Source organism: Zhongshania sp. (genome assembly GCF_029212375.1).
In the GTDB taxonomy this organism is placed as follows: domain Bacteria; phylum Pseudomonadota; class Gammaproteobacteria; order Pseudomonadales; family Spongiibacteraceae; genus Spongiibacter.
On sequence record NZ_JARGNU010000014.1, the window covers coordinates 1 to 115,343 of the forward strand.

The 115,343-nt window shown below is 50.3% G+C and carries 96 protein-coding genes and 1 tRNA gene (1 of these 97 running past the window's edge); 44 read left to right on the plus strand and 53 right to left on the minus strand.

The features are described 5' to 3' along the window. Window positions 1-61: 61 nt before the first annotated feature. On the plus strand, window positions 62-484 hold the full coding sequence (locus tag P1U47_RS13735; protein ID WP_301029671.1) for a hypothetical protein: 423 nt from the start codon (window positions 62-64) through the stop codon (window positions 482-484). 317 nt (window positions 485-801) lie between these two features. On the opposite strand, the gene P1U47_RS13740 is transcribed toward P1U47_RS13735, so the two are convergent. From P1U47_RS13740 to P1U47_RS13755, 5 genes are all read right to left on the minus strand, one after another. Continuing rightward, the gene (locus P1U47_RS13740; RefSeq protein ID WP_301029673.1) at window positions 802-1,092 is read right to left on the minus strand and encodes a type II toxin-antitoxin system RelE/ParE family toxin; all 291 of its coding nucleotides are present in this window, start codon (window positions 1,090-1,092) and stop codon (window positions 802-804) included. Continuing rightward, window positions 1,085-1,306, minus strand: a complete 222-nt coding sequence (locus P1U47_RS13745; protein ID WP_301029675.1) for a hypothetical protein — start codon at window positions 1,304-1,306, stop codon at window positions 1,085-1,087. Before P1U47_RS13745 ends, P1U47_RS13740 begins: the two co-directional genes overlap by 8 nt. Window positions 1,307-1,429: 123 nt before the next feature. Next, window positions 1,430-1,687, minus strand: a complete 258-nt coding sequence (locus P1U47_RS13750; protein WP_301029677.1) for a Txe/YoeB family addiction module toxin — start codon at window positions 1,685-1,687, stop codon at window positions 1,430-1,432. 176 nt (window positions 1,688-1,863) lie between these two features. After that, window positions 1,864-2,031 (minus strand): type II toxin-antitoxin system ParD family antitoxin, encoded by a 168-nt coding sequence (locus P1U47_RS17600; protein WP_366943179.1) that lies wholly within the window; start codon window positions 2,029-2,031, stop codon window positions 1,864-1,866. A gap of 148 nt (window positions 2,032-2,179) precedes the next feature. Continuing rightward, entirely contained in the window at window positions 2,180-3,079 is a 900-nt protein-coding gene (locus tag P1U47_RS13755; protein WP_301029679.1) for a LysR family transcriptional regulator, read from the minus strand. Window positions 3,080-3,362: 283 nt separating this feature from the next. Between P1U47_RS13755 and P1U47_RS13760 the strand changes: the two genes are divergently transcribed. Continuing rightward, window positions 3,363-4,520 carry an iron-containing alcohol dehydrogenase gene (locus P1U47_RS13760; RefSeq protein ID WP_301029680.1) on the plus strand — a complete coding sequence of 386 codons (1,158 nt, stop codon included), beginning with the start codon at window positions 3,363-3,365 and terminating at the stop codon, window positions 4,518-4,520. A 43-nt stretch (window positions 4,521-4,563) separates the two neighbouring features. Continuing rightward, window positions 4,564-5,172, plus strand: coding sequence for a glutathione S-transferase family protein (locus tag P1U47_RS13765; protein WP_301029682.1), 609 nt, complete (start codon window positions 4,564-4,566; stop codon window positions 5,170-5,172). A gap of 60 nt (window positions 5,173-5,232) precedes the next feature. On the opposite strand, the gene arsB is transcribed toward P1U47_RS13765, so the two are convergent. The 4 genes from arsB to P1U47_RS13785 form a co-directional block, all read right to left on the minus strand. After that, window positions 5,233-6,249 (minus strand): ACR3 family arsenite efflux transporter, encoded by a 1,017-nt coding sequence (gene arsB, locus P1U47_RS13770; protein ID WP_301029683.1) that lies wholly within the window; start codon window positions 6,247-6,249, stop codon window positions 5,233-5,235. A gap of 2 nt (window positions 6,250-6,251) precedes the next feature. Next, window positions 6,252-6,725, minus strand: coding sequence for an arsenate reductase ArsC (locus P1U47_RS13775; RefSeq protein ID WP_301029684.1), 474 nt, complete (start codon window positions 6,723-6,725; stop codon window positions 6,252-6,254). Between the two features lie 30 nt (window positions 6,726-6,755). Further along, a complete protein-coding gene (locus P1U47_RS13780; protein WP_301029686.1) occupies window positions 6,756-7,091 on the minus strand; it encodes a metalloregulator ArsR/SmtB family transcription factor in 336 nt (111 codons plus the stop codon). A 238-nt stretch (window positions 7,092-7,329) separates the two neighbouring features. Then, window positions 7,330-7,998, minus strand: coding sequence for a cupin domain-containing protein (locus tag P1U47_RS13785; RefSeq protein ID WP_301029688.1), 669 nt, complete (start codon window positions 7,996-7,998; stop codon window positions 7,330-7,332). Window positions 7,999-8,749: 751 nt separating this feature from the next. On the opposite strand from P1U47_RS13785, the gene P1U47_RS13790 reads away from it, so the two are divergent. The 6 genes from P1U47_RS13790 (at window position 8,750) to P1U47_RS13815 (ending at window position 14,444) form a co-directional block, all read left to right on the plus strand. Continuing rightward, window positions 8,750-9,967 (plus strand): GGDEF domain-containing protein, encoded by a 1,218-nt coding sequence (locus P1U47_RS13790; protein WP_301029690.1) that lies wholly within the window; start codon window positions 8,750-8,752, stop codon window positions 9,965-9,967. A gap of 363 nt (window positions 9,968-10,330) precedes the next feature. Further along, window positions 10,331-10,585, plus strand: coding sequence for a type II toxin-antitoxin system ParD family antitoxin (locus P1U47_RS13795; RefSeq protein ID WP_301029692.1), 255 nt, complete (start codon window positions 10,331-10,333; stop codon window positions 10,583-10,585). Beyond that, window positions 10,585-10,881, plus strand: a complete 297-nt coding sequence (locus tag P1U47_RS13800) for a type II toxin-antitoxin system RelE/ParE family toxin (protein WP_301029694.1) — start codon at window positions 10,585-10,587, stop codon at window positions 10,879-10,881. The genes P1U47_RS13795 and P1U47_RS13800 overlap by 1 nt, the downstream gene beginning before the upstream one ends. Before the next feature lie 382 nt (window positions 10,882-11,263). Then, the gene (locus P1U47_RS13805) at window positions 11,264-11,749 is read left to right on the plus strand and encodes a MarR family transcriptional regulator (RefSeq protein WP_301029695.1); all 486 of its coding nucleotides are present in this window, start codon (window positions 11,264-11,266) and stop codon (window positions 11,747-11,749) included. After that, window positions 11,746-12,900, plus strand: a complete 1,155-nt coding sequence (locus tag P1U47_RS13810) for an HlyD family secretion protein (protein ID WP_301029696.1) — start codon at window positions 11,746-11,748, stop codon at window positions 12,898-12,900. Before P1U47_RS13805 ends, P1U47_RS13810 begins: the two co-directional genes overlap by 4 nt. A 5-nt stretch (window positions 12,901-12,905) precedes the next feature. Further along, the gene (locus P1U47_RS13815) at window positions 12,906-14,444 is read left to right on the plus strand and encodes a DHA2 family efflux MFS transporter permease subunit (protein WP_301029697.1); all 1,539 of its coding nucleotides are present in this window, start codon (window positions 12,906-12,908) and stop codon (window positions 14,442-14,444) included. A gap of 22 nt (window positions 14,445-14,466) precedes the next feature. On the opposite strand, the gene P1U47_RS13820 is transcribed toward P1U47_RS13815, so the two are convergent. Further along, window positions 14,467-15,336 (minus strand): CPBP family intramembrane glutamic endopeptidase, encoded by an 870-nt coding sequence (locus P1U47_RS13820; RefSeq protein ID WP_301029698.1) that lies wholly within the window; start codon window positions 15,334-15,336, stop codon window positions 14,467-14,469. 104 nt (window positions 15,337-15,440) lie between these two features. On the opposite strand from P1U47_RS13820, the gene P1U47_RS13825 reads away from it, so the two are divergent. Both P1U47_RS13825 and P1U47_RS13830 read left to right on the plus strand, forming a co-directional pair. Continuing rightward, entirely contained in the window at window positions 15,441-16,172 is a 732-nt protein-coding gene (locus P1U47_RS13825; protein WP_301029699.1) for a DUF1461 domain-containing protein, read from the plus strand. Between the two features lie 190 nt (window positions 16,173-16,362). Continuing rightward, a complete protein-coding gene (locus P1U47_RS13830) occupies window positions 16,363-16,812 on the plus strand; it encodes an SRPBCC domain-containing protein (protein ID WP_301029701.1) in 450 nt (149 codons plus the stop codon). Window positions 16,813-16,860: 48 nt separating this feature from the next. On the opposite strand, the gene P1U47_RS13835 is transcribed toward P1U47_RS13830, so the two are convergent. Beyond that, window positions 16,861-18,393: a fatty acyl-CoA reductase gene (locus tag P1U47_RS13835; RefSeq protein WP_301029703.1), complete on the minus strand. Its 1,533-nt coding sequence runs from the start codon at window positions 18,391-18,393 to the stop codon at window positions 16,861-16,863. 431 nt (window positions 18,394-18,824) lie between these two features. On the opposite strand from P1U47_RS13835, the gene P1U47_RS13840 reads away from it, so the two are divergent. From P1U47_RS13840 to P1U47_RS13860, 5 genes are all read left to right on the plus strand, one after another. After that, window positions 18,825-19,490: an outer membrane beta-barrel protein gene (locus P1U47_RS13840; RefSeq protein ID WP_301029705.1), complete on the plus strand. Its 666-nt coding sequence runs from the start codon at window positions 18,825-18,827 to the stop codon at window positions 19,488-19,490. Between the two features lie 215 nt (window positions 19,491-19,705). Then, window positions 19,706-20,266, plus strand: coding sequence for a (2Fe-2S)-binding protein (locus P1U47_RS13845; protein WP_301029707.1), 561 nt, complete (start codon window positions 19,706-19,708; stop codon window positions 20,264-20,266). After that, the gene (locus P1U47_RS13850; protein ID WP_301029709.1) at window positions 20,266-22,428 is read left to right on the plus strand and encodes a molybdopterin cofactor-binding domain-containing protein; all 2,163 of its coding nucleotides are present in this window, start codon (window positions 20,266-20,268) and stop codon (window positions 22,426-22,428) included. Before P1U47_RS13845 ends, P1U47_RS13850 begins: the two co-directional genes overlap by 1 nt. 107 nt (window positions 22,429-22,535) lie before the next feature. After that, the gene (locus tag P1U47_RS13855) at window positions 22,536-23,633 is read left to right on the plus strand and encodes an MBL fold metallo-hydrolase (RefSeq protein ID WP_301029711.1); all 1,098 of its coding nucleotides are present in this window, start codon (window positions 22,536-22,538) and stop codon (window positions 23,631-23,633) included. Window positions 23,634-23,635: 2 nt separating this feature from the next. Then, window positions 23,636-24,082, plus strand: coding sequence for an HIT family protein (locus tag P1U47_RS13860; RefSeq protein ID WP_301029712.1), 447 nt, complete (start codon window positions 23,636-23,638; stop codon window positions 24,080-24,082). 117 nt (window positions 24,083-24,199) lie between these two features. On the opposite strand, the gene P1U47_RS13865 is transcribed toward P1U47_RS13860, so the two are convergent. Next, on the minus strand, window positions 24,200-26,026 hold the full coding sequence (locus tag P1U47_RS13865) for a sodium:proton antiporter (RefSeq protein ID WP_301029713.1): 1,827 nt from the start codon (window positions 26,024-26,026) through the stop codon (window positions 24,200-24,202). 259 nt (window positions 26,027-26,285) lie between these two features. Between P1U47_RS13865 and P1U47_RS13870 the strand changes: the two genes are divergently transcribed. Beyond that, window positions 26,286-27,971, plus strand: coding sequence for a hypothetical protein (locus P1U47_RS13870; RefSeq protein ID WP_301029714.1), 1,686 nt, complete (start codon window positions 26,286-26,288; stop codon window positions 27,969-27,971). Window positions 27,972-28,082: 111 nt separating this feature from the next. Next, complete coding sequence (gene rdgC / locus P1U47_RS13875) at window positions 28,083-29,021, plus strand: recombination-associated protein RdgC (RefSeq protein ID WP_301029715.1); 939 nt, start codon at window positions 28,083-28,085, stop codon at window positions 29,019-29,021. A gap of 182 nt (window positions 29,022-29,203) precedes the next feature. Here rdgC and P1U47_RS13880 read toward each other — a convergent pair whose 3' ends face one another. Genes P1U47_RS13880 through P1U47_RS13895 form a run of 4 tightly spaced genes read right to left on the minus strand, consistent with a single transcriptional unit; the run spans window position 29,204 to window position 33,330 of the window. Beyond that, window positions 29,204-30,022, minus strand: coding sequence for an SDR family oxidoreductase (locus P1U47_RS13880; RefSeq protein ID WP_301029717.1), 819 nt, complete (start codon window positions 30,020-30,022; stop codon window positions 29,204-29,206). Window positions 30,023-30,051: 29 nt separating this feature from the next. Beyond that, window positions 30,052-30,993: an alpha/beta hydrolase gene (locus P1U47_RS13885; protein WP_301029719.1), complete on the minus strand. Its 942-nt coding sequence runs from the start codon at window positions 30,991-30,993 to the stop codon at window positions 30,052-30,054. Beyond that, the gene (locus P1U47_RS13890; RefSeq protein WP_301029721.1) at window positions 30,990-31,853 is read right to left on the minus strand and encodes an SDR family oxidoreductase; all 864 of its coding nucleotides are present in this window, start codon (window positions 31,851-31,853) and stop codon (window positions 30,990-30,992) included. Before P1U47_RS13890 ends, P1U47_RS13885 begins: the two co-directional genes overlap by 4 nt. Before the next feature lie 10 nt (window positions 31,854-31,863). Continuing rightward, on the minus strand, window positions 31,864-33,330 hold the full coding sequence (locus P1U47_RS13895) for an NAD(P)/FAD-dependent oxidoreductase (RefSeq protein WP_301029722.1): 1,467 nt from the start codon (window positions 33,328-33,330) through the stop codon (window positions 31,864-31,866). Between the two features lie 92 nt (window positions 33,331-33,422). Here P1U47_RS13895 and P1U47_RS13900 point away from each other — a divergent pair, with 92 nt between their 5' ends. Then, on the plus strand, window positions 33,423-34,085 hold the full coding sequence (locus P1U47_RS13900; RefSeq protein ID WP_301029724.1) for a TetR/AcrR family transcriptional regulator: 663 nt from the start codon (window positions 33,423-33,425) through the stop codon (window positions 34,083-34,085). 122 nt (window positions 34,086-34,207) lie between these two features. Here the strand turns inward: P1U47_RS13900 and P1U47_RS13905 are convergent, their stop codons facing one another. Both P1U47_RS13905 and P1U47_RS13910 read right to left on the minus strand, forming a co-directional pair. Continuing rightward, window positions 34,208-34,951, minus strand: a complete 744-nt coding sequence (locus tag P1U47_RS13905) for a class I SAM-dependent methyltransferase (protein ID WP_301029726.1) — start codon at window positions 34,949-34,951, stop codon at window positions 34,208-34,210. A gap of 103 nt (window positions 34,952-35,054) precedes the next feature. After that, window positions 35,055-37,061: a beta-propeller domain-containing protein gene (locus P1U47_RS13910; RefSeq protein ID WP_301029728.1), complete on the minus strand. Its 2,007-nt coding sequence runs from the start codon at window positions 37,059-37,061 to the stop codon at window positions 35,055-35,057. Window positions 37,062-37,246: 185 nt separating this feature from the next. Here P1U47_RS13910 and P1U47_RS13915 point away from each other — a divergent pair, with 185 nt between their 5' ends. Next, on the plus strand, window positions 37,247-37,564 hold the full coding sequence (locus P1U47_RS13915; RefSeq protein WP_301029820.1) for a Rieske (2Fe-2S) protein: 318 nt from the start codon (window positions 37,247-37,249) through the stop codon (window positions 37,562-37,564). A gap of 98 nt (window positions 37,565-37,662) precedes the next feature. Here P1U47_RS13915 and fusA read toward each other — a convergent pair whose 3' ends face one another. The 10 genes from fusA to P1U47_RS13965 form a co-directional block, all read right to left on the minus strand. Then, window positions 37,663-39,753 carry an elongation factor G gene (fusA, locus tag P1U47_RS13920; RefSeq protein ID WP_301029730.1) on the minus strand — a complete coding sequence of 697 codons (2,091 nt, stop codon included), beginning with the start codon at window positions 39,751-39,753 and terminating at the stop codon, window positions 37,663-37,665. A 261-nt stretch (window positions 39,754-40,014) separates the two neighbouring features. Next, window positions 40,015-41,448, minus strand: coding sequence for a hypothetical protein (locus tag P1U47_RS13925; protein WP_301029732.1), 1,434 nt, complete (start codon window positions 41,446-41,448; stop codon window positions 40,015-40,017). A 56-nt stretch (window positions 41,449-41,504) separates the two neighbouring features. Beyond that, window positions 41,505-42,173, minus strand: coding sequence for a DUF305 domain-containing protein (locus tag P1U47_RS13930; RefSeq protein WP_301029733.1), 669 nt, complete (start codon window positions 42,171-42,173; stop codon window positions 41,505-41,507). A 177-nt stretch (window positions 42,174-42,350) separates the two neighbouring features. Beyond that, window positions 42,351-43,265: a GNAT family N-acetyltransferase gene (locus P1U47_RS13935; protein WP_301029735.1), complete on the minus strand. Its 915-nt coding sequence runs from the start codon at window positions 43,263-43,265 to the stop codon at window positions 42,351-42,353. Beyond that, window positions 43,243-44,376, minus strand: a complete 1,134-nt coding sequence (locus P1U47_RS13940; protein ID WP_301029737.1) for a cupin domain-containing protein — start codon at window positions 44,374-44,376, stop codon at window positions 43,243-43,245. The genes P1U47_RS13935 and P1U47_RS13940 overlap by 23 nt, the downstream gene beginning before the upstream one ends. Window positions 44,377-44,379: 3 nt before the next feature. Then, window positions 44,380-45,744 carry an adenylosuccinate lyase gene (gene purB / locus P1U47_RS13945; protein ID WP_301029739.1) on the minus strand — a complete coding sequence of 455 codons (1,365 nt, stop codon included), beginning with the start codon at window positions 45,742-45,744 and terminating at the stop codon, window positions 44,380-44,382. A 64-nt stretch (window positions 45,745-45,808) separates the two neighbouring features. Then, window positions 45,809-46,462: a high frequency lysogenization protein HflD gene (gene hflD, locus P1U47_RS13950; RefSeq protein ID WP_301029741.1), complete on the minus strand. Its 654-nt coding sequence runs from the start codon at window positions 46,460-46,462 to the stop codon at window positions 45,809-45,811. Then, entirely contained in the window at window positions 46,459-47,574 is a 1,116-nt protein-coding gene (mnmA, locus tag P1U47_RS13955) for a tRNA 2-thiouridine(34) synthase MnmA (protein ID WP_301029743.1), read from the minus strand. Before mnmA ends, hflD begins: the two co-directional genes overlap by 4 nt. Further along, the gene (locus tag P1U47_RS13960; RefSeq protein ID WP_301029745.1) at window positions 47,574-48,020 is read right to left on the minus strand and encodes an NUDIX hydrolase; all 447 of its coding nucleotides are present in this window, start codon (window positions 48,018-48,020) and stop codon (window positions 47,574-47,576) included. The genes mnmA and P1U47_RS13960 overlap by 1 nt, the downstream gene beginning before the upstream one ends. A gap of 46 nt (window positions 48,021-48,066) precedes the next feature. Further along, window positions 48,067-48,717, minus strand: coding sequence for a pseudouridine synthase (locus tag P1U47_RS13965; protein WP_301029821.1), 651 nt, complete (start codon window positions 48,715-48,717; stop codon window positions 48,067-48,069). 153 nt (window positions 48,718-48,870) lie between these two features. Here P1U47_RS13965 and icd point away from each other — a divergent pair, with 153 nt between their 5' ends. Next, on the plus strand, window positions 48,871-50,127 hold the full coding sequence (gene icd / locus P1U47_RS13970; RefSeq protein WP_301029746.1) for an NADP-dependent isocitrate dehydrogenase: 1,257 nt from the start codon (window positions 48,871-48,873) through the stop codon (window positions 50,125-50,127). A 47-nt stretch (window positions 50,128-50,174) separates the two neighbouring features. Here icd and P1U47_RS13975 read toward each other — a convergent pair whose 3' ends face one another. After that, window positions 50,175-50,396 (minus strand): cold shock domain-containing protein, encoded by a 222-nt coding sequence (locus tag P1U47_RS13975; protein WP_301029748.1) that lies wholly within the window; start codon window positions 50,394-50,396, stop codon window positions 50,175-50,177. A gap of 193 nt (window positions 50,397-50,589) precedes the next feature. Here P1U47_RS13975 and clpS point away from each other — a divergent pair, with 193 nt between their 5' ends. Both clpS and clpA read left to right on the plus strand, forming a co-directional pair. Next, window positions 50,590-50,940, plus strand: coding sequence for an ATP-dependent Clp protease adapter ClpS (clpS, locus tag P1U47_RS13980; RefSeq protein ID WP_301029822.1), 351 nt, complete (start codon window positions 50,590-50,592; stop codon window positions 50,938-50,940). Between the two features lie 31 nt (window positions 50,941-50,971). Further along, complete coding sequence (gene clpA, locus P1U47_RS13985) at window positions 50,972-53,251, plus strand: ATP-dependent Clp protease ATP-binding subunit ClpA (RefSeq protein WP_301029749.1); 2,280 nt, start codon at window positions 50,972-50,974, stop codon at window positions 53,249-53,251. 10 nt (window positions 53,252-53,261) lie between these two features. Here the strand turns inward: clpA and infA are convergent, their stop codons facing one another. The 4 genes from infA to trxB all read right to left on the minus strand — a co-directional run bounded on the left by infA (window position 53,262) and on the right by trxB (window position 56,007). Beyond that, complete coding sequence (gene infA, locus P1U47_RS13990) at window positions 53,262-53,480, minus strand: translation initiation factor IF-1 (RefSeq protein ID WP_008247839.1); 219 nt, start codon at window positions 53,478-53,480, stop codon at window positions 53,262-53,264. Window positions 53,481-53,612: 132 nt separating this feature from the next. Then, on the minus strand, window positions 53,613-54,317 hold the full coding sequence (locus P1U47_RS13995) for an arginyltransferase (RefSeq protein WP_301029751.1): 705 nt from the start codon (window positions 54,315-54,317) through the stop codon (window positions 53,613-53,615). Further along, the gene (gene aat, locus P1U47_RS14000) at window positions 54,314-55,039 is read right to left on the minus strand and encodes a leucyl/phenylalanyl-tRNA--protein transferase (RefSeq protein ID WP_301029753.1); all 726 of its coding nucleotides are present in this window, start codon (window positions 55,037-55,039) and stop codon (window positions 54,314-54,316) included. Before aat ends, P1U47_RS13995 begins: the two co-directional genes overlap by 4 nt. Window positions 55,040-55,056: 17 nt before the next feature. Then, on the minus strand, window positions 55,057-56,007 hold the full coding sequence (trxB, locus tag P1U47_RS14005; RefSeq protein ID WP_301029755.1) for a thioredoxin-disulfide reductase: 951 nt from the start codon (window positions 56,005-56,007) through the stop codon (window positions 55,057-55,059). Window positions 56,008-56,248: 241 nt separating this feature from the next. Here trxB and P1U47_RS14010 point away from each other — a divergent pair, with 241 nt between their 5' ends. Genes P1U47_RS14010 through gorA form a run of 7 tightly spaced genes read left to right on the plus strand, consistent with a single transcriptional unit; the run spans window position 56,249 to window position 65,069 of the window. Continuing rightward, entirely contained in the window at window positions 56,249-58,549 is a 2,301-nt protein-coding gene (locus P1U47_RS14010) for a DNA translocase FtsK (protein WP_301029823.1), read from the plus strand. An 11-nt stretch (window positions 58,550-58,560) separates the two neighbouring features. Continuing rightward, the gene (lolA, locus tag P1U47_RS14015; protein ID WP_301029756.1) at window positions 58,561-59,163 is read left to right on the plus strand and encodes an outer membrane lipoprotein chaperone LolA; all 603 of its coding nucleotides are present in this window, start codon (window positions 58,561-58,563) and stop codon (window positions 59,161-59,163) included. Between the two features lie 35 nt (window positions 59,164-59,198). Then, entirely contained in the window at window positions 59,199-60,458 is a 1,260-nt protein-coding gene (locus P1U47_RS14020; RefSeq protein WP_301029824.1) for a replication-associated recombination protein A, read from the plus strand. Window positions 60,459-60,502: 44 nt separating this feature from the next. After that, window positions 60,503-60,880 carry a fluoride efflux transporter CrcB gene (crcB, locus tag P1U47_RS14025; RefSeq protein ID WP_301029758.1) on the plus strand — a complete coding sequence of 126 codons (378 nt, stop codon included), beginning with the start codon at window positions 60,503-60,505 and terminating at the stop codon, window positions 60,878-60,880. Window positions 60,881-60,926: 46 nt separating this feature from the next. After that, window positions 60,927-62,231, plus strand: a complete 1,305-nt coding sequence (gene serS, locus P1U47_RS14030) for a serine--tRNA ligase (RefSeq protein ID WP_301029760.1) — start codon at window positions 60,927-60,929, stop codon at window positions 62,229-62,231. 2 nt (window positions 62,232-62,233) lie between these two features. Then, window positions 62,234-63,637: a siroheme synthase CysG gene (gene cysG, locus P1U47_RS14035; RefSeq protein WP_301029762.1), complete on the plus strand. Its 1,404-nt coding sequence runs from the start codon at window positions 62,234-62,236 to the stop codon at window positions 63,635-63,637. Between the two features lie 55 nt (window positions 63,638-63,692). Further along, window positions 63,693-65,069 carry a glutathione-disulfide reductase gene (gene gorA, locus P1U47_RS14040; RefSeq protein ID WP_301029764.1) on the plus strand — a complete coding sequence of 459 codons (1,377 nt, stop codon included), beginning with the start codon at window positions 63,693-63,695 and terminating at the stop codon, window positions 65,067-65,069. A gap of 51 nt (window positions 65,070-65,120) precedes the next feature. Here gorA and P1U47_RS14045 read toward each other — a convergent pair whose 3' ends face one another. Further along, entirely contained in the window at window positions 65,121-67,244 is a 2,124-nt protein-coding gene (locus P1U47_RS14045) for a carboxy terminal-processing peptidase (protein ID WP_301029765.1), read from the minus strand. A 581-nt stretch (window positions 67,245-67,825) separates the two neighbouring features. Between P1U47_RS14045 and P1U47_RS14050 the strand changes: the two genes are divergently transcribed. From P1U47_RS14050 to P1U47_RS14070, 5 genes are all read left to right on the plus strand, one after another. Continuing rightward, on the plus strand, window positions 67,826-69,460 hold the full coding sequence (locus tag P1U47_RS14050; protein ID WP_301029766.1) for a long-chain fatty acid--CoA ligase: 1,635 nt from the start codon (window positions 67,826-67,828) through the stop codon (window positions 69,458-69,460). Window positions 69,461-69,531: 71 nt separating this feature from the next. Continuing rightward, window positions 69,532-70,335, plus strand: a complete 804-nt coding sequence (locus tag P1U47_RS14055) for a thioesterase family protein (protein WP_301029768.1) — start codon at window positions 69,532-69,534, stop codon at window positions 70,333-70,335. A gap of 90 nt (window positions 70,336-70,425) precedes the next feature. After that, window positions 70,426-71,934 (plus strand): HDOD domain-containing protein, encoded by a 1,509-nt coding sequence (locus P1U47_RS14060; RefSeq protein WP_301029770.1) that lies wholly within the window; start codon window positions 70,426-70,428, stop codon window positions 71,932-71,934. Between the two features lie 67 nt (window positions 71,935-72,001). Further along, window positions 72,002-73,633, plus strand: coding sequence for a L,D-transpeptidase family protein (locus P1U47_RS14065; protein ID WP_301029772.1), 1,632 nt, complete (start codon window positions 72,002-72,004; stop codon window positions 73,631-73,633). Further along, entirely contained in the window at window positions 73,634-74,617 is a 984-nt protein-coding gene (locus tag P1U47_RS14070; RefSeq protein WP_301029774.1) for a D-Ala-D-Ala carboxypeptidase family metallohydrolase, read from the plus strand. Window positions 74,618-74,739: 122 nt separating this feature from the next. On the opposite strand, the gene nhaB is transcribed toward P1U47_RS14070, so the two are convergent. From nhaB to P1U47_RS14085, 3 genes are all read right to left on the minus strand, one after another. After that, window positions 74,740-76,245: a sodium/proton antiporter NhaB gene (nhaB, locus tag P1U47_RS14075; protein ID WP_301029776.1), complete on the minus strand. Its 1,506-nt coding sequence runs from the start codon at window positions 76,243-76,245 to the stop codon at window positions 74,740-74,742. A 212-nt stretch (window positions 76,246-76,457) separates the two neighbouring features. After that, the gene (locus P1U47_RS14080) at window positions 76,458-77,213 is read right to left on the minus strand and encodes a phosphatase PAP2 family protein (protein WP_301029777.1); all 756 of its coding nucleotides are present in this window, start codon (window positions 77,211-77,213) and stop codon (window positions 76,458-76,460) included. Then, entirely contained in the window at window positions 77,185-78,816 is a 1,632-nt protein-coding gene (locus tag P1U47_RS14085; RefSeq protein WP_301029778.1) for a phosphoethanolamine transferase, read from the minus strand. The genes P1U47_RS14080 and P1U47_RS14085 overlap by 29 nt, the downstream gene beginning before the upstream one ends. 319 nt (window positions 78,817-79,135) lie before the next feature. On the opposite strand from P1U47_RS14085, the gene P1U47_RS14090 reads away from it, so the two are divergent. The 4 genes from P1U47_RS14090 to P1U47_RS14105 all read left to right on the plus strand — a co-directional run bounded on the left by P1U47_RS14090 (window position 79,136) and on the right by P1U47_RS14105 (window position 83,671). Next, window positions 79,136-79,618, plus strand: coding sequence for a hypothetical protein (locus P1U47_RS14090; RefSeq protein WP_301029780.1), 483 nt, complete (start codon window positions 79,136-79,138; stop codon window positions 79,616-79,618). Further along, window positions 79,602-81,959 carry a CFI-box-CTERM domain-containing protein gene (locus tag P1U47_RS14095; RefSeq protein ID WP_301029782.1) on the plus strand — a complete coding sequence of 786 codons (2,358 nt, stop codon included), beginning with the start codon at window positions 79,602-79,604 and terminating at the stop codon, window positions 81,957-81,959. Before P1U47_RS14090 ends, P1U47_RS14095 begins: the two co-directional genes overlap by 17 nt. A gap of 146 nt (window positions 81,960-82,105) precedes the next feature. Then, window positions 82,106-82,192 (plus strand) — tRNA-Leu (locus tag P1U47_RS14100). A gap of 693 nt (window positions 82,193-82,885) precedes the next feature. Continuing rightward, window positions 82,886-83,671: a hypothetical protein gene (locus P1U47_RS14105; protein ID WP_301029785.1), complete on the plus strand. Its 786-nt coding sequence runs from the start codon at window positions 82,886-82,888 to the stop codon at window positions 83,669-83,671. Between the two features lie 489 nt (window positions 83,672-84,160). On the opposite strand, the gene P1U47_RS14110 is transcribed toward P1U47_RS14105, so the two are convergent. The 3 genes from P1U47_RS14110 to dauA are packed head-to-tail and all read right to left on the minus strand — an operon-like array spanning window position 84,161 to window position 86,501. Beyond that, window positions 84,161-84,505, minus strand: a complete 345-nt coding sequence (locus P1U47_RS14110) for a zinc ribbon domain-containing protein YjdM (protein WP_301029787.1) — start codon at window positions 84,503-84,505, stop codon at window positions 84,161-84,163. A 21-nt stretch (window positions 84,506-84,526) separates the two neighbouring features. Beyond that, the gene (locus P1U47_RS14115; protein WP_301029789.1) at window positions 84,527-84,772 is read right to left on the minus strand and encodes a hypothetical protein; all 246 of its coding nucleotides are present in this window, start codon (window positions 84,770-84,772) and stop codon (window positions 84,527-84,529) included. Further along, window positions 84,759-86,501 carry a C4-dicarboxylic acid transporter DauA gene (gene dauA, locus P1U47_RS14120; protein ID WP_301029791.1) on the minus strand — a complete coding sequence of 581 codons (1,743 nt, stop codon included), beginning with the start codon at window positions 86,499-86,501 and terminating at the stop codon, window positions 84,759-84,761. Before dauA ends, P1U47_RS14115 begins: the two co-directional genes overlap by 14 nt. A 200-nt stretch (window positions 86,502-86,701) precedes the next feature. Between dauA and pckA the strand changes: the two genes are divergently transcribed. Both pckA and P1U47_RS14130 read left to right on the plus strand, forming a co-directional pair. Continuing rightward, window positions 86,702-88,318: a phosphoenolpyruvate carboxykinase (ATP) gene (gene pckA / locus P1U47_RS14125; protein ID WP_301029793.1), complete on the plus strand. Its 1,617-nt coding sequence runs from the start codon at window positions 86,702-86,704 to the stop codon at window positions 88,316-88,318. Window positions 88,319-88,428: 110 nt separating this feature from the next. Then, window positions 88,429-88,620, plus strand: coding sequence for a CopG family transcriptional regulator (locus P1U47_RS14130; RefSeq protein WP_301029795.1), 192 nt, complete (start codon window positions 88,429-88,431; stop codon window positions 88,618-88,620). Window positions 88,621-88,668: 48 nt separating this feature from the next. Here the strand turns inward: P1U47_RS14130 and P1U47_RS14135 are convergent, their stop codons facing one another. The 13 genes from P1U47_RS14135 to P1U47_RS14195 form a co-directional block, all read right to left on the minus strand. Continuing rightward, window positions 88,669-89,940: a HAMP domain-containing sensor histidine kinase gene (locus P1U47_RS14135; RefSeq protein WP_301029796.1), complete on the minus strand. Its 1,272-nt coding sequence runs from the start codon at window positions 89,938-89,940 to the stop codon at window positions 88,669-88,671. Further along, a complete protein-coding gene (locus P1U47_RS14140) occupies window positions 89,930-90,610 on the minus strand; it encodes a response regulator transcription factor (protein ID WP_301029798.1) in 681 nt (226 codons plus the stop codon). The genes P1U47_RS14135 and P1U47_RS14140 overlap by 11 nt, the downstream gene beginning before the upstream one ends. Before the next feature lie 57 nt (window positions 90,611-90,667). Continuing rightward, complete coding sequence (locus tag P1U47_RS14145) at window positions 90,668-93,832, minus strand: efflux RND transporter permease subunit (protein WP_301029799.1); 3,165 nt, start codon at window positions 93,830-93,832, stop codon at window positions 90,668-90,670. Next, complete coding sequence (locus tag P1U47_RS14150; protein ID WP_301029800.1) at window positions 93,825-95,027, minus strand: efflux RND transporter periplasmic adaptor subunit; 1,203 nt, start codon at window positions 95,025-95,027, stop codon at window positions 93,825-93,827. Before P1U47_RS14150 ends, P1U47_RS14145 begins: the two co-directional genes overlap by 8 nt. Then, entirely contained in the window at window positions 95,024-96,457 is a 1,434-nt protein-coding gene (locus P1U47_RS14155; RefSeq protein ID WP_301029802.1) for a TolC family protein, read from the minus strand. Before P1U47_RS14155 ends, P1U47_RS14150 begins: the two co-directional genes overlap by 4 nt. Before the next feature lie 303 nt (window positions 96,458-96,760). After that, entirely contained in the window at window positions 96,761-97,624 is an 864-nt protein-coding gene (locus P1U47_RS14160; RefSeq protein ID WP_301029804.1) for a hypothetical protein, read from the minus strand. Window positions 97,625-97,834: 210 nt separating this feature from the next. Beyond that, window positions 97,835-99,583: a hypothetical protein gene (locus P1U47_RS14165; protein WP_301029805.1), complete on the minus strand. Its 1,749-nt coding sequence runs from the start codon at window positions 99,581-99,583 to the stop codon at window positions 97,835-97,837. 207 nt (window positions 99,584-99,790) lie between these two features. After that, on the minus strand, window positions 99,791-101,344 hold the full coding sequence (locus tag P1U47_RS14170; RefSeq protein WP_301029807.1) for a hypothetical protein: 1,554 nt from the start codon (window positions 101,342-101,344) through the stop codon (window positions 99,791-99,793). Between the two features lie 531 nt (window positions 101,345-101,875). Beyond that, the gene (locus P1U47_RS14175) at window positions 101,876-102,844 is read right to left on the minus strand and encodes a hypothetical protein (RefSeq protein ID WP_301029809.1); all 969 of its coding nucleotides are present in this window, start codon (window positions 102,842-102,844) and stop codon (window positions 101,876-101,878) included. A gap of 350 nt (window positions 102,845-103,194) precedes the next feature. Beyond that, the gene (locus tag P1U47_RS14180; protein WP_301029810.1) at window positions 103,195-103,770 is read right to left on the minus strand and encodes a hypothetical protein; all 576 of its coding nucleotides are present in this window, start codon (window positions 103,768-103,770) and stop codon (window positions 103,195-103,197) included. A 22-nt stretch (window positions 103,771-103,792) separates the two neighbouring features. Further along, window positions 103,793-104,797 carry an OmpH family outer membrane protein gene (locus tag P1U47_RS14185; RefSeq protein ID WP_301029811.1) on the minus strand — a complete coding sequence of 335 codons (1,005 nt, stop codon included), beginning with the start codon at window positions 104,795-104,797 and terminating at the stop codon, window positions 103,793-103,795. A 627-nt stretch (window positions 104,798-105,424) separates the two neighbouring features. Further along, window positions 105,425-109,525, minus strand: coding sequence for a sulfite reductase subunit alpha (locus P1U47_RS14190; RefSeq protein WP_301029813.1), 4,101 nt, complete (start codon window positions 109,523-109,525; stop codon window positions 105,425-105,427). 510 nt (window positions 109,526-110,035) lie between these two features. Beyond that, complete coding sequence (locus P1U47_RS14195; protein WP_301029815.1) at window positions 110,036-112,315, minus strand: nitric-oxide reductase large subunit; 2,280 nt, start codon at window positions 112,313-112,315, stop codon at window positions 110,036-110,038. Window positions 112,316-112,829: 514 nt separating this feature from the next. On the opposite strand from P1U47_RS14195, the gene P1U47_RS14200 reads away from it, so the two are divergent. The 3 genes from P1U47_RS14200 to P1U47_RS14210 form a co-directional block, all read left to right on the plus strand. Continuing rightward, complete coding sequence (locus P1U47_RS14200) at window positions 112,830-113,423, plus strand: pyridoxal 5'-phosphate synthase (protein WP_301029816.1); 594 nt, start codon at window positions 112,830-112,832, stop codon at window positions 113,421-113,423. 314 nt (window positions 113,424-113,737) lie between these two features. Continuing rightward, on the plus strand, window positions 113,738-115,093 hold the full coding sequence (locus P1U47_RS14205; RefSeq protein WP_301029818.1) for a dicarboxylate/amino acid:cation symporter: 1,356 nt from the start codon (window positions 113,738-113,740) through the stop codon (window positions 115,091-115,093). After that, on the plus strand, window positions 115,008-115,343 hold the 5' end (the start) of the coding sequence (locus tag P1U47_RS14210; protein ID WP_301029819.1) for an acetate/propionate family kinase. The gene runs 1,002 nt beyond the window's last position; the window shows 336 of its 1,338 coding nt (coding positions 1-336); its start codon is at window positions 115,008-115,010; its stop codon lies beyond the right edge, outside the window. Before P1U47_RS14205 ends, P1U47_RS14210 begins: the two co-directional genes overlap by 86 nt.

Genomic DNA, 115,343 nt, shown 5'->3' on the forward strand with positions numbered 1-115,343 from the left:
TTTTGTGGTGAGGAATTTTTACGTGAAAAACTTAATTTTTCTACAGCCTGGTTAGGCCCTTATGAATCGAAACTTTGAAATAGTTGACGGAATCTATCTTGTTCAAGAAAATTACGAACTTGATTTACATAATAATTTTGATTTCAAGAGTCTAGATTATTCTGTGGAGGAGCGTAAGCTCAAATTAAATTGGCAGCGCTCGAAGGGAGATTGGGTTGGAACTGACACGCCACAGAAAGTATCTGTCGAATTTGTAAATGTAAGTGAGTTTCGCTTTATGCCGCGAGATTCAGAAGTGCCTCATACCGAGGATGAGTGTCTAAATTCTTTCGGGTATTGGGTAGATGAAGATTGGGCAGGTGGCGTCATCATGGTTGAACCTAATCAAAAGGCAAAACCTCAATGGCTTACAGCAATAGATTTTATGTCTGGTGCAGTATTGGCTGTACAAGCGGATAGTGCTCATGCCAAAGTCTTGGCCTAACAATACGTGCCAGCTGACATTTTGGTCGGCGCTCCGTTTTGTGTATGGCTTCGCCATTTTACACAAAACTACACACCAACCAAAATGCAGCTGCACTCTGCGTTATTGGGAATCTAAATGAAGTTCGGTGTAATTACATTAGGCGGAACAAGGGCCATTTACAGCTTAAAGTGGTGCCTTAGAGCAAAACGAAGCGGGGTGATAGAAATCCAAAGGAGCGGGATGCGTTGTGAAGAAATCCGAAAATAAACAAGATTTTGAGGCGCGAGGAATCATGCGTTCTGCTAAATCAGAAAATCTACAGCCTCGTTACAACTCTAAGTGTTGCGTTTGATATCGCGGTAAAAATTTTCATGCGAACCAAGTACCATTAATTCGAGAGTCAGTGTGCCATCATTAAAACTGTATCCTAACAACGTAAGCTGCTTATTCATTTTAAATTTATGCACACGCAAAAAAGATAAGTCGCCCTTTTTCTGCTCACCAAGTCCTGGTTTCGCCATTAGTTCCTTAATGGCAGTATCCAGGTCTCTCTTTTGGTTGGGCTTAAGTTTCTTTACGGCTTTTTTGAAGCTCGGTGTTTGTAAAACACTAGTTGCCTTAGCCAAAATCGTAGGGCTCCAGTTTTCCGGCATCTTTTTCAGCTTGTGCAATGATTGCTTGCTTCACAAACTCATAGGGCAAATCGGGATTATCTTCCATCATTTCACCAATTTTAGCCCAATGCTCTATTTGCTTAGGTGGTGTTCGGTTCAGTGCTCTTGCCATAATAGTGGCTTTATCAATAAGGTCTTGGTCTAATCGTATGCTAGTGGTTGCCACGGTCATATCCTCTTGGGTTCAATTTCGCCCTGATTGTAGCAATATGCCACAAATGAGGCAAGTTGCAGCAAGCGGGTCAATGCAACTCCAAAACCTGCGGTTTTTCCGCGCATTACCCAAGCGTTAGGGCTGATCGTAGTGCCCGCCAATAGCTAAGATATAAATGGATTTATCATCGAAACGATATATCAATCGATCTTTCTGCGAGATTCGTTTTGACCAAAGGCCAGAGAGATTGTGCTTGAGTGATTCAGGCTTGCCGAGGCCAGATGAGGGATCATCAGATCTGAGTATTTCCTTGAGCGGTTCATGCCGGCTAACTACTTGTTCTACAACGCTTTTAAGGTTGTCGCTAAATTTGTTTACGCTGATTGTGTCCATACGGCCACCTTTATGTACGGAAATGCCGTACAACTATATGCCAAAAGTGCTAACAAGCCCGCGTACTGCGATAGCTTTTTCGTTGCGCCTTTGGCGCCACCGCAAAGCTGCGCGTGTTGGCGGCGCTATGAGTCAAAAGGAGTGAATCGCCTTCTTTGAGGTAATATGTAAAGCAATCATGGGAAATCGCGCAATATAACTAATAGCAAAGTGGTCAAGTTCAATCCGGCCGCAAAAAGCGCGGCCTGCGCGGGACCCACTAAGCTATAGCGGCCATTTTTAAACTGTGCAGTAATGAACTCGTCAAAGTGAGGGGCGAGGGTAATGTTGGTATTTCTAGCCATGACTAAAAAATAGTCTATGAAATTGGGATAGCTTTTTAAACTTGAGCACAAGTAGGCTGGACCTTTTCTCTGTCTTTAGAAAGGTTATTGTTTTAGATTTCCTTGCTCGCATCTGTGGGTAATTGGTCTGATGTGTATCGAAACACCCTCAATTCGAATAAGCCCGAAAATACTCAAGTAAAAAATCCAATAACAAGCGCAGTTTTTTAGAGCTGGCACTGCCGGGTGGGTATACGCCGTAAACGTCGATATTTGGCAGTGTGTAATCTTCTAATATGCGCACTAAACTGCTGGCGTGAATTTTTGGCTGGGCATCGTAGAGGGGGACGCGGCCAAGGCCGTGGCCGCCCTCTACAAACACGGTGCGTGCTGCGGCGTTGTTGGTGCTAATGGTGCCGTTAACTTTAATGCTGTAGTTTCGGCTGCCTTTGCGCAGCGCAATTTCGCCTGATGTGAGTTTGTATATTACCCAGTTGTGTTTGCTTAGGTCGGCGGGGCTAGTTGGCAGGCCGTGTTTGGCGAGGTAGGCGGGGGCTGCGCAAAGGCAGGTTTGTAGGCTGGTGAGTTTTATCGCTTGCAAGCCTGAGTCGGGCAGCGGGGCGCCGCGTACTGCTAGGTCAATGCCTTCTTGTAAGATATTGATGCGCTCGTCGCTGAGCATTACGTCGAGTTCAATTTTGGGGTGGAGCTTTTTAAAGTCGTTTAAGGCGGGGATCACTGCCTGCAAGCCCAAGTTGACGGGGCAGGTAATTTTAAGCAGGCCAATGGCTTCGCTTTTTAGGTTCTCGATCTGTTGATTTGCCGCCGAGGCCTGCTCAGCAATACTGCGGCACCGCTGGTAATACTGTTCGCCGGCTTCGGTTAGGGCGATTGATCGAGTGGAGCGGTTTAATAACTTAATGCCGAGTTGGGTTTCTAGCTTTTTTATGTGGTAGCTTACCACGGCGCGGGATAGGCCGATATGCTTGGCTGCTGCGCTAAAATTACCTTGCTCTACAACTTGAGCAAATATCACCATGCTTCTAAGCTGGTCAAAAGAAACGTCCATATGTGTTGTTCCGCGCTAGTCTTAAACCTGAATATTAGGCCGGTGTAATGTCGCTGATTGTATCAAAATTTGATCCAATGAAGTCATATTTATCTGCATTGTTTACATTAATGGCGGGGCGTACACTGTTTACCAGTATCGACATTGCGGTTTTTTCCTTGCAGTGCAGAGCCAGTAATCGGCGGGAAGGGTGTTTGGATAGTATTGGCGCTATACACCAATCTTGTTATGTCTTGTCTTGGCACAATCGTTATTTTAAGACCAATTTATTAATGGAGCTTTTATGTTGAATTTTAGTTTTTCGAATTCTACCCGCATTCATTTTGGCGAGGGGCAAACTCAAATTATCGCCAAAGAAATACCGGCTAATGCGCGAGTGTTACTGGCTTATGGCGGCGGCTCCATTAAAAGTAATGGTATTTACGATGAGGTGATTGCGGGCTTAGGCGAGCGCTTTGTAGTTGAGTTTTCTGGCATTGAACCCAATCCGAGCTACGACACGTTGATTAAGGCAGTTCCGCTGATTAAGGAGCACCAACTGGACTATATTCTGGCAGTGGGTGGTGGCTCGGTGGCCGATGGTTGCAAATTTATATCGGCAGCGGCGTTTTATGAGGGCGACGACCCTTGGGATATTATTGCCAAACGCGCAAAAATCACCCAAGCACTGCCTATTGGCGTGGTGCTCACCTTGCCAGCCACTGGTTCAGAAAGTAATGCCGGTTCGGTTGTTACTCGTCATGGCCATAAGGGCGCATTTTCGCACCCGCTATTACAGCCCCAATTTGCAGTGCTAGACCCAAAGGTTACGCTGTCGCTGTCTGATCGGCAGGTGGGTAATGGCGTGGTTGATGCCTTTGTTCACACTATGGAGCAGTATCTTACCTACGGCGTTAACGGCAAGGTGCAAGATCGCTTCTCTGAAGGTTTGCTACTAACTTTGATAGAAGATGGCCCTAAAGCGCTGGCGGCGGAGTCGAAACAAGATTTAGAGGTGCGGGCTAATATTATGTGGTCGGCGACGTTGGCTTTAAATGGTTTGATCGGCGCCGGTGTTCCCCAAGATTGGACCACCCATATGATTGGCCACGAGTTAACGGCTGCACATGGCATTGATCACGCGCGCACGTTGTCGATTGTGTTGCCAGCGGTAATGAAGGTGCGCCGCGAGGTGAAACGCGAGAAGTTGCTGCAATACGCTGAACGGGTTTGGCAGCTAAAAGACGGCGACGATGATTCGCGTATAGATCGCGCGATTGCGCTTACCGAGGCATTCTTTACAACGATGGGTGTTCCTACGCGTATGTCGCACGTTGATTTGAATAGCGCCCATATCGACAATTTAATCGCGAATCTCACTGAACATGGCATGGTGAAACTGGGCGAGCAGAGAGCGGTAACGCCAGAAATTAGTCGTCAAATATTAGAGACCGCACTGTAATAGCAATTAGATATTCACTTACACTATTTAATAAGGCGCTAATATGATTACTGTTCATCACTTGAATCAATCTCGCTCTAAGCGGGTGCTTTGGCTATTAGAAGAGCTAGCAATGCCCTACGAGATTATTCACCACCAGCGCAATCCGCAGACCAATCTTGCACCGGCCAGTTTGGCGGCGATTCACCCCTTGGCCAAATCGCCAGTGATTGTGGATGGCGAGCGGACCTTGTGTGAGTCTGGCGCGGTAATGGAATACCTGCTCGACCAAGATCCAAAACAGCGGTTGCGGCCAGCCAAAACCAGTGCCGATTATTATGTCTACTTGGAATGGCTGCACTTTGCCGAGGGCTCGCTGGCGATGCCTGTCATAATCAATATGATTATGCAGCGCGAAGAGCGGGCTGGGGATAAAGCTTTGGATGGCTATATAGCCAAAGAGATTGCGGTAGATTTTGCTTATATTGAGGCGACTTTAGCTGGACGGGACTACTTTGCCGGCGCTGAATTTAGCGCTGCCGATATTATGATGACCATGATATTGGAAATTGCTAATCGCGATGGTTTGGTCAAAGACAAGCCGCATACCTTGGCTTATTTAAGCAAGGTGCAATCTCGCCCCGCCTATCAAAAGGCTGCTAGCCTAGGCTAAGCGTGATGCGCCTGATTTAAGTGTATCAGGCGCATGGCCTCGTTCTACAGTTTAGAAATCTTAATCAAACCAGTGCCGAGTTCGGTTAGCAAAAGCGACCAAGCTTAGCATTACTGGTACTTCTACCAAAACGCCAACCACCGTGGCCAAGGCCGCTCCGGATTGTAAGCCAAATAGCGATATGGCAACTGCCACTGCTAACTCAAAAAAGTTTGAGGTGCCGATCATACAGGCTGGCGCGGCCACATTATGAGGAAGCTTCATGGCTTTAGCGGCGCCATAGGCAATCGCGAAAATGCCGTAGGTTTGCAATAACAGTGGAATTGCAATTAGCACAATAGCCAGTGGGCTGGCGATGATGGTTTGTGCTTGAAAGCCAAATAGCAGCACCACCGTTGCCAGTAAGCCCGCGATAGAAACGGGTTTTAAGGTTTGAATAAACTGATTTAAGCGCAGGTGGTTGTCGGCGGAGTCGAGTAACTTACGGGTAACAATACCCGCGACAAGCGGCACCACAACATATAACAGCACTGAAAACAGCAGGGTGGCCCAGGGCACCGTTACATCGTTTACGCCCAATAAAAATGCTGCAATGGGGGCAAAGGCAAAAATCATAATAAGGTCGTTTACCGACACTTGCACCAAGGTGTAATTTGCGTCGCCTTTAACAAGGTGGCTCCACACAAACACCATGGCCGTGCAGGGCGCAACACCGAGCAAGATCATACCGGCAATGTATTCGCTGGCGGTTTGCGGGTCGACCAGGTCGACAAACACCACGCGGAAAAACAACCACCCCAGCGCGGCCATGCTAAAAGGCTTTATTAACCAGTTAATCACCAAGGTTAGCGCCAAGCCCTTGGGCTTTTTGCCCACGTCTTTAATTGACGAAAAATCCACTTGAATCATCATTGGGTAAATCATGACCCAAATGAATAAGGCGACCGGAATATTGACATGGGCGTATTCCAGGGCGGCAAACCACTGAAATACCTCGGGTAAAAAATTGCCTAAGCTCACGCCGGCGAGAATACAAAGCCCAACCCACACCGATAAATAGCGCTCAAAAACTCCCATGATTAAATCTCCTCAGCCAACTGTTGCAAGGTAGTTTGTAATTGGGCGCCGCTCATTGCGGCAATATCTAAACTTAGCAAGCCGCGAACGCGGATTTCGATGGTGTCCATTACCGAATTAAATGCCGATTGAATCTCGGCCTCGCTGCCCTCCAATTTAGTCGGGTCTGGCAAACCCCAATGCACTTTAGCGGTATTGCCAAACCACACTGGGCAGGCTTCGTTGGCGGCGCTGTCGCACACGGTTATTACCACATCGGGTTTAATGGCTTCAAAATCATCCCAAGACTGGCTTTGTAGTCCGTCAATTGAAATGCCGCGCTGTTGCAGGTATTTCAGTGACAGCGGGTGAACCTCGCCAGCAGGCTGACTGCCTGCACTGTAAGCCGTAATGCGGCCATCCGCTAAATGATTGGTAATGGCTTCGCTTAAAATGCTGCGGCAGCGATTGTGGGTGCAGATGAACAGAATTTTCATAAGGAAACCTCTATTAAATTAAACGGTGGATTAGCAGCAAGAAGGGCGGTCGGGCATGTTTTTTAGCTTAAGCGCAAGCGTGCTGAGGGTGTCTTGATGTGCAGCGCAAGCTTGCTTAAGCAGCGCCATGGCCCAGTCGGGTGCGGCGGGGCTAATTTTATAAAAAACCCACTGGCCGCGGCGTTCATCCGCCAATAGGCCGCAGTTGCGCAGCTGGGCTAAATGCCGAGAAATTTTGGGCTGGCTGTCGTCCATCGCCACCATTAACTCGCAAACGCAGAGTTCACCTTCTTGGTGTATCAATAAGGTGGCGTTGAGGCGGGTCTCGTCAGACAGGCATTTAAAAAACTGCGCTAAATTGAACAAGTTCGTTTCTCCGTATCCGTTGAGGCGCTCGCCTTAGTGATACATCTTAATATATGGATATGCGTATATTGTAAAACGCTATGTCTAGTTTTGATATAGGTGTTGGTGATTTTAGGCGAAACTGTGTTGGAAATTATCGTTGCGGTAAGAAGGGCGGCGCTAGGTATTGGGTCGCCTTTACATCTGCGGTTTAAGCCCGAAGCACAGCTTAAAGCTAAAGGCGTTTTCGATAGGCGCCTTATGTATTTAAATGGCCGGCCTTAACATAAATGAGCGCACCGTCGTCTTTTGTGAATGGCGTGTGCTGGCTCAGATGAGGGCTACGCAACCACGAACCTTTTGGGTAGCTACCGTGCTCATCGTGAAACGTGCCCTCTAAAACAAAGATCTCTTCGCCACCCCAGTGTTGATGCGTGTTGAACTGGGTATTTGGCGCCCACTTTACTAATGCAACGTGTTCGCCTTCAAATTCGTGCAGCGACATAACGCTTAACCCGTCGACTAGGCCTTGTCGCCAAGGCTCAGCATTGGTATCGATGACTTTTTGCGCAGCGTCGGCTTCGCTAAATTGGTGGAGCTTGACGAAAATGGTCGCACCTTCTTTACCAATTTTAGGTGTGTGTGAGCTGCCAATGGGGTTTCGCACATAGCTGCCGGGGGGATAGTTCTGATGCTCATCTGCAAAAACACCGTCCAAGACCAAAAACTCCTCACCACCAGAATGAAGGTGGCTTGAGAACTCACTATATGGCGCATATCGAACAATTGATGTCGCCCTTGCAACTTCGTCGCCAATTCTATCCAGCATCATGCGCTCGACACCCGGCATAGGAGAGTCAACCCAGTGATAGTCTGCTGGGCGAATAACAATGCGCTGCTCAAAGTCGGCATTAAGAAGAGTTGTCATAGGGGCCTCTCAGTGAAATTGACGTTTTTACAGGTCTAGGATAATGCAATCGGTAAAAGTTGCTTGCTGTAAGAATGGCAAGCTTGAGGGTCCGTGACTTTGCACGGCTCTTGAGAATGAAACCACTAATGTAGAAGCAAGCTAGTTTGCAATGTTGTATCCCCTATAAAATTAGAGGGTTAGCACGCTTAGTTGTGGTTGAATTCCTAGTTTTCTATTTCTTTGTAAAATCACCAAATAGCGTATTTATGATCTTTTACTGGGTTGCTATTTGCAAGTTATGCGTGGCATTTGAAAATGATCCTCAATGCTCGGTCATTTTCTCTCGGCCTTGCAGCTTTTGAGTGCACAGATTGCCAGCTTAGGAATACGGAATTAGACGAACAGTGCGCAAGGCTCTAGCATCATTATAGCGGGCCTACAATGGCCGCATATATCAAGGCAGCTCATTACGGACGCCGCCTAGGCGGGCAAACAGCAAGAGCCAAGGTCAGTATATTCGCGTATTTCGTTTTTCTGGTCGGATGTGTAACTTGGTGAAGGCAAGTCTTCCGAACTTTACCTGCGGCGGCTTTCCTTCACCCAAACCCTGCCTCCTAGGTATACGGTGCTGAACACGGGAGTTTAGGAGCATGCTGGCGGTTAGCTTGTACTCGAATATTGGCGCTATCGAGGTGCTCGCGCTCACTTTTGTATGTGCTGGCGCGCGTAATTTACATTGCAATCTCCGACGAGACGCAGTTCGCCCGTGATGAACGCCAACTCCGTGACGCATACCGGCTTGAGCTCTTGTAGTGGCGAATTTCTCGACGCCAAGCTTGAGTCTTGTTTCCGAAGCTCGGTGCAAGCGCAGCATATTCGGCAGTTGCGAATTGCCTTGTTTGTGACGGCCGGCTTGTTCCTAGTGATGGGCTTGTTCGACTATCTGCTGCTGGGGCTTAGCGAGACCTTCCTTCGCCTTGTGGTGATCCGCGGCGTCGTGGCCTTGGCTTTTCTGGTTCTGGCGGTCGCCCTAGCGCGCCGCCCGCAGTTGCTCGCCAGCGATATACCGCTTAATGCTGCCTGCCTTTTACTGATTACGAGCCTTATACTTATTGTTCCTTTGCGTACCGAGATTATTGGGGCGCAGCTGACCCCCGCAGTGGCCGCGACCCTTGCTCTTTACCTCTTTATCCCCAATCGAATTCCTTGGGCGTTTGCATGCTGTGTGTACCTTAGTGCCGGCGTTTTGTTGGCTTTCTACTCGACTGGACTTGTCGAGCTGCAAGGTATGGTGGGCGCGACCTTGGCACTTTTGTTGGCGAATGTTATCGGGCTATTGGCGTCCTTGCGTCTGAATCGTTTACAGCGGGAGCAGTTTACCTCCCTGCTCGCCGAGCGCGAGACTAATCAGCGCCTGCAGTTAGAGATCAAGGAGCGGCAGCGCCTAGAAGAAGAACTGCGCTATCTGGCGCAAACAGATGGCCTGACGGGGCTGAATAACCGCCGTTGGTTTTTTGAACTGGCAGAACGAGAGTTAAAGCGCAGTCGACGCGACGGCACCCAACTTGGCTTTTGCATGATTGACCTCGATAAGTTTAAAGCCATCAACGACAAGATGGGGCACACCGCGGGCGATAAAATACTGGCCACCGTGGCAGCGCTGTGTCGTGAAGAGTTGCGGGATACAGACATTATAGGCCGTTATGGCGGGGAGGAATTTGTGATCGCCCTGCCAGAGTCCGGCCCGGCCGACACCTATAAAGTCGTCGAGCGCTTGCGAGCGCGCATTGAGCAGTACCAATTCCCGAAAGAGTTCGTCGATCGGAATCTGACGGTTACGGTGGGTATGGCGCAGGTGGCGCCGGGCGAAACAACCCTAGCACCCGTCTTGGCCCGTGCCGACCAAGCGCTGTATGTGGGTAAGCGCCGCGGGCGCAACATCGTCATTGTCGACGCACACTGCTCAAAAGAAGCTGTGTTGAATTAGCTCTACATCACATTCCCCCAAACCCAATCGCCGCTGCACGCTCATCCTCTAAGACAAAGCGATGCCTGTTCCCTTTTTCTATACTGTTATTTCTCGGCATTACAAAACTCTTGGCTCTAACGAGGTATATCTGGTTGTGCGTTGCTACGCCGTCGGGTAGTCGAGGGTCTCTAATCTCCAGCCCTCGGCAAACATTTTCAAGCGTCCGCTTTTTAGCCGCTAAGGAAATATAGTCTTAAACACGTAATGCATTTGGCTCTAGCCTAGCGTCACAAAAGTGGACATAAAATCAAAGCTAGTTTGATTTGTGGCTAGGTATTAGTATGATATTGTCATACCTTTCGAACTGGCTTGGGATCTACCATGAGTATGCATCGGAAAACAATCACACTAACGGAACAACAAGAAAACTGGGTGAAGTGTCAGATTGATGGTGGGCATTTCGGCAACGACAGTGAATACATCCGCCACCTTATCAGGCAGGATCAGTATTCCCAAGAGCGCCTTTTAGAACTTAGGCAGGCGCTCAAGAAGGGTGAGGCGAGTGGTAAATCGCGTCCGCTAGATGTGTCTGCTGTTAAAAGGGCTGGACGTAAGCTTATTAAGGCTGCTGAGTAGTGTTTGGCCTTGAAATAACGCCTGAGGCGGAATCCGATCTCGTCGATATATGGGTCTACACTTGTAACGAGTGGGGTGTTGATCGGGCGGATAAGTACTTGGATCATTTGGAGCATGGCATCGATCAACTGATCGATCATCCTGAACTGGGAGTCGATTATAGTCACGTACTCCTCGGTTATCGCCAGCTTCACCAAGAGCACCACTTGGTACTTTATCGACTAGAAAAACACTACATTCTTATCGTTCGGGTGCTGCATGAGAACATGGACGCACCTCGTCGACTAGCGGAGTAGATATTAAGGGGCGTCTGCTTTTTTACCAATAGCAGAATATCTAGTCGCAATTTATATTGTAGGCTTTAGTTGAGGGCTGTAAGGGTGGGCGTGACCCAAAAGTGATAATGGCTCGTAAGGGTTAGGCTTTTATAGATTGCTTCAGTTATCCTGTGTACCCACGTATCGCGGCCTACTTTGCAGATACAGCGTCAGAATCCAAGAAATCGATCATTTTCGGATGAAAACTTCCGTTCTTATGCGCAATTGCGAATAAGACCTCCATTCTCAAAAGCAATGCAATTCACTACCTTGGCATCTTACGTTAGCGGATTATTTAGTTAAGCGCCTATTAGTTAGGCACCTATTGATTAGGTGCTTAAGTATTTGCTATGCTGCCGCAATGAAAAATACCAATGCGCTTAACTCCGCAACCTATATTCTGGCTGAATCTTCTAGGCTTGTTCGCGAAGATTTTCGTCGTCGTGCCCAGCATATGAGCCTCACGCAACCCCAGTGGCGAACCTTGTTGATTTTGTCGCGAGCGCCGGGAATTAATCAGGCCTGTTTGGCGAGCCATTTAGAGGTTAGCCCCGTTACGGTTACCCAAAGTGTTGACCGTTTAGTAAAGGCGGGATTGGTGCTGCGCGAGCGGCCAGAAAATGATCGGCGGTCTTTAAACTTGTTTTTAACTGACAGCGCTCAGCCTTTATTGGCGGAGCTCAATATTATTGCGGAGCAAACGCGTGAGGCGGCTTTGGCGGGCTTTAATGCCGCCGAACGCAAGCAGTTAGAGCTGATGTTATTGCGTGTAAAACAAAATTTAAGTGATTCGGCCGCGGCAATGGATGCTGCGCTGCAGGCCGTTTCGGAGGAAAAACTAGCATGAGTAATCAGCATAATATTGATGTCAGCGCTGCAAGTAACGCTGAGCACGAGGCTAAAGCCATACAGCGCACGCGTTTGCGTCGGCGATTATTTCTGCTGGTTCCTGCCGTGGTGGTTTGCTTGGGCGCGTATATATTTGTTGTTGGCGGCCGCTATATCAGTACTGAAAATGCGTATATCAAAGCCGATGTGGTTAATGTTGGCGCTGAGATTAGCGGTAATATTGCGCTTATTCAGGTTAAAGAAAACCAGGTTGTTAAAGCCGGCGATGTTCTGCTGCAGATCAATTCGCAAGTTTTTGAGGCAGAGCTACACGATGCCCAAGCAGAGTTAGAGCAGGCCTATATGGAGATAGCGTCGTTGAAGGCGACCTATGTACAAAAACAAGCGGCGCTTGCTGCCGCCCAAGACGATCTTGATTTTGCCATTAAACAACAGCGTCGCATTGAAGATTTACACAATAAGGGCGTTGCTTCTGGGGTGTCCTTAGATCAGGTGCAGCGCGACCTAAGCGTTGCCCGTAATACCGTAAATAAGCTAGAGAGCGAGCGTGCAGAAACCTTGGCTAAGCTCGGTGGTCGGTTTGACATTGACCAGCAGCGCCATCCCGAAGTGTTGGCAGCCGCGGCGAAAGTAGAAAAGGCGCAGCTCAATCTTGAACACTGTATTTTACGTGCGCCTATTGATGGCGTGGTCTCTAAGGTGCCCCAGCGGGGCCAATACGCGATGCCAGGGCTGCCTATTATTAGTGTGGTTGCCAATACCAATACGTGGATAGAGGCTAATTTTAAAGAAGATCAGTTGGCGAAGCTGGCCCCAGGCTCAGAAGTTGAAGTGGAAATAGATGCTTATCCCAATGAGCGCTGGACGGCGACCGTGCACAGTATTTCACCGGCAACTGGCGCGGAGTTTGCCTTGCTGCCGCCGCAAAATGCTACGGGTAATTGGGTGAAAATTGTACAGCGCCTGCCGGTAAGGCTCACCATTCATCATCACGAAAATGAATCGGTGCTGCGGGCCGGCTTGAGCGCCAATGTTCATGTTGATACCGGCGTGCCACCGCGTTTGCAGAAGTTGCTCAGTATGTTGGGAGCGAAACAATCTGTTGCTCATCCGAAAACCGACGCAGCAGTCGTCGCTAGCCATTTGTGAGTTCTTTGGCTAGCAGCAGCGCAATGGGGCGGGGCGCAATTCGCTCCACGGCCTTGATTGCCTTTGGCACCCTTACTGCTACGATGATGCAGGCATTGGATACCACCATTGCCAATGTGGCGCTGCCGCATATGCAGGGCAGTTTGTCGGCGTCGCAAGAACAAGTGGCGTGGGTGCTAACCTCGTATATTGTTGCCGCAGCTATTGCCACAACCCCAACGGGTTATCTTGCTAATCGCTACGGCGTAAAGCCGGTATTTTTGGTCGCGATTGCCGGTTTTACGATAGCGTCTATGCTGTGCGGTATTGCATCAAGCCTGAGCGAAATTGTATTTTTTAGGCTGCTGCAAGGCATGTTTGGCGCGGCATTGGTGCCCTTGTCGCAAACCACATTGTTAGATACCTACCCACCAGAAAAGCAGGGTTCGGCAATGGCCGCTTGGGGCATGGGGGTTATGATTGGGCCAATTATAGGCCCTGCACTAGGCGGTTGGTTAACCGAAAACTACAGCTGGCGCTGGGTGTTTTACATAAATTTACCTATTGGTGTGGCGGCATTTTGGGCTTTAAAAACCGCGTTACCAGACACCAAGGTACGCAACAATAACCCAATGGATTTTACCGGCTTTGCCTTTCTCAGTATTGCTATTGCGTCGCTGCAATTAATGCTAGATCGCGGCCAGAGTTTAGATTGGTTTCAGTCTAAAGAAATTATGCTGGAGTGCTTCTTAGCCATAACCGCTTTTTATCTGTTTATTAGCCATACCCTGACCACCGATAAGCCCTTTATTTCGCCAGAGCTGTTTAAGGACCGCAATCTGGTGGGTGGCCTGATTCTTATTGCCATGTTGGGCATTGTGTTGTTCTCTACCTTTGCGCTGTTACCGCCATTTTTACAGAATTTGCAGGGTTATTCGGTGGTGACCGCCGGTATGATTATGGCTCCTCGTGGTGTGGGCACCATGATTGCCATGCAAATCTCGGGGCGCATTATTAACCGTATGGATACTCGTATTCCGATTTTAATCGGTATGTTACTACTTGCTTATTCCTTGCATTGGATGTCGACGTTTAGCCCCGACGTTGGCCTAATCGACATTGTATTAAGTGGGGTTATTCAAGGCATGGGGCTTGGTTTTATTTTTGTGCCCTTGTCGGCGGCAACGTTTTCAAGCTTGGCGCCCCAATATCGCGGCGATGGCACGGCCTTATATAGCTTGTTAAGGAACGTTGGCAGCAGTGCCGGTATTGCGCTGGCGTTTGCCTACCAAGACTACGGTACCAAGATGGCGCATTCCGTTTTGGTTGAAAATATAAACCCGTATAACCCCGCGGTGATCGAGTATCTCAATTCGTCTACCGGCTTATTGGGCATTAGCAGCCTTATGCAAATAGAAGGTGAAATACAGCGCCAAGCGGCGGTGATTGGCATGCTGGGTAATTTCCATTACATGGCTTACGGGGTGCTGTTTGCGATTCCGTTTTTGCTATTGCTACGTCCAGGAAAAGCCGATGATAGCCTAGAATCTGCGGTGATGGATTAGCGCTTTTACAGTGAAATAAGCCTTAAAATGGCCACCATACGCTGGGTATTTTGCCTTGCTTTAGCAAGGACGCCACATCCATCCCCACAGCCACGCCAGCGTGAACAAAGAATCCACCCCAAATTGACGCCGAGCGCAGGGCTAAGATACCAAGAAATAAACCAAATAATATGGCGCCTGCCGCCTCTGGCCACAGCTTTGGAAAGTGAATCATGAGGTAGGGAATACACATAATCCATACAGCGTTGGCGCCAACGGCGGGGCGCAAAGCCTGTAAGAAAAAGCCCCTAAAGAAAAACTCCAGGCAAATAAACTGGGTAAGATAGAGTAATTCCCAGGCGATAAAATCAAACCAGCTGCGTCCGGCCATGCGATAAAACGGGTAGTGCGCTACAAAGTCGCGGCTACTTGCGGCAATTACAATAAAAACCAAAATGGGCGAGAGCAGTAGTGCGTAGCCACGCCAGTGCTGAGTGGTGGCGTTCCAGCGCCAACCCATGTGGGCGATTGGCGTGCGAATAAATTTCTTAATGACGAGCGCGGGCAGCACCACGTAACCAACAATATGCCAAGTCGTCCACCACACATAGATAATCAAGTCGGCGAAGCCGGTTTGTCGCAGGGCTTGGTAGAAGTAATGATTAGGCTTGCCCATAGCCTCACTTATTAATTGTAGTAAGCCAAGTAAGACCGACGAGTATTTGAGGTAGTGAATGAGTAGCAGGCACACGGCGACGCAGGATAAAACGGTAAATACACGGCGCAGGGCTTGAGAGCGATTTAGGCTGTAGCTGGGCGCATGTGCGTCGATGTCATCTAGCGTGATTAGAATTTGCTTGGGGTGAACTGTTTTGACGAGATGGGCCGCGCCACTTCTGATACGATTTATCATTGATTCTCTCTCGGCGCGCCTAGCCGCCCAAATGAAGAATAAAACGAGACGACTATGTTAAATCCCGTATTTTACCTTAAGCACCAAATAGAAACTGGCAGTGTATGCTGACATTCAGCCGCGGCGTCGCCAACTTAGTCTATGGCCTACTGAGCTTTGCGATAAGCCTGATTTTAGCGTGGCATTTACTCTTAGCCGCTAACTTCTTTTATGGATTTTGGCATGATCATATTGGGATTGCCGAAAATATTGCCGAAGTTGGCCCCAAGAACATTTACCGCAGTGGTTTTGCCGACACCAGCCGCGCAGAGCGCATCGATTTATTTGGCCAAATCTGTGAGGCGATAACCCATCAGGGCAAAGGCCTTGGCGATATAGGCTATAACACTGCTAACGGCAGCGTCACGCCGTTACTTCACCAAGCCGAGATTATTCATTTACAAGATGTAGCCAATTTGATTAGCACCTTGCAGCAGGGGCAGCCGATTGTGCTCGCGCTATGGTTGCTGGTATTGGGCGTGTTTTACGTAAAATCGCGGCGGCTACCCAGTTATAAGCAGCTCCTCGCTTTAAATGCGATTTGGCTGGTCGGCGTTGGCATCCTGATATTTGCAGTGGGCTGGGTAGATGTATTTTACAAATTGCACATCTTAATTTTCCCAGAGGGTCATCAATGGTTTTTTTATTATCAGGAATCCCTGATGTCGACCATGATGAAGGCCCCAGATTTATTTTTGTATATCGGCGTAAGCCTAGTGCTTGTGGCGGTTGGTGTTTTTGCTGGCTTGCACAGCGGCGTAGGGCTGATGCTCCGCAGGTATAAACGGCAGATCTAATTAAGCGTAGGTGGGCGTCGTTTTGAGTGTGACCGCAGGGCTTGGGTCGCGCCAAGCTAAGGTTAAGGTTTGCTGCTAAAAAATGTCGAAATATTAGCGGCCCTACAACGGTGTTGTGCAGTTTGGTTTGAATGACAAGGTTCGGCCAGCTGCAAGCGTAAATGAGTCAATAACTACTGGAGATTACGATATGAACCAAGGCCCCTTAGTATTGAGTGTTAACCGTTACATTGCCGCGTCGCCGGCGATAGTCTGGCAAATAATGACCGAGCGCCTAAGCGAGTGGTGGTGCCCAAAACCCTGGCAAACCGAGATTATTGAGTTGGACTGGCGAGCAGGGGGGCGCACGGCGATGATTATGCGCGGGCCAGACGGTGAAACCAGTCCAATAGAAGGCGTGGTGCTGGAATTTACGCCAGGCCAGCGCTTTGTATTTACCGATGCCTTTACTGCCCAGTGGCAGCCCCAAGAAGCGTTTATGATTGGGGTGTTTGAAATTGCCGCCGAGGGTTCGGGGTGTCGCTATACCGCCAGTGCTCGGCATTGGACAGAAGCCGCTATGCAACGGCATAAGGACATGGGCTTTGAGGAAGGTTGGCATGCTGTAGCCGCCCAGCTCGCCGCGCTAGCGGAAGCGTAGGGGGGCAGGGTGAAGGTAGCGGCGCTGGATTAGCGCCGCAGTCTTGGCTTACGCGGCCTGTTTGAGGGCAGTAACCAGCGGCGTGTTGGGTACGGATGCTTGTCTTTTACCTTTTAGGGCATAGCAATTGAGGCCCGCCATGTGAATTTTGCGCAAATAGGTTTCCCAATTAATCGCGCGGGCGTCCACGGGGAACAAGGCTTCGTCTGCGGGGCCCATACGCTTGGCAAGGTCGATTAGCTTGTTGTTGTGAAAGATATATTCTGGCTCGGTGTAAAAAGAAAATATGGTTGACAGCGCGATGGCCGCATCCAGATTACGCCGAGCTTTTAGGCCGCGCTTCCAGCCAACTTTAGCTAAGGTTTGACTGGCAACAAGTAATACGAAGCGCATGCAAAGGGTAATGGCATTGAATAGCCGTTTATCTACCGCAATAAAAGGTTTGCGCGGTTGCCGCATAAAAAGTTTGTCGTAGCTGGCGTGGTTTTCTTTGGCCTCGGCCATAAGGTGATCGATAAACGTGCCGAGGTTTAGGGGATTGGCTGAACCACTGCAACACTGGTAAACATGATGATTTCCCGGCGTTTTAAACTGTTCTGCCAGCGCGAGTAAAAGGCTGTTGGCGACGAGGTCGGCGGGGATAATGTCGATAATGCCGCTGCGTTTGCCTGGAAAAAAAGTCACTTTCTCCCTCGCGTAGGCAAGTAAAATAGCATCGGCCACTTTCACGCCCTCAATCCAGCCTGGCGAGGGTTCGCGCAGGGTACTTTCCACAATTGATGGCCGCAATAGGGTTAGCGAGTAGCCGCGCAGCGATTTTAATAAAAGTTGTTCACCAAGCCATTTGGTAAACGTGTAGGTGTCGTTCCAGCCGCAGGCATTGGCTTCGCGAATGCCAAGATCAATCAGCTGTGTTTTAAGCTCCTTGCCTTGGTATTGCTTATATAATTCTGCAATTTTAAGCTCTAGCTCTTCAATTAAATTGCCAACCTCAAAGTAGCCCGCTTTATGGCGTGGGATGTCGCCGCGCGCTGGTGTTACGATAGTTTCGTGGATATGGCCTTTATTGAAACCATTTACATAGCAGGTCGACACCTGAATAACGGGGATGTTGCCAGCCATATCCGACAGCTCAACAATATTGCGCAAGCTGTGAGTGTTAATGGCGAGGGCGCGGTCGAGCTCTTCGCGGAAATTAACGCTGGCAGCGCAGTTGACCACGGCGTCTAATTTGTCGGCAAGGGCGCGAAACTCTTGGCGCGGCAGGCCAAACTGGCGCTCGCTGATTTCACCGGTAATACAGTGAATGCGATTATTACAAAAGTCGTTAAAGTAGTCTGCTGAGTTTAATTTGAGGTTCTCAAATACCGATGACGTGGCAATCTCATTGGCAAAGCGGCTGCCGGCATTGGCGTGCTTTTTACTGCCCCGAATCACCAAATACACGCCACCAATATCTGGCACTGTGCGCATGATTTTTTCGAGCATCACCTTGCCAACAAAACCGGTGGTGCCAGTAATTAAAATGTGCTTTCCCTTGAGGAGTTGCAATGTTTGGGAGACGCCTTTACTTGTTGTCATGGATGCTTACCTCGTTGGAGCGGGTGTACTGAACTTTTCGCTGTAACTGCAACTAGTGGCAGCCGATGTCAAATCCATACTAGCCTTAAACCTTGACCTAAATATGACACCGCTGAGCTTTCCTTGGGGAATGCATCAAGTGCGCCAAGTTCAAACCTAGCAATATTGACGTGATTTTAGGTTGGTGACGGCCTTTGGTATTAGGAATTTTTGAAATAAGCAATGTTTAACTGCCTGCAAAAATAAAACACCCAATTATGCTAATTTGCATTTGCACCACGGTTACGCGAAAGAGCTATTTCGGTGCGCCTAAATGAGAAAAGTTTAACTGTGCAAAGTTCCGTTTGAATTTTTTACAACTAAAATCTCGTTAAGCCGTGATTAAGTTAGCAGCGAACATACTGCAGCCATACCTAATCAGGAGCACTGCCATGAAATTACTCTCTGCCCTTACGCTAGCGTCTATTGTTGTTATTCCAAATTTAGGACTTGCCGAGCACCGCGGACGCAGCCCTTATCAAAGCGGACCAAGTATGTATATTTTTGGTGGTGCCAGTGCGGTGGAGCATGATTATGATTCATCAAATTTTCGGTATAGCTTTGGCGACGGTTCACTGTCGGATATAGATACCGATAACGAAACCGGTGGCTTGCGCTTAGGCCTAGGATTTGGGTTTAGCCCTGAACTTGCCTTAGAAATGGGCTTTGTTGATTTGGGCAGCATAACGGGCACTGGCTTTTCTGACGGTTCGCAACTGCTAACAAATGGCTATACTGCTGGCAGGGTAGATATGGATGGTGATGTCGATGGTGTGTTTTTGGGTATAAAAGTTCACACCCCAGAGCGTGAACCCATGGGTTTATACGCACGCTTTGGGGTTTATGCTTGGGAATTTGCTGGGACGGTGCAGGATAATAGCCAAGGCGGCAAATTTTCTGTTGAAGGCACAGATCCCTATGTTGGTGTCGGTCTGCGATTTGCCGTGGCGGAAAACGCCGATCTGCAAATTGGGTACGACCATTATGTGCTAGATGATGACGAGTCCGTCGATATGTCGGCGAACACCTTGTCGGCAGATTTGGTTTTGCGGTTTTAAACAGTAGCGGCTCAACGCCGCTACGTAGTTTTAGGCTTGATTTTTCACGGCAGCACTGGCAACAGCGCTGCCGTTTTTATTGTGTTTATGGACAAGAATTAATCTGCGCTAGTGCTTTGCTTCGTCATACTTGTGGCCCCAATGCTTGCAGCAACAGGACATTGTTATAGCGGATCGGTATAGTATGATCCATCGCGTATGTTATCGGAGACAACATGGCAGATTTAGCCTTTACATTAAATGGGCAGCAGCAGAATTTAACGGTGGACGAGGGCACTCCCTTGCTTTGGGTGCTGCGCGAGCATTTGGCTATGACCGGCACCAAGTTTGGCTGCGGCATGGGTTTGTGCGGCGCGTGTACCGTGCATATGGATGGCAGCCCAATACGCAGCTGTAGCTACCCAGCCGAGTACGTTAATGGCCGCGCTATTACCACCATTGAGGGCTTGGCGGCGAGCGATGACGATCTGCATCCGGTTCAGCAGGCGTGGTTAGAAATGAATGTGCCCCAATGCGGTTATTGCCAGTCTGGGCAAATCATGTCGGCGGTGGCGCTGCTGGCAAATAATAGCGCGCCGACGGATGCTGATATCGACAGCGCGATGGCGGGCAATATCTGTCGCTGCGGTACGTATCCGCGCATTCGTAAAGCAATTCACCGTGCGGCGGAATTACAGGGAGCCGTAATAAGCGCGGCGACTGCGGGCGTTCAGCATTACGACCCTACAGCGGTCGTCTTAAACATCAATCATATTAGCGACGGGGAGATAGTGTAATGGGCATCTCGCGACGCGCTTTTTTAAAAAGTAGTGCAGTAGTCGGTGGCGGCTTGGCTATTGGCTTTAACCTAAGTGGCTGCGCTAAGGCTCAGTATCCGCATTATTCAGCCGCAGACTTGCAGCCCAATGCCTTTTTACAGGTGACTCCAAGCGGCGAAGTTATCTTGCAGCTCCATAAATCGGAGATGGGTCAGGGTGTTTACACCGGCATGGCAACCATGGCAGCAGAAGAGCTGAATATGGCCCCAGCCTTGATCACCGTGCAGCAGGCTGAGTTTCACCCCGATTTTCGCGACCCAGAATTTTACGTCATGATTACTGGTGGCAGTTCCTCGATCAAATTAAATTACGTGGTTGTGCGCGAGGCCGCAGCGACGGTAGCGGCCCTGCTGAAAGCCGCCGCGGCTCAGCATTTGTCGCTACCGGAATCGGCGCTTAATCTTAAAGACGGCAAAGCTGTACACGCCGGTGGTGAAGTGGGTTTTGCTAGTCTTATTGAGATAGCCCGCAGTTTGCCAAGCCCGAAACAAGTCACGCTTAAATCACCGCAAGACTTCCAATATATTGGCCGTTACAACAAGCGCTTAGACGCGCTCGCGAAGGTAACGGGAAAAGCGACCTTTGGTTTAGATGTGCAGTATCCCAATGCCCTAACCGCAGTTCTGCTGCGCTGTCCCCAATTTGGCGGCAAGGTGCAGAGTTTTGACGCCAGCCTAGCTTTGACGAAGTCTGGGGTGAAATCGGTGATTGAGGTTGACGGTGCGGTAGCGGTATTGGCCGACACCTACTGGCAAGCACGCCAAGCCGCCGCCGCAGTTAAACTTGTGTGGGGAAAAAGTCCCTTAACCGGCATTAGCAGCGACTCACTGCGGGCAGAGCGTCATCAACTATTGGTGAGTGAAGAAGGCAATAACGTAGAAGAGAAGGGCGAGAGCAGCGCCGCTGTTGGCGAGCGCTTTGAGGCGGTTTACGACGTGCCTTATCTCGCCCACGCTACCATGGAACCCATGAATGCACTGGCCGTTGTTACCGCCCAAGGTGTTGAGGTTTGGACCGGCAACCAGTCGCCAGATATTGCCCTGTCAGAAATTGCTGACGCAACGGGCTTTAAACGCGAGCAAATTCGGATTCACAACCAAATGTTGGGCGGCGGCTTTGGACGGCGGATTATGCCCGATTACTTGGTTGAGGCTGCCCGCGTAGCTCAGCTGAGTGGCAGCCCCGTAAAGCTAGTGTGGAGCCGCGAAGACGATATGCGCGCTGATTTTTACCGGCCTAACGCCACCGTGGCCATGGCAGCCACTATTGCCAACAACAAGGTTAGTAGCCTGCAAGCCAAAGTGGTTGCGCCCAGTATTTTGGGTGGCTTTGTGCAATATGTTACTAATACGATTTTGCCGCAGTGGTTACCAAATGGTCTGCACAAGCAAATTGGTGGTCTCGCTGCCGACACCGACCCTTCAGCAAGCGAAGGTCTAGCGCACTCAGATTACGAATTTCCGTATATGCGCACCGATTACGTAATGCAGAAAACCTCCATACCAATCGGCTATTGGCGCTCGGTAGGGCATTCTCAAAACGCGTTCTTTATGGAGAGTTTTATCGATGAACTCGCTAATCGCACCGCCCAAGATCCCATTGCGTTTCGTCTCGCGCACTTAGCAAAAGACTCGCGCCGCCGTAAGGTTTTAGAACTGGCCGCGGCCAAAGCCGATTGGGGCAATCCACCTGCAGGGCAGTTTCAAGGCGTAGCGGTGCACGAGTCCTTTTCTACCGTGGTGGCAGAGATAGTTAATGTGTCGGTTGCCGATGGCAAGATCAAGGTCCACAAGGTGGTTTGCGTGGTGGAATGCGGCATGGCGATAAACCCTGATATAGTTACCATGCAAATGGAAAGTGGTATTGTCTTTGGCTTGACCGCAGCCTTAAAGGGCGAAATCACCGTTGTGGACGGCGCGGTCCAGCAAAGCAATTTTCACGATTACGAAATGCTCCGCATGAATGAATCGCCAGAAATTGAAGTCTATCGGATTGACACCGCCGCCGCGCCGACTGGGGTTGGCGAGCCGGGTGTGCCGCCTTTGGCACCCGCATTGGCCAATGCCGTATTTGCCGCGACGGGTCAACGTTTGCGACAATTGCCACTTCGCCTAGCGTAATAGCGGTACTGCTAACAGATGAATCGACCGTAAATATACTTGCTAAAATCTGTTAGCATAGTGCCGTATGTTATTGCTTTGGCTAATAAATTAATTTTGGATTTACTATGAGTCAGTCAGCTTCGGATATTTCCTACCCCTTCGCCGCGCCGCCAGAAAAAGGCCAGTGGCAAGAGGTTGCCACGGGCGTGTACTGGTTGCAAATGGCCTTGCCTATGGCGCTAGACCATATCAACCTCTACGTGCTCGAAGACGACGCTGGCTGGTGGATAGTGGATACCGGCATGAAGTGGGGCGACACTCAAGAGCGCTGGGAATTGCTGTTTGTCGGCCCCATGGCGGGCAAACCAGTGTTGGGCGTCATTTGCACTCATATGCATCCAGACCATGTTGGTTTGGCTGGGTGGCTTTGCGAGCATTTGCAGGTACCGCTGTATATGAGCTTTCGCGAATACTACAGCGCCCGCACTTTTAGCCAGCCCAGTACCGGCGAGCTGAGCTGGACTACCTCACAGTATTTTAGCCGCGCGGGCGTAAGCCAAGATCACCTCAATACCATGGCCAAAAAACACCGTGGTTTTGGCGCCGTTGTCGAGCCCATCCCCAGTGCATATCGCCGTTTAGAAGATGGCCAAACCTTGCGCATTGGCGGTCGAGATTGGCTGGTGATGACCGGCGCCGGCCACTCCCCAGAGCATGTTTCGCTGTATTGCGAGACGGATCGCTTAATGCTGTCTGGCGATCAGATTATTCCGCGCATCACCTCAAATGTGAGTGTGATGCCCTATGAGCCAGAAGATAATCCCTTAGCTGATTGGTTTACTGCGCTGCGCCGTTTTCGCGCCGAGCTGGCCGCAGACACTTTAGTTATGCCGGCCCATAACGCGCCGTTCTATGGTGTGCACGCGCGGTTAGATTATTTAATTGCCCACCACGAAGGCCACTTGGCCGCGCTTGAAAAGGTTTGTGTGGAGCCTAAGGTTGCGATTGATTTATTTAGCGTGTTGTTTGCGCGTAAAGTGGAAATGTCCCAGCTTAGCTTGGCGCTCGGCGAAGCCATCGCGCATTTACATTATTTGTGTGCAGAAGGACGAATGGTGCGCGAGCTCGATGCCGACGGTTTATACCGCTTTCGCAGCATTGACCCGCAGAACTGCCCTTATAGCGGCGTGTACGAACCAGAAACTGGGCCAATGGAAGTCTAAATATGCAACAGGGCTTGTTTGCTGATGAGTCGGTGGCGCAAAACTGCATCTTTTGTAAAATTATTGCCGGTAAAGCGCCGGCTCATATTTTATATCGCGACGAGCAGGTGCTCAGCTTTTTAGATACATCGCCAGTGAGTCCTGGGCATAGCTTGGTAATTCCCATTAATCATCACGACAATCTATTTACCCTAAGCGACGCCGAATCGACAGCCGTCGCATTACATGCCAAACGACTGGCACCGGTTGTTAAGCGCGTTAGCGAGGCCGACGGTTTAGCTGTTCATCAGCTTAATGGCCGCGCTGCTGGGCAAACCGTGTTTCACTATCATATGCACCTCATTCCCTGCCAACACGGCGCGCCGAAAAGCATTCATGGCCGTCGCCTTGCAACGCAAAGTGCGCTCGCGGAACTGGCTGAGCGTATTCGCCAAGGCTTAAGTAAATAAACGCTTAGCGAAATAGGATGCTTGTGTAAATGCGCTAAGGCAAGGCTTTGCGTAGCGCCGCAGTGCTGGTGACGCTACGTGGTTGCTGGTTGGCAGTTGCCGAGATAGATTGAATCGTTACGCTGGCAGCGACGGCGCGGGATCGGATTCTTGTTCCGGTAGGGGTTCGCTAGACTCTGGCGGTATAAAACTAATCACCGTGTCGCCAGTTTGCAGCTTGCGGGCTTTTTGGCTCAACCATTCAAGCTTGCCGCTTTCTGGGATAATGGCGAGTCGCACAGCGTCTTCTGGAAGTTTGGCGAGAAAGTCTTTTTCCGTATAGGTTTCGGTAATCACGGTTTTACGTATTACCCAGCCACGAATCATTCGCGTCCATAATTCGGCAAAAGATACATTCGCTGAAAACGCCGTAATGCCACGTCGCGTTTCTGACACCACGCGCTTGCTGCGCTCGTAACCGCTGTCAAACGGTTGAAAAACGCGATGGCGGCCCAAGTGAGGGGCAAAGTGATTACAGACCATGGAGTTGTAATGGTTGTTACCGGTAGCGGCGAGCACGGTGTAAATATTGTCGAGTGCCATGGCTTCGTCGGCCATATCCGACAGTACTTCGCCAAACCATGTATTCACGCCCTGCTGGCGAGCAGATTGTAGGCGCCCCCATTCGGTGTCGGCAATAACTACGTCTTGGCCGATTTTGCCTAGCGAGTTAGCTAATTCGACCGTCCATGGTGAGGCGCCTACGATGAGTACGCGGCCTTTACCAGGTGAACCGAGTTTGAGCAGTTTAGTGAGCGGCCCCAGTGAAAAGCCATGGGCCAGAATGGTGGCGAAGATCAGCATAAACACTGCCGGCACTAAATATTCGGCATCGCTAAAGCCCGCTTCGATCAGCGCAGGTGCAAAGGCGCCAGCCGATGCGGCTGCAACCACACCGCGCGGTGCGATCCATGCAATTAACACCCGATCTTGCCAGCTGCAATCGGTACGAATTGTGGCTAAAAATACCGCGAGTGGGCGAACCACAAAAACAAAGCCAAACACCATGGCAATCAACTGCCAGTGAATTGCTTGAATCGAGGCCATAGTTAGTGAGGCGGTGAGCACAACAAACAAAAACGACACCAGAATGATGGTGATGTACTCTTTAAAGCGCCGCATTTCATCTAGGCTGCGCAGGCCCATATTGCCCATCACCACGCCCATTAGTGTCGTCGACAGCAAGCCGGATTCGTGCTGAACCAGATCGGAGAGGGCGTATACCGCGAGTACCGCCGCAATGATAGACGGCGCTTTAAGATATTCAGGAATCCAGCCCTGCCTAAAGCAGTGGCCGAGGGTATACGCGACACCGCCACCCAATACCGCCGAAACAGCCAATGCCAAGCCAAGGCTGGCTACAACTGACTGCAGGGCTGGGCCTTCGCCGGAATACAGCAGGTATTGGTATACCAATACCGCCAGTAAGACCCCGATCGGGTCATTAATTATGCCTTCCCATTTTAAATACGAGGCAGTGCGGCGGTTAAGCTTGGCGTGTTTTAGCAGCGGCATAATTACGGTTGGACCCGTTACTACTAATATTGCGCCAAGCAAAGACGACACCGCCCAGCTCAGGCCGCCAACCCAATGGGCCATGGCAATACCCAGAATCCATGCCAGTATTACCCCAACGGAGGTTAAACGCCGTGTAACCTGCGCTGTTTCTCGCAATTCGTGGAACTGAAGGTTAAGTCCGCCCTCGAACAGGATTATTGCCACAAATAAGGACGTGACCGCGCCGAGGCCTTGGCCAAAATCGACACTGGGCTGAATCCAGCCAGTAATTGGGCCGAGAACTAAACCGCAGGCGGCGAGTAACACTATGGCCGGCAGCCGAAAGCGCCAAGCCAACCACTGGCAAACAATACCAGCGACTAAAATACTTACTAGGGCAGTGGTCATTTTTATATGTATTCCCTGATTAATTTGCGGTGCAGACCATGTCATGGCCAGCCCTGTAAAGTAAAGCTGGGAACTGGGTCAAATCAAATAAATCTGTGTAGGTTATTATAGCGCTACGCCAATTTTACAAAATACATAAGCAATAATCAGGCGCAATAATCAAAAGGGACGGGGAAATGCTTAGGCGAGTTTTGAACAGTTTAGAAAAGTCAGGGAAAAGACACGGGTGTTCATTGATAATAAAAAAGGCTGCTAGTTTATGAGCAGTGCAATAATGAGTAATAGTGGGCAGCGTCTGTGCCGCGTTACCCAAAGCAGGTTTAAACAACTCAGCAATATCGCGTGGTACTGTTTGTTGCTTATTGGCTTAAGCGCCTGTGCTAGCCATGTTGAACAGCATCGCTTTAGTGCCGACGGCCAGCCCTCGCCAGTGTTTAGCGGCATCCATCGCAGCGGCATTTTTGAAGAGGGCGAGGTGGTCTATGACGACGCGGCCAAATCTTCGTTTACTGGTACGTTTGACGAGGCTGGCTATCCTCAGCGCGGTGAAATGCGACAGTCTTATCAAGACCGCAGTGGAGATTGGCTGCAAATTAAACTTAATGGCGACTTTCAGCTCGACTCGGCAACCCGCGAGCTTAAGTTTGCCGGACGGTTTATTATTAGCGACAGTCAAGATCGAACGGTTGCCAGTGCTGAGCAAAGCCACTGGCTAAGCCGGTACGCAGAACTTCACCCATTCCAGACGCCGCCGTTAATGCATATGGCGGGTAAAAACCATTATTCGCAATATCGTCGTGATATTAGTCCGGCGGCTGAGGAAAACGCTTTTGTTATTGTTCATCGGCCTCTTGCGGGGCCATTTCAGGTGTCACTTAGCTACCAGCAAGGCCTGCCGCGGGGAATGGTAAAAATTTCGGCCAATAATAATGCTGGCGACCAATATGTTGTTGAACGCCAGTATTTCAATTATCAAATAGCCCCGCAGCCAGTGCATTATTTTTACTATGAGCTCGGCAGTTTTAGCCAGCTCGACATCCTTGGTGACTGCAAAGACAGGCCTAATTTAACAGCGCCTCAGCAGCTTTTGCAGGTGTACGCCTACGATTGCGATAAGGCGGTTTTTTATGCACTAAGCGAAGATTTTCCTGCGTCGGTGATTGCGATTTCCGCCGCCGATTTAGACAACGGTGGTGCTTTTCATCGCTTTACGCTCTACCACCATGGTCAAGTGAGTTATACCAATATTAGCGTAGATGCGCTCTATGACGGCCAGTGGTTGCGCCATGGCTCGCGCCGCGTAATGCATTATGGCGATCTTAAATCCTTTACTCGCTTTGAACTCGGCTCGCCGCTGGGGATTGGCATTAAAGTAGACTCCAAGGGCGCGCGCTACGTACGCTTTGGAAATGCCGAGCTGGAAACTGAGTTGCTGCCGAGCGCCGAGCTATTTGACAAATTAAATGGCCGTTACGAATGGCAGGTTTCACGTTTAAACAGCCATTTTGATGGCTTATTAGTCGCCAGTATTTTTTCCGCTGAGACGCTAAGTAAACTCAAGGCTGATCTCTTGCGAGATTTAAATGAAACTATCGGTATTGGTAAAGACGGCCAAGTGCCTGGATTAAGCGAGTTGTGGCAAAGTTGGCAGCGGCAAAGCAGGGCACGTATTACAACATGGACGCTGCACCGCAATGCGGGCGCAGATAAAACCGCCGCGGCGATGAAAAACGCACTAAAAACTGATCTTGACAAATGGGTAATGCAGAGCCGCAAACTCCTCATGGCGGAGGCGCAGCGTCAGTGCGAGCTCAGTGGTCAAAGCTTTGATGGTGATGCGTGGCAGTGTGTTAATCGCCCAGACAAGACGCTGATCGCAGTCTGTGAACAGTATTTGAGCAGCAATCAGTGCAAGGCAATGGCAGCAGACTTTAAACGCCAATAGCCAGATCAATGAAAGTGAGTTTTTTTCGGATAGTGGGTTTCTCCTTGGCCATTAAGCACTACAATGGCCCAGTGATTACCCCTTCTATCGATACACAGGCAAATACCTTACATGTGGTTTAAAAATCTTCTCGTATATCGCTTTACCAAGCCATTCACCCTCACTGCAGATGAAGTTGATGAAAAATTAGCCGAAAAGGCCTTCACCCCCTGCAATAGTCAAGACGTGTCGAGTTACGGCTGGACCACGCCGCTGGGCAGTCAAGGCAGTCAATTCGTGCACAGCACCAATGGCTATATTATGGTTTGCGGGCAAAAGCAGGATAAAATTTTACCTGCATCGGTGGTTAACGAAGTATTGGCCGAAAAGCTTGAAGAGATTAAATTGCAAGAAGACCGCACGCCTGGCCGCAAAGAGCGCACCGACCTGAAAGAAGAAATAATTTTCTCGTTAATTCCTCGCGCTTTCACTCGCTCAAGTAAAGTCTTTGCCTATATTGCACCCGAAGAAGGGCTGCTAATTGTGAATGCTGGTTCTCACAACAAAGCCGAAGAACTGCTCAATTATTTGCGCGAGACCCTCGGCAGCCTGCCGGTGATTCCCCTCAAGGCCAAAAATGTTGCGCAATACGCCATGACCGAATGGCTTACCAATGGCAGCGCACCTCAAGGCTTTGAGCTAGGTGGCGAGTGCGAACTGCGCGACAAAGCCGACGACAGCGCGGTAATTCGCTGCAAAAATCAAAACTTGTGCTCTACCGAAATTAATAACCATATCCAGGCGGGCATGTTTGTTACCAAATTGGCGCTGCGCTGGGTTGGAGACATTGAGTTCATCATCGACGACCAGCTCACTATTAAACGCCTTAGCTTTGGTGACCTAATTCAAGATAAATTGGGTGAAGTAGACGCCGACAGCGCCGCCGAGCAGTTTGATGTTGATTTCGCAATAATGACTGGCGAATTTGCCAAATTCATTCCGGCGGTCGTTGGCACCTTTGGTGGCGAAGATACGGCCGAGCAAGATCCGGTGATTTCTAGCGCGGCGTAAATGATGTGCTCAATATGGGCAATAAAAAGCCTCAATATTGAGGCTTAACTAGCGCCATATGATTGATTCGGACTGCGAGTAAATAAGCTGTAGCCCCTAAGCGTAAATGTACAGCGGCTGTGGACTTTTCCACAGCCTATTTACTGCGTGAAATTTTCGCTATCGCAACTGCTTAAATTTGCTTACCGCGCAACAATCCCGCGCATCTGCATCATCGCCCTCACTACGTAAACATACGCGCTTGGTAGCAGCCTTGCCAATATGTCTTGAGCGCGGCCGTCGCTGATAAAAATACGGCCGACATTTTTTTGCACGCCGCGCAGGATGATTTTGGCGGCGTCTATTGGCTGGGTTCCCCGCTGTAATTCTTCGTGGAATTGTTGGGTGCCGCTATTGTGATGATCGGCATTGAGGGTAATGTTGGTTGCCACTGCGCCGGGATGCACGGTGTGAAGTGTTACATTACGAATACCGCGAATGCGGTGTTCTGCGCGCAGGCTGTCGGTAAAGCCACGCACGGCAAATTTGGTGGTGCAATAAGGCACGAGATAGGGCAGCGCGAGAATACCTTGAGTACTCGATAGATTGACGATAGCCGCCTCTGGCCGCGTAAGCAGGTGCGGGTAACAGCGCTGGGTGGTGTGGATTACACCCCAGTAATTGATGCTGGTGATTTTTTCAAAGTCTTGCTCGCTGGCTTCGCCAAAGGTGAGGTCCCCTAGCGCGATGCCGGCATTATTAATCAGTAGGTCGATGCAGCCAAAGCGGGCGAGGACATTGTCGATAAAATCGTTGATTGCCTGTTTGTTGCCTATATCGACAATTTCACTGTAATAGTCTGCGCCTAGCGCGGCGAGCTGGTCTTCGGTGGTGTTGAGCCTGGTGATATCACAAAAGGCAATTTTGGCGCCTTGGCGGGCAAGCTCCATTACTAGGTGATGACCGATGCCGTCGCCACCCCCGCCAGTAACAATGGCGACTTTGTCTTTAAATGTTTTCATGCTTGGTCTCTTATTTTGTGACGCTGGATTTAATGGTGTTTGGCCAGAAAGGCGAGCACATCTTCTGCGCTTTGGCTTGGGGCCTCGGTCATGGGCATGTGGCCAAGTTCGGGGTAGGTAATGAGTTCAGCATTGGCTATACCTTTTTTCCAAACCTCGGCGCCGCTGATATGTAATAAACGATCTTGTTCACCCCATAGGATCAGTGTTGGCACTTGGATGTCGGGCAGTCGATTATCCAAAAAGTCCGTGCTGTGGAAGTCTTGGAATATACGGGCTAGGGACTCACGACGGGCGATGTAGTCGTCGGCCATATAATCCAATATCATTTTGGGCAGCCATGGTGGCTGGGCCATCGTCATAGCGTAAAATTCAGTAAATTCTGCGCGGCTACTCATTTCAAAGGGGTTGCGGCCTGCGGCGAGCATCTTAAACATGTCGCTTTCTTGGGGCGAAATGACGCCAGCGGCGTCGACTAATACCGCGCTCTGCACACGATCAGAATGGTGTAGTGCCAGTTGCCCAGCGATAAAGCCGCCCATGGAATTACCGATTATATGAGCGCGTTTAATGCCCAGTGTGTTCATGGCTTCGACGACACGCTGAGCCTGACTTACGGTGTCGTATTCTAGCGCTGGGTCGAACGCGGTTTCGCCGTGGCCGGGCAAGTCTAAAATAATGACGCGATATTGCTTAGTAAAATGACGAGCAAAACGCATCCATACGGTTTTATCTGCGCTGTAGCCATGAATCATGATGACACTTTCTTTTGCTTCATCAGGCCTGCTTTGCCAGCTCATCATGGTGCTATCGCTGACGTTGACTTCGGCGCGGTGCAGACCATAGAGGCTTGTTTCAAGACTGCTGGCAAGGTGCAGTGCTTCACCGCCAATACGCGGGTAAGTCACGCCGGCCCAAATCGCAAAGCTGGTCGCCAGTGCGATAAGCGCAAAAATAATGGACTTCTTCATCCTGCATTCCTTTCATTTATTGTTGATGTTGGTTGGCTAGGCGAGGGCTGTAGCGGGTAGTCGCTGCGATCAATTACATCGCGCATGTCCCACCAAATGAGCTTATTTAGCAGACGCAAGGGCACTAGGTTTGAGCCAAGCCAGGTTTTAAATGAATATTTACCGTAAACAATCTTCGGTGTGCCGCGACGTATACCGCGAATTACATGGCGCACAATGGCTTCCGGTGGCGTAGATAGGTATTTGTCTGAAAAGGCTTGGTGCTGAGGCACATTGGCAATATTGGTAGCGATGCCACCGGGATGAACAAGGTGTACGCTGATTGGGCTGTCGTGTAATTCGACCATTAAAGCTTCGGTAAATCCGCGGACAGCGAATTTTGCCGCGCTGTAATCACTGTTGTTCGGTGGTCCGATCAAGCCAAAAATGCTCGACACATTTACCACCGCGCCTTCGCCGTTTGCAATTAACTGGGGCAGAAAAGCTTGAGTGCCGTGGACCACACCGTAAAAATTGATACCCATTACCCGTTCAATGGCCGCGAGTGGTGTTGCCCAGACCGGCTTGCCAGCCCCGGACACACCGGCGTTATTGATAATGATATGGGCGTTACCGAGTTTGGCTTTTACGTCGGCGGCAAAACCTTCCATGGCGGCGCGGTCGGCAACGTCGAATGTCGCGCTGTACAGCTCCGTTGAATTGCTCTTACGGACGAGTTCAACGGTTTCGGCAAGGCCTTTGCCGTCGTAGTCGTTAAGGGCGAGTCTAGCGCCAAGCTTGGCGAACTCTATCGCGTAGGCGCGCCCCATGCCTGAACCCGCACCGGTAATAACGATCAATTTATTATTAAAGTTTTTCATGTTTGTGGTCCTAGCTAAACAGGTGGTGTTTTGATTTAAAGCGGCTGGCTAAGCGTCGAAAGGTGAAGCTAAAACCGGGGAACATGGCGACGACGTGACCACTTTTACTCTGGTACCAGCTGGTGCAACCACCGGATTTCCACACGGTTTTTTCCATTTCAGAGTGCACCATGTTGGTGTAGGCAGCTTCGGCATCGGAGCGAACTTCAATGGCTTGCTTGCCAGACTTTTCTAAACGGCGAATGCTGTCAGTGATGTATTTCATTTGCGATTCAATAACAAAAATCGCCGAGGTGTGGCCGATGCCGGTATTTGGCCCGGTTACCACAAAGAAGTTTGGGAAGCCGGGAATAGTAGTGCCAAGGTAGGCGCGGGGGTATTCATTCCACACCGAGGCGAGACTTTTGTTGTCTTTGCCAATAACCGGGTAAGAGATTAGCCCGTCGGTGGCGTCGTAGCCGGTAGACCAAACGATTAAGTCCACATCAACTTGCTGGCCCTTGGCGGTGGCAATGCCGGTTTCGTTGATTGCGCTAATGCCATCGTGTTTGTCGTGAACAGTGACGTTGTGTTGCGAGAGTGCAGGATACAAGGTGCTAGACAGAATCACCCGTTTGCAGCCAATAGTGAAATCTGGGGTGAGTTTGTTGCGCAGTACTGGGTCTGGCACCTGCTTTTTAAGCAGCTTTAAAGCGTGGCGCCCAGCAAATAAATTGAGCAAGGTTTTTGAGTATTTAAATCCGATAACGCGGGTTTCTAAGCTCCAGTAAATCCACCAGCGCATGGCTTTATAAAACGGCTTTACGCCGAGTAGCTTGCGTTGCAAAAACGAGAATTTACGGTCTGGGCGGGGCAGCACCCAGTGCGGGCTGCGCTGAAAAACATGCAGCTCAGCCACTTTGCCGGCAATCGCCGGAATAACTTGCGCGGCGCTGGCGCCACTGCCAATGATGGCGACTTTTTTACCCGTGTAGTCATAGGAATGATCCCAGCCATTGGTGTGAAAGCTTTTGCCTTTAAACGTATCACGACCCGGGAAGTTCGGTATTACGGGCGTACTTAGCGGGCCAGAGGCGTTAATTAATATCTGCGCCGCAAAGCTACCCGCAGCGTCGGTTTCTATCAGCCACTGCTTGGCGCTGTTATCCCAATGCACTTGTTTTACATTGGCGTTAAGCGTGGTCTTGGTGCGCAGGCCGTGCTTGTCGATCACCTCGTTGGTGTAGCGTTGTAATTCTTCTTGCTCGGCAAACATTTGCGACCAAGGGTAGGGTTCCGACGAGATAGAATACAGTGGCGACTGCACATCGACCGCGGCGCCAGGATAGCTGTTTTGGCACCAGGTGCCGCCCATATAGTCGCGGCGCTCTAAAATACGAATGTCGCTGATGCCCTGTTCCTGCAGGCGCATCGCTGCACATTGCCCGCCAAAGCCACTGCCGATGATAACAACCCGATAGCGCTGTTGTGATTGCATGGTTTTATTCTCCACTCAGGGTTTTGCTAATTATTATCTGACGACAAGTGACGTCACTTTACTTCTGATGGCGCTTGTCGTCAAATACCGAGATGAAAAATACATCACAAAATACCCAACAAGATAAGCAAACGGGTCGAACCTATGGTGGCGAAAGCGCCGAGGAGCGGCTGGCGCGTCAACGTAGACAGTTTATGGATGCCGGCCTCGAACTATTTGGCACGGTTGGCTACCGCGCCACGACCGTTAGAATGCTGTGCAAGCAGGCGGGCTTAACCGACCGCTATTTCTATAAAACCTTTAGCGACACTGAAGACCTATTGGCAGCGGTGTATACCGAGTCGCTAGACCAAATTCAATCTGGCGTGATCGCTGCGATTAATGCATCGGCAAGCCAGCAGCCGGCCGGCGATTTGATAGAGGCTGGTCTTGAGGCGTTTTTCAGGGCCTTTGAAAATGCGCGAATGGCGCGGGTGTGTTGGTTAGAAGTACTCGGTGTTAGTCCGCGTATCGACACACTGTATACCAGCCGTATTCAGCAGTTTGCTGACTTGCTACTAGACCTTGGTAAATCGATGTTGCCAGATTGGCGACTGTCAGAAACAGAGACTCGGATTACGGGGATTGCACTGATTGGTGCTATTAGCCAGTCGGCCTTGCATTGGTTGTTGGAGGATTACTGTTCATCTCGCGCTAGCCTGATTAGTGCGAATGGGCGTTTAATACGCGGGCTTATTGGTAGCTTGCCGCGATAAATTAAGACCCCAATTAGAATGGTATGTGGAAGGTAGACGGCCTGAGCCAATACGCTGCTATCGCAATTTGATTTTTAGATGTAGTGTGTTTTGTGGCTGCAGGGGCGAGTGCTTCGGTTGGCCTATATTTTAACGCAAACAAACAGCGCGTTGCCTGATTCGCCATTCCACGGCAGTAGCTTTTCATAATCATGCTCAAAAATATGCACCTCGAAATGGGGGCTTAGCAAGCTTTGTAATTCCTCAAAACTCACCGCCACCATGGGGTGCTCGTCCTGCCAAGACTGGGTAACACCATTACAGGTTTTTTGAATGCTGAGCTTGAGGGCTTGGTATTCGCCGCTGCCCTCGTAATGCCACTTGGAGCTGAACACAAAATCGCTGCCGTTTTGTTCGGCGCTGTGGCTGGTATAGGAGCTGTTGTCGATTTGGTTTTTATCTACCGCGTTAAAGCAAAATACCCCGTTGGGCCTTAAGGCCATCGCAACTTGTGTAAGGCTGTTTTGAAGCCGCGCTATACTGCCGCTGTAATGAAGAGAGTAGAGGAAGCAGCTGATGAAATCGACCGGCTCGCTAACAATAAACTCACACATATCTTGCCGACTAAACTGCGCTTCGGGGCAGCGCTGTTGGGCGATGTCGAGCATTGGCTGGTTTATGTCTATGCCGCTGCTGCGGTAGCCGAGATCGACGAGGTGGCGAATATGCGGCCCTGTGCCACAGCCTAAATCCAGATGGTTTCGTCCTTGGTTGCCAAAAATTGTATTCAGCCGGTGCGCGGTATTGCTCTGCGCGTGGTAGTCGATGTCGGCGCACATCAAATCGTAATAGGCCGATAAATCGGTATAGAGAATCGTATCTGACATGGGCTGGCGCGCGGCGGATTTTGAGGGTGGCGCAGTATAGCAATTACCTATGATTTGGAAAGTAAAAAAGGACGCTTAGCCAGATGTGTTATCCGCCCGTTTTTTACCCACATTGCGCGGCTATTGCGGGCCTGTTTGCTGGCCACAGCGCCGACCAAATATAATCCCCAGACAGGAAAAACACCGCGTCGTTGTGAATGACCGAGCGATTTTGGCCGCCGTACCAGTTGTTGCTGGGGGCGGGGCTGGCAATGATATTGCCGATTAGGTCGAGGCTCGCGGCGGCGGCGTTGGTTTTGCCGTTTATTTCCATTAAATACAGTCGATTCTCGCTTACGTAGCCGTCTTGTTCGGTGTTATAGGAAGATTGCACTGGCACGGTGAGGCGGTCGCTGCCGTCGGGCTGTTGCAGGTAGGTGAACGCGTGGCGGTTGTATTGCGCTTCTGAGTAATTCCAGCCGCCGTCCTTACCGAGTAATAGTGTGCTTAATTCTGTGGGCTTGGTGATGTCGCTTACATTAAATAAGCTGAGCTTGACCATTCCCTGGTTCTGCGCAGATTGCCCTAAGCCCAGCAGCAAGTTGTTGTTTACTGGGTGTAGGAAATCCGAGAAACCAGGGATCTCCAGCTCACCTGCAATAAACGGATCGGCAGGTGTGCTTAGATCAATTACATACAGCGGATCAATTTGTTCAAACGTCACGAAATAGGCGCGATCTTCAAAAAAGCGAACGCCATACAGAGCTTCGTTGGCTTTACCTATTTCTTGCGGGCGTTGGGTGTTGGGTAAGCTGCCGACGAGGTCTAAGCTTTTAGTGTCGGTGTTTTCGCGCAGAATACTGAGCTGGTGGTCGCGTAGATCTGCGCTGTCGTTGGTATAAATCGTGGTTACTATCCGCAGTAGGTCGTTGTACTCAGACATTCTGAAATCAGTTTGGCCCGGTCCCCAAAGCTGCCCCGCGATATCTGCTGAGCCGCTGTATTCGGGGCTGCCGGCGTTAAGTTTAAATTTGTGAATGCGGGTGTTGCTCGCTTGGCTCGCGTAGCGTGCTTGGCTGAGGTAAAGCGCATTCTGGCTTACGTAAATACCGCTGCTGTCTTCATTAAAACACACCGACTTTGTGCTATTGGGCGCGGCTAGATTGATAGCGGTGATGCTGGTAATAACGGGATAGGCATAGTCTCGTTTGGGGTCGTCGCGACTTAGTAAGCAGTTTTGCGGGCTAAATAGGGGGCGGCTTTCGCCATTGATCGTTAACGTGGGAATGATGTCTTGGGGCTGGATTGCTGCCAGTTGTTGCGCATTGGCATCGGCTTCATTCTGGTTTGCTGGGTAGGTGTAAATGTTATCGAAATACGGGCTGTGACGGCTGATGATATACAGGGTGTTGCCAATGCGGCGGCTGTCTACCAGACCACCCTCAATGCCGATTTTCCACGTTAGTTCGGGTTGGGTAATAGTGCTGGTGTCGTAAATATTAATGGCCAAATGCTGTTGTTGCCAGCTGGCAATTCCCAGCCACTGCACGCCGTAGGGGCCGTAATATTGGCTACTACCAATGCTGATTAGCTGTGTTTCACTAATGTATAGACCTTGCACAAATTCGCCGGTCTCAAGCGGTATGGTGCTCACTTCGCTCGCGGTGGCGGTGTTTGGGTTAGTGCTAAGAATACGAATGCCAGACGATTGTTCTGGGCTGGGAGGTGCGAAACTGGCATCGTCGGCAAATGCGGCCTGACTAATGAAACAGCAACTTGCTTGTAAAGTGGGGGCGATATACAGATGGTCGCCGTCGTATTTGAGCACGTCGAGTTCGTCTACACTGTTTTCTAAGGTGTAGGTGGTGCTGTAACCGCCGCTACTGCTACTGCCATCACTGGGCGCGTTGGTTTCGGCTGCAACGGGCTGAAGATTGTAGTTGTTGCTTGGAGAGGGACGAGTATAAACCGCCCGAAACTGATCGACGAACTCTGCGTCATCGTTTACCGCGCGCAGTAAGCCCTGGTCGATATTTTTAATGGGTGAGGTCGTATTTCCTGAACCGCCGCCTCCGCAGGCAGAAAGGCCAATGAGAGCGATACTAAGTAAAATAAGCTGTGATTGTGACATGATCCCGCACTCTTATTTGTGTTTGGTGCTCGCGCCAGATACCGACCTTGGCGACCGACACAAGCTGGTATTTGTTAGTGTATGCTTTTTGTCGAAAATGTACATTTCTGAACTTGAGCTAATGGCTATTCTCGCAGCCAGACATTGCGGTAAGCTTAGCGAACTTGGTCTACTTGTTGAATACAATGCATTACTACCGTCTGGAAAGACTTATAAACTTGTTTGATGGCTATCGTCAGGTGTTCAAAATAAATAGCCACCATTTGATGTTGCTGCAAATTGAGGGCGAGCGCTTTTTAATTGAGAGTAATTGCCCCCACCGGGAATATCCTTTAAAAAGCTCAGACGTGGATGGCAGTGATTTGGTTTGCCCACAGCACGGCTATCGCTTTGATATACGTACTGGCGAGCTTCGTCATTTCAGTGAAGAGCACTGCCGCAATTTGCGTTGTTTTGAATTGGTTGAACGGGATAGCGAAGTAGGGGTGATGCTGGATTATTAGCGTAAATCACTAAGCAGCTTGTAGCTGTAATTTTTTGGTAGGCATAAAAAAGCCCTAGCAGTTTGCACTGTTAGGGCTTTTTTTACTGCGGGCTAAAATTACTTAGCGGCAGCGGCTTTCTTTTCTTTCTCTTTGGCAATTACTGCTTCAGCTACGTTGGCTGGGCAAGCCGCGTAGTGAGAGAATTCCATTGAGAACTGACCGCGACCAGAGGTCATGGTACGCAGGGTGCTGATGTAGCCAAACATTTCTGAAAGTGGTACGTCAGATTTAATACGCACGCCAGTGACGTTGGCTTCTTGGCCAGAGATCATGCCGCGGCGACGGTTAAGGTCACCGATAACATCACCAACGTGATCTTCTGGGCTGTAAACGTCGACCTTCATCACTGGCTCAAGGAGCTGTGGGCCGGCTTTAGGCATAGACTGGCGGAAAGCGCCTTTTGCCGCGATTTCAAACGCGATGGCCGAGGAGTCAACTGCGTGGAAACCACCGTCTACCAGTGTTACTTCAACGTCGAGTACAGGGAAACCAGCCAGAGGACCAACACCCATCATTGAGCGGAAACCTTTCTCGATGGCTGGGAAGAATTCCTTAGGAACGTTACCACCCACAACTTTCGAGGTGAAGGTAAAGCCAGTGTTGGCTTCGCCGGGCTTAACGATGTAGTCGATCTTACCGTACTGACCAGAACCACCCGACTGCTTCTTGTGGGTGTAGCTGTCTTCGATTTCTTTGGTAATGGTTTCGCGGTAGGCAACCTGTGGCTGGCCTACAGTTAAGTCAACGCCGTAAGTGCGCTTAAGGATGTCGACTTTAATGTCGAGGTGCAATTCGCCCATACCTTTAAGGATGGTTTCACCTGAGTCGATGTCGGTTTCAACGCGGAAAGTTGGATCTTCTGCAACCATTTTACCGATCGCAATACCCATTTTTTCGGTTGAGCCTTTGTCTTTTGGCGTAACAGAGATCGAGATAACGGGCTCTGGGAATACCATGGCCTCAAGCGTACATGGGTGCTTAGGATCACACAGGGTGTGACCAGTTTGCACGTTTTTCATGCCCACGATGGCAATGATGTCACCGGCTTGTGCGCTGCTCAATTCGTTACGCTCATCAGCTTGCATTTCAACCATGCGGCCAACGCGTTCTGATTTGCCAGTAAAGGAGTTAAGGATGGTGTCACCCTTGTTCAACTTACCAGAGTAAATGCGGATAAAGGTCAGGGCGCCGAAACGGTCATCCATTATTTTAAACGCCAGCGCGCGGAAGGGCTCGTCGGCAGAAACGATAGCGTACTTGCCGTTTGGATTACCTTCTTCGTCAGTTAACGGCTGTGGGTTAACTTCGGTTGGGGTTGGCAGGTATTCAACTACTGCATCAAGTAACAGCTGCATGCCTTTGTTTTTAAAGGCAGAACCGCAGTAAGTTGGGAAGAAAACTAGATCCAAAGTACCCTTGCGGATACAGCGTTTAACTTCTTCGTCAGAAGGCATTTCGCCTTCCATGTACGCCATCAACAGGTCGTCATCTACTTCAAGCGCAGTTTCAATTAGCTGCTCACGGTACATTTCAACGTCGTCAACCATATCGGCTGGCACGTCTTTGATGTCGTAGTTTTCTGGCTGGCCAGAATCGTCCCATACATAGGCTTTGCGGCTAAGCAGGTCAACAACACCAACAAACTCATCTTCACGGCCAATAGGCAGGGTCATGATGAGTGGGTTAGCACCCAATACTTTTTTAACTTGATCGGTAACGCGAATAAAGTCAGCGCCGATACGGTCGAGTTTGTTAACAAAAATCAAACGCGATACTTTAGAGTCGTTCGCGTAACGCCAGTTGGTTTCAGACTGGGGCTCAACACCACCAGAACCACAGAATACGCCAACACCGCCGTCGAGTACTTTCAGTGAGCGGTAAACTTCTACGGTGAAGTCAACGTGCCCAGGGGTGTCGATAACGTTGAAACGAGTGCCTTTCCAGAAACAGCTAACGGCGGCTGACTGAATGGTAATACCGCGCTCAGCTTCCTGCTCCATAAAGTCGGTAGTAGATTCACCTTCGTGAACCTCGCCAATTTTATGAATTTTACCGGTCAGCTTAAGGATACGCTCGGTAGTGGTGGTTTTACCGGCATCAACGTGGGCGAAGATACCAATATTTCTGTAAAGGGATAAATCAGTCATGGCGCTCTCTGTAAGCTGGGTTGAAAATAGGCCGCTAATGTACAGGAAAATAGGTGATTTTGCTCGTAGAAAAGTGGTACTAACAACGATTGCGAAGGATTTTTTATCAATAAAGCCTATTTTGGGCGTTTGCAGCTGCTATCCCGATCCTCTTTGCTCAAGAAATTCCGTATTAAGCTCATGTAAGTATTCAGTTTTTCGAGGATGAGTTGGCAAAAGTTTGTGGCGCCAACTCATCGCTATATTAACTGTGAGCCTCAATTAAGGATTCCAGACCTCATTTGTTAGTCGCACCACATAAAAGCCGCTGTAGCCGTCGGTATACCAAATTTCTTTGCGCTCGGGCACAAAGGCGGGACGAGACATGGCCCAGTTACTGGCGGGGGCGGGAACGGTGAGTACGCGGGGCTGAACTGGCGCGTTGAAATAAGCCATCTCGACGGGCTTTTCGGGATTGCGAATATCAAATATACGCAAGCCGGATAAGATCATGCTGCAAGCCGCAATATCGGGATTTACTCGGCTTGGAACTGAGCAGTAGTGACCAGCATAACCGCCGGTCGGATTGAAAGCCCCTGGATCATTGGCTATGACGTCACGATTCTCTGGCTCGTGCACCGCTAGACGCAAATCAGAGACCACTCGCGGCTGGGTTTCGTCGCTAATATCAATAATGCGGCCAGCGCCCACAAACTCCCCATGGGTGGTTACCGACGCGTTATTGCCGGGTTGGTTGGTGGAGTATTCATCAATTTCCAACAGATAGGCTTTGCCATTGCGACTAAAGGGCATGGCGTTTTGGGGTATGGTTTGGTTGTCCCAAGAGATATGGGCTATTTCACGAACTTGGGGGTTGGCTACCCGCGCCTGAATCTCCGATACATCTAATATTAATACCCCGAAACCATTGCCTGAGGCGAGATAGGCGCGGTTGCCGTCGTCGCTGAGTGACAAGCCGTGCGATGTATAGTTGCCCGCCCACAGCGGTAGCGGCAGCGACGGGTTAGAGATGTCTACCGCCGTCAGGGTGGGTGTGCCTGGCGATGCGGAATAAAATGTTTTGCCGTCGGGTGATATGCCGCTTTCGTGGCCAAGAGTACCTACCAGTGCGGAGGATTTCAGTACTGGATTGCGACAGTCTTCGGAGACGTCGTACACGTCAACAATGCCAGGGTAAAAGGCAGGGTTGCCCATGACCGCCACCAGCACGCCCGCCTCTTGCGATACCACGAGGGATTCATGCGGCGAAAGCATTGCTGGGGTAACTAAGCGAGCCGTCATTAGGGGCTTAGTAGGGTCGCTCATATCCAGTACATTTACACCGACATTCATGTCTAAGACATTGCTCGGAAAGAGTAAAGTACTGTCGTAATAGGCGCATTCCCGCCCAGTTTTGTCGATATAGCGCTCAACTTTAAAGCCGCCGACGGTGCCGATAGCGTTGGGGGTGAAATAGGAGCCCGCAAGTTCGGTATTACAGGTGAAGCCCATTTCCGCTAGGCCGGCGTCGTGGTCGGCTTGGCTGACTCGACCTTGCATGCCGGTTTCTGGCCGCGAGCCGGGCCCGCAGGTAGCGCGACTTATACTCTCTTCGCTGGCTGGCCGCGCGGGGCTCGACGACTTACTGCCCGAGTTACAGGCAATTAAGCCGCTGGCGCTAATCACTAACAGGGCGATAGATATACTGCGTGTCATGCTGACCTCTCTTATTATTTGAAACTGCGTTGTATCCACGTTAACTAGGTACTGCTTTAATTTGCCGGGGTATTTTGCGGGGTGATTGCCGCGAGCATTATTTTAAATTGCTGGATTTCTGTTGCCTGATCTAAGGTAATTCTCGCGGCTAAGGCCCGTACCGCGGGCAAACTTGCCTGCTCGGCGGCAAATTCTGCCATAGGCAGGCCACCTTGGTGATGGCTGAGCATTAGATGCAAAAACAGCGTATCTCGGGCTAGACCTTCGCTATTGCGCAGCGCATTCAATTCTTCGAGGCTTGCCATGCCGAGCATGCCATTGGGCGAGCGGCCACAGTCGAGCAGGTATTGGTTTAGGCTCGGATTTGGAGCTTGCGTGCCAAGTAGCATCCACGACATATTTGAATTTGACGGCGTTACAGGCTGGTTCCACAGTCGCAGCCAGCCTTGCATTTCACCGAGTTCGACCAGCTGGGTGGCGGCGATGGCGCGGGCCTGTGCGGTAAGTCCTGTTGGGCGGCCATCTAATAATAATTGCGCCATTGCGATGGCTTGGCGGTGGTGAAGATACATCGCCTGACTGAATCCGATATCTACAGCGCTGGGCGCCAAGCTGCGTAAATTTGCGCGTGCATCCTGCAAATCGCGGTATTGATGGCCCGCAGCGCTGCCGACCACTAGCGCTAAGACGGCCGCAAATATATAGCTGAGGGTGCGAATAGCCAAATGAGTGACCTCGTTGCTTTATCGTTATTATCTGCGGCCGAGGACTGAGGCAGTAAAATATCTAGATGTCGGCACGCTGCTCTACTGGCCGAGATAATAGCAAATGTAATAGATGAAAACATCGAAAATAAATCGGTGTTATTCGGTTGCGGCCGGCTATAGCGCTAAAAAGTGAATTTAATAGAATGGCTTTAAGGAAAGAGGTGGTTCGGCGTGGCGCCAGAGGCGGTCAAAATTTTCGCGATAGTCCCGTGCAATTGATTCCACGTCGCAGTATTCAGCCTTATTGAGGGCGCTTTGATGTGGGTAGGTGATAAGTTTATCTTCATCGCCAACCATGAAAAATTCTTTGGCGCCAAAGGTGTGACCAATGCTGAGCTTGCGGATTGGTATCGCGGTTTTCCATTCGCGACTCATGTCGAGCAGGGGGTGATGGTGCTCGCGCAGCGGCATTTCGTCGCAGATCATGAGAAAAATGGTGTTGCCCTGGTGGCGATGGATAAATTCATGGGCATAGCGCAAAAAATGCTCGTTGGCGTAGAGCGCACTCTCTAAGCTATGGCTGAATATACGCAGTTCCCAGCGCGTATTTTTTAGCAGGTCCACAGCGGCTCGCGCTGGATTGCCTTGCAAGTTTATCTCGGTGGTAAATCCACTGCGCAGCACTGGTTTTAAAACCATGCGCATATGTTGGTGAGGAATGCCGGCGTCCATAAAGCGGGGCCCAAGCAGTTCAAAGCCTTGGTGCTGATAGAATTCTATGGCGTGAACTTGGGCGCCTAACTGTAGGCTGGCCATACCACGGTCTTTGGCTTCAATAATGCAGTGTTGCAGTAGCGCCTTGCCTACGCCCTTGCGACGATAGGGGGATAATACGGCCATACGGCCAATGGTGCCGTTATCGAGCAGGCGTACGGTGGCGATCGCCTCCTTGTTGTGAAAGGCTAACCAGTGGGTGGCAGTGGCGTCGAATTCGTCTAGCTCAAGTGCTTCAGGCACTTTTTGCTCATTAACAAACACCGTGTGGCGTATGGCAGTGAGTTGTTGTTGGTATTCGGTCCAAGCCGCTTTAACAATCGTAATCGTCTTCATCAAAGCAAAGCGTAGCACTACTGTAGAGCGCGTATAGCATTTCTTTGCTTAAACTGCGGAAATTACTTATAGGCTGGCCACATTCCAGCTGACACAGGGCTTGAACGTCGTTGGCTTGGTCGGGCGGATAAGCGAATGCCGCGCCATCGGCGTATAAATACTGGGCGTCGAAGGCGAGCCGAGCACCGAGGCGCAGCTGGGGGATTTCGCCGTCGTCTAGGGCTAATTGAAATTCATCAAAATCGAGGTGGTCGCCGGCGAGTTCCTCGCGGTCGTCGACGCGGGTCATCATGCTGCCAAACCAGCGGGCAATTAAAGCATCGTTGTCGAGCTGCTTAAGTAACAGCGCTTTTACGTGCTTGTGAACTTCGCTGGAGATTTCACCGGTGTTGCTGCTGGCGTTCAGTGCAGGGTCGCGGTAGCGCTGCGAGGCATCGAGAAAGCTGGCAACTTCGTCGCCAAAATCGCTAAACAGCTCAGCTTCTGAGGGCGCCCGAAAACCGACCGATAGGGTCATGCAGTCATCGCCCTCGGCAACGCCCCAGTGGGCGACTCCTGGCGGTACATAAAGAATGTCGCCGGCTTTTAGCAGGTATTCAGATTCGGTATTGAATTCCTGTAGCAGTTTTAGCTGGGGATGCGGATGCAGCGGTGTGTCGGGGCCGCAGTGGCCGCCGATTTTCCAGCGACGTTGGCCACTGGCTTGAATCAGGAATACATCGTATTGGTCGTAATGGGGACCGACATTGCCGCCGTCGGTGGCATAACTCACCATGATATCTTCGGTGCGCCAGCGGGGAATAAAGCGGAACTCGGCGAGCACGTCGGCGAGGTCCGGTAAGTAGTGGTCTACGCTTTGGACCAGCAAGGTCCATTTGTTTTTGGGCAGCGTGGCAAACTCGGCCTCGTCAAAAGGCCCATTGCGCAGCTCCCAGCCATCGTTAGTTTCAATAATAATGCGGCTGTCGATACCTTCTTCGCAGGCTAGCCCCGCCAAATCATTGCCGTCTAAGGGGCAATTAAAATTGGGGAGGGCGCCCTTAATTAAGGTGGCTTTGCGCTGCCAGACCTCATCTAAAAATTGCTGGGGGTCAAAGTTCTGCAGCGCCATCAATCAGATCCGCTTTGCTTGGGCAGCGGCATTGCCGATGTATTTGGCCGGAGTAAGCTCGCGCAATTCGGCTTTAGCCGCCTCAGGAATATCCAGGGTTGCAACAAACTCTTTCAGTATTTCCGCGGTAATGCGCTGGCCGCGGGTAAGCGCCTTGAGTTTTTCATAGGGTTCGGCAACGGCGTAGCGGCGCATCACGGTTTGAATAGGCTCGGCGAGCACTTCCCAGCTGTCGTCAAGATCGGCGGCAATGCGGGCGACATTAATTTCCAACTTGCTCAGGCCTTTCATCGTGGCGGCATAGGCCATGGTGCTGTAGGCAATGCCCACGCCCATATTGCGCAATACGGTGGAGTCGGTAAGGTCGCGCTGCCAGCGCGAGATCGGCAGCTTGGCGGCCAAGTGATTAAGCACTGCATTGGCCAAACCTAAATTGCCTTCGGAGTTTTCGAAGTCAATGGGGTTGACCTTGTGCGGCATGGTGGAGGAGCCCACTTCGCCAGCAATAGTGCGCTGTTTGAAGTAGCCCAGCGAGATATAACCCCAAATATCGCGGTCGAGGTCGATCAAAATGGTGTTAAAGCGGGCGATTGCGTCGAATAACTCGGCGATGTAATCGTGGGGCTCAATCTGGGTAGTGTAGCGATTCCAGTTGATACCGAGTTTGCTAATAAAAGCGTCGGCGTGGGCTTCCCAGTCGATGTCGGGATAGGCCGACAGGTGGGCGTTGTAGTTGCCCACGGCGCCGTTAATTTTCCCTAGCAGGCTAACGTCGGCAATGGCCGCGCGCTGGCGACGCAGGCGGGCGACAACGTTGGCAAACTCTTTGCCCATGGTGGTGGGGCTGGCAGTTTGGCCGTGGGTGCGGGCGAGCATTGGCACGTCGGCAAACTCGTGAGCCTGCTCAGTCAGCTTATTAATAATGGCATCGGCGTCGGCGAGCAATATTTCGCGACCTGCTTGCAGCATCAGTGCGTGAGATAGGTTGTTGATGTCTTCTGAAGTGCAGGCGAAATGCACGAATTCGGAAATTGCAGCTAATTCAGCGTTGCTGCTAATCGCGTCTTTAATAAAGTATTCAATGGCTTTAACGTCGTGGTTGGTAGTTGCCTCGATGTCTTTTACCTTTTGCGCGCCGCTTTCATCGAAATCACTGATGAGGGTTTCTAGGGCAGCATTTGCGGTGTCGCTCAAGGCGGGCACTTCAATCACGCTAGGGTTGGCGGCTAAGGCTTGCAGCCAGCGCACTTCAACAATTAGGCGGTATTTGATAAGACCAAATTCGCTGAATACGGGGCGCAGTGGCGCGGTTTTGCTGCCGTAGCGGCCATCGACGGGTGAGACGGCGGAAAGCGCGGATAAGTCCATGTTCAATACCTTTTACTGTGCTGTGCGGGGCGGGCCATGCGGAAAGCGCGCAATAATACACGAGTTAACGGGGAATTTCAGTGCTGAGCAGCTGTTTGGTTTGGGCAAAAAGCCGGTTGCGCTGAAAGACGAGTTTCCAGCGGCTACCGCCAGCTTGGCGCCACAAATACGCGGCGCGTATCGAGGCGAGTAACAAGCTGCGAATACGTGCGGCGTTATTGGCATTTTGCAGTTCTTGGGCGCTGCCGGTTATTTGGATTCGGAAATTGTATTTTGATATTGTGTCTTGATAAATTGATGAAAGAGATGAGCTTAAGCTGCTGATATCTATATTATTCATCTCTTTGTTTTTTGCGGCGTGCTGGAGTCTGTTGCGCAGCAGTGCCGAGGTGGTGTCGTCGCCCCGCAGTTTTTTATGTAAATGCAAAACGCCTAGGCAGTACCGCATAACAGCGCGACGCTCGCCGTAATCGTTGCCGCTTAATAAGTCGCGCAGGCCACGGATGCCCACCTCTAGGTTTTCGATGCCGCCATAGGCCTCTTCAACGGTGGTTGCAGAAAATGCGAAAAGGCTATTAATAGACGCTTCCAGCGCTTGGGGCTCGGCTTGACCAGTGCGGGCTATTTGATCGACCAGCACCGTGCCTTGCACAATGGCGGCAAGGGCGAGGGTTTGCTGCCTTGCGAGTTGCTCGGGTTTACTCACTGTACTACTCATAAATAATTAAACCCTGCTTCGATAACACCGCCACCAAGGCAGATGTCGTCGTCGTAAAATACCACCGATTGCCCAGGCGTGATGGCGCGCTGGGCGTCGCTAAAATGCACTTCAAAGCCGCTGTCGGCGGCGCGAATTTCGCAGTCTTGATCGGCTTGCCGGTAGCGGGTTTTAGCCTTGCAGGTATGGGGTAGCGCTGGCGCTTGTCCGCTAATCCAGTGGATCTCGCCAACTTGCAGGGCTTGTTTAAACAGCGAGGGGTGTTGGCCACCTTGGGCGACCAGCAAGACGTTGCGGTCTAAATCTTTGTCTACGACATACCAGGGCTCTTCGCCGCCGCCCTTAACACCGCCAATCCCCAGGCCCTGACGCTGGCCAATGGTGTGGTACATCAATCCGCTGTGCTCGCCCATATCTAGGCCATCCAAGCTTTCGATACGGCCAGGCTTGGCGGGCAGGTATTGCTGCAAAAAGTCTTTAAAGCGGCGCTCACCAATAAAGCATATACCGGTACTGTCTTTTTTGTTGTGAGTGATAAGGCCGTGCTCCTCGGCAAGGGCGCGCACCACGGGCTTTTCAATCTCGCCTACGGGGAATAGCGTTTTAGCTAGCTGTTCGCTGCCCACGGCGTGGAGAAAATAGCTTTGGTCTTTGTTGGGGTCGAGGCCTTTTAGTAGTTGACTGCTATCGTCAACATCGCGGCGGCGGGTGTAGTGACCCGTGGCGATGTAGTCGGCACCCAGCACTAAGGCGTAGTCGAGGAAGGCCTTAAATTTAATTTCGCGATTGCAGAGAATGTCTGGGTTGGGCGTGCGGCCTGCCTTGTATTCTGCCAAAAAGTGCTCAAAGACATTGTCCCAATATTCGCTGGCAAAATTTGCGGTATGCAGGTGAATACCCAAGGTTTTGCATACTGCAGCGGCATCGGCCAAATCATCTTTGGCGGTGCAGTATTCGGTGCCGTCGTCTTCGTCCCAGTTTTTCATAAACAGGCCTTCGACCTGATAACCCTGCTGCATTAATAGCAGGGCGGAAACCGAGGAATCGACACCGCCGGACATACCGACGATAACCTTGGTTTTACTGTTGTCTGGGCTTGTGCTTGGCTGCATTAGCGTGTTCCGTAAATCATTGACAGGGGGTAGCGGTGGCCGGCGAGATAGCGCTCTAAACATTCCAACACCAGCGGGCTGCGCAGCATGGCGCGGCGCTCGCGGAGTTCATCTACCGTTAGCCAAATGGCTTGTTCAATATCGCTGTCGAGCGGCTGTTCTGGGCAAAAGGCGATTGGCCTGGCAAAAAAGCTGGTGCGCTGATAGGTCACGCCATTACTCGGCGCGGTGTATAAGCCCAAGCCGACAACACCTAGGATTTCAACCCGCCACTGGGTCTCCTCTAAGGTCTCGCGACTGGCAGCTTCTATAAGGCTTTCGTTCTGTTCGAGGTGGCCGGCGGGCTGATTGATTACTCGCTGACCGTTTTTAATCTCTTCAACAAATAAAAACTTGCCGTCGTTTTCAACCAAGGTTGCCACGGTGACGTGGGGCTGCCAGTCCATAGTCTTGTCCGAATACCAAAAGCGGAATTGTAACAGCTGCCGCCGCTCAAGGACTACGTTTGCGGCCAGTGGGCCGTGGGCTTTTGTTGCGGGGCTTGTAATTTGTGCGCCGTGACGCAGGCTTGTTTGGGCTAGCGTAGCGCTTAAACTCGTCGCAAAGTGTTATTTTTCGGTGCTCACCTGGTGCCAGGCCGTCAAGTGCCCAGTCGCCAATTGCGGCGCGAATCAAACGCAGCGTGGGGAAACCGACTGCGGCTGTCATGCGTCGAACTTGGCGATTGCGGCCCTCACTAATTTGCAGGCTAATCCAACTGGTGGGGATGGCGGCGCGAAAGCGCACCGGTGGATCTCTGGGCCAAATTGGGCTCGGCTCAGGGATGCGTTCGGCGTTTGCCGGCAGAGTAGGGCCGTCTTTTAGCGTAATTCCGTTGCGGAGCTGGGCGAGGGCGGAATCGCTTATTTCACCTTCTACTTGGGCCCAGTAGGTTTTTTTTAGTTTGTGGCGCGGATGGCTAATTTGATGCTGTAGCTCGCCGTTGCCGGTTAAAATCATTAGGCCTTCTGAGTCGTAATCAAGCCTTCCCGCTGGATATATGGCGGGTATCCTGATGTAATCGGCTAGGGTGGCGCGACCATCTGAGTCGGTAAATTGACTCATTACTTGGAAGGGCTTGTTGAAAATAAAAATGTCGCTCACGTTAAAAATAGGCTCATTCATAGAAGAAATCTCGGTATAAAGTGTTACAATGTCGCGCTTTTTACCGAAGCTGTATTATACCTAATACAGTCAATCTTCGTATTGTGAGCAAGTGCGAGCACAGATACTAACTGATAAACCATGGAGTCAAAAATGGGATACCAACATATCAAGGTACCTGCAGAGGGCGAGAAAATCACCGTTAATGCGGATCTTTCCCTGAACGTACCCGATCGGCCAGTAATACCTTTTATCGAAGGTGATGGCATCGGGGTCGACATTACTCCGGTGATGATCAACGTAGTTGATGCAGCCGTAGCAAAAGCCTACTCAGGCAAGAAAAAAATCAGCTGGATGGAAATTTATACCGGCGAGAAAGCCGCTGAGCTGTATGACGGCGACTGGTTTCCCGCTGAAACATTAGATGCAATCAAAGACTACGTAGTAGGCATTAAAGGCCCGTTAACTACGCCAGTTGGCGGCGGTTTCCGTTCATTAAACGTGGCCCTGCGTCAAGAATTGGACCTGTATGTTTGTCAGCGTCCGGTGCGTTGGTTCGAAGGCGTGCCTTCACCAGTTAAAGAGCCAGGCAAGACCAATATGGTTATTTTCCGCGAGAACTCGGAAGATATCTACGCTGGTATCGAGTGGAAAGCGGGTACTCCTGAAGCAACTAAAATTATTGATTTCCTTCAGGATGAAATGGGCGTTACCAAAATTCGCTTCCCACAGGATTGCGGTATTGGTATTAAGCCAGTTTCGCTCGAAGGTACTAAGCGCTTAGTGCGCAAGGCTGTTCAGTACACTATCGACCAAGATTTGCCATCACTGACTATTGTCCACAAGGGCAATATCATGAAATTCACCGAAGGCGCGTTTAAGTCTTGGGCATACGAATTGGTGATGGACGAGTTTGGTGGCGAGCTGATCGACGGCGGCCCATGGGTGAGCATTAAGAACCCAAATACCGGCAAAGAGATCGTCATTAAAGACGTAATTGCCGACGCAATGCTCCAGCAAGTGCTGTTGCGCCCAGACGAGTACAGCGTTATTGCTACGCTTAACTTGAACGGCGATTATCTGTCTGACGCACTGGCTGCGCAGGTAGGCGGCATTGGTATTGCACCTGGCGCAAATATGAGCGACAACATTGCGCTGTTTGAAGCAACTCACGGTACTGCACCTAAGTACACCGGCCAAGACAAGGTGAACCCAGGCTCACTGATTCTGTCTGCCGAAATGATGCTGCGTCATATGGGTTGGAACGAAGCGGCAGATCTGATTATTACTGGCATGAACGGTGCTATTCAGGCTAAAACCGTAACCTATGATTTTGAGCGTTTGATGGAAGGTGCAACCTTGCTGAAATGTTCAGAGTTTGGTGACGCTATCGTTAAACACATGGCGTAAAAAATTATCGCCGCCCGCGTTGCGGGTGGCGATTTCTTTCCGCGGCGCTATTCTTGCGTTTGCGTTTCGGCAGTTTTAATGTCGATTGCGTGCAGTCCTTTGGGGCCAGGTTCAGCTTTAAATACTACAGATTGCCCCGCTTTTAGGGTTTTGTAGCCTTCCATGGTGATCGCTGAATAGTGGGCGAAAATTTCATCTTCACCACTTTCGGATACGATAAACCCATATCCTTTGGCGTTATTGAACCACTTTACAACACCGCTTTGCATAGCCTTTCTTCCTTAATTGTCGTTATAGTTATTGCTTAGTTAACGTAAACTACCTTGTATTTCCTAATACAGCCCCCATTTTTAAAACAGTCCGGCCACCGCGTCAAGTAAAGACGTTGTAAGATGGGAAGTTGGTGAATTTCCCTATTGCGCGGGGTTATAGTGGTGATAAGCTCAGGTAACATCAGTGAAAATGCAGATTAATATACAGAATATGGCTAATAAGCCGGAAGACGAGGATCACGGTAACGGTATCGCGGTTCAGGAATCAAAACCTGAATTGAAGAAACCACGTATGTATGCTGTGGTCTTACTTAACGATGACTATACGCCCATGGAGTTTGTTGTTGAGGTTTTGGAGGACTTCTTCTATTTGGATCGTCAGCGCGCGACGCAAGTCATGCTGGCCGTTCACACCAAGGGTAAGGGAGTGTGTGGAGTGTTCACCAAGGATATTGCGGAGACAAAAGCCGCGCTGGTGAATCAGTACGCTAGAGACAACGGTCACCCGCTACTTGCTGAGATAGAAGAGAGCGACGACTAACACTGGTAATTGCAGAAGGCGAATGTAGTCTATGTTGAGCAAAGACCTAGAAACAACCTTGAGCCAGGCATTTAAATCGGCTCGTAGTCGTCGGCATGAGTTCATGACCGTCGAACATCTATTGCTTGCGCTGGCAGACAACGAGGCGGCCGTAAAAGTATTACTGGCCTGCGGCGCTGACTTGCTACAGCTCAAAGGCGAACTTAAGGAGTTTGTCGACGCAACCACGCCACGAATACCGGAAACCGATGTAGAGCGCGATACTCAGCCGACGCTCGGTTTTCAGCGCGTATTACAGCGCGCAGTATTCCATGTGCAGTCTTCCGGCAAGCAGGAAGTCACTGGCGCCAATGTGTTGGTCGCAATCTTTAGTGAGCAGGAAAGCCAAGCGGTTTACTTTTTGAAATCGCAGAGTGTTAATCGCTTAGATGTGGTTAATTTTATTACTCACGGCATCTCTAAAGTGTCTGGCGCCGAAGGCCTTGAGCACGATCAAAGCCAAGACGCCGAGGGTGAAAATGCTGATCCTGAGCAGCGTCCACTGGAAAATTTTGCCACCAACCTTAACGCCGAAGCAAAAGCGGGTCGTATCGACCCCTTGATTGGGCGCGCCGAAGAGGTTGAGCGAGTCGCACAAATTTTAACCCGTCGCCGTAAAAACAACCCCTTATTAGTGGGTGAGTCCGGTGTGGGTAAAACCGCAATTGCCGAAGGCTTGGCCAAGCGTATTGTTGACGGCGAAGTGCCTGATGTATTGGTGGGTAGCGTGGTCTACTCGCTAGACATGGGCGCCTTGCTGGCCGGCACCAAATACCGTGGCGATTTTGAAAAGCGGCTTAAGGGTTTGCTGGCTGATCTTAAAAAACGTCCCGGCGCGATTTTGTTCATTGACGAGATTCACACCATTATTGGTGCCGGTGCCGCTTCCGGCGGTGTTATGGATGCCTCCAACCTATTGAAGCCGCTGCTAAGCTCTGGGCAGATGCGCTGTATAGGTTCAACGACTTTCCAGGAATACCGCGGTATTTTTGATAAGGATCGCGCACTAAGTCGCCGCTTCCAGAAAGTCGATGTTAATGAGCCATCTGTTGAAGACACGTATTTAATCCTCAAAGGTCTGCGCTCGCGCTTTGAAAGTCATCACGAATTAAAGTACAGCGATGGCGCGCTGCGCTCTGCCGCGGAATTGTCTGCTCGGTATATAAATGACCGCTTTTTGCCCGATAAGGCGATTGATGTCATTGATGAAGCGGGTGCCTACCAGCGTCTGCAGAAGCCAGAAAACCGCGTTGAGAAAATTGATATTGCCGAGATCGAGGCCATTGTTGCGAAAATCGCCCGTATTCCACCTAAGAGTGTGTCGTCTGACGACCGCGCTTCGCTGGTGAAATTGGAAGATAATCTGAAAATGGTGGTTTTTGGTCAAGACAAAGCGGTTGCCGAGCTAAGCGCCTCGATCAAGCTGGCGAGGGCAGGCCTCAAGTCACCAGAAAAGCCTATAGGCAGTTTTTTGCTGGCTGGGCCTACCGGTGTTGGTAAGACCGAAATTTGTCGGCAGCTGGCTAAGCTGCTGGGCTTGGAGCTTATTCGCTTCGATATGTCTGAGTATATGGAGCGCCACACCGTATCGCGGTTAATTGGCGCGCCCCCTGGCTATGTTGGTTTTGATCAAGGTGGCTTGCTGACCGACTCGGTAACCAAGCACCCGCACTCGGTGGTGTTGTTGGATGAGATCGAAAAGGCGCACCCTGATTTGTTCAATCTGTTATTGCAGGTTATGGATCACGGCTCGCTGACCGATAACAATGGTCGCAAAGCGGATTTTCGCAATGTGATCTTTGTGATGACAACCAATGCCGGTGCAGAAAGTATCAGTCGTCGTTCAATAGGCTTTACCGAGCAGGATAATCAAACCGATTCGACTGAAGCGATTAATCGTCTGTTTACCCCAGAGTTCCGCAACCGTCTCGATAGCGTAATCTCTTTCGAGCCTTTACAGCCAGAGGTTGTGTTAACCGTGGTTGATAAGTTCTTGGTGGAATTGCAGGCGCAGCTAGACGACAAGAAGGTTGCTCTGCATGTGGATGATGAGGCGCGCCGCTGGTTGGTTGAGCACGGTTACGATAAGCACATGGGTGCTCGGCCAATGGCCAGAATTATCCAAGAGCATATCAAGAAGCCGTTAGCTGAACTGGTGTTGTTTGGCAGTCTTGAGAAATGCGGTGGCGTGGTTAATGTCAGCGTGAAAGGTGACAAGCTGGCCCTAGCTGCGGAGGCAGTGGAAGAAGAGGCGGGCCAGACCTGCGATTAGCAGGTATTTCTTAGCGGCCGCGGAAGGTGATGCGGCCTTTGCTTAGGTCATAGGGGGTTAATTCCACCTTGACCTTGTCACCAGTTAAAATCCTGATGTAATGCTTGCGCATTTTGCCTGAGATATGGGCAGTAACAACGTGTCCGTTTTCTAGGCGCACGCGAAAAGTAGTATTCGGCAAGGTGTCGATGACTTCGCCTTCCATTTCGATCTGGTCTTCTTTCGCCATTCGGCAACTATCCTCGAGAGTCTTTAAAATTAAGTGCAATGCACTGAAGCCACGTAGGGCCGTCAAAACTGCGCGCATTTTGCCCTAATTTGAGCCTGATGGCAATTTGCAACGTCAATTGTGGAGATATGCTTAATTTAAACGCAGCCAACGGTTGCTCATTAGCAGTTCTATTGGCTTGTAGTCGGTTTTATAACGCATTTTTTGGCAGTCGCGAATCCAATAGCCAAGGTAAAGATAGGGTAGCGCGAGGTCTTTGCAGCGCGAAATTTGCCAAAGAATACCGTAAACACCCAAGCTGCGCTGCGGGAAATCAGGATCATAAAAGGTGTAAATTGCGGATAAGCCATCATCTAATACGTCGGTAACAGCGATCGCAATCAGCTGCTCGGCCAAGTAAAAATGAATATATTGGCTGGCCTCGCTACCTTGGCCTAAAAAACTATCAAATTGCTGGCGCGACGGGGGATACATATCACCGTCGCGATGACGGCTGTTTATGTATTTCTCATAAAGCGCGTAGGCGTTGTCGGCTGGGCTATCTGAAATGCGGGCGTTTAAATCACTATTGCGGTTGGCGACTTTGCGTTGGGTGCGGCTAGGTTTAAATAAATTAGCAGGCACTCGTGACGCGATACACGCTTTGCAGGCGCCACAGTCGGGGCGGTAGATGTGCGCGCCACTGCGGCGAAAGCCGCGGCGCGATAGCTCGCTATAGACCGGTGTAGAGATATTGGCATCGGGGTCGATGAAAAGTGTTTTTGCTTCACGGTCGCCAAAATAGCTACAGGGGTGGGGATGAGTAGCGTAAAGTTTGATTTGTTTGTCGTCAGTCATGCGCTGGTCACTGGCGGCTTGCCGTAATACCAGTCGAGGGTCCATTTTGCTGGTGCGCACTCGATGTTAGTGTATGACTGTAGGCATTTTTTGAAGCTTGCACGATCCATTTCCTCCGCACCCATGGTCTCAAGATAATCGTTACTTATCTGACAATCAATGAGGGGGAAGCCCCATTCTTGCAATTGACCGCAAAGATGAACAAAAGCAATTTTTGAAGCATTCGACTCGCGGCTAAACATCGACTCGCCGTAAAACATTTTGCCAATTGCCACGCCGTAAAGGCCACCAATTAGCTTGCCGTGACGCCATACTTCTACCGAATGTGCCCAGCCGGCGTTGTGTAAGTTTTGGTATGCACTGCGCATGTCATCAGAAATCCACGTGCCTGGTCGCTTTTGGCTTAGCTCGGCGCAGCCTTGTATTACGCCGCCAAAATCCTGATCAAAGCTCACGTCGTATTCGAAACGGCGCAATTCTTTGCGCAGGCTGCGAGCAATATGCAGGCGTTCGGGAAATACCACCGCACGGGGTTGTGGCGCCCACCATAAAATGGGCTGGGACTCCTCATACCACGGAAATATACCCTGCCGATAAGCCGCTAAAAGTCGCGGTACGCTGAGATCACCGCCAACGGCCAACAGGCCGTTGGGGTCCTCTAACGCAGATTCAATGGCTGGGAAACGCAGGTCAGTCGGATCTAGCCATGGAATGGCGGACATTGATTAAGTTGCCGTACTTAAGCCAAATCGTCTAGGTAGCGTTCAGCATCCAGCGCCGCCATGCAGCCAAAGCCAGCAGAGGTTACCGCTTGGCGATAAATATGGTCGGCCACATCGCCAGCGGCAAATACGCCTTCTACGCTAGTCCGAGTGGCATTGCCGTCGGTGCCGCTGTGAATTTTAAGGTAGCCATCTTTCATTTCGAGCTGACCTTGGAAAATATCGGTATTGGGCTTATGGCCAATCGCGATAAATACCCCAGCTACGTCGATTTCTTGGCTGCCTTCACCCTTGGTGCTGTTCAGGCGCAGGCCTGTTACGCCGCTGTCGTCACCTAAAACTTCATCTAATTGGTGATTCCATAGAATATTGACATTGCCATTCTCTGCGCGCTCTAGGAGCTTGTCTTGCAGAATTTTTTCCGAGCGCAGGCTGTCGCGACGGTGTACTAAGGTCACTTCAGAGGCGATATTCGATAAATACAGCGCTTCCTCAACAGCGGTGTTGCCCCCGCCAATAACCGCTACTTTTTTGCCGCGGTAGAAAAAACCGTCGCAGGTTGCGCAGGCCGATACGCCCTTACCCATAAAGGTTTCTTCAGAGGGTAGGCCGAGGTACTGCGCCGAGGCGCCAGTGGCAATTATTAAGGCGTCGCAGGTATAGGTTTTACTGCCGGTAAGGGTGAATGGCTTGTTTTTAAGGTCTACTGATTCTATGTGGTCAAATAGTACCTGAGTGTCGAAACGCTCGGCATGCTCTTGCATTCTCTGCATGAGTTCAGGACCTTGAACGCCGTTTTGATCGCCAGGCCAGTTATCAACATCTGTGGTGGTAGTTAACTGACCACCTTGTTGAATGCCGGTAATGATCACGGGATTCAAGTTGGCACGGGCGGCGTAGACCGCAGCAGTGTAGCCGGCAGGGCCGGAGCCCAGAATTATCAGGCGGTGGTGTTGGCTGTCGCTCATAAATCACTGTATCCAAGCAGGGGGATTGAACTTCGATCAATCCAAAATGACTGAGAATAGGCGCATATCATAGGGTAATTCACTATCGGCAGCAAAAGCTCTGTGCGGCGACAAGTGTCATGACATAGTGCTAATATTGGGATCGTTTACGCTTTTTCAATGCCTTGCATCAGGCAGTGCGCAAATTTTACGCACAAACTTAGGAAACCGTTTTCTTTTGCCAAAATCAACATCAGCATCCATGGTAGAAAACCGTGAAATTTTAAATTTGCGTCTGCGCGAAGGTTTGTTAATTGCCTTTGTTGCGGTGTGCATTTATATCTTTGTCTCGCTGTTGAGTTATAGCGGCAATGATCCGGGCTGGTCGCGCACCGGCAATGGCGATAGCGTGGTTAATACCGGCGGCCCTGTGGGGGCGTGGTTGGCCGATGTGTTCTTTGCGCTGTTTGGCTTTATGGCGTATTTATTTCCTGCCATGCTCGGCTTTAGAGCTTGGCGCCTGTTTAAGGAGCGCTATCGGCCCGCGGGCTTCGACTCCCTGATTTTTGTACTGCGCTTAATCGGCTTAGTGTTGGTGATGATTTCCAGCACAGGGCTTGCCGCCAACGGCGATTACGGCAATAGCGGTCTGCCATTTGGTGCGGGCGGGGTGCTGGGCGACGCAGTGGGTCACGCCACCATGAGCTCATTTAATGAGTTTGGTAGTCGCCTGCTGTTAATTGCTATTTTGCTGTTTGGTTTGACCGTATTCACGGACTTGTCGTGGATTAGATTAATGGACTCGCTCGGTGCGCTCACGTTGCGTTTATTTGATCAAAGCCGAGAAAAATTGTATCACTACAAATTGGCTAGGCATGAGCGCCGTAAAGCCGCCGTGGCCAAGCAACAGCGCCATGAGTCTGTCGCCAAGAAGACCGAAATACAAAAGACCCGAATTCCACCGCAAATAGCGCCGCCACCAAAGCCAGTGGCCAAGTCGAGCCGACCCGACAAAGAACGCCAAGCCTCGCTATTCGATGGCCCCGTGACCGGCACGTTGCCGTCGTTAAATTTGCTCGACAAGGCAATACACAACCCCGATCGTGGCTATTCACCCGAAACCCTCGAGGCCATGTCGCGGTTGCTTGAAATTAAACTGCTCGATTTTGGCGTGTCGGCCAAAGTGGTCGCGGTATTCCCTGGTCCGGTTATCACTCGCTTTGAGCTGGAGCCTGACGCGGGTGTCAAAGTTAGCAAAATTTCGAATTTGGTAAAAGATTTGGCGCGCTCGCTGGCGGTTATCAGCGTGCGGGTTGTAGAAGTAATTCCAGGCAAACCCTATGTGGGCATTGAAATTCCCAACGAAGACCGGGAAATTGTGAATTTTCACGATGTGCTCGCGTCCGAGGCTTTTGATTCCTGCAAGTCGCCGCTAACACTCGCGCTTGGTCATGACATTTCGGGCGAGCCGGTGTGTGCCGACTTGGGCAAAATGCCTCATTTATTGGTGGCGGGTACCACCGGCTCGGGTAAGTCAGTGGGTGTTAATGCCATGCTGATTAGCTTGCTCTATAAGTCGACGCCGGAAGAAGTGCGCTTGATGCTAGTCGATCCGAAGATGCTGGAATTGTCGGTATACGATGGCATTCCGCATTTGTTAACACCGGTCATTACCGATATGAAAGACGCCGCCAATGGCCTGCGCTGGTGTGTTGCTGAAATGGAGCGGCGCTACAAGCTGATGTCGAAAATGGGCGTGCGCAACCTAGCGGGCTTTAACCGCAAAATTAAAGATGCCATTTTGGCCGGCGAGCCGATTAAAGACCCACTGTGGAAACCCGAAGACCATTACCAAGCGGGTCTAGAAGAAGCTCAAGCGCCAGATTTAGTGGTTTTGCCTTCGATTGTGGTGGTAATTGATGAATTTGCCGACATGATGATGATCGTCGGCAAAAAGGTAGAAGAGCTTATAGCACGTATCGCACAGAAGGCTCGCGCCGCTGGCATTCACCTGTTGCTGGCCACCCAGCGTCCCTCGGTGGATGTGATTACCGGTTTGATTAAGGCCAACGTGCCTACGCGGATTGGTTTCCAGGTGTCATCAAAAATAGATTCGCGAACGATTCTCGATCAGGGTGGGGCAGAACAGTTGCTCGGTCACGGCGATATGTTGTATCTGCCGCCGGGAGCAGGCATTCCGATTCGCGTTCACGGCGCCTTTGTGTCGGACGAAGAAGTTCACCGAGTGGTTGCCGACTGGAAGCGACGGGGCGAGCCCCAGTATATTGACGGGCTTTTGGAAGAAGGTAGCAGTACCGACGCCATGCCTGGTATGCCGCCCGAAGGTGGTAGCGACGATGGCGAGGGCGATGCACTTTACGACGAAGCGGTGGCCTATGTTACTCAAAGCCGACGCGCCTCGATCTCTGCTGTACAGCGCAAATTGCGAATCGGCTATAATCGCGCCGCCCGATTAATTGAAACAATGGAGGCCGCTGGTGTCGTAACAGAGATGGCCAGTAACGGTAGTCGCGAAGTGCTGGCTCCACCTCCATTTGAATAGAAGTAGAACCCATGCGCCAACTGTTAATATTTTTGTGTTTGTCAGTTTTTACTCTTACTGGATTTGCCGAGGGCGATGTTGCCCAGCTGCACCTGCATCTCTCTGGCGCGCAAAGCCTTAATGCCAAGTTTGTGCAGCAGGTTCGGGATGTTGATGGCGAGCTTTTACAAGAGAGCAAGGGCACAATAGCCCTCAAACGGCCGAATAAAATACGCTGGGAAAGCATCGAGCCCTATCATTATTTGTTGGTGAGCAACGGCCAAACTGTGTGGCGCTACGACGCCGACCTTGAGCAACTCAATACCGAGGCCTTCGATGCCAATCTGGCGCAAACACCGGCCATGATCATTGGTATGTCGATAGACCAGCTGGCCGCCCAGTATGATGTGAATGTCAAAAAGAACGGCAATGCCCGTGAATTTGTGCTCACGCCAAAACAGCCGGGCTCCTTCACCGAAATGGCCTTGATGTTCACCTGGGGCAAGCTTACAGGTATGCGCTTAACGGATACCCTTGAGCAAACCACTAAAATTGAATTTGTTAATCCCAAGTACAATAACCGCTTTAGCGACCGTGAATTTGAGTTTAATGAGGCTGAGGCGAGCAAGTCTTGACAGAAGCCGCTAGCAAAGCGCCTCTGGCGGCGCGTATGCGCCCCCAAACCCTAGACCACTATCTTGGCCAAGATCACCTTCTCGCGCCCGACAAGCCGCTGCGCAGGGCGCTAGATTCCGGTCAGCTCCACTCAATGATTTTTTGGGGGCCGCCTGGCGTTGGCAAAACCACACTTGCGCAGTTAATCGCGCAGCTCTGTGACGCCCATTTTATTAGTATTTCGGCGGTGTTGGCGGGGGTTAAGGATATTCGCGCCGCGGTTGAAGACGCCAAACAGCAGCAATTCTTTCAGCGTCGTACTATCTTGTTTATTGACGAAGTACACCGCTTTAATAAATCCCAGCAAGATGCCTTTTTACCCTATGTGGAAGACGGCACCCTTATTTTTGTGGGCGCGACCACCGAAAACCCTTCCTTTGAAATTAATAACGCTTTGTTGTCGCGGGCGCGTGTTTACCAATTAAACCCCCTTAGCGATGCCGCAATTGTTGATATTGTCCGCAACGCCGCTAGCCACGAAGGTTTACAGATAGCGCAGGCAGAGGTCGAGCGAATTGCTCGCCATGCCGATGGCGATGGTCGTCGCGCTTTGAATTTACTCGAGATTGCCGGTGATATGCTCAGCGGCAGTGCCGAGCGCGAGTTGCACGGCGATGTTATCGATCAGGTGCTCAGCGGTCAGCCGCGGCGGTTCGATAAGGGCGGCGATCTTTTTTACGAGCAAATCTCAGCGCTGCACAAGGCAGTGCGCGGCAGCTCAGTGGATGGCGCCCTGTACTGGTTTGCGCGCATGCTCGACGGCGGCTGCGAGCCTTTGTATGTTGCGCGACGCTTGGTGCGCATGGCCAGTGAAGATATCGGCAATGCTGACCCCAGAGCGTTGCGACTATGCCTAGACGCATGGGAGGTTCAAGAGCGGCTTGGCAGCCCAGAAGGGGAGTTAGCCATGGCGCAAGCGGTATGCTATTTAGCTGCCGCGCCGAAAAGTAATGCCGTGTATGCCGCGTATAATGCCGTGCGCCGTCAAATTACCGCATCCCCGAGCTACGATGTGCCGATGCACCTGCGCAATGCGCCAACCGGGATGATGAAAGACCAGGGCTTTGGCGAGGGCTATCGCTATGCCCACGATGAACCCGGCGCCTATGCGGCGGGTGAAAATTACCTGCCGGAAGCACTAAAGGATGAGGTGTATTATCAGCCGGTTGATCGCGGGCTAGAGAAAAAAATCGCCGAAAAGCTGCGATATTTGCAGGAGCTTGATGATAGTGCTGCCTACAAGCGTTATCGTTGAGCTGAATGGGATAGAATAGCCACCCTGCTTGGAGACGATAACACGTGCAAATTTATTTACTTATCGCCCTTGGCGGGGCTTCTGGTGCGCTCAGTCGCTATGGCGTTGGCCGAATGGTCAGCCATTACTTGGCCCAAGAACACTGGCCGCTGGGCACCTTCGCGGTAAACTTTATTGGCTCCTTTGTGATTGGTGCCGTGTACGTGCTAATCACGGAAAGATCTGCGCTGCATGCAGATTGGCGCTATGTTTTGATGGTCGGCTTTTTGGGCGCATTTACCACTTTCTCCACGTTTTCACTGGAGTCGGTGGCGCTACTAGAGGCGGGAAAAATACTGGTGGCGCTGGCGTATATGCTCACCACATTGATTAGCTGCGTGGTCGCTTGCTGGCTAGGAATCGTGGTTTTGCGCGCTGCATAATTTTATTATTTATTGAACAAATACAGATGCTTGGAGATTTACGTTAATGTTAGACATTAAGCAGGTTCGGCAGGATTCGCAGGCAATTGCCGAGGCGCTGAATAAGAAATATTTTAAATTTAACGCCGCAGAATTTGAGGCCTTAGATGCCAGCCGCAAGCAAGCGGACATGAACAGCCAGAACCTGCTGGCCGAGCGTAAAAAAGCCTCGAAGCAAATTGGCGAATTAATCAAAACCGGATTAAGCATTGATGAAGCCAAGGCCCAGGTGAACGAAACCTTGGCGAAAATCGAGTCGGAATTGGAAGCGCTTAAACAGCAAGCCAAAGATGCCAATGACGCCCTCGACCAGTTATTAATGGCGGTGCCGAATTTGCCCGCCGCCGAGGTGCCCGAAGGTAAAGACGAAAGCTGCAATGTTGAAGTATTGCGCTGGGGCCAGCCCCGCGAGTTCGACTTTGAGGTAAAAGACCACGTCGACGTGGGTGAGAACCTTGGTGGACTCGATTTTGATACTGCCGCAAAAATCACTGGAAGCCGCTTTTCAGTTATGCGCGGCGGCCTCGCCAGAATGCACCGTGCGCTAATTCAACTAATGCTCGACACCCACACCCGCGAGCACGGCTACCAAGAAGTGTATGTGCCCTATATGGTCAATGCCGACTCTTTGCGCGGCACCGGTCAGCTGCCCAAATTTGAAGCCGATTTATTTAAATTGCAGGGTGATTCAGAGTATTACTTAATCCCCACCGCCGAAGTGCCGGTGACCAATATGTATCGCGACACGATTGTTGAGGCTGCCGAGCTGGAGAAGGGTCTGCGTTTCACCTGCCACACCCCCTGTTTTCGCAGTGAAGCGGGCAGCTATGGCCGCGATACGCGGGGCATGATTCGCCAGCATCAATTTGAAAAAGTGGAACTGGTGCAGTTTGTTCGTCCCGATCAGTCTGACGAGGCCTTGGATACGCTAACCGGACACGCAGAAGCGATTTTGCAGCGCTTGGAATTGCCTTATCGCAAGGTGATTTTATGCGGTGGCGACCTCGGTTTCTCGGCCCGTAAAACTTACGATTTAGAAGTGTGGTTGCCGGGCCAAAGTGCTTACCGGGAAATTTCCTCTTGCAGTAATTTTGGTGATTTCCAAGCGCGTAGAATGATGGCGCGCTGGCGCAACCCCGAGACCGGTAAGCCCGAGTTGCTGCACACGCTTAACGGCTCGGGTTTGGCGGTGGGCCGCACCTTGGTGGCGATTCTAGAAAACTACCAACAAGCGGATGGTTCTTTGACCGTACCCGAAGCCCTGCGTGGCTATATGGGTGGCATCGAAAGCCTGCAAGTAGGGGCCTGCTAAATATGGAGTTCCTACCGCTATTCACCGACTTACGCAATAAACCCTGTTTATTAGTGGGCGGTGGCCAAGTTGCGCTGCGCAAGGCGCGCTTGCTGTGTAAGGCGGGGGCCAAGTTGCGTCTGGTTGCTCACGAAATATTGCCAGAGCTGGCAACGCTTTGCCTGAACGCGGGCGGCGAATGTATTCGTGGCGATTACGGCGACCATCTGCTCGATGACGTATTTTTGGTCATTGCCGCCACTGATGATGAAGAATTGAATAAGCGGGTCTCGGAAGCTTGTCACGGGCGCCATATTCCTGTGAATGTAGTCGATAATCCGGATCTCTGCAGCGTGATTCTACCGGCGATTATTGACCGCTCGCCGCTGATTATTGCAGTGAGCAGCGGTGGTAAGAGTCCGGTGCTCGCGCGCTTAATGCGTTCGCGCTTAGAGGCCAGTATTCCCGCCACTTATGGCCGTTTGGCACATTTGGTGGGCAGTTTTCGCGACGCGGTAAAAGCCCGCTTTGCCGACATAGACGATCGCCGCCATTTTTGGGAGCAAACCCTGCAAGGCCCAATCGCCGAAATGGTGTTTGCCGGCAAAGATAAGGTTGCCAGCGAAATGCTGAGCGAAGCCATTGCCAAGGCCGAAACTAGCTCGGGCGGCGAAGTGTATTTAATCGGGGCTGGCCCTGGTGATCCTGATTTAATGACGTTTAAAGCGCTGCGCTTACTACAGCGTGCCGATGTGGTTTTATACGACCGTTTGGTGGCACCTGCCATTGTTGATATGTGCCGCAAAGACGCCGAGCGAGTGTATGTGGGTAAAGCCCGCGCCGATCACGCGGTGCCTCAGCAAGACATTAATAAACTGCTGGTCAAATACGCTAAAGAGGGTAAAAAAGTTGCCCGCTTAAAAGGCGGCGACCCGTTTATATTCGGTCGTGGCGGTGAAGAGATCGAAGAACTTGCCGAGGAAAAAATCCCCTTTCAAGTGGTGCCTGGTATTACCGCTGCGTCTGGCTGCGCCAGTTATTCGGGCATCCCGCTCACGCACCGCGATTACGCGCAATCAGTGCGTTTTGTAACGGGGCATTTAAAAGATTACAGCTTGAATCTGCCTTGGGCCGAATTGGTCCACCCTAATCAAACCGTGGTGTTTTATATGGGCCTAGTCGGCTTGCCGAGTATATGTGAGCAATTGATCGCCCACGGCCGTGGTGCCGACACCCCAATTGCGGTTATTCAGCAGGGCACCACACCAGAGCAAAAGGTAGTTGTGGCAACGTTGGCAACCATGGTCGACCGGCTAGTTGATGAACCCGTGCGGGCGCCGACCCTGATTATTGTTGGTGAAGTTGTAAGCCTGCGCGAAAAGCTAGCTTGGTTTGAACTTCGCGATCTTGCTGGCAGCGCGGTGTAACACCGCGCTGCTTCGCGACTCTCTTCTCTGAATACACCAAATTTGCGGAGGCTTAATGACTCAGCTTGATGCTCAAAGCGAGCACGACTACGACTACGATTTATTTGTGATTGGCGCCGGTTCCGGCGGGGTGAGAGCGGCGCGGATGTCGGCCGGCTTTGGCGCCAGGGTCGCTATTGCCGAATCGCGCTATTTGGGTGGCACCTGTGTCAATGTTGGCTGCGTGCCCAAAAAACTGTTTAGCTACGCCGCCCATTACCGCGAAGATTTTAGCGATGCCCAAGGGTTTGGCTGGCAAAGTCAGGTAGAGCCCTTGGATTGGCCGCGGCTGCGCGACAATAAAACCCGTGAAATAGAGCGTTTAAATGGCATATACGGCAATTTGCTGAGTAATGCCGGTGTCGAACTGCTTAATGGCCACGCCAGCTTTGTCGATGGCCACACGCTCAGTGTTGATGGCAAGCATTACACGGCAAAGCGGATTTTGATTGCCGTGGGCGGCTGGCCCTTTATTCCCGATATTCCGGGCCGTGAATTGGCTATTAGCTCCAATGAGATATTTTATCTCGACACCCTGCCAAAACACGCGGTGGTGGTGGGGGGCGGTTATATCGCCACGGAGTTTGCCGGGATTCTCCACGGCCTTGGGGTGGAAGTGGATCAAATTTACCGTCGAGATTTGTTTTTGCGAGGCTTCGATACCGAGTTGCGCGAGCAGCTTGCCGAGGAAATGCGCAATAAGGGCGTTAATTTGCGCTTTAACGAAAATGTTACCGCCATTGCTGCAGAGAATGGCCGTTTTCGCCTTAGTCTGGAGAATGGCGGCAGCATGCTCACCGACCAGGTGCTTTATGCAACGGGCCGTAAGCCCTTGTTAGAGGGCCTAGGCTTGGAAAAAACGGGCGTTAAGCTCACTGAGCAAGGTTATATTGACGTTGACGATACGTTCCAAACCAGTGATGCCTCTATCTATGCAGTTGGCGATGTCACTGGAGGTATGGAATTAACCCCAGTCGCACTGGCGGAAGGCATGAATTTAGCCAAGCGCCTGTACAAAGGCGAAACCAAGACCGTGGATTATAAATTTATTCCCACCGCGATTTTTTCGCAGCCAAATTTAGCGACTGTTGGTTATAGCGAAGAACAGGCGCGGGAACACTTTGGTGAGATCGCAGTATTCACCTCGCGGTTTACGCACTTAAAACACACCTTAAGCGGCAACAAGACTAAAACCTTATTAAAACTGGTTGTCGATAAAGCCACCGACCAAGTCGTTGGTGCTCATATGCTGGGTGATGAGGCGGGTGAAATTATTCAAGGTTTGGCGGTGGCGATAAAAGCGGGGGCTACCAAGGCAGACTTTGATTCCACTATTGGCATTCACCCAACGGTTGCCGAAGAATTTGTGACAATGCGCGAAGCCAGTCGTTAGCCTTGATCCATTCGCTAGCCCGCGAGACACACGTGCTAGCGAATGGGGTTACTACTGCTGTTTGGCCAGCCGTTCAGGCTGAAAATAGGGGATAGCATCAACCAGAATATGACTGGCTTCAATTAGCAGTGGGTCTGGGTCTTTTTCCTTGTCTTTATCTTCTTCACTCTCCGGCGCGCTTTCGCCATTTAAAGCCAAGCTCTCTTCGTCTTTGCTGTCTTCTTCTAGGGCCTTTAAGGGTTCTTCACCTTTCGCTACCCGACGGCGGTTTTCCATCGCCAATTGCAGGGCTTTTTGCTCATCGCGCTCGGTGCGACGTTTGTCGATATTCAGTGATAAATGGGTTTTACTGCGCATTTTTTCGATAACTGCGATTTGCTCCTGTAAAAAGACAAAGTCGGGGTCTTTGGCAATACGCTTTTCATGCTTGCGTTGCAGGGTTTGTAAGCCTGCTTTTAAATCAAAATAGTAGCGGTGGTTAGCGCGTGCGATGCGGTCCCAGCTCAGGGCATTGTCGAGAATACTCTCGCCAATTTTGTCTTGGTCATATAACGGTGGGAAGGCGATATCTGGAATAACGCCACGATTTTGAGTGCTGTCACCAGAGATTCGGTAGAACTTTGATTCCGTTAATTTCAACTGGCCGTGGCTCAAGGGGTTAACCGATTGCACGGTGCCCTTACCAAAAGACTGGGTTCCAATAACGATACCGCGCTGATAATCCTGAATAGCGCCGGCAAATATCTCGGAGGCCGAAGCGCTCATGCGGTTAATGAGCACCGCTAATGGGCCAGAGTAGTAGGCCGAGCTGCGGCGCTTGCCCTCGCGAATTACCCGTGAATTCGATTGCCGAATTTGCACGGTTGGGCCAGATTCAATAAAGAGGCCGACCATGCCATTGGCTTCTGCCAAGGAGCCGCCACCGTTGTCGCGCAGGTCGATCACAATACCTTCGGCACCTTGGCTCAGTAATTCGCCCAAAATACGGTGAACGTCGCGAGTGGTGCTGCGGAACTCGGTGTCGCCTAAGCGGTAGGCTTCAAAGTCTAAATAGAAGGTGGGTACGTCGATCACGCCCACATGGTGACTCACGCCGTGGCTGTCTTTAAATTCAATCAATTCGCCTTTGGCGCTTTGGTCTTCAAGTTTGACTTCATTGCGTTCAATAATAATCTCGCGACGGGCTTCTTCACTCTGGGCTACCGCGGGAATCACGTCTAAGCGTACAAACGAACCAGCGGCGCCGCGAATCAAGTCCACAACGTCGTCTAAGCGCCAGCCAATAACGTCTTGCATCTCACCGGATTTGCCCTGCGCGACGCCAATGATTTTGTCGGCAGGTTGCAGTTGGCCCTGTTTGTCGGCTGGGCCTGCGGGTACTAGGCGAACGACTTTGGTGTAGTCGTCTTCCATTTGCAGCACGGCACCAATACCTTCGAGCTTTAGGCTCATATTGATCTGAAAGTTTTCAGAGAGGCGCGGCGAGAAATAATCGGTGTGGGGATCGTATAAAGAAGCGAAAGCATTAGCGTACATCTGAAAGGCGTCTTCAGACTCTAGCTGACCCATACGCTTAATTTGGTTTTTAAAGCGCTTACTAAGTAAGTCTACGATGCCTTCTTGGTCTTTGCCTGCAAGTTGCAGGCTCAATACGCGGTTTTTAATCTGCTTACGCCAAATTTCATCGGCGGCAGCGCTGTCTTTTGGCCAGTCTTCTTTGGCGCGATCCAGCTGAAAGTCTTCATTGGTACTAAAATCCATCGCCGCAATGGTTTCTGGCAAGGTGTCTAGAGCCTTCTGCAGCCGGTCTAGCATGCGCTCGCGGTAGCGATTGAAAATAGCAAAGCCCGCGTCGAGCTGGGATTTTTTCAGCTCGTTGTCTAAAGCGTCGCGGTATTTCTGAAACTCATTGATATCGCTTTGCAGTAAAAACTGGCGATTCGGGTCGAGGTCATCTAAAAATGAGTCGAGGAGTTTTCCAGAAAAATCGTCGTTTAAAGCCAGCTTTACATAATGTCGGGTGTCCAGCTGTTTAACCATATCGCGAATTGCGGTGGTATGGCTGGGCTCCGGTTCGAGTGCTTTTATGGCATCGGCCGAAACATGGACAGCGCTAAATTGAAGTAAAAGGGCAATAACTACGCAGCAACTGCGGGCGAATCTTTTATTTAACATTAAATACCGCATCTAAAGTCGAGTGATCTTGAGTATGGTACACCGCCAAGGCGCTGATTGCAGTGCTTGGCAGTAGCTCGATGTTTATTTCCAAAAACGACATATTCGTTAGTGATATACCGCGTTACACTGGAAAGGTCTACTAATTGACCCTGTGGAGCGTATTAAAGTGCATAAAAACCCCAGAATAGCCGTAGTAGAGCGATATATTAACGTGCTATCCAATCATGATACGACCGCAATCAATACCCAATTTACACGCGATGCCGCAGCCTAAGCCCCAGTAACTCGCCAGCAAGTTTCAGGTGTAACTGCCATGCTTCGATACATTGAGCTGGCATTTAGTTCCGGAGTTTCTGTTCGGTTGGTCGGTTCGCCGCGTTTAGCCCGCAAGCACCGCATATCGTCTTTGTGAGCTAAGCTGAAGCCTGACAATGGCGCTATTTTGGCGTACAGCACGCTGTGTAGGCCGTAATAATGGGTCTAGTCAGTATTTTGTGGTAAAAACTGATCGCTCAAATTCTTAAGGACTGTTGAAATAACACCAATGTGAATCACATCTAGAGAAGAGAATTACAATAATGATAAATGCCATGATGAACACCCAACTTACAATCACCTCGATAATGAAGCACGCCGAAAGGGTCAATGGCGCGGTGGAAATTGTATCGGTTACCGCAGACAACCCTCGTCATCGCTACACCTATCGCGAGGCCTTTGCACGGGCCAGACGCTTAGCTAACGCACTCGCTAAGCTAGGCTTGAAGCAGGGCGATACCGTAGCAACCTTTGCGTGGAACGATTACCGCCATTTGGAAATTTACTATGGGGTGTCATGCAGCGGCATGATTTGCCACACCGTCAATCCACGCCTATTTCCTGAACAAATCGAATACATAGTGAACCACGGTCGCGATCAATGGGTTTTTGTTGATGCCACCATGGTGCCGCTGTTAGAGCAATTGCAAGACACCATGCCGAAGGTAGAGGGTTTTGTGGTGATGACTGACCGCGCTCACATGCCAGCTACCAAACTGCGCAATGCGCACTGTTACGAGGAATTATTGGCCGCAGAGAGTGAAAACTTCACTTGGCCAGAGTTAGATGAAAATACGCCGTCGGCGCTGTGTTATACATCAGGCACTACCGGCAACCCCAAAGGCGTGATGTATACACACCGCTCTACAGTGCTGCACTGCTACGCCAGTATTGCGCCTGACGTGTTTGGTTTGTCGGTGAAAGATGTCGCCTTACCCATTGTGCCCATGTTTCATGTTAATGGCTGGGGTATGGTTTACAGCGCGCCGATGACCGGCGCCAAATTGGTGATGCCTGGCCCTAAGATGGGTGACGGTGAAACCCTGTGCAAGCTTATTAACGAAGAAAAAGTCACCGTGTCGGCAGGGGTGCCAACAGTGTGGCTCGCGCTGTTGAATTACTTGGCTAAAACCGGCAAAACTATTGCTAGCCTCAATCGCTTAACTGTTGGCGGCGCGGCTTGTCCATTCACTATTTATGATGACTTCCGCACTAAACACGGTGTTGATGTACAGCAGGGCTGGGGTATGACAGAAATGAACCCGCTCGGCACCTTTAATGGCAATGTGCCACCGTCGATCGCGGAACTGCCTCCTGAGCAATACGACAAAATGCGTCTTAAACAGGGCCGGCCAGTGTTTGGGGTCGAGATTAAAATAGTAGACACCGACAACAATGAGTTGCCCTGGGACGGCGTTAGCGCCGGCGCTGTGAAAGTTCGGGGGCCGTGGATTATCGCCGAATATTATCGTTATGACGGTCAAACCCTAGACGATGACGGCTGGTTTGAAACCGGCGATGTTGCGTGCATTGACGAACACGGCTATATGCAAATTACCGACCGCCTAAAAGACGTCATTAAATCTGGCGGTGAGTGGATTAGCTCTATTGAGCTAGAAAACTGCGCGGTTAATCACCCGCGGGTTGCCGAGGCCGCTGTCGTCGGCATGCCTCACCCCACGTGGAGCGAACGGCCTTTACTACTGGTGATTTTGCACGATGGCGAAAGCCTCAGCAAAGAAGAAATGCTGGCTTGGTTTGAAGGCAATGTCGCAAAATGGTGGATTCCTGAAGATTGCCTATTTGTTGACAGCCTTCCCCATACTGCCACTGGCAAACTAAGCAAAAAGGACATTCGGGAAACCTACAAAGACTACCGTTGGCCGAATATCGCTTAAAATCAGCGTCACCATTTGGTCTAAACTGTGTTGTATATGCGCGCTGTAAATAAAATTAATAAGGGCAATAAATGATCGACTTTCAAGGTTTACTCGCCAGCGTTAAACCAAGCGGTGAAGCCAATCAATACTGTGTGTCTGTTGACGACACTTGGTTGCAAGGACGAACGGCTTTTGGTGGCCTCAGTGCGGCCTTAATTTGCCAAGCCATGCAGCAACAAGTAGATGGCGATCGCCGGCTGCGCGCCTTGTCGGTCGTTTTTGTTGGGCCGGTGCCGGCGGGTGAACACCGCATTGTTATTAGAGAGCTGCGTGCCGGCGGTTCGGTAAGTCATTTACAGGGCGAGCTGGTGTGCGATGGCGAGGTGGCCGTAACTGTCAGCGCTTCCTACGGTAAAAATCGGCTTTCGGCTATTAAAATTGAGGCCCCGAGCATGCCGCACGTCACCCCACCAGAAAGCCTCACGCCGCTACCCTATATAAAAGGAATTACCCCACAATTCACCCAGCATTTTGATATGCGGATAGCATTTGGTGAGCTACCTTTTCGTGGTGCTGCGAGCGCCGATTTTGGTATTTGGTTGCGTTTCCCAAATCCGCGGGCTATTGATGTAGCAGCGTTAGTCGCACTGGCCGACGCACCACCAATGCCGGGTTTAAATATGATTAAGCCCCCAGGTGCCGGTAGCTCTTTGAGCTGGTATTTGGAGTTTCCAGCGGATTTGCCCAGCGCAGATGCCTCGCAATGGTGGTATTGCGATTATCGCTGCCAAGCGGCGGGTGATGGCTATTTCCATAATAACGCGACTATATGGGGGCCAGAGGGTAAGGCGGTGATGTTTAGTCGCCAAATTGCCACTGTGTTTGAAAAATAAGCCCTGCAAATTACGGCTTTTGTGTAATACAAACGCTTACTATACCCAATATAAAAGGCCTTACTGCTAGCGTTACTAGAGAAAGTAAATATGGCAATTGATTTAAGCCCGTTCATTGAAAATACTGCGCGCCTGCCGTCTATTCCGCGGGTGGTAACGCGGGTTGTCACCTTGGCTCAGCAGGGTGAAATCGATATGCAAAATATTGCCGATCTGGTCGCCAGTGACCCAGCCTTGGCGGCCAAAACCCTGCAATATGCTAATTCGCCTATTTATGCCAATGACCATAAAATTGAAAATCTGCGCCGCGCCATAGTGCTATTGGGCTTAAATACCACCGTTAATCTGGCCTTGAGTTTTTCTCTTACCTCGTCGATTAAAGCGTCCCAGAGCTCTGGCCTCCATTACCCCTTGTTTTGGCGACGGTCTTTACTGGCCGCCAGTGCGGCCTTGGAGCTAGGCCGCCTGTCTGGCGAGCGCGCATTAGAGGAGCTGTTCCTAGCGGGTCTCTTACAAGATATAGGCATGATTGCCATAGACCGCCTGCAACCCGAATTTTATTCAGAACTACAAAGTGACCAAGTGTTTCACCAACGGGTTCGCGAATACGAAATTGAAAGAATGGGCGGCGACCATGCCGAAGCCGGTAGTTGGCTCTGTAAACATTGGGGTTTAGCCGACCGCACCACCTTGGCCATTGCTAATAGCCATCGCCCGACGGTGTTTGCCAAAGGTGATCGCGATGGTTTATTTGTGCGCTGTGTAGCTCTTTCTGGTGTGGTTGCCGACTATTTAATCTTTGGTGAAAGCAGTGATGCTCGCAACCAATTGGTTTTGCAGTGCCAGCGGGTTTTAGATTTTAACCTTAATAAAATTGAGCGCCTAATTGAGGTAATGCACGACAAAATTCCTGAGATGGAAGTTTTGTTCGACGTGAAATTAACCGAAAGCGCCAGCCAATCTAAATTGCTGGAAGAGGCCAATGCCACCTTGGCCGCCATTAATATCGAAACCTTGCAGCGCAATCTTCACAAACCAACAACAAAGGAAAAAACCAGCACCAGCACAAAATTGAGCCGTGAAGAGCGCTACGACCCGCAAACCAAGGTGTTTTCTCGCAAGTTTGCCGACGGCTACATTCCCGATGCCTTTGATATTGCCTGCCGCACAGATCGAAATATTAGTTTTATGTTATTGGAGATTGGCAATTTAAAGGAAATTCATAAAAAAGTCCCCGACGCCGATGCCTATATCAATGACGTGGCGCGCGCCCTTGAGGCCACCGTGCGCTCCGGCGATGTGCTTAGTCGTTTCAGCGACGAATTGTTTTTAATCATTATTGGCGGCGCGACCCGCGCGCAGGCGACTATGGTTTGCCAGCGTATCTATGATGCTATAGAAACACTCAGCACTCCGAGCAAAAAGGGCCCCCTAGGCGGTGTTAGCAATATAAGCATTCACGCCAGTATTGGCGTGGCAACCCATGGTGGAGAAGGTGAGTTTAATAGCGCCGAGGATCTGCTTAATGCGGCGCAGTCAGCCTTGTTTACCGCTAAATTAAAACCGACAAACCGAATTGCTGAGTTCGATCAAGAATAAGTCAATTTTGTTACGTTATTTTGCCTCCGCACGTTGTTTTACACACCTTTTAGAGATCGCTGCATATATGAAACTCATCTACCGATTAATGCTGATATTTGCGTGCTTTGGTGTTAGTTGCCCAGTGCTAGCCAACGACCAACTGCGCCAAAGTATAGAAAATTGGTCTGGGGGCTATCCGGCGAGTCTGCTGAATGAACCGGTGATGAATAAAACCCCGCTTAGTCGTTTTTATATACAAAACGACTTTAAACCGGTTTGGTTTAGCAATGCGCGCCTAACGGAATCAGGGCGAGTGCTAATTAGCACAATTAAGCAGATTGATGGCGACGGGTTGCTACCCAGTGATTATCACAGTGAAGTGCTATTACCGCTCTTAGCGGCTGAGGTGGGCGCGCAAGATGTGGCGGCATTCGACTTGCTATTAAGCGATGCCTTTTTTAGCTTGGCGGGGCACCTACAAGCGGGAAAAATTGACCCCATAAGCTTAAGCGATGAATGGGAAGCCAACCGGCGGCACGGCAATGTTGAAACAGTATTGCAGCGCGTCATAAAGCAGGGCGATGTCGCGACCGCTTTAGACAGTATGCGGCCGAAGCAAATTCGCTATTACCGCTTAAAGATTGCACTGGCTAAAATGAAGTTGCTGCCGAACACCTCATGGCAAAAGCCCCTAGCAGAAACGCCGGCGATAAAAACCGACAACACCGACACGCGGCTGCCAATGATTAGTGCGCGACTACGGGTGTGGGGCGACTTGCCCAGCTCAGGCGCAGAAGCGACTGAAGCTGATACCAAGCTTGTTTACGATGCTGCGCTACAACAGGGCGTTAAACACTTTCAAACCCGTCATGGCCTTGATCCTGATGGGGTGATTGGCCGCGAAACAATTAAGGCCCTAAATATATCGCCCAAGGAACGCGCCAAGCAGATTATTGTCAATATGGAACGCTGGCGCTGGCTGGCGGAAGATTTAGGTGACAAGCACTTGCTTGTTAATATTGCGGCTTTTGAGCTTAAAATCATCGACCACAACGAAACTGTTTTTGTAAAACCGGTGGTAGTGGGGCGCAATTACCGCAAAACCCCCGTTTTTAGCAATAAAATACGCTATTTGGTGTTGAACCCAACGTGGACGGTGCCCTTTAAATTAGCAGTTGAAGACAAGCTCGCCGAGATCCAAAAAGACCCAGGCTATTTAAACCGCCTTGGAATTCGGGTTTTCCGCGGTGATTCAACCGTGCCAATCGACCCATTCTCAATCCATTGGAACGAGATTACCAAACGGAATTTTCCCTTTCGTTTGGTGCAAGGCCCTGGCCCCCAAAACGCGCTGGGCCAAGTGAAGTTTATGTTCCCTAATCCTCACGACGTCTACCTTCACGACACGCCCTCGCGGGAACTGTTTAAAAAGGCCGAACGGGCTTTCAGCTCTGGCTGCATAAGAGTGTCTGATCCGCTCGAACTCGCTGAGTTTCTATTGCGGGATCAAGGCTGGGACCACGACAAAATCGCCGCTGTCATCGCCAAGGGGAATACCGAAACAGTGAGTTTGAAAACGCCCCTGCCAATTCATATTGAATATTGGACTGCATGGGTAGATCGCGAAGGCGGTATTAATTTCCGCAATGATATATATGAGCGTGACCAGCCGTTATGGCAAGCGCTAAACAAACCCCTAATTCATGTAGAGCACTAAATGAACCTTAACCTCAATGGCCGTAAGCGCTTTTCAATGTTTTTGCTCGTTGTTGTATACAGTCTCATTACTGGTTTGGCACACGCAGACGCGCCACCCGAATTTGATCCAGGCTTGATGCCGTTCAGTGTTGATGTAGGAAAAAAACCGCTGCGCCAAGCTATTAGTTTGCGCACCGTAATGCCTGGTAAAGCGCTGAGTATTCGCATTAGTCATGGCGGGGCGGAGGAATTTAGTGCAACGCAAGGCGACCAAAAGCTTAAGATTAGCCCTACAGGGCATATCAAATGGCGGGCGCCAAACAAACCGGGCTATTACCCGATTGTGCTGCTGCGCAATAAAGATAAGCGCAAGGTAGAGCTTCAGGTTTTTGTATTGCGGCCAGCGAGTCAAATTGTAAATGGTAAACTTAAGGGCTATCAAATTGGCAGCTACCCCAGTGCCTTAAAGGGCTTAGAAACCTACAAGCCACCGGCAGGTTTTATAGAAGTTACCCCCGCATTAGAGCAGCTCTTGGTATCGCCGCATTTCAGGCTAGGTCAGTTTTTGTGCAAACAGCAAAGTGGCTATCCCAAATACTTGCTGTTACGGGCTGATTTGCTCAACAAGCTCGAACTGCTGTTAAAGACCGTCAACGCCCAAGGTATTCGCGCCGACAGTTTTGTGGTGATGAGCGGTTATCGCACGCCGTTTTATAACAAGGCCATAGGCAATGTCACCAATAGCCGGCATATCTACGGTGGCGCCGCCGATATCTTTATTGATGTAAAGCCCGTCAATGACTATATGGATGACCTAAATGGGGATGGCCTGACCAATCTGAAAGACGCCGAGTATCTTTACGGGATCGCCGATAAATTAGTCAGCCACAGCAAACACCCAGAGTTAATGGGTGGCGTGGGGCTATATGATAAAACCCCAGCCCACGGCCCCTTTGTGCATGTGGATGTGCGGGGAACCCCCGCGCGCTGGGGCCACAAGTAGTTAGCGCTGCGCCAAAACCAGCATTCCCTTTAGGTATTCTCTAAAGCAAAAAGCCCCGATCACAATGACCGGGGCTTTCGTTGGCAAACTAACAGCGCGTTAGCGCTTTTTATAGCGCGGGATTAATCAAAGAACCACACCGCAACCATCGCAACGCTACTCATCACAATAGTGTACGGCAGAGCCATTATCACCATTTTGCCGTAAGACAAACGAATGAGTGGGGCTAGTGCAGAGGTTAGCAAGAACAAGAATGCAGCTTGGCCATTTGGGGTGCCAACACTAGGAATGTTGGTGCCGGTGTTAATGGCTACAGCTAAATGCTCAAGCTCTTCGCGGGTCAGATGACCAGCATCAAATGCGGCTTTAACTTCGTTTATATACACGGTGGCAACGAATACGTTATCACTAATAACGCTGAGCGCGCCGTTGGCAATAAAGAACATCAAGGTGCGCATCTGGCCTTCCATCGCCAATACATGGTCGATAATCGGCTTAAACAAATGCTGCTCATGAATAACGCCTACTATCGCAAAAAACACTACCAATAATGCGGTAAAGGGCAGCGCCTCTTCAAAGGCATGGCCAATGCGATGCTCGTCTACAATACCGTTAAACGCAGTCTGTAAAACAATAATTGTTAAACCAATCAAGCCCACAGGCGCCAAGTGAAGGGCCAAACCCACCACCAAGAACACCGCAACAACGCCCTGCACAATTAGCATGGCAACGTCGGAGGAGGTGCGTTTACGATCTTGCTCTGCAGAGTACTCTTCTAGAACTGTACGCACTGAAGTTGGTAATTTTGTGCCGTAACCAAACTTGCCAGTAACTTCAAGCAGCGCACACGTAAGCAGGCCAGCGAAGAGTACAGGCATGGTTACCGGTGACATAACATGCAAGAAATGCATGAAATCCCAGCCCATTTTCTCTGCAATTAACAGGTTTTGGGGTTCGCCAACCAAGGTGCACACGCCGCCCAGAGCGGTACCAACTGCACCATGCATTAACAAACTACGCAAAAATGCGCGGAATTGCTCTAAATCTTCGCGGGAATTATCAGTAACCTTGCCGTCGTCACCATGGTCGTGGTCATTGTGCGAATGGTGGCCACCCGAGGCAACGCGGTGATAAACCGAGTAAAAGCCAATACCCACTGCAATTAATACCGCCGTTACCGTGAGGGCATCGAGGAAGGCACTTAAAAAGGCCGCCATAAAGGAAAATAGTAGCGACAAAGCGACCTTAGACTTTACTTTAAGAAGTAGCTTGGTAAACACGAAGAGCAACAAATTCTTCATGAAGTAAATGCCTGCCACCATAAACACCAGCAGCAAGATCACTTCAAAGTTATTGCGGGCTTCCATATACACGGTTTCTGGCGACGCCATACCGATAACAATGGCCTCTAGCGCCAACAGGCCGCCTGGCTGCAAGGGGTAGCACTTAAGTGCCATTGCCAAGGTAAAAATAAACTCCGCAATTAGCGCCCAGCCAGCAATAAACGGGCCTGCTGTATAGAAAAGAATCGGGTTTAAGATGAGAAAACAGATAATCGTTTTTTTATACCATTTAGGCGCATTGCCAAGAAAGTTATTGGCAAAGGCTTGAACCATAGTCTGATCCATAAAATCACTATCCTTATTAGTTTGTCATTCGGCTTCGGACGACGGCAGAGGCCAGTCGGGTAATGACCGGCGCTAATGATAATACAGTCTGTTGCGCAGAACCATGCTGAGGTAGTGCTGGCAGTAAAAGACAGCACATAAATAAGGCTAATCGCCGGATAAACGGCGATTAGTTAGTGAAGGATGGTGCTGCAATGCAGAAAAATTGGGGGTTAGTCTGAGGAAACTACCGGCAGCAGGGGGCTTCGTTCTGGAGTTAGAGGCGAATCGGGATCCAGAACTTTGTGCGGCGTGACCATCTGAGCAATACAGTTAATAACAAACCACGATAAAATCATCGAAATTAGGGTGTGGCTTAGAAAATGGTGGCCCAATAGCATTTTATAGCCACCCATAAGCCAACCGGCGCCGATGGCAAAATAAAGCACTTGTCGACGGCGGCGCCGAGACTGCGGCAAGTAGTATAAAGCCATTAAGGCAAAGCCACCGCTGGCGTGGCCGGCGGGGAAGCAGCGCTGCTGTTTGCTTGGTTGTTGGCCAGCGGGGTAGCGCTCAAAAATTTTAATGTACGGAATATCGCCACCGTATTGGTTTAAGGCGTAGGGGCAGGCCACATTGGTGGTGCCCTTTAATGACGAAACAACCGCCGGCCCGAGCGGCAACGAGAGTAATACAATGAGTAAGCCGCTGTGATATTGCTTAACCAGCGAGTGTTTTCTAAAAAACAGCAGGCTCAGTAGCAAGCTTAATTCAAACAAAATTAGGAGCTTTTTGGGGCCGTCGTAAAGCAGGAAATGCCGAATCGGGCTACCCTTAATGCTTAACAGCCACTGCTGACTCCCGCTATTGTAGAACAGGTCCTGCACCCAAATATCCAATGGGGTAAATTCAAAGCATACCGTGCAAGCCAGTAGCGCGAGCAGGGAATACTGAATATGTTTAGCGGGCCGCATTGTGGCTTTCTTCATCTTCTTCGTCTTCCAACACAACCAGTTTTACAGCAGCGGCGGGTAAAAGGTCGGTAGTTACCTCAAAGACTTCCAGCAAGGTGTCAAACACCACGTCGTGGGAATTGGCTTGGTCTTTAAGCGCAAGGGTCTGCTCATAATCAATGTCTGAAGAGGGGCCAATCCACGCAACAACCGGAACGTGAGTTTGCGCTTCAGGTGCAAAGCTATAAGGCATGCCATGCAAATACATACCGGCCTCGCCCAAGGATTCACCGTGATCACTTACATAAAACATGGCTGTTTCATATTTAGGTGAATTGGCTGATAACAGCGCAATTACCTGCGACAGGAAATAGTCGGTATACAAAATGGTATTGTCGTAGGCATTGATTATTTCCTGCTGGCTGCAATCCGAAAGCTCTGCCGATTGGCAGGCGGGCGTGAATTTCTCAAACGCTGGGGGATAACGCCGATAATACGCTGGCCCATGGCTGCCCATTTGATGCAGCACAATTAAAATATCGCCGCTTTTATTGTCGATATAGGTTTGCAACCCGTCCAACATACCAATGTCGCGGCACTCTTCGTCACACACGGGGTTGCGCTCGCTACTGCGAAAATTTTCAAAGGGTACCCTGTCTGCAACGCCTTTAGAATCTGAGTTATTGTCTCTCCACAGTACATTCACGCCGGCTTTTTGCAATAAATCCAAACCGTTTTCAGTGTTGCGGGCACTGTTTACGTTGAAATTGTCGTGGGCAGAATACGAAAACATACACGGCACAGAAATAGCTGTGGATGTGCCACAGGAATGAATATTACTGAAACTGATGAGGTTTTGTTGCTTGGCGAGCAGCGGATTGGTTTCGCGTTCGTAACCGTTGAGTGAAAAATGATCAGCGCGGGCGGTTTCGCCCACCACTAAAATAACCAGTTCGGCGTGAGCATCCTCGGTTTCCAAAATATTGGCAACGGCCTCAAGGCTCATAAAGGGTATGGGGTCGGCCGTTGGTGCAAAACTTGCCGCAAACTGCATGGCAGAATAAATAGGGTAGGCGGGGCTAATATAGTAGCGCACGGATTTGTGCTCTCTAAAAAAGCTCGCGTACTGGCTGCTAAAACTAAATATACACGCCGCCATTAGCGCCAATGCCAGCAGCGCGGTAATGCCGTGACTAATCAGTCGCTTCCCCCAGCTACCCTGCTGACTGCGATAAACCCATAGCAATACCACTGGTAGTACACCAAGTAATACCACTCGCAGAATCAAGTTCAAACTGAGTAAATCGCTCGACTCGGCCACATCCGTCTCAGCCAAGTTGCGGATCATATCCACGTCGATAACCGTGCCAAATTGGTCTGAAAAATAGGCTGTGCCCGCCGCGACCAGCAAAAAGAACGACACCGTAATCCGCCACGGCAGCACAAGGCTGAACACCGCCATTAGCAGGGTTAAGCACGCAACCAGCAAAACCACCATCGACACAATAAAGCCGCTGTTGTCTGCCCAAGGGTATAAATCTAGAACCGCTGAAAAAAAGCTTAAGTTGGCAGTTGCGCTCAGAAAAACAGCAACAACAACCATAATGTGGTAAGAGCGCAGGCGATACAGCAACGACATATAGTTTTTTTCTCATAGTAAAACGCACTGAGCTCAACGCAGAGATACAGCTCAATATTCGGGGCGTGCCGACAGCGCATACCCTATTTGGGCACACAATATCGCGTAAAAATTAAGAATTACTTAAGAAAGCCTACAAAAGTGAGTAGCGGCCTAATATTCGCGCAGAAATAGCGAGCACCGCCACCAAAATTTACAAACTAAGCCTTTTTGCTGCCGCTGATGCCTGTGTAAATCCCTTACTTTGTTCCAGCCATTATAGCGTTAAGCTACATCGATGAATAAACCGAAAGCACTTAATTTAGGAGCAAAAGGACGCATGCTCACCCTCAAAAACTACTTTATAGCGGCGGTGGACTTAATTTGCATAGGCCTCGCGGTTGGCGGCCTGCTATTTGCCTGTACCAATCAAGAGGCCGATCGCCAACAGCAAGATCGGAAAGAGGCCATTATTCAAAGTGTCGTACTGCAAGCACCACTCAATACCCTTGTAAATCTAGATGAATCACTTTGGCGTATAACTGAAGGCGGCCTAACTGTGCGGGTAGACCCCGAGTTTGGCATTTTGGTGGATGTTCGCTATTGGGCGCCTAATGCTGAAACAATAATCGCTAATTTTAAAAATGCAGGCTATAAGTTAGATTACATCAATCCAGCCAACCAACGCCTAACACTTTGGGTAAAAACACAGGCGCAATTACAAAAACTGGCAGGCATAAATGGTGTGAGTGCAGTGTCGGTTAGCACCGCGACACCCAAACGAGAATTAACACTAAAGGCATTTGATGAGCGTAAACACTAATTGGGCGGCATTACTCATTGGCGGGCTGGTATTATCTAGCCAAGCCAGCATTGCAGAGTTAAACCTCAAGCAAAAGCTCGCACAAGAATCGGCTACTGTCGGCAAAATAGACAGCCACCTGCGCAGCCTTGTTAGCCCAGAAACACCGGAATTTGCCAGCACCATTCGCACCAATCCCCAGCCAGAGCTGCGGATGCAGCGCAGTGCTAACGTCGCGGCAGACCAAGGGCTACTCTTGGTATTACAGCTTAACGATGCCAAAGACCTACCCGCATTCCTAAGCGAACACGGAATTGATTTACTCTTTTTAAGTGACAATGGTCGCCATGCAACTGTGCGGGCGTACAATTCTAACGCTATTTTAGCGCTGGCCGAGCAAAGTGGCGTTCAATCCCTAAGCCTAGCGGAACCATCGGTGCTGCGCATTGGGTCGGTGACGAGCCGCGGCGGGCGAGCAATGGGCGCCACCAGTATCAGTAACACCTTGGCGGTAGATGGCAGCGGCCAAACCATTGGTATTGTCTCCGACAGCTTTGCGCAAACCGCCTCAGTGCGCGGCAACAACACTACCCCCGCAAAAGGCATCGCGGGCAATTTACAAAGCGCTCGCAATCAAATAAGTGGCGATCTTCCCCCTGTTATTAAGCTGTTAAGAGACGACGTAGAAAAGGGCACCGACGAAGGGGCCGCCATGGCCGAGCTTATTTACGATGTGGCGCCTGGTGTAGATTTACTGTTTCACGCTGCGGGCAATAGCCGCGCCGAGCTAGCGGTGGCTATTAACACACTTTGCGCGGCCAACAACGCCAGCATTGTTGTTGACGACATCTTATTTATTAGCGAAAGCACCTACCAAGATGACGCGCCAGCCGCCGCCGCTACGCGCTGCGTTGCCGCCGGAATACCGTATTTAAGCGCCGCCGGCAACGATGGCGATCAAGCCTACCGCTATGTCTACAACGACGCCAACACCACCTTAGACGAACCTGGTACCACCCTTTGGCCCACCGGCAACGATCTGCACAACTGGAGCTCCAACAACAACCCCGACCGATTTTTAAGTATCACCCTAAATCCAAATAGCACAATATATGTTGTGCTCAACTGGAATCAGCCCTACGCCTCAATAAGTCCCGCAAAGGGCGCGCAAATCGACCTCGACTTATATGCAACGACTGCAGCGAATGTATTAGCCCTCAACCCAAATAGCCCCGACTTTTACGAACGGGGTGCCAATAAGCAAGGAATCACCGGCCAGCCCGACGGTGACGCCTACGAATTTGTAAAATTAGTTACCGGCGCCGCAAGCCAAACCTTTTATATAGCGGTAGAGCATTTTGACGGAAGCCAAGGCGACATTCCCCAGCAAACCGGAGTACCGCTAGAATTTAGAATACTACTCACTGGCGGCCAACCAAGCGCCGTTGAATACAGCTTTAACGGCGTCGCAGTTTGGGGGCACACAGCCGCGGCAAATATTGCCTCGGTAGCCGCTGTACCATGGTGGGAATCGCCAGAGTTTCGGCCAGAAGGCTACGACACCCTCGGCATAGACCCAGAACCCTTTAGCTCGCTCGGCGGGGTACTCGAAATACAATTTGACCAAAACGGCAATTACCTGCGCCAAAGCCGCACAGTGCCCAGCTTTTCCGCCATCGACGGCAATAACAATACCTTTCTTGGCGCATCCTCAAACAATGTCGCCCCCGAAGACGGCGAGCCAGACAACTTTCCCAATTTCTTCGGCACCTCTGCCGCAGCCCCCAACGCAGCCGCCGTTTTTGCATTACTAAAACAGGCCTATGCAACAGCTACGCCTGCCCAGCTCATCAGCGCAGTTCAAACCACTGCCATCGACGTTAACGGCGGTCGAGCCCGCACCGGCTACGACGATGTTAGTGCCAACGGCCTAATAAACGCCGAAGCAGCGGCCAGTGCACTGTCTATTGCGGTGGGTAATCCTGCTCCAGCGCCAACCCCAAGCGCACCTGTGGCGCAAAGTGGCGGGGGAGGTGGCGGCGGTGGCGCCTGCTTTATAGCAACCGCCGCCTACGGCAGCTATTTAGCGCCAGACGTAAAAATACTGCGCGACTTCCGCGACAACGTTCTGCTTCCCTATACGTGGGGGCGAAAATTTGTGGCTGCCTACTATCATTACTCACCACCGGTAGCCAACTATATAGCGGGCTCAAACACCCTGCGTTTTGTAAGCCGAGTGGGCCTGAGCCCCTTGGTATACGGGCTAAAATACCCGTTGTGGAGTGTAATCAGCCTACTGGCTGCGCTACTCGCTTTGCGCAAATATCAGGGCATAGAAGGGCGCGCCAACAAGCGCAGGTAATTTAGCTAGCAATAAAGCAGTCTAAGCCGTTGATTTTTTTGAATCATATCAGTAGACTGCGAACGCTTTTAAAGCACTAGCGCTACCCAAAAGCCGTTGTTCATAGGTTTTTGCATCATAACTGGCTCTTACGCCAGAACCCCTTAGCCCGGGTGGTGAAATCGGTAGACACAGGAGACTTAAAATCTCCCGACAGCAATGTCGTGCCGGTTCAAGTCCGGCCCCGGGCACCAATATAAATCAATAGCTTACAGCGATTTTGCTATTCGAAGTCAAATCCAGAAAATCTTCATAGTAGACGTATAGTAGACAAAGGCATTTCGTGTGCTTGCGGTAGTTTAATGGCAGAACTAATCAAGTTATCTACGTGTTAGCAGTTGATGCAGACCAAAAATAATTTTGCTGATGGTGGCGGGAGTCGACAGCCGCTGGGCGGTGTTATCCGGCAAATGAAGTCCATGCCTGAATAATAGAGGTATGGGGTAGGTTCCGGCGTTGTCCCAACGCCGGAACCTACCCCAGTCTAACAGTTTTACCGCTACTTGTAAATTACGTTTAAAAACAAAGAGTTACGTGTGATTCGGGTGATTTGGTGGGGTGGGTGAGTATAAATACCAATAATCTTTAATGTGTTTTATGTTGTTTGACAATGTAGGACAATGTATTGTGTTTATCGTAACGGTGCAGTTTTTTCATGTGGGAGCTTGATAAATGCGTTCCTTTGTTAATATCCATGACAAGAATCTTTTTCAAAAGCGTGAAGCAGAGAAAGATAATCAGCGGTCAGTCCTACAAAAGTCAATAAATGATGGTAGGGCGGAACTTGTTGTTGCTTCGATGAAGCCAGTAAGCGCTATTGGTGCCCCACGGTTTCAAGCCTTTAGTTAGAGCTACCCTGAATAGCCCTAAAATCAATAAGTAATCCTTTGAAACTAGCTAAACAGCCAATTGACGCGCTAGCCCAGCTACTAATCCAAATAGCAGAATCACACTCTCAGCCGGAAATTGTCCTCATTGGTGGGCAAGCCCTATATCTTTGGGCCTCCCACTATTTGATTGATGAAATGACGTTGGAAGAGTTCGCTCACGTAACGAGTTTTGATTTGGATTTTTTGGGGAAGAAAGCTGCGATAGAGCAATGCGCAGAAGCTTGGGGGGGAACGTTTAAGCTCCCCGGTTTTGAAGACTTCACCCCTCAATCTGGAAAAATTGCGTTAGAAGACGAGGATGGGGATCCGGTAAGTATCGATTTTCTAGGCCAAGTAGATGGGATCTCGAATGGTGACTTGGATAAAGGGCTTGATTTAATTCCTTTAAGCTATGGTGGGCAGGTAGTTGATGTTCCATTACTTTCGCCGCCGCTATGCTTGCAAGCTCGAATACATAATTCCTTGCATCGTGGTTATAGCAATGAGCGCTATGATAGAGAAATTGTACGGGTGGGGCTGGCGATTAAGGCAACAAGGTATTATATCTCTGACTTACTGACGGCTAGAGGGGCCAAGCCGGGGCTGAAAATACTTAAATATCTTAAAAAAATTATGATGAGTCAGGATGCCCGTCGACTTTATCGAGATCATGGTATTAGTGTTCTTGATGCCATCCCTTTCCAGCATCCTGTGTGGCCGGAGGCCTTTAGAGAGCAGGAGTATCCTCGCTTACTTGCCAGGCAGAAAAGCTATTTAAAAAAGCCAGTGCTTGCCGGAAATTAAAAAAATAGGCCACGAATATATTATATAAACTCCCCTGCCGACTGGATTCTAGGGTTGCGTTAGTGCTGCGCATTTCCTGTTCGCCTCAAAAGATCAGTTGATAGTTTGTCATGGATAGTTTCTTGGGCTTAAGCAAAGGGTTTTCGAAAGACTCATCGGGCTATAATTGATGCCTAGGATATAGTGGATTGCCTTATCAATTAGTTAATTAGCAGAATCTTCGGTTCTGTATTTGATTATCGTACAGTTATTGACAGAACTCCAAGGGCGGCGCATTCGCACCTCCTGAAGAATCAACACCTTGGGGGGATCTAAGTTTATGGGCCGACTTTGGATCGTCCACGTACGAATCTGGGCTTTAATTATTTCGGAGTTTTGACAAATGTCCCCTTTAAGTTGCGTTACGGCTTCGCGAAATTGATTGAGCCGATCAATTATTACGTGGAGCCCCCACAATAATTGATCAACTCAGGTGTAGCCCACCTAATCTCAGCTACTCGCCTTTTTAACAAACTCCGATTTCAGCATCATTTCGCCGATTTTATCTACACGGCAGTCGATGTTGTGGTCGCCGTCGACGATGCGGTTAACTTTGAGTTTGGTGCCAATTTTTATTACGGTGGAGCTACCTTTTACTTTTAGGTCTTTGATTAGGGTGGCGCTGTCGCCTTCGAATAGGTCGTTGCCGTTGGCGTCTTTTACTTTGGCAATGTCGGCTTCTTCATCGCCGCTGGTGGGTTTCCACTCGTGGGCGCACTCGGGGCAGATTAGTGAATCGAGGTCTTCGTAAACAAACGCAGACTGGCATTTTGGGCAGGGTGGGTAGTTGCTCATAGGTTAATCCTTATGCATGGTTTATAAAAAAACGGTAAATTCTTTCAAGCCAATTGATCTAATGAGCTGCGCTAGCGCGCTCATGTCTTCTGTGGCGATGGGTTGATCGTTATTGTCTGCAAGCACAAAAGATTTGTTGCTGGCGTCGCGCAGCATCACAAACCATTGGGTGCTGCTCTCTGGGGTTTTAGTGCCAGGGCTTATTCTTACCTGTGCTTCTTGCCAGCAGCCTTTTTCGCCTAGGGCGATGGCTTCATTCAATAGCATGGTGATTATCTCTTTTTAGGACATGATCAATTGCGTCGTTTAGTGTGGAGAAAGACGCATCTAAAGGGCCTTTGGCATCTCCCCGCGCTTTAGACAGTGTTTTTAGCGGCTGAAACTGCCATGCGGAAAAATGCAGCTGTATGCCTTTTCTCTCGCAGTGAATCAGTAAGTTTTCGATGGCGGCTAAGCCGCCAGCATCCAGATAGTTGTTGTAGCGCATATGCAAAATTAGGCCGTCTAAGGTTTGAATTTGCTGGGACAGCTCGCCAAGAATGCGATCTGCGGCGGCAAAAAATAATGGGCCATTAATTTTGAATACTTTCCATTTTGGGGGCAGGGCATTATGCACAAAGTCGGGATTGTCGCTTACGTCCACCACTTGGGTGAGGGTAGCGATCTCTTTCATAAAAAGAATCGACGCTAATAATATGCCCGCGGTAATGGCGACTACCATATCAAAGAAGACGGTTAGCGACAGGCAGGTGAGCCAAACTAAAATGTCGCTTACTGGGGATTTTTTGACTAATTTTACAGATTTGTGCGCCTCGCTCATATTCCACGCAACCACTATTAATAATGCTGCCATGGCGGGCATGGGAATATAAGCAAGTGTTCCGGCGAATAAAATGAGGCCTAACAGCACAATAATGGCGTGAATAAGGGCGGCCACTGGCGAAGTTGCCCCCGCTTTATAATTGGTGGCAGAGCGGGCTATTGCCGCGGTTGCGGTAATGCCACCAAAAAACGGCGTGACAATATTGGCCAAGCCCTGGGCGAGTAGCTCGCTGTTTGAACTATGGCGTTTGCCCGACATATCATCTAACACCACAGCGCACAGCAGCGATTCAATCGCGCCCAGCATAGCTATAGCAAATGCCGCAGGCAGTAAATGCGAGAACAGTGAGAAGCTTAGTTTGAGCGGTTGTCCGGCGGCGTCTAGCCGGTTCCATGGCCAGTCTAGGGTGGGAAGGTAGGGCGGAATGCCTTCGGCCAAGGTGCCATTGGGTAGCAAATAATGAAAGCGCGAACCGATGGTGTCTACGTTAACACCCATATTTCCGAGTATTACACCGAGTAGCCCAGCCAATATTAACGCCGGTAAATGGGCCGGTATTGGTGTGCGCAGCCTAGGCCACAGAATCATTATCAGCAATGTAAAGCCTGCAATAAAGGTGCTGCCAGTATCAAGCTGATCCAGATTTGCGCCTATGGCCGCTAATTTACCTATAAAGGTTTCTGGCGTGTTGGTAAGGACAATGCCGATAAAATCGGGTATTTGCAAAACAGCAATTACAATAGCGATTCCGCCCGTAAAGCCAAGCGTTACCGAGTTTGGAATGTATTCAATAAAGCGGCCGAGGCGGGCGAAAGCCATCGCAATAAGGATGAAGCCCGCCATAACCGAGGCCAGCAATAGGCCCGCCAAACCATATTCAAGCGTTAGCGGATGTAAAATAACCACAAAGGCAGCGGTTGGCCCGGAAATGCTATAGCGGCTGCCGCCCGTTAGCGCAATAACGGCGCCAGCAATAATGGCCGTGTATAAGCCGTATTGCGGTGACACACCACTGGCAATAGCCAGTGCCATTGCCAAGGGAATTGCTATTACGCCAACGGTGACGCCAGCGATAAGGTCTTTCAAAAAGCTGTTTCGACTATAGCCCTCAGCCAGCGCCTCGCGAAGTGCATAACCCACCCGTAACGAGAATAGGTGTTTTCGGTGAGACATTGGTGTTCTCCAGGCTCGGTATTTGAGTATTTACCCAGCTGCGGGGCTATTCCTATAAGACACAGGCAAATATTGGCTCGAATCGTAAGTCATCGGTAGCACAAAGGATTGGTTGGTGTGTATTATATGTTAATATTATTAACATTCAATGCGTCTTAATTGCCATGGCAAGAATCTGCTGCTAACCAAAGGACACCCCGATGAGCCAATCTAAACTGCAACAAGCCCTTTCTAACTACGGTATACAAAACCCAACAGAAGTCCTTTATAACACCGACTACGAAGTTCTATTCCAAGAAGAGACGCGTCCGGAGCTCTCTGGCTATGAAGCTGGTGTGGTAACCAAATGTGGCGCGGTAGCGGTAGATACCGGTATTTTTACCGGCCGCTCACCCAAGGATAAGTACTTTGTTAAAGACGACACCACCCGCGATACCTTGTGGTGGTCAGATCAGGGCACTAACGACAACAAACCAATTAACGAAGAAGTTTGGCAGTCGCTTAAGTCGGTGGTGGGTGAGCAGCTCAGCGGCAAGCGTCTCTTTGTAGACGATCTATTCTGTGGCGCTAATGCCGCCAGCCGCTTGAAAGTGCGCTTTGTAACCGAAGTTGCGTGGCAGTCGCACTTTGTTAAAAACATGTTTATTCGCCCCAGCGCAGCAGAGTTAGCCGATTTTGAACCTGATTTTGTGGTGTTGAACGGCGCGAAAACCACCAACCCTAACTGGAAAGAGCAGGGCCTTAATTCTGAAAACTTCGTTGCCTTTAATATGACCGAAGGCATGCAGCTTATTGGCGGCACCTGGTATGGCGGCGAAATGAAGAAGGGCATTTTCTCGGTAATGAACTATTTGTTGCCGCAAAAGGGCATGGCCTCAATGCATTGTTCGGCAAATGTTGGTGAAGACGGCGACACGGCGATCTTTTTTGGTTTGTCTGGCACCGGCAAAACCACCTTGTCTACCGATCCAAAGCGCGCACTTATTGGCGACGATGAACACGGCTGGGACGATAACGGCGTGTTCAACTTTGAAGGCGGTTGCTACGCTAAAACCATCAATCTTAGCCAAGAGCAAGAGCCTGAAATTTACGCTGCCATCAAACGCGACGCCTTGCTAGAGAATGTAGCGGTGGATGCCGAAGGCAATATTGATTACGCCGACAATTCAAAAACCGAAAATACCCGCGTGTCGTACCCGATCTATCACATCGAAAACATCGTTAAACCGATTTCGGTGGGTGGTCACGCGTCTAAGGTTATTTTTCTAACCGCCGATGCCTTTGGTGTGCTGCCACCGGTAACGCGATTAACAAAGGAACAAGCGGAGTATTATTTTCTGTCGGGTTACACCTCGAAATTGGCCGGTACTGAGCGGGGTATTACTGAACCCACACCAACCTTTTCATCGTGCTTTGGTGCAGCGTTTTTAAGTTTGCATCCCACCCAGTATGCCGAGGTTTTGAATAAGCGCATGGCCAATGCGGGCGCGCAAGCTTACTTGGTCAATACCGGTTGGAATGGCAGTGGCAAGCGTATTTCTATTAAAGCCACTCGCCAGATTATCGACGCTATTTTAGATGGCTCAATCGAGAACGCGACGTTTAACACCCTGCCGGTGTTTAATTTGGCAACCCCAGTAGCGCTGGCCGGCATTGAAGAAAATCTGTTAGACCCGCGCCAAACTTACGCTGAAACAGAGCAGTGGACAGCAAAGGCGCTTTCTTTAGCAGGGAAATTTATTGCCAATTTCAAGCAGTTTACCGACACCCCAGAAGGTGCGGCCTTAGTTAGCGCCGGACCTACCATAGAAGGTTAGGAATGTTGCCCTAAGCGCTGAGCAAACGCTCTGCGCTTAGGCGCGCTGTTAAGTACACTGCCATGTTTGTTAAGTTGCCATGGCAGTTTTTCTAATTAATGAGTTTCTCCATGGAAAAGCGCACTGCACGATTAACCCTTTTAGTCGACCCTCATAAAAAGGCGGCCTTCGAAAAGCTGTGTGAACAGGAGGACGTTACCCCCTCTCAAAAAATTCGCCAGTTTATGCGCGATTATATTGAGCAAGCGCTTGGCCCAGATTGGAAAGAACAAGTTTTTAACGGTGAAGATGACGCGCCGTAACATCTCCTCAATGTGGCTACGCCCTTGCTAATATAAACCGCTTATTGGCTATGCATCCGTGGCAAAATTAATTGTAACGCAGTGCCCAGAGGCATACGCCTCATTGCTGTAGTGCCACCCCATGCGGGTGGTCAGTTCGCTAACGAGACGCAGCCCTAAACCAAAGCCCAAGCTTTCTACCGCCTCGTCACTGTGCCGATTGGTGTTAGTGACGATAATCGTTGCTGCCTGTTGAATGATGCGAACGTCGCCTTCCCATGTGTGTTGAAACGCATTCTGAATAATATTGGCGAGCACAATACGCGCCGGTTCGGTTGCTATTTCGATGCTAAAGGGCTGGGTTTGCACATCAATTTGCACGGCTTTGTCTTGCATTAGGTAACGGGATTCTGCCACCAAATCGTTGAGCAGTTGATCTAGCTGCACAGTGGTTTTGGGTAGCGACTCGTTTTGATCGTCGCGGCTCAACCAAAGCAAGGTGTGGGTGAGGTTTTTCATGGTGAGGCTAGCGCGGTCAATTCGGTCAACAATAGGGCCGAGCTGAGCGGGGTTAAGTTGCTGCTGCTGTTCTAATTTGCGCAGCAGATTGATGTTGCTGCGAATAATACTGATGGGCGTGCGCAATTCGTGGCTAACATGGCGCTGGTAGTGATGTTCACGCTCAAGGCTGTCGTGCACGGTTGTTAGGCTAGAGCGGATAAGGCCAGCCATGGTATTTAACTCTGGAAACCCAAAGTGCGGCACAGACTCGTGCAGCGACTCAGCGTTTAAATTGCGGGTCCACTGCACAAGTTCGGATACTGGCTGGGTAACTCGGCGGCTCAGCAGCCAAATAATAAATGCCAAGCCAATCAGCGTACCCACGCTAACCATAGCCAGCAACTGCTTGCTGCGCATTGCGCTAAGCCCGATCACGCTTGATGCGTCTTTGCGGGTGAGGGTGCGAGCAATAAAATAATCTGTGCCGTCTATGGTATGCCTAAGCAGAAAATGCACCACCCGCGGCGGTTCAAGCCAAGTGGCATTGTGCTCTTTAACGAGCACGTCGGTTTTGTCTGGAAGCTGTGCAAACGGCTCGCTAAGGCTGGGCGGCATTAACGCCCAGTTAGAGGTAAAGTAATAACCGTCGATGGTGTTCAAGCCGCCGCGCTCAGCCTTTGGTACACTTTTTATATACCGGCTTGCAGCCTGTTCCATTTGGCCTGCAACAATGGTATCCATGCCGCGAATAAAATAATGGGCGCTAAGCAGTGAGAAACCGCCAACAATAACAACGAGCAAACCCAGTGCGCTTAGTGCCGCCAGCAATTTAAGACGCATCGTTGGGGTCCTCGCGCAGCACAAACCCAAAACCACTTAAGGTGTGAATAAGCGCGGGGGCGCCATCTATGTTAATGGCTTTGCGCAATTTAAACATATGCACTTTAAGGGCGTTGCTGTCGGGGCTGTCGTCGCCCCACAGCGCCCGTTCCAATTGATTTTTAGTCACGCTGGCGGGGGCTGCCCGCAACAGCACTTCGAGTAAGGTCCAGTTGCTGGGCGACAAATGCAGACGTTCGCCACCGCGACTCACCTGGCGCTCGCTAAGGTTCATGGTTAAATCGCGGTATTGCAGCTGCTGCACTTGGCCGCTGCGCCGCCGTGCCAGCGATTGCAGGCGTACCACCAGCTCTTCAAGTTCAAAGGGCTTAACCAGATAATCGTCGGTACCGGCGCGAAAGCCTTCAAGTTTGTCGCTGAGTTGGTCCCGTGCGGTTAGCATAATTACGGGGGTATCTAGACCGTCTAAACGCAATTGTTGGCAAACGCTAAAGCCATTTAGGCGCGGCAGATTAATGTCGAGGAGGATCACGTCGTAGCGGTGGCTGCGCAATAAATTTAGCGCCGCCACGCCATTGCTGGCGTGGTCGCTGTCGATTTGCTCCAGCGCCAGATAATCTATAACCGTGCAGGCCAAATCGTGATCGTCTTCTACTAACAGCACATTCATTTATTGTCAGCTTTTGGTTTGTGGCTGTGGCTATGCGAAGGCCCCGTGGCTTTGTTTTTATTCAGCTTGATGATCACGGCTTTTCACTCCTATTAAATCCAGCATGCGCTCCAGCGCGTCGTGAATATCGTGTTTAATCATCAACAGGCTGGGGATGATAATAAGGGTTATTGCGGTGGCAAACAAAATGCCGTAGCCCAGCGAGATTGCCGCTGGAATTAAGAACTGCGCCTGCACCGAGGTTTCGCCAAGCAAAGGCATTAGGCCGGCGTAGGTGGTTAGCGAGGTGAGTAACACCGCCCGCAAGCGGCTTTGGCAGGTTTCCATAATGGCGTCGTGCAGGCTCATCTCAGGCTGCTCTTCACGCAATTCATTAAACCGAGAAACCAGCAGCAGGCTGTCGTTCACCACCACGCCGCTGAGCGCAATAATGCCATTGAAGGACAAAATACCCAGCGATACGTCATTAAGCCAGTGACCGAGAATGGCGCCGACAATACCGAAGGGAATCGCGGTCATAATCAACAAGGGCTGAGTATAGGATTTGAGCGGTATGGCCAGCAACATGTAAATAATTAGCATGGCGATTAGAAAGCTGTTCACCATCGACGACTGGGTTTCTGCCTGCTGTTCTGCCTCGCCAGCAAAGTGCACATCAATGCCGGGAAATTGGCGATACAACTGGGGCAGTAAATCACGATTAACAAGGCTCACCAGCTCAGTAGACGACAGCACATCTTTGTCTACACTGCCGGAGATATACACGGCGCGCTTGCTGTTAATGCGGGTGATGCTGTCGCGGGTATAGCCAAAGCTGGCGGTAGCCACATCGCTTAAGGCCAACACGCTGCCGTCGGCGGTGCGAATATGGGCGTTGAGGACGTCTGCCGGAGTGCCGCGGTCTTGCTCAGGATAGCGCACCTTTACTTCAATCTCGTCATTATTGCGCTGGTAGCGCTGCACCACTTGGCCGCTAAAACCCTGCAAAATTTGGCTGGCGAGTTCGTCGGTTGTTAAGCCCAGCGCGCGGCCCTGGGGTGTTAGCTTGAGTTGTAACTGAGGCTGACCAGGTTGCAAATTGTCTTCTAGGCCGCTAATACCTGGCAGTAATTGCAGCTGACCTTTAAGCCAACTGCCGGCAGCAGTGAGCAGGGCGTCGTCGGTGCCGCGCAATTCAATTCGCAGCGCGTCTACCATGTGCCGCGAGCTTTGAATTCGCAGGGTTTGCACACCCTCGGGAATGCCAGCGGCTTGTTGCCACGCCTTGCTAAATGTACGCACATCGTAGGGTGAGTCGCTGCGCAATTCCACGGTGACTTTGCCGCGCTGATCGGCTTCTGAGAGTACTTGCAAATGGCTAATAGCACTAACTTGATCGCCACTCTTAGCGCGCAGTTTTTGGTCGGTTGCGTAAGCGAGGGCTTCGAGTTCGCGCAAGCTGGCATGGGTTTGGCCAAAGCTGGCATCGTTAAACAAGGTGATATCAGCGCTCACGGTGTCGCCAATAATATCGGGGAAGAAGCTCAGCCTAACGGCGCCGGTAAATGGCATGCTAACAACGCCAATTAGAATCGCCATTGAGATCAGCGAGGTTGCGTAGCGGTGGGTGAGCGCCCAGTCGATCACTGGACGATATAGCTGCTGACTAAACCATTGCAAGCCATTGTCGCAACCGTGCTGTATTCGCTGCCAACCCGCAGCCAAGCCGCTGGGCGGTGCGCTGCGACGAGTTTTAAGATGCGCCAGATGCGACGGCAAAATTAGTTTTGATTCAATTAATGACAGCAGCAGGCAAATACTAACGATCATCGCGAACTGACTATAAAGCTGGCCGAGTATGCCCTCGATTTGCGACAGTGCTGCAAACGCCGCCACCGTGGTGAATACCCCAAACATGGTGGGAATCGCAACGCGGGAGGTACCTTTAATGGTGTTGGCAACCGTGTCGCCGTATAGCCGTCGTTCGGTGTAAATACTTTCGCCAACCACCACCGCATCGTCTACGACGATACCCAGCGCCAAAATAAAACCAAAGGTAGTGAACTCGTTAAGCGTGAGTGCGGCGTAGCTGTCACCCATAAAAAACAGGGTGCCAAAGAAAATAAAGGGCAGCCCCATTGCAACCCAAAAGGCCACGGTTAGATTGAGAAATAGGGCCAGCAGCACAAACACCAGGGCGATACCGGAGGTGGCATTTTTGATTAATAATTGCAGGCGCTCATTAATCAGGGTGCTGCGGTCGTACCAACTATCGAGGTAAACGTCGTTTGGAAGTTGGCCGTTGTGCTGCCACTCGTCGAGTACGTTGCGGGCGGCGGTAACCGTGTTGCTAATGTCGTCGGTGCCCGCAGCCAGAACCTCTATGGCCAAGCTGTTTTTGCCTTGAAAACGCGACAGCACTGCGGTGTTGTCGTCGAAATCATCGGTAATGGTGGCAATGTCGCCGAGTTTAATCATGTCGCCGCTGGGGGAGGCTAGCAGGGGAATCTCAGCAAAATCTTGCTTTTGGTAAGCCTGTTCAGAGGCCTTTAGCTGAAGGTATAAATGCTCGTTTTTAAGTGTTGCCGCAAGGGGGGTGGACGACCCCGCATTAATGGCCGCCTCAACATCGCTAAGCGATAGGCCGTAGGCTTGTAAGCGGCCCTCGCTAATTTCTACGGTGAGCATGGGGTCCAGCCAGCCAGAAATAGTAACGCGGCTAATTTGGCTTTCTGCCAACAAATCCATTTTTAGTTTGTCGGCTAATTGTTGCAGGCTGTGGCGGTCGGTATCGCCATAGAGCTGCACCCACAGCGAATGCTCTTGGCGTTCAACAATTTCGATAATCGGGTTTTTAGCGCCGGCGGGAAAACTGGAAATAGCGTCTACTTTTGAGCGCACATCGCGCAGCAGTAAATCGATATCGTAACCAGACTGACGCTCTACGGTTACGGTGGCGCCATTGGCCGTAGCGCTACTGGTAATGGATTTTATGCCGGTGACACTTTGCAGTTGATCTTCAATTTTTATCGCTAGGCCTTCCTCCGATTGCTGCGCCGAGCCGCTGCGATAGGTAATGGAAATACTCAGCGCGTAGGGGTCCATACTCGGGAATGCTTCTTTGCGCAGGGAACCGGCCTGCATCAACCCCAACACGATTATTAGCAGCATGAGCAAATTCGCCGCAACAGGGTTGCTGGCAAACCACCCGATAATACCGCCACCAGTGGGTTTATTACTCATCGCCGCTGGCTCCTGCAGTGACGGTTTCTGCCGTTACTGGCTTCACCGCATGAACACGTACACCAGGCAAGTAGCTGCTAAGCGGGTGAATGACCACTTTTTGTGGGCTGGCGGCCAGCACTTTTGGTACTGGGATATACACAAAACCGCCATTATTAAAAAGGCTGGCGGCAGTAAATTTACGGAGAATGTCGCTGCTGTCTACATACCAGATCTCGCCGCGCTGGCTCAGCGCCGAGGCGGGGAGCTGCCATAAATTATCGACCCAACGGCCTAGCAAAGTGGCCTGAACAAAGGTGCCTGGTAGCAGCGGAGGGGTTTGCGTGAGTGGCGCATTTATAGTGACAATCGCGGCGCGCTGGCGAGTTTCACTGTCGCGGTGTAATTCGCTGCGGCTAAGTACGCCCTGCCATTGCTGGCCAGTTTCCACTTGGTTTAGGCTCACGGTGCGGGCATCGCTGCTAAGGCTGGCCAAATCGCTCGGCAGTTGCAGCCAATCCCGCGCGGCAAGGGGCAGTGATAATTCGAGTTGCTGGCTGTCATCAAGCAACGCGATAACTGTGCCGGTTTGAACGTAGCTACCAGGGGCAATGTCACGACGACTGATAATGGCGTCGAATGGCGCCTTAATTTGGGTGTGATTTAAATTATTGCGGGCATTCGCTAGTGCCGCGTCTGCTTCGGCAACGGCCGCTCGGGCCGCGCGCAATTGCGGTTCGCGCAATACCAGTTCCGAATCGGGTTCGCCCTTTATATTCGAGGCCTGCCATTCGCGGCGAGCTTGCAGCGCTTGGCGTTCTTCTTCTAACAACGCGAGTTTGGCGTCTGCCAATGCCCTTGCCGCTGCGCTAAGCGCAGCCTTATATGGGGCGTCATCTACCTGGGCCAGTAAGTCGCCTGCTTTTACAATATTACCACTGGCAAAATGAGGTGACAGCTTGCTTACTTGGCCAGAAATTTGGCTGCTTAGCTCAAGTCTATACCGCGGCTCAGCGCTGCCATAGCCGGTGATAACAGCTTGGTAACGACTGGGGCTAACCGTAATAACCTTTACTTCTGTTCGCACGGCTTGGCTTTCCACCGGCAATGGTTTAGCCGCGTGATGCGACAAGCGATATTGGGTATATACCGCAACACCGAGCAGTACAAGAACGGCCGCGATCAGAATAAAACGACGGGAGTATTGGTGCTTCAAAGGTCTGTCTCCAAGACGGTGGTCTGGGCGGGTGCGGGTGCTTCCCAGCCCAGGCCTAAAGCCAGCGCTAGGTCTATACGATTAGTGAGCCGCTGGCGTTGCAGCTCATTTTGCTTAAGTAGCAGATCAAAGGTTTGTTGTTGCACCGTGAGTAAATCGAGCATGTCGATAAGGCCAGCGCGATACTTCTGCTGATAATTGCCGAGGTTGCGAGCGGCGTTGGCAACCGCGTTGCCAATTAACTGTTGCTGGCGCTGCAGCGATTGTTCAATGCTAAGCGTGTCTTCCACTTCATTCACCGCGGTGAGCAGCGTGGCGCGATAGGCCTGATACCGTTGGGCCTCTTGTAAGGCGGCAATGTCGGCAGCGGCTTTTAACTGGCCGCCCTGATAAAGCGGCGCCGTTAATTGGCCAAGCAAAGACCACAGCGGATTTGTTAGCAGTGCACGGCTGGGGGTATTGGCGACATCTTCCAGCGCGGCACTTAAACTAAATTGCGGCAACATATCCTTGTAGGCCGCCTTGCGCTGAAAAGCTGAGGCCTCGATAGCCGCAAAGGCGGCTTGTAAATCTGGTCGTCGCGCTAAGGTTTGCGGCGGCAGCGCAAGCAGCGGGGGTAAAATGTTGGGGTATTTTTGAGGCAGCTGCGACGGCTCCGGCCGGTAGCCACCCAACAAAGTGCTTAGTGCGCGCTGAGCTTGTTTGAGGCTTTCCCTGCTGCTTTCTAAGGTCGCTTCAGTGGATGCCAGCGAGGTTTGAATGTTGTCTAGATCTGCACGGCTTGATAAGCCACTGCGGTAGCGGCTATCTACAAAGTCTTGGTTCAGTTGCAGGTTTTCTACCAGCTGGGATTGAAGCGCTATTTGCTGCTGCGCGGCCACTAGGTCTAGCCACTGCTTGCATAGCTGGGCCACTAAGGTATCGCGGGCGCCTTGTAATAACAGCGCTTTTTCCATTACGGTTTTGGCTGCGGCGCGATTTTTATCCGCGAGCTTAGCCCAAATATCTGCCTCCCAACTTATGGTGAGGCTGCCGGTATAGCGGTTGCTGATGCTGCCGTCACTGCCAGACTCGCTACGCACACCCTGTAAACCCGCGCCAATTTGTGGCAAAGCTTGGCCGCGAACTTGGCGCTGTTCGGTTTGGGCAATTTGCAGGGTAATTAGGGTTTGCTGCAAATCTGGATTGGCCTGTAGTGCAATAGTAATCAGATTATTAAGATCGGCGGAGGAAACCAGTTGATTGAGGTTGGATGCATTTGCAAAGGTGTTTTGCTCTAATGCCCAATTGCCAAACTCGTGTTGAAGCGCCGTTGCTTGGTTTGTAAAATCACCGTCGGGCGGGGTGGTGGCGCAGGCACCGAGTAGTAACGCAATTAAAGGTAATAGCCGGTATTGGCGGCGAGACAAAGGCTTGGCAAGTAAGGGCATGGGGACTCTTGGTGCTAATGTAATGCTTGCAGAGTAAACCGTCGGCGGTTAACAAACCGTTAAGGCCAAGCACCAGTTATTGCGTCTATACATAAAAAAGGCTAAAGAGCCATCTTAGGGGGAAATACGACGATTATAGGCTGTTACCGCTAACACAAATTATTGGCAGAAATAATGAGCGGCTACGCCAGTACTATTATTTGGCCGTGATACTGCGCGTTGCGCAGCTAGTTCTACTCAGGTATAAAGCGGGTGATTATGCGGCGCGACCAGCCTTACACTGCTGATCGCGCCATTGTGCGCCTAATTACAAAAGCTTGGGTCGTAGTCGTAAACAAAGCGGGTTTTTGTTTTAGACGTAGGATCTGTCCACCCGCTTAAACTTTGCAGGGCGATAAAAGCCTGCTTGGCACGGTTCACCACCTTCTTGGTATAGTCGGCTGCATTATCCTCGTACTTGAAAGACACTTCTGCAACAACCGGAGCAGCGGAACCCGTAGGCGTGCCGTTATACCAAAGCGTGACTGAAATTTCGGCGTCGATAGAACCAAGGTCTATATCGACGTTTTTGTATACATGCTCGCGTATGGTAAGGCCGCCGACAAGATCAAGTGCGCTACTGTCGGCAAAGCCATAATCGCTATCAAAGCCGGGAAATTGATCGTTGATATCGTCCATTTGGTTAATAGTTCGAGTATTCGGCGCGGTAGTGGAGTGGCTGTATAGCACCACAAAATTAGAACTCGCGGAAATTCCAATATCAGATTCGAGCTTGGTTTCTGCAGAACCACTGGTGGCAGACATATCTTCAAAATCGGCTATGTAGCGGTCTTCACTGCGAAACTTAAGGCTTACTTCAGAATCGCCACTCTCAATCCGCTCCCGAAAGGAATAGCCATTATTACGCAGCGCGCAACTGCCATCGGTGTCAAAAAATTTAACGTCACGAACTTTACTGAGCACCGCCGAGCCAGTCACATTGCGACTGATTGCCGCCTCAATCGCCGTTTCTGCATCGTCAATAAAATCATCCACGTTACTGCTTTCGGTGTTGTAAGCGAAAAGGGCGGGTTGCAACATCAACTTATATTCTCTTGACGTTACATCGGGATTTGCAGAAGCCGCTGTTGCGGCGCTGAATAAGCTCAGCGCTAGTACTTTTTTCATGTTTAGGAAACTTCCAATTTAATTAGAAAACCAATAAAGGAAGTAATGTAATAACGAACTATTACTGGGCGATGACAGTTGTGCTAAGTAAGCACAACTGTCGGTAAAAATTGGGATGCTTCGTTCTATTCAATCATCGTTGATTTACGTTAAAACGAAGCATAGCATTGCCATTCACTCTAAATTGAGACGAGAGTAGCGCTGCTTAAATTACAAGCTTGTCGCCAACCGATAGGTAGACTCTAGCGCGCGGCGTACAATTTTCTTTTCTTCCGGTAGTTTATAGGAAATATCGGCTTTTTGTGCCTCTCTGAATAAGGGCATTTTTTCAAGGCGATTAATAATGTCATCGACGCTGCTTTTTGGGTTTGCCATTTTCGCCCAGAAGTGAATAAGGCGCTGTGTCTCGGCACTTCGTAATCCCTGAACACCAAGATTAGCTACACTGGGTCGTTGCGGAGTGACCAGAATCAGTATCGATTCCTCTCTTTCGGCTACGTTTTTTTCCTTGGTAAAGGCCGACAATATAGGAATGTCACCAAGTAATGGCACCTTCGAGTTTGACTCGTCGCGCACAGTTTCGGACAGTGCAGATAAGATCAGCGTTTGACCAAATTTTATATCTGCCATAGCAGAAACTTGCTGCTTAAACGTAGTAAGCGATTCAGTGAACTTGCCAATTTCGTTCGCCGATAGAAATGAACGATTGGCCGCAACACGGACAAGCGTGTTGTTATTGGTTATAACTTGGGGAGTAACCGTTAGAGATACACCAATATCGATGGGAATAATATTGCCAGATTGAATTCCGTTAACACTGACATCTATCGTCCGTCCTGCAAAAAAATCTGAAGTTTCATTTAAATAGGCGGTCAACGACGGACGTGCAAGCACACTGTAATACTGACCTGAGTTGTTAAATAAGTTGAGATTGTAGTTTATTTGCGGAATGCCAATATTTCGGGTAATAGTTTTGACTGCGGTGGTAAGGGGCGCGGCGCCGGTTTGGTCTTGGGTACTTTTAGAATAACTTCTGTCGAGTGAATAGGTGGCGCTGAGCGCGTCGAGTAAATTGATGCCACGCCGCTCACTTTTTGACACCGACGATAATATGATAGTAACGTCAACCGAAATTTGCGGTGGCGAGTTTTCATATAAGCCCACGTAATTTTCTGAATTACTGGCGCTGTCGCTAGCTTGGTCGCCATTATATTGCGCGAGTGTAAATTCACTTTCAGAGTCTTGAAACAGCTTGTTTCGGAGCAAGTGCTCTACGCGTTGCTGTAGCCACGCAGCGTCAGCTTGGTCAGTCGTTAATTTGGCGTAGCGATTAACTTCGGTAAGTGCAAGTTCATTCCCCGAGGCGGCGCGCACTAGGGCAGATAAACGGATAACTTCTGGGCGGTCTGCTTGGCGACGCAATGATTCTCGCACTGCGGCTTCGGCCAACATTAAATCACCCGTGTAATAGGCGGCAATCCCAAGGCCGTAGGCGGCTTCCCACTGCGCTTCTTCGTCCATTGCTGCGCGGGTAAAATGGGGAATGGCGGCGGCAGGTTCATTGCGCCTTAAGGCGAGAAAACCTTGCATTAGCGAAACCCAATATTGGCCTGGCGCTAAATCTTGAGCGTTGTCGTAAGCCACCTGGGCAAACTCCGCTTGGCTTATATCGTCGTAACTAAGTTGATCGTAGGCAATTCCATTTAAGGTTTGCAGGTAACCATTAGACAGATCTGCTTTTAGCGCATTAGCAAATGCTGTTTGCGCGGTGACCCAATCCTGGCGCTCTGCAGCACTTCGGCCGCTGCTAAGCCAGTCTTGAATTGATAAGTTGGACTTTGGTGCGGCAGGGGTTTGAGCGCAGGCAAGAAGTAAACTTGCACTAACCGTAGCAATGGCAGTTGACTTTATTACCCGCCACAAGGGGCGTCGTGCAGATAGTTGAAGAGTTCCTTTCACGGGGTGATTCCTCGCTTTAATAATTGATAGTTATTACATTTTTGCCGTCAAAGTCCATATTGCATGCTTTCAATAAGTCTAGGCACGACTGGGTAACGCAAAGAAAGTATAGACTGCCTTTTAACAGAAAAACTACTCAAACTATTTTCAATAAAAAGCCGCTCCAGTTGGGAGCGGCTGTTATTAGACAGAGCGCTTAGATGGCTCTTATTGGTTAGCGAGACGGATGAAGGAATTAGCGACGCCGCGGACGGTCACAAAATAACCTGCATTGTCGTTGAAACCCTCATTTTCGAGTCCAGCATGAAAGCAAGCAGGGCCTGAGCTGAGTATGGCGACGGTCGTTTTTGACTGCGGACGACGATAAGCGGGAGCGTTTACTTTAGTGCCCGCCCCGAGGTTGGTGAATGAAAAGGTGGCGACGACTGGACCGTTTGTGGAGCCTGTGTGTAACTCTGCTACAAAGTTTCCAGTAGCAGTGCCGTTGCCGCGGTTTTCCACGCCCCAGTTGATATCTTTCAGGGTGATGTCTGCACGGCTGGCAGTCTTAGAATTACCGCTAGAGAGCGGAGGCGTGATGCCTTCGCAATGTGCGGGCGAATTCAGCATTGCGTAATTGTTACCGTTGTCATCGCTATCGATACCGCCGATGACGACATAAAGGATATTGCCGGGGTCAAATCCCTTCAGCATAGCCCTGACAGCAGGAGCCGGTGTGGCGACACGGATGAAGGTGAAATTAAATGCAGGAAGAATGATCCGGTTAGCGGCAAGGCTCGCACTACTGCCAGATACCCCGCGGGTGCGCATGGTATCCCATTGGGAGACTGGCTTGGAGCTTGATCCACGCACCAATTGGACGCTAGGGGCAATCTGCTGGGTGATTGTTAGCGGAGTAGTTCGCATCAGTGAGAACACATCGGCGGTAATTTTGCTTGATGTAGTAATTGGGCGCGATACGGTTGTTGTTCCGTTATTTGGACTTGCGATCTTTGTCTCCGAGAGGTTGCTACCTGGAAACTGAACCGAACCTCCGACCATTTGTGTGGTTCCGCGCAGTGTGGTGGTGCTAGGCGTATTAAAGCTTGGACGCGGATGAATGATAACGTCAATTTCCTGAAAGGAGACAGCAGGGGATTCAGTGCAACCAGTTTTGGGACAATCGGAACGTAGCTTTGATCCATCCGCATTCATTATGATGTTATTGGCTGATTCCTTACGCCCGTATAAATAAAGTTTGGCATTGGTAACAGTCGTCACCTCGGGAATATTCATCGACAGTTCAATAGACCCTTTTCCCGTACCGAGGTGGCTACAGGAAGAAGGATTACTGGCCACGACATTACTGAGCGTGACCGTTGGTGAACTGCCAGTTGGCATTGCCAGCTGCGCTTTTTCAATCCGGTCTATACGAAAACCCGCGAGTTGCAGGCCAGTAGGGCCGGCAAATATATGGGCGTATGGTCGGTTTGTTCCAGACGGCATTGGACTGACACCTTTTTCAAACACAGGGCCATAAAGCGCTGGGTTAAAAGTCCCGCAATTTCCGTAAAGGTCACTGCCATAGATAGACTGAAGAGACGGAAATACCATCTCGTTTACTTTGGGTTGAACACTCTGTTTAGACGTTTGAAGTGTCGTATTCGGAAACTTTTGCGCAAAAGCGCTGCTAACCGCCAGAATTCCCATTACGATTAATAAGCTTGCCTGCACAGTAATACGCTTCGATTTACTTGTATTGATTGAAGTTGTTATTTTCATTTCCAAAGCTCCTTAGATATAGGTAATTGCGTAATGCGTCGGCAAAAAATGCAGACGTTTATTGATAACTACAACAATACTTCGTCCTTGTTTTAGAGTCCCTTCTTACCAGTATTCCTCTGTAACAAGTTACAGCCAATATTAGTTTCGCTTCCCTGAACAATTACTGAACGTAGTTAATATTAGTCCAAATAACTCATAGTACTTACGAAATTTAATTAGGCAGGTCAACACGCTGTAACGCTTAATTGAACAGCTGTACGATCCAGTTTAGTAGTGTTCCTTTTACGCGGTGTATGGGGAGTATTGACGAAATGAACATGGCCGAGCCACATAGATATAACTGTTGTGGTGCGTATAAATATACAGGAGGATAAACCCAGTTTTTATTGGCGGCCTATTCAAACAATGTCTGGTGAAAGGCCGCTCAATTAGGATGCGGCCTCTCTGCTTGGTGAGTGTGGTGCTAACGTCGCTACGCCAGAAATAGCACCGTAAAGCGAAGCGGCATTCGACGGCTGTGTGCCACTATTACAGTTTCGGCCCCAGTTTTTCGACCGACACCCGAATAACCTCCTGAAGTTGCACTAGGTCGATGGCGCCACTGGCGCTGTAGTCCGTTGGTGTTCCTGCCGTTGTGGTAGTCGGTGCTTTCATGCCACCAGCGCTGGGATTGCTCGCCGTTTTGTCTGGTCTGCCGCGCGAGCCGAGCATGCCGAGGAGGGTGCGCCACTCCGCTGGCGATACAGCACCAGAGCGAGAGCCGCCGTCGCCGTCGGGTACCGGTGTTTTGTTCTGGGTCCACTTTGGACTACCTGTCACGGCATTGCGATCCTTGCCCCAGACCTCACGTTTACCCGTGCTTTTTTCGGTAATGGTGAAACTACCGTCGTCATATATGCGAATTACAAACCCAGAATTTTCGTTATTTTTGTTGGTATCGATATCCTCTTTTTCTTTGGGAACCTGAGATTCTCCTTTGCCTTTATCTCCAGAACCTGCGCCGCAGGCATCCCCGCACTCGGATAATTGACCTTTGGGGCTTCCGGCGAAACCGCCGCGCATATCCTTTTGCTGCTGAATGCCTTTCTGCGTGGCGTTATTGCCGCTGGTACTGCCTTGCCGCGCGGCGTCTATTGGCGTTTGCCCAGCAGAAACTGCGGCGCCCGCTGCCCCAGGAATCAACCGTTCAAGCTCCGATGCCGAACCGCTAGTGAGCGCGGCCACCTGTGTATAGTTCATTGAGGCAAGATTGCTTAGTAGGGCCTCTACCTGCGTGCTGCTGAGCTTGGGCGCAATCCGAATACGGATATCATTGAGTACGGCGGAGCTGAGTTTGGCATTTTGCTGGGTGCTCAGTTTAGTGGTTTGTGATGTCGTGTTTGGCGCCTTTTGGGCAAAAGCGCTGCTAGCCGCCAGCACCTCCATTAGAATTAATAAGCTTGCCTGTAAAGTGATACGCGTCGGATTTTTTTTGTTGATTAAGGTTGATGTTTCCATTTTATGCTCCAAAAAATATGGGTAATTGCCTGATCCATCGTTTGATTAACTGATCTACTACAACAACTCGTTTTCCTTGTTTTAGAGGCCTTCTTACCTGCACTTCTCTGTGACAAGTTACACGCAATATTATCTTTATTTTCCTGAATCACTCCTGCACCAAAGGTAGTTTAGCCGAAATATTTTGCCGCTGTTTTAAATTTAATTAGCGTTGTCGAACAGCGTCATAAAGCGGGCTAACGTAGAAGTAACTTACTGATTAATCTGGTGTTTGTTGCTTTACGACGGTGACATTCAAACCGGCGGCCTGAGATAACTCACCGCCGGTTTGATATGGTGAATGCATTGATTTAACGCTGCTTGATTTCCTCCGCTGCCGATTTAACACTAGGTGACACCGGAGTGAGGCTACGCGGTGGCGTTTTTGGTACGGGGCTCAGCTTTTGGGGTAAAGCCTTGCCCGTTGTAAAGCTAGTTTTGTGTGTGGTGGTACTTCCCGTTGTAGCGCCCGTAGCGGGTGCTACAACCCCCACATACACGTCAAAGCGTTTGAAGTCGCAGGCATTAACTTGCTCAAGAAAAAACTGCGGATTCAACAGTCCGGCGGCGAGTGGCTGCTCGCCCTGGGCATTGCCAAAACAGCGAGCACCCTCGGTGATGGCGGAAAAATCTTTAGCACTACTACTGCAAGAGCCGTTGGCAGTGCACTTGATAGCTGAGGATGCCCCCGTCACGAACCATTGCAGTTTATAAGATGCGTTGGCGGCCGCTCGATCCAGCACGACATCAACGACATAACGTGAAGGCAGGCCATACGGACTGTGCGTATGAACGGTTACTTGTGTCACTTGCGGCGTGGTGGCAAACACGGGGCAGTTCAACAAGCAGGCTGCCAACAGTCCCAATGTCAGTAATAAACGGTTCATTATGTGGTAGCTCCTGAGCCGTTTAGCGGGTAACCGACAGGGATGCCGAGATGCTTTTGATTTGGGCGTCTGCATGGGACGTCGGCGTCAATGCGCCGATTGCAAACGAATGAGTGTAATAGCGCAGTGTGCGATTGCCGCTATTGGTGGGTATCGTTTTGCTGGAGGTTCCGCTTTGATCTTTTGTATCGTGAGCCACCCATAACACGGGTGCAATGGTTGTGACGTTGATGCTGCTGATAGTAAGCGGCTCGTCTGGCATGGTGACATCCACATCGGCATAGGCACTGGCAACTGCCGTTCCTACCACACCGACTGCGGTGGCGCCAACATGTATGGTATGACTACTACTTACACTCGCGCGATCGGCATCGGCGACTTCCAATACGTGCTCTAGGCGTGCGGAACTGCTGCAAGAACCAGCCCCAACAGCAAAAGCATCTGTGGTTACGCTGTCGCTACTGGTGGCGGCGTTATTACCTCCCGCGCCACTGCAACTTTTATTGGTGCTTGGCGTAAAATTACGTAAGCGGGTAGTGGTGGTCTGCGGCGTGGCGGGCGTGTTGTCTGCTGGTTGTGCTCGTGGAGGCAGGTCAGCCGTAATAGTAAAGTTTTTTTGCGCGGTAAAGATGTAAGCAGGAATAATTGCTTGCATCCTTTTTGCGACTGCCGATAAATCAACACCGGATTTTTTCAGCATAGTGCCATAAAACTCGGCGTGTTTGGATTGGTATGCCGCCACTGCTTTTTGAATGTCGGTTTTCGCTTTGAGTGTTTCGATAGCCTTGAGCTCCGAGCGCATTTGGTCTACTTGCTTGTCATTGCCTTTAAAGGCGGCCTGCATTTGGCTGTCAATTTGCTTAAACAATTGCTGCAACTGTTCTTGCTGGGTTTTGCTAATTTCGCGAGGGTCTGTAGCGGCTTGCTGCTTGGTTGAGGTGGTAAAGGTAGATTGCTTGAAGTCTGCTTGGGTAATGGCGGGCAACAGCGACAACATGGCAGTGAATAGCAGGGTACGGGGTTTCATGGCGATGTCCTTATTGAAGAAAATACGTACTACCAACTTTAGGGCCAAGTTTCTCCATAGAAACTTGGATGACGTCAAATTTATAATTATTTTGCTGAACGATGCCTTAATTTGCTTATATTTAGCCAAACTAATGTCGAGCTGCTTTAGGATTCTAATCGGCCTTTATCGTTTAGCCAAATACTCAATTCAGGATTTGAGCGATATCGGCAACTTACTGCAAAAATCTCTAAACCAACCCAAGCCAAACCAGAGCGCACGGCGCAGGTTTTAGCCCGTTAACATGGCGTCTTCTTCTTACTTTATAAGGAGTGCAAATTAGCATTTTGCGTTAGTCGGTAAAGGTGATACTGGCGAGTCGCGATGTTGAAACCCCAGCAATATTCAAATAGCGAAAATGAAAATAGGGGTAAGCCGTATGGAGTCGGGCGCCGAATAAATTTGGCTAATTTACCTTGGCTGGCAAGGTATACTGTTGAAATATATGAAATTTTAAATTGGGCCAAGCTTAGCGTTCAGCTCAAATTGAAAGCCAAAGACTCCCTACCCGACCGGCGTAAACTTGTTAGGTGTTAGCCGTAGTCAAAATGCTCAGCGTGATTTATTAATAATATTGAAGAAATTACTTTAATAGACATCTTTAAGGTATCGCTTTTCTTTAATTAAATGATTTACGTATTCGTCGGCTTTTTCTGCGTTCATGCCGCCGTGAGTCGCCACTACCTCGCGCAGTGCGCTATCGACGTCTTTGGCCATGCGGCTGGCATCGCCGCAAATGTAAAAATACGCACCGTTTTGCAACCATGCAAACACATCTTTACCTTGCTCAATTATGCGGTGCTGAACATAGATTTTCTGGGCTTGGTCTCTGGAGAAGGCGGTGTTTAGGCGACTAAGTACTCGCTGTTGTTGTAGCGCCTCTAATTCGTCTTGAAAATAAAAATCGGTATCGGCGCGCTGCTCACCAAAAAACAGCCAGTTTTCACCTTTTGCTCCGCTGGCCTGCCGGTCGTAAAGGAAGCCCATGAAGGGGGCAATTCCGGTTCCTGGGCCAACCATAATCACCGGTTTGTTGGTGTCGGTGGGTAGGCGAAAGTGGCTGGATTTCTGCACAAAAATTGGCACTGGCAGGTTATTCGGGAGATTTGCCAAGAAATCTGAGCAAACGCCACTGCGCCACTGCTCCGCAAATTGGTAGCGCACTGTCGCAACAGTGACGTGTACCTGGTCGGCATGGGCCTTGGGGCTAGAGGCAATGGAATACAGCCTAGGCTGGAGCCGCTTGAGTGAATCCACAAACGCTTGGGCGGTAATCTTTATTGGAAAACCTTGCAGTACATCTACAATCTGTCGTCCCCAGCACCATTGCGCTAAGGCAGATTTGTTGCCGAGCAAAGTTTTTAGGTGTGGGTTATTAGTTTGGTTGTGAACAAAGTGCAGAAAATCTTTATTGATATGGCAAATTTCATATTGAGAAATAAGCGACTCTTGCAGCGACATTTCACCCAATTTTGGCACAGCAACCACAGCTTTGCCGTCTAGCTTCAGGGCATCACAGAGTTGACTAACCAAGGCGGGCGCGTTGCGCGGCCACACCCCCAGTGCGTCGCCAGCTTCGTAGGTGAGGGTACTGTCTTGCAGGTCAAACACGTACTGGCGAGTGTCTTTGTCGGAGCCCGGTTTGTTGAGTTTGCGATTAAGCAGAAGCCGACTCGGGTAGGGGTGCTTGCGACTCCACAACAATGTGCTTTGTTGCTTGGCGTCCAGTTCTGCATTGGTGCTTTCGCCCGCGATATTGACGCTGTGCGTTTCTGCCGCGGTGTTGGTCAAGGTCTGGCTAATCGCTGCTAGCCATTGCTCGGCACTCTCTTCGTAGTCGGGTTCGCAGTCTACCCGCGGAATAAGCCGCGTGGCACCCAAGGCTTCTAACCGTGCATCTAGATTACGGCCAAAGCCGCAAAACTGGTCGTAGTTAGAATCGCCAAAGGCCAATACCGCAAAGCGGGTGTTGGTAAGTGATTGGGTGCTGGCGGCGAGGCTTGCCCAAAATTCTGCGCCGTTGTCTGGCGGATCACCGTCGCCAAAGGTACTGGTGATAAGTAGCAGCTGCTCGCGTTGAGAGAGTGTTTCGACCTTGACGTCGTTCATTTCCAAGAGCTGCACAGCAAACCCTTTATTCTGTAAATACGTGTAGCACTGGCTTGCGAATGCTTCTGTGTTGCCGGTTTGCGAGGCCCAGAGTAGGCATATCGCTTGGTCTTGGGTTTTCGGTGGCTCATTGAGCGCTAGCTCTTTTGTGGCGCTAGCGCTTGGCCACGAGCGGGAAAAAAGCCCCGCTAATAAGCCATCAATCAGTAGGCGCCGGTCTTTAGCAATGGGCGCTGTGGCCATTATGGTGGGAATGGCGTTGTTGTCGCGACGGGTATCTTGACGCAATCCAAGTACATAGCCTTGGAGGTAGTATTGTTCGTCCTGCGTTAATTCAATTTTGGGCATCTCTGTTAACCCAAGTATTTGGGTCAAAAGGTCAATTCTTTCCATATCCTGATTTTCCGCAATAGGTGCCACAATTGCCACGGGGCTCAGTGCCACGGCACAGTATTTAAATTCAGGTTGTAGCGAGATAGGGTCGACCGCATCGCTGGTAACTGCGTTGATGGCCAAGCCGTCGCCAAAGACATCGTTCCAGTGAAAGGGCGCAAAGCAGTCGCCAGGCCGCACTCGATTGGTGATCAAGGCCGGCAGCGTTGCCACGCCACGCCGCGATTGAATTTTCACCAAGGTCTTGTCGCTAATACCAAGCGCGGCGGCATCTTCTGGGTGAATTTCTACAAATGGGCCAGGGTTGAGCTTATTGAGTTTGGCCACTTTGCCGGTCTTGCTTAACGTATGCCACTGGTGTTGTAGACGCCCGGTGTTTAATACCAAGGGGAATTCGGTGTTGGGTATTTCGGCAGGATCAGCATGGGGTCGCGCTAGAAAAAATGCTTTGCCGCCTTCGGTCGGAAATACCAGCCGCGGCTGGCTGCCGTCGTCTCTTTGCACAAGAGTCTGGCTGACGCCATTATTTAAATAGCGAATGGGATTGCGCTTAGCACTCGGCTTTGCGCAGGGCCACTGCAGTGATGCTTGCTGAAGTGCACTATGGCTGGCGCCGCGAATGTCGTAATCGGTCTTTGGGTTCCAAAACAACTTAAGCTCTTCAAATACTTCTGCCGCTGATGAATAGGTAAATGCCGCCTCGAACCCCATAGCACAGGCCACCTGCGCAATGATTTGCCAGTCTGGTAAACTTTCACCTGGCGGCGTTACGGCTTTTTGCATCAGCGTTAAGTTGCGCTCCGAATTGACCATAACGCCCTCGGCTTCGGCCCACAGCGCGCCAGGCAGCAGAATGTCGGCATAGCGATTGGTTTCGGTGTCTAGAAAGGCATCTTGCGTAATGACCAGTTCCGCAGCCTGTAAACCGGCAATAACATTGTCGCGATTGGGCACGGTAGCGACCGGATTAGTACAGATAATCCAGCAGGCTTTAATTTTTCCTGCAGCCATGTCTTTAAACATGGCCACAGTGCCATTGCCCACTTTTTTGCTGAGGCTAGCTGCGGGAATACCCCAGATATTTTCTACAAATGCGCAATCGTTGTCGTCTAATACGGAGCGTTGGCCAGGTAGCCCTGGCCCCATGTATCCCATTTCGCGACCACCCATGGCGTTGGGTTGGCCAGTGAGCGAAAACGGTCCACTACCAGGCCGGCAAATGGCCGCGGTGGCTAGGTGCAAGTTGCAAATCGCATTGGTATTCCACGTGCCATGGGTGCTTTGGTTTAGGCCCATGGTCCAGCAGCTCATCCACTCGCCAGCATCACCAATCAGTTGCGCAGCGGCGCGAATATCTTCTTCAGCCAAACCCGTAATCGCCGCCACCCGCGCGGGGGGGTAGTCGGCGAGAAAGGCGGGCATACGCTCCCACCCCTCGGTAAATTCGTCGATAAATGCTTTGTCTATCTGCTCGTTAACGACCAGCAAGTGCAACAAGCCATTAAGTAAGGCTAAGTCGGTGCCCGGCTTAATTTGTAGGAAGAGGCTAGCTTTTTCTGCGGTGGTGTTGCGGCGGGGGTCTACCACAATCAGCTTGGCGCCCGCTTTAACCCTATCCATCATCCGCAGAAATAAAATAGGGTGGCAGTCGGCCATATTGGCGCCACTAACAAAAAACACATCGGCCTTATCAAAGTCGTGGTAAGAACCTGGCGGCCCATCTGCACCTAAAGATAGTTTATAGCCACTGCCGGCGCTGGCCATACACAGGCGGGAGTTCGATTCTATATTATTGCTGCGTATAAACCCTTTACACAGCTTGTTGGCTAAATACTGGGCCTCCATGGACATTTGCCCAGAAACATAAAATGCAATGGCATCGGGGCCATGGGCTTGGAGTATTGTTGTTAAACGCTGAGCGGTTTCCGCTATTGCAGTGTCTACGCTAATTCGAACAGGGTCGTGCAAACGCGCTTGGCGGATATAGGCTGCATCCAAACGCCCAGGCGCCGCAACCACCTCGCCGCAGGTTAAGCCCTTTGTGCAGAGCCGTCCAAAATTACTAGGATGTGCTTTATCGCCACTCACCTTAATGATTTTGTTATCTTCGACCTGCATAACAATACCGCAACCAACACCGCAGTAAGGGCAGACACTTTTAATAGATTGTCGGCTTTGGGCACCCATTGTACTTAATTCGCTATATGGCAAAACACATATAGGAAGCGCAAGAGCTGTGCCAAATTAGAGTTTTCGTTAGAAGAGGGGATCGTGGATATTTTCTGTGCAGGAATAAGCTAAATAAACAATAAATTGCCTTTTTGGTGCAGTGAATCTGGGTCTAGCTGCGGCTGAGTGGCGCTATTTTAGCGCAGCAATGATCGTTTAGAGTGCCAACAGGCCTCACGTCCAAGAATTGCGGTTTTCTATAAGAACTTTCGGTAATCCAATACTCGACATATGGAGGCAGTAATAAATTTTATGTTGCTTCAGCCTCAGAGCACGTCTACCGCGTAGTGTTGTAGATGATGTAGCGACCAGCAGTGCTGGTTATGCGAATACCCTTACCTCAAAACGGCATACTTGCATTACCCTCTATTTATTCAAGAAATAATACGAGCAAAATAACACCCGCTCGCTATTGCCGGTTTAGCGAAAATTGCTAGGCTTAAACCTGATGTTGTCCATTAAAGCTATTTAAATACGCTTTTTATTTACAGCGGTATTTATTTGTTTGCCTCTCATAAACCACAAGCGGAACACAAACCACGCCAGTAGCAATACACCCCCAGAGAAAATGAGGTCTCCCGGCATTCGCATCCATACCAGTAAGTGAATAAGTGGTTGACTCATAAACTCTGCAGAGCGGGCATACCAGTAACCATTTTGCAGTGCGGCATTTAATTGCAGTACGCCAATCGGAAGCAAGGTTAGTAGCGCCATAAGTGCTAAGCCTATGTTCAGCGACCAGAAACTACCGCGCAACGCCCCCTCCGACCATTGGGCTTGTGGCTTGAGGCCACGAAGACAGAATAACATTAAGCCAATACCCAACATTCCGTAGACCCCAAACAGCGCTGTGTGACCATGCAGCGGTGTGAGATTAAGCCCTTGCATATAATATAGTGCAATAGGCGTATTAATGAGAAAACCGAATAGACCGGCGCCAACCAAATTCCAGAACGATACAGCTAAAAAGAACATAATCGGCCAGCGATACCGCGCCATCCACGGTGTGGCACGGCTGTTCGACCACGTTTCGTAGGCCTCTAAACCGATGAGTGCAAGTGGGACGACTTCCAGTGCAGAGAACGACGCGCCAATGGCCAGTACTGCTGTTGGCGTCCCTGTCCAGTACAAGTGATGAAACGTGCCCAGAACGCCACCAGACATAAAAACCACCGTTGCGAACAACACATTGATGGTGGCAGTTTTCGCTCGCACTAACCCTAAGCGAACAAACAAAAAGCTAATTACGGCAACCGCAAAAACTTCAAAAAAGCCCTCGACCCAAAGGTGTACTACCCACCAACGCCAGTATTCTACAACAGCGATATGGCTATGTTCGCGCCACATTAAACCTGCGCCGTAGAACAAGCCGATTGAAATAGTGGACAAAAATAGCAGGCCAACAATAGATGCCATGTCGTCCTTACGCCGCATGGCTGGCCACAATGCACGGCCTACAAGGCTTAGCCAGACGATAAGGCCAACGAATAAAAAGGCTTGCCAGAAACGACCGATATCAACGTATTCCCAGCCCTGATGGCCAAATAGAAAATTGTACTCCAAGCCCATCTTTTGCATCACTGCAAACCATTGGCCTGTAAAGGCACCGACTACAATAACCAGCAGGCAGACAAATAGGAAATTCACACCAAAACGCTGGAAGCGTGGTTCGTGGCCTGAAACCGCAGGCGCGATGTAAAGGCCGGTGGCGAGCCAAGCCGTAGCAATCCATAACACGGCTAACTGGGTATGCCAGCTACGCGTGAGCGAGTAGGGTATATACTCGGAAATGTTCACACCATAAAAGTCTTTTTCAACTTGATAGTGCGCAGTAATGGCACCGAGCAGAATTTGCGTGAGAAACAATGCAATTACAAGCCAGAAGTACTTCGCCGTGGCGCGCATCGAAGGCGTAATGACCAGCTTTAATAGTGGGTCGGTGGTTGGCGGGGTGAGCGGTGACTCTTTCCCATGATAGGCGGCATAGTGCCAACCGAGTAAGCCTATGCCCGCAACCATAAATAGAATGCTGAACATAGACCACATGAACGTGCTCGGAGTAGCTTCATTACCCACTAACGGTTCATAGGGCCAGTTATTGGTGTAGCTAGCGGGGTGTTTAGCGTCACTACTTGGGCGCTCGGTGACTGCCGCCCAGGCGGTCCAAAAAAAGAAGCCTGTCATTTGTCGGCGGTGCTCGGCGGTATCGATACTACCGCTCTTAATAGCGTAAGCTTCGCGTAGATCAGCCGTGGCTGGATCACTTCCAAATAGGCTGATGTAATGGGGAATGATGCTTTCGATGGCAGCGGCGCGATCGTCAGAAATAATGATACTGGCGCTACTTTCGTCGTAGGTGTTGGGGCGTAAGACAGCTTGTAGTTCAGCCTTTAAACTCGCTTGCTGAGCGAGTGCTAGTGTACTAAAGGCCTGATTAAATTGGCGCTGCGACAGAATATCCAACATTGCAATGGCTTCACGATGCAGCCAATCAGCCGTCCAATCGGGCGCGATTAGTGCGCCGTGGCCCCATATAGAACCTACCTGCATACCGCCCATGCTTTGCCATACTTGGCGGCCAGTCTGGAGGTCGTCCAACGTATAGAGCGTTTTTCCGCTCGTGGAAACAATTCTATCTGGCAGCGGCGGTGCAACTCGATTGATTTCGCTGCCTACAAACAAAAGAACCGCAAACGTAGCGCCTAAAAGCAGGCTCAGCCCCATCCATAAGCGCTTCGTGGTGGTCATTTGCATTACTCCAAAAAATAAACGCCAATCTGAATGATTTTACTTAGCAAGAGCACTAACGCCGTTGCCTCTGGAGTAGCCAGTGGTGTGGCCAGCGTTACTTTGTATTGACGGTGTCTGTATTCTGTATTCTGTATTCTGTATATGTTCTTACTTGCCACCATCAAAAATTACGCTACCCACAAATTATGTATTATTGAAATTATACAGTGGCGCGTCTTAGCGCGATCTTGCCCGAGTCGGAGCAACTGAGACTTGATTTAAATCAATCGTTGCGCAGATTTTTAACGCCCAGATTAACTCGCTCCGTTCCCGTGTTTAAGCCTAGCGACTAGCTTTAATAACGCATATTTTCTTCCCCAAAATATTGCCAAAATTGTCAACTATAATATGATCAACATTCAAATTAGTTATTGATTTCGGTCAACAATCTAAATATTTGATCTACATCAATACGGCTCAGCGGCGCCCAGTTATTGTTGTCCATATGACAAACAGTTAGCGTGGGCGACGAATGAGCAGGGATTACTACCAAGTGGCCTTAGATAGGCTTACTGCGTTAATTGACGAAGCGCGCAGCCGCGGGTCATTCGAAGCAGAAGTCGCCGCCTTAGCCACCGCAGATGTTTCAGCGCGGCCGTCGGTGCGAATGATATCAATACAAGCGGTGGATGCTGCTGGGCTGTTGTTTTTTGCCAATGTGCGCAGTGGTAAAGGGCTGCAAATTCTTGCGAACCCCCAAGCATCACTGTGCTTTTACTGGCCGGCATTGCAGGAGCAGGCGATTATTGAAGGCAGTGTTGAAGTTCAGTCGCTTGCGGTTTCTGACCAATATTGGAATAGGCGCATGCGGGCATTTCAAATTGCCGCTTGGGCTTCCGAGCAGGGCACACCAGCGGAGGAAACAAAGACCGATGGCAATCTTATCGATCAACAAGCGGGAAATTTCAGCTCGGGCAAAATATTACGCCAGGAAAACTGGCTAGCGTTTCGAATAGTGCCTTACCGAATTGAATTCTGGCCAAGTGGTTGGCACCGCCGTCGCGAAAGAATCAAATATCAACGCGATAAAGAGGGCGCTTGGAGCAAAGAGATGTTGAACCCCTGATTAGTGGTCATTCGTTGATGAATACGTGTACTCATCCGCAGCAGCCGTACAATCCGCGGGATTTGTGAACCAACCTAGAAGATAAATTACAGTTTGTTAGCCCTCAGCAAAAATTTGTTATGTGCTTACCCAAATCCATGCAGTGCTTAAGTTTATTAAATTAATAACTCTCGATTTTTAAATGCTTGAGGTATAGGGCATTCGGCCTATTTAATTTGCGCCTTCGATGACTGACCCCTTACTAATAAAACGAATTTTATTTGATTAATTAAGATGGAAGGGCGTAGATGATATGACAAGTGTGGATGCGAATAATGACTAAAAGAATACCTAATTCCCTCAAAAACATCGCAGATCAGTTTGATCGTTTAATCAGTGGTCGGCTTTGGTTAAAGGTTTTGATTGCGCTTTTTGCAGGTGTTCTTGTCGGCGTTATGCTTGGCCCAGACCTAGGGCTGGTATCCGCGAGTACTGTTAAAGCCATTACTGCGTGGTTGGCGCTACCTGGGCAGGTGTTTCTGGCCATTATTCAAATGGTTGTTGTACCGTTGGTGGTTGCCTCAATAGTTAGGGGCCTAGCTGCAAACAACAATCCGGCGGCCATAAAAAAGAATGGTTTCATCGCTTTGATTTTTATTTTTATATCTACAGGGCTTGCCGCTGCCATTGGCATTGGTTTGGCGTTAAATATTCAACCAGGGCAATTTGTCGATGCAACGTCCTTGGTTGGCAGCCATACCGATTCCTTGACGCAAGTTGTAGCACAAGGGTTTCCTGCGGTATCAGAATTACCAGAGAAAGTATCGGCGCTTATCCCTAAAAACCCATTAGCATCAATGGCCTCGGGTGAGATGCTGCAAGTAATACTGTTTGCTGCGGTGCTTGGCGCGGCGATGCTTTCTATTCCTGTTCAACAGTCTAAACCTTTGTTTGATTTATTCGGTGCACTGCAAGAAGTGAGTTTACGCATTGTGTCTTGGGCGATGTTGCTTGCCCCAATAGCCGTTTTTGGCCTTATTACACGCCTAGTTGCGAATCTTGGTATAGATGTTCTCGCCGGTATGGCGGTATACGTGTTAACGGTTGTTTTGGGGCTCTTTGTGGTAGCCGTACTCTACTTTATTGTGGCAAAAATAACGTCTACCTTCTCAATAAAGGAGGTTTTCAAGAAGGTAAGAGAATTGCTTCTACTGGCATTTTCAACCAGTAGCTCGGCGGCGGTAATGCCCATTACCTTGAAGGTGGTTGAAGATGAGATGAATGTAAGCCCTGAGATTGCGCAGTTTTTAGTTCCTCTTGGCGCGACGATCAATATGACTGGTACAGCTATGTATCAGGGCGTCGCGACAGTTTTTCTTGCCCAAGTATTTAATGTTGACCTTAGTATATCCAGCTATTTATTTATTGTAACGATGGCGGTGGCGGCGTCGATAGGCTCCCCCGCAACACCAGGTGCTGGCATTATTATACTTAGCATGGTGTTGGAAGGCGTGGGTATTCCGGCATCGGGCATTGCGTTAATTCTGGGCGTAGACAGAATTTTAGACATGTGTCGCACATCCGTTAACGTGCTGGGCGACGTTGTTGCTTGCACTACGGTTCAGTATTTTACCAAGGGTAAGCAAATTAAAAGCGATGGCTTTTCGGAGAAGTGCGTTGACCAACCTTAACTTAGTCATAAACGCGGGCTCGACCAGCGTAAAATTTGCACTATTTAAAAGAAAAGAAGGCAGCCCTGTTGAACTTTGCCGAGGCGAGGTTGAAGGGGTAGGTTCAAATGTGCGCTTTATGATCCATGATCGCGGTGTTATCGACCAACGAAATTGGAAGCCGCCGAGTGATATTTGCACGACCATTCGGAGTGTTGATGACGCGTTTGAGCTGATCGCTAATTGGCTTAAAAGTTGTATTCCCTCTGAA

What these genes read in the sequence shown, in the direction of transcription:
- P1U47_RS13735 (WP_301029671.1), top strand. Translation starts at nt 62, where the DNA reads ATGAATCGAAACTTTGAAATAGTTGACGGAATCTATCTTGTTCAAGAA.
- P1U47_RS13750 (WP_301029677.1), bottom strand. Translation starts at nt 1,687, where the DNA reads ATGGACACAATCAGCGTAAACAAATTTAGCGACAACCTTAAAAGCGTT.
- P1U47_RS17600 (WP_366943179.1), bottom strand. Translation starts at nt 2,031, where the DNA reads ATGGCTAGAAATACCAACATTACCCTCGCCCCTCACTTTGACGAGTTC.
- P1U47_RS13755 (WP_301029679.1), bottom strand. Translation starts at nt 3,079, where the DNA reads ATGGACGTTTCTTTTGACCAGCTTAGAAGCATGGTGATATTTGCTCAA.
- P1U47_RS13760 (WP_301029680.1), top strand. Translation starts at nt 3,363, where the DNA reads ATGTTGAATTTTAGTTTTTCGAATTCTACCCGCATTCATTTTGGCGAG.
- P1U47_RS13765 (WP_301029682.1), top strand. Translation starts at nt 4,564, where the DNA reads ATGATTACTGTTCATCACTTGAATCAATCTCGCTCTAAGCGGGTGCTT.
- arsB (WP_301029683.1), bottom strand. Translation starts at nt 6,249, where the DNA reads ATGGGAGTTTTTGAGCGCTATTTATCGGTGTGGGTTGGGCTTTGTATT.
- P1U47_RS13775 (WP_301029684.1), bottom strand. Translation starts at nt 6,725, where the DNA reads ATGAAAATTCTGTTCATCTGCACCCACAATCGCTGCCGCAGCATTTTA.
- P1U47_RS13785 (WP_301029688.1), bottom strand. Translation starts at nt 7,998, where the DNA reads ATGACAACTCTTCTTAATGCCGACTTTGAGCAGCGCATTGTTATTCGC.
- P1U47_RS13790 (WP_301029690.1), top strand. Translation starts at nt 8,750, where the DNA reads ATGAACGCCAACTCCGTGACGCATACCGGCTTGAGCTCTTGTAGTGGC.
- P1U47_RS13795 (WP_301029692.1), top strand. Translation starts at nt 10,331, where the DNA reads ATGAGTATGCATCGGAAAACAATCACACTAACGGAACAACAAGAAAAC.
- P1U47_RS13805 (WP_301029695.1), top strand. Translation starts at nt 11,264, where the DNA reads ATGAAAAATACCAATGCGCTTAACTCCGCAACCTATATTCTGGCTGAA.
- P1U47_RS13810 (WP_301029696.1), top strand. Translation starts at nt 11,746, where the DNA reads ATGAGTAATCAGCATAATATTGATGTCAGCGCTGCAAGTAACGCTGAG.
- P1U47_RS13820 (WP_301029698.1), bottom strand. Translation starts at nt 15,336, where the DNA reads ATGATAAATCGTATCAGAAGTGGCGCGGCCCATCTCGTCAAAACAGTT.
- P1U47_RS13825 (WP_301029699.1), top strand. Translation starts at nt 15,441, where the DNA reads ATGCTGACATTCAGCCGCGGCGTCGCCAACTTAGTCTATGGCCTACTG.
- P1U47_RS13830 (WP_301029701.1), top strand. Translation starts at nt 16,363, where the DNA reads ATGAACCAAGGCCCCTTAGTATTGAGTGTTAACCGTTACATTGCCGCG.
- P1U47_RS13835 (WP_301029703.1), bottom strand. Translation starts at nt 18,393, where the DNA reads ATGACAACAAGTAAAGGCGTCTCCCAAACATTGCAACTCCTCAAGGGA.
- P1U47_RS13840 (WP_301029705.1), top strand. Translation starts at nt 18,825, where the DNA reads ATGAAATTACTCTCTGCCCTTACGCTAGCGTCTATTGTTGTTATTCCA.
- P1U47_RS13845 (WP_301029707.1), top strand. Translation starts at nt 19,706, where the DNA reads ATGGCAGATTTAGCCTTTACATTAAATGGGCAGCAGCAGAATTTAACG.
- P1U47_RS13850 (WP_301029709.1), top strand. Translation starts at nt 20,266, where the DNA reads ATGGGCATCTCGCGACGCGCTTTTTTAAAAAGTAGTGCAGTAGTCGGT.
- P1U47_RS13855 (WP_301029711.1), top strand. Translation starts at nt 22,536, where the DNA reads ATGAGTCAGTCAGCTTCGGATATTTCCTACCCCTTCGCCGCGCCGCCA.
- P1U47_RS13860 (WP_301029712.1), top strand. Translation starts at nt 23,636, where the DNA reads ATGCAACAGGGCTTGTTTGCTGATGAGTCGGTGGCGCAAAACTGCATC.
- P1U47_RS13865 (WP_301029713.1), bottom strand. Translation starts at nt 26,026, where the DNA reads ATGACCACTGCCCTAGTAAGTATTTTAGTCGCTGGTATTGTTTGCCAG.
- P1U47_RS13870 (WP_301029714.1), top strand. Translation starts at nt 26,286, where the DNA reads ATGAGCAGTGCAATAATGAGTAATAGTGGGCAGCGTCTGTGCCGCGTT.
- rdgC (WP_301029715.1), top strand. Translation starts at nt 28,083, where the DNA reads ATGTGGTTTAAAAATCTTCTCGTATATCGCTTTACCAAGCCATTCACC.
- P1U47_RS13880 (WP_301029717.1), bottom strand. Translation starts at nt 30,022, where the DNA reads ATGAAAACATTTAAAGACAAAGTCGCCATTGTTACTGGCGGGGGTGGC.
- P1U47_RS13885 (WP_301029719.1), bottom strand. Translation starts at nt 30,993, where the DNA reads ATGAAGAAGTCCATTATTTTTGCGCTTATCGCACTGGCGACCAGCTTT.
- P1U47_RS13890 (WP_301029721.1), bottom strand. Translation starts at nt 31,853, where the DNA reads ATGAAAAACTTTAATAATAAATTGATCGTTATTACCGGTGCGGGTTCA.
- P1U47_RS13895 (WP_301029722.1), bottom strand. Translation starts at nt 33,330, where the DNA reads ATGCAATCACAACAGCGCTATCGGGTTGTTATCATCGGCAGTGGCTTT.
- P1U47_RS13900 (WP_301029724.1), top strand. Translation starts at nt 33,423, where the DNA reads ATGAAAAATACATCACAAAATACCCAACAAGATAAGCAAACGGGTCGA.
- P1U47_RS13905 (WP_301029726.1), bottom strand. Translation starts at nt 34,951, where the DNA reads ATGTCAGATACGATTCTCTATACCGATTTATCGGCCTATTACGATTTG.
- P1U47_RS13910 (WP_301029728.1), bottom strand. Translation starts at nt 37,061, where the DNA reads ATGTCACAATCACAGCTTATTTTACTTAGTATCGCTCTCATTGGCCTT.
- P1U47_RS13915 (WP_301029820.1), top strand. Translation starts at nt 37,247, where the DNA reads ATGCATTACTACCGTCTGGAAAGACTTATAAACTTGTTTGATGGCTAT.
- fusA (WP_301029730.1), bottom strand. Translation starts at nt 39,753, where the DNA reads ATGACTGATTTATCCCTTTACAGAAATATTGGTATCTTCGCCCACGTT.
- P1U47_RS13925 (WP_301029732.1), bottom strand. Translation starts at nt 41,448, where the DNA reads ATGACACGCAGTATATCTATCGCCCTGTTAGTGATTAGCGCCAGCGGC.
- P1U47_RS13935 (WP_301029735.1), bottom strand. Translation starts at nt 43,265, where the DNA reads ATGAAGACGATTACGATTGTTAAAGCGGCTTGGACCGAATACCAACAA.
- P1U47_RS13940 (WP_301029737.1), bottom strand. Translation starts at nt 44,376, where the DNA reads ATGGCGCTGCAGAACTTTGACCCCCAGCAATTTTTAGATGAGGTCTGG.
- purB (WP_301029739.1), bottom strand. Translation starts at nt 45,744, where the DNA reads ATGGACTTATCCGCGCTTTCCGCCGTCTCACCCGTCGATGGCCGCTAC.
- hflD (WP_301029741.1), bottom strand. Translation starts at nt 46,462, where the DNA reads ATGAGTAGTACAGTGAGTAAACCCGAGCAACTCGCAAGGCAGCAAACC.
- mnmA (WP_301029743.1), bottom strand. Translation starts at nt 47,574, where the DNA reads ATGCAGCCAAGCACAAGCCCAGACAACAGTAAAACCAAGGTTATCGTC.
- P1U47_RS13960 (WP_301029745.1), bottom strand. Translation starts at nt 48,020, where the DNA reads ATGGACTGGCAGCCCCACGTCACCGTGGCAACCTTGGTTGAAAACGAC.
- icd (WP_301029746.1), top strand. Translation starts at nt 48,871, where the DNA reads ATGGGATACCAACATATCAAGGTACCTGCAGAGGGCGAGAAAATCACC.
- P1U47_RS13975 (WP_301029748.1), bottom strand. Translation starts at nt 50,396, where the DNA reads ATGCAAAGCGGTGTTGTAAAGTGGTTCAATAACGCCAAAGGATATGGG.
- clpS (WP_301029822.1), top strand. Translation starts at nt 50,590, where the DNA reads ATGCAGATTAATATACAGAATATGGCTAATAAGCCGGAAGACGAGGAT.
- clpA (WP_301029749.1), top strand. Translation starts at nt 50,972, where the DNA reads ATGTTGAGCAAAGACCTAGAAACAACCTTGAGCCAGGCATTTAAATCG.
- infA (WP_008247839.1), bottom strand. Translation starts at nt 53,480, where the DNA reads ATGGCGAAAGAAGACCAGATCGAAATGGAAGGCGAAGTCATCGACACC.
- P1U47_RS13995 (WP_301029751.1), bottom strand. Translation starts at nt 54,317, where the DNA reads ATGACTGACGACAAACAAATCAAACTTTACGCTACTCATCCCCACCCC.
- aat (WP_301029753.1), bottom strand. Translation starts at nt 55,039, where the DNA reads ATGTCCGCCATTCCATGGCTAGATCCGACTGACCTGCGTTTCCCAGCC.
- trxB (WP_301029755.1), bottom strand. Translation starts at nt 56,007, where the DNA reads ATGAGCGACAGCCAACACCACCGCCTGATAATTCTGGGCTCCGGCCCT.
- P1U47_RS14010 (WP_301029823.1), top strand. Translation starts at nt 56,249, where the DNA reads ATGGTAGAAAACCGTGAAATTTTAAATTTGCGTCTGCGCGAAGGTTTG.
- lolA (WP_301029756.1), top strand. Translation starts at nt 58,561, where the DNA reads ATGCGCCAACTGTTAATATTTTTGTGTTTGTCAGTTTTTACTCTTACT.
- P1U47_RS14020 (WP_301029824.1), top strand. Translation starts at nt 59,199, where the DNA reads ATGCGCCCCCAAACCCTAGACCACTATCTTGGCCAAGATCACCTTCTC.
- serS (WP_301029760.1), top strand. Translation starts at nt 60,927, where the DNA reads ATGTTAGACATTAAGCAGGTTCGGCAGGATTCGCAGGCAATTGCCGAG.
- cysG (WP_301029762.1), top strand. Translation starts at nt 62,234, where the DNA reads ATGGAGTTCCTACCGCTATTCACCGACTTACGCAATAAACCCTGTTTA.
- gorA (WP_301029764.1), top strand. Translation starts at nt 63,693, where the DNA reads ATGACTCAGCTTGATGCTCAAAGCGAGCACGACTACGACTACGATTTA.
- P1U47_RS14045 (WP_301029765.1), bottom strand. Translation starts at nt 67,244, where the DNA reads ATGTTAAATAAAAGATTCGCCCGCAGTTGCTGCGTAGTTATTGCCCTT.
- P1U47_RS14050 (WP_301029766.1), top strand. Translation starts at nt 67,826, where the DNA reads ATGATAAATGCCATGATGAACACCCAACTTACAATCACCTCGATAATG.
- P1U47_RS14055 (WP_301029768.1), top strand. Translation starts at nt 69,532, where the DNA reads ATGATCGACTTTCAAGGTTTACTCGCCAGCGTTAAACCAAGCGGTGAA.
- P1U47_RS14060 (WP_301029770.1), top strand. Translation starts at nt 70,426, where the DNA reads ATGGCAATTGATTTAAGCCCGTTCATTGAAAATACTGCGCGCCTGCCG.
- P1U47_RS14065 (WP_301029772.1), top strand. Translation starts at nt 72,002, where the DNA reads ATGAAACTCATCTACCGATTAATGCTGATATTTGCGTGCTTTGGTGTT.
- P1U47_RS14070 (WP_301029774.1), top strand. Translation starts at nt 73,634, where the DNA reads ATGAACCTTAACCTCAATGGCCGTAAGCGCTTTTCAATGTTTTTGCTC.
- nhaB (WP_301029776.1), bottom strand. Translation starts at nt 76,245, where the DNA reads ATGGATCAGACTATGGTTCAAGCCTTTGCCAATAACTTTCTTGGCAAT.
- P1U47_RS14080 (WP_301029777.1), bottom strand. Translation starts at nt 77,213, where the DNA reads ATGAAGAAAGCCACAATGCGGCCCGCTAAACATATTCAGTATTCCCTG.
- P1U47_RS14085 (WP_301029778.1), bottom strand. Translation starts at nt 78,816, where the DNA reads ATGTCGTTGCTGTATCGCCTGCGCTCTTACCACATTATGGTTGTTGTT.
- P1U47_RS14090 (WP_301029780.1), top strand. Translation starts at nt 79,136, where the DNA reads ATGCTCACCCTCAAAAACTACTTTATAGCGGCGGTGGACTTAATTTGC.
- P1U47_RS14095 (WP_301029782.1), top strand. Translation starts at nt 79,602, where the DNA reads ATGAGCGTAAACACTAATTGGGCGGCATTACTCATTGGCGGGCTGGTA.
- P1U47_RS14110 (WP_301029787.1), bottom strand. Translation starts at nt 84,505, where the DNA reads ATGAGCAACTACCCACCCTGCCCAAAATGCCAGTCTGCGTTTGTTTAC.
- P1U47_RS14115 (WP_301029789.1), bottom strand. Translation starts at nt 84,772, where the DNA reads ATGCTATTGAATGAAGCCATCGCCCTAGGCGAAAAAGGCTGCTGGCAA.
- dauA (WP_301029791.1), bottom strand. Translation starts at nt 86,501, where the DNA reads ATGTCTCACCGAAAACACCTATTCTCGTTACGGGTGGGTTATGCACTT.
- pckA (WP_301029793.1), top strand. Translation starts at nt 86,702, where the DNA reads ATGAGCCAATCTAAACTGCAACAAGCCCTTTCTAACTACGGTATACAA.
- P1U47_RS14130 (WP_301029795.1), top strand. Translation starts at nt 88,429, where the DNA reads ATGGAAAAGCGCACTGCACGATTAACCCTTTTAGTCGACCCTCATAAA.
- P1U47_RS14135 (WP_301029796.1), bottom strand. Translation starts at nt 89,940, where the DNA reads ATGCGTCTTAAATTGCTGGCGGCACTAAGCGCACTGGGTTTGCTCGTT.
- P1U47_RS14140 (WP_301029798.1), bottom strand. Translation starts at nt 90,610, where the DNA reads ATGAATGTGCTGTTAGTAGAAGACGATCACGATTTGGCCTGCACGGTT.
- P1U47_RS14145 (WP_301029799.1), bottom strand. Translation starts at nt 93,832, where the DNA reads ATGAGTAATAAACCCACTGGTGGCGGTATTATCGGGTGGTTTGCCAGC.
- P1U47_RS14155 (WP_301029802.1), bottom strand. Translation starts at nt 96,457, where the DNA reads ATGCCCTTACTTGCCAAGCCTTTGTCTCGCCGCCAATACCGGCTATTA.
- P1U47_RS14160 (WP_301029804.1), bottom strand. Translation starts at nt 97,624, where the DNA reads ATGAAAAAAGTACTAGCGCTGAGCTTATTCAGCGCCGCAACAGCGGCT.
- P1U47_RS14170 (WP_301029807.1), bottom strand. Translation starts at nt 101,344, where the DNA reads ATGAAAATAACAACTTCAATCAATACAAGTAAATCGAAGCGTATTACT.
- P1U47_RS14175 (WP_301029809.1), bottom strand. Translation starts at nt 102,844, where the DNA reads ATGGAAACATCAACCTTAATCAACAAAAAAAATCCGACGCGTATCACT.
- P1U47_RS14180 (WP_301029810.1), bottom strand. Translation starts at nt 103,770, where the DNA reads ATGAACCGTTTATTACTGACATTGGGACTGTTGGCAGCCTGCTTGTTG.
- P1U47_RS14185 (WP_301029811.1), bottom strand. Translation starts at nt 104,797, where the DNA reads ATGAAACCCCGTACCCTGCTATTCACTGCCATGTTGTCGCTGTTGCCC.
- P1U47_RS14190 (WP_301029813.1), bottom strand. Translation starts at nt 109,525, where the DNA reads ATGGGTGCCCAAAGCCGACAATCTATTAAAAGTGTCTGCCCTTACTGC.
- P1U47_RS14195 (WP_301029815.1), bottom strand. Translation starts at nt 112,315, where the DNA reads ATGACCACCACGAAGCGCTTATGGATGGGGCTGAGCCTGCTTTTAGGC.
- P1U47_RS14200 (WP_301029816.1), top strand. Translation starts at nt 112,830, where the DNA reads ATGAGCAGGGATTACTACCAAGTGGCCTTAGATAGGCTTACTGCGTTA.
- P1U47_RS14205 (WP_301029818.1), top strand. Translation starts at nt 113,738, where the DNA reads ATGACTAAAAGAATACCTAATTCCCTCAAAAACATCGCAGATCAGTTT.